The organism is Hylemonella sp. P2_B10, from assembly GCF_056404875.1.
Map to the genome: position 1 here is coordinate 53,138 of NZ_JBFUDE010000004.1, position 113,713 is coordinate 166,850.

Annotated in this window: 100 protein-coding genes, 1 tRNA gene and 1 riboswitch (2 of these 102 cut by a window edge); of the genes, 46 read left to right on the forward strand and 55 right to left on the reverse strand. The window is 66.5% G+C overall.

From position 1 onward, the window contains the following. The 3 genes from boxB to AC1DX2_RS18080 all read right to left on the reverse strand — a co-directional run. Positions 1–990 carry the 5' portion of a benzoyl-CoA 2,3-epoxidase subunit BoxB gene (gene boxB / locus AC1DX2_RS18070; RefSeq protein ID WP_477197783.1) on the reverse strand. Its footprint begins 444 nt before the window's first position, so only the first 990 of its 1,434 coding nucleotides appear in the window; it begins with the start codon at positions 988–990; its stop codon lies off the left edge, out of view. Positions 991–1,042: 52 nt separating this feature from the next. Next, on the reverse strand, positions 1,043–2,719 hold the full coding sequence (gene boxC, locus AC1DX2_RS18075) for a 2,3-epoxybenzoyl-CoA dihydrolase (protein WP_477197784.1): 1,677 nt from the start codon (positions 2,717–2,719) through the stop codon (positions 1,043–1,045). 157 nt (positions 2,720–2,876) lie between these two features. After that, complete coding sequence (locus AC1DX2_RS18080; protein WP_477197785.1) at positions 2,877–3,896, reverse strand: helix-turn-helix transcriptional regulator; 1,020 nt, start codon at positions 3,894–3,896, stop codon at positions 2,877–2,879. A 113-nt stretch (positions 3,897–4,009) separates the two neighbouring features. Here AC1DX2_RS18080 and AC1DX2_RS18085 point away from each other — a divergent pair, with 113 nt between their 5' ends. From AC1DX2_RS18085 to AC1DX2_RS18155, 15 genes are all read left to right on the forward strand, one after another. Further along, positions 4,010–4,522 (forward strand): 4-hydroxylaminobenzoate lyase, encoded by a 513-nt coding sequence (locus AC1DX2_RS18085; protein ID WP_477197786.1) that lies wholly within the window; start codon positions 4,010–4,012, stop codon positions 4,520–4,522. A gap of 50 nt (positions 4,523–4,572) precedes the next feature. After that, positions 4,573–6,132 carry a 3,4-dehydroadipyl-CoA semialdehyde dehydrogenase gene (locus AC1DX2_RS18090; RefSeq protein WP_477197787.1) on the forward strand — a complete coding sequence of 520 codons (1,560 nt, stop codon included), beginning with the start codon at positions 4,573–4,575 and terminating at the stop codon, positions 6,130–6,132. A 79-nt stretch (positions 6,133–6,211) separates the two neighbouring features. After that, positions 6,212–7,810 (forward strand): benzoate-CoA ligase family protein, encoded by a 1,599-nt coding sequence (locus AC1DX2_RS18095; RefSeq protein ID WP_477197788.1) that lies wholly within the window; start codon positions 6,212–6,214, stop codon positions 7,808–7,810. Continuing rightward, on the forward strand, positions 7,807–8,622 hold the full coding sequence (locus tag AC1DX2_RS18100) for an alpha/beta fold hydrolase (protein ID WP_477197789.1): 816 nt from the start codon (positions 7,807–7,809) through the stop codon (positions 8,620–8,622). The genes AC1DX2_RS18095 and AC1DX2_RS18100 overlap by 4 nt, the downstream gene beginning before the upstream one ends. Before the next feature lie 11 nt (positions 8,623–8,633). Continuing rightward, positions 8,634–9,803, forward strand: coding sequence for an ABC transporter substrate-binding protein (locus tag AC1DX2_RS18105; RefSeq protein ID WP_477197790.1), 1,170 nt, complete (start codon positions 8,634–8,636; stop codon positions 9,801–9,803). 4 nt (positions 9,804–9,807) lie between these two features. Then, positions 9,808–10,689, forward strand: a complete 882-nt coding sequence (locus AC1DX2_RS18110) for a branched-chain amino acid ABC transporter permease (RefSeq protein WP_477197791.1) — start codon at positions 9,808–9,810, stop codon at positions 10,687–10,689. Positions 10,690–10,696: 7 nt separating this feature from the next. Beyond that, entirely contained in the window at positions 10,697–11,719 is a 1,023-nt protein-coding gene (locus AC1DX2_RS18115) for a branched-chain amino acid ABC transporter permease (protein ID WP_477197792.1), read from the forward strand. 5 nt (positions 11,720–11,724) lie between these two features. Further along, positions 11,725–12,471, forward strand: a complete 747-nt coding sequence (locus AC1DX2_RS18120) for an ABC transporter ATP-binding protein (protein ID WP_477198375.1) — start codon at positions 11,725–11,727, stop codon at positions 12,469–12,471. Between the two features lies 1 nt (position 12,472). Further along, positions 12,473–13,195: an ABC transporter ATP-binding protein gene (locus AC1DX2_RS18125; protein ID WP_477197793.1), complete on the forward strand. Its 723-nt coding sequence runs from the start codon at positions 12,473–12,475 to the stop codon at positions 13,193–13,195. Positions 13,196–13,512: 317 nt separating this feature from the next. Beyond that, complete coding sequence (locus AC1DX2_RS18130) at positions 13,513–13,821, forward strand: DUF705 domain-containing protein (RefSeq protein ID WP_477197794.1); 309 nt, start codon at positions 13,513–13,515, stop codon at positions 13,819–13,821. Positions 13,822–13,839: 18 nt separating this feature from the next. After that, complete coding sequence (locus tag AC1DX2_RS18135; protein WP_477197795.1) at positions 13,840–14,190, forward strand: hypothetical protein; 351 nt, start codon at positions 13,840–13,842, stop codon at positions 14,188–14,190. Positions 14,191–14,218: 28 nt separating this feature from the next. Continuing rightward, on the forward strand, positions 14,219–14,560 hold the full coding sequence (locus AC1DX2_RS18140; RefSeq protein ID WP_477197796.1) for a hypothetical protein: 342 nt from the start codon (positions 14,219–14,221) through the stop codon (positions 14,558–14,560). 137 nt (positions 14,561–14,697) lie between these two features. Further along, on the forward strand, positions 14,698–15,498 hold the full coding sequence (locus AC1DX2_RS18145; protein ID WP_477197797.1) for a DUF2306 domain-containing protein: 801 nt from the start codon (positions 14,698–14,700) through the stop codon (positions 15,496–15,498). Positions 15,499–15,633: 135 nt separating this feature from the next. Further along, on the forward strand, positions 15,634–15,828 hold the full coding sequence (locus AC1DX2_RS18150) for a hypothetical protein (RefSeq protein ID WP_477197798.1): 195 nt from the start codon (positions 15,634–15,636) through the stop codon (positions 15,826–15,828). A gap of 15 nt (positions 15,829–15,843) precedes the next feature. Continuing rightward, entirely contained in the window at positions 15,844–16,575 is a 732-nt protein-coding gene (locus tag AC1DX2_RS18155) for a hypothetical protein (protein WP_477197799.1), read from the forward strand. 20 nt (positions 16,576–16,595) lie between these two features. On the opposite strand, the gene AC1DX2_RS18160 is transcribed toward AC1DX2_RS18155, so the two are convergent. Then, entirely contained in the window at positions 16,596–17,519 is a 924-nt protein-coding gene (locus tag AC1DX2_RS18160) for an alpha/beta fold hydrolase (protein WP_477197800.1), read from the reverse strand. Positions 17,520–17,625: 106 nt separating this feature from the next. Between AC1DX2_RS18160 and AC1DX2_RS18165 the strand changes: the two genes are divergently transcribed. Together AC1DX2_RS18165 and AC1DX2_RS18170 are read left to right on the forward strand one after the other, a co-directional pair. Further along, on the forward strand, positions 17,626–18,309 hold the full coding sequence (locus AC1DX2_RS18165; RefSeq protein WP_477197801.1) for a hypothetical protein: 684 nt from the start codon (positions 17,626–17,628) through the stop codon (positions 18,307–18,309). Between the two features lie 44 nt (positions 18,310–18,353). Beyond that, the gene (locus tag AC1DX2_RS18170) at positions 18,354–18,713 is read left to right on the forward strand and encodes a hypothetical protein (protein ID WP_477197802.1); all 360 of its coding nucleotides are present in this window, start codon (positions 18,354–18,356) and stop codon (positions 18,711–18,713) included. Positions 18,714–18,797: 84 nt separating this feature from the next. Here AC1DX2_RS18170 and AC1DX2_RS18175 read toward each other — a convergent pair whose 3' ends face one another. The 3 genes from AC1DX2_RS18175 to AC1DX2_RS18185 all read right to left on the reverse strand — a co-directional run bounded on the left by AC1DX2_RS18175 (position 18,798) and on the right by AC1DX2_RS18185 (position 22,558). Beyond that, on the reverse strand, positions 18,798–20,105 hold the full coding sequence (locus AC1DX2_RS18175) for a S1C family serine protease (protein ID WP_477197803.1): 1,308 nt from the start codon (positions 20,103–20,105) through the stop codon (positions 18,798–18,800). A gap of 108 nt (positions 20,106–20,213) precedes the next feature. Then, the gene (locus AC1DX2_RS18180; protein ID WP_477197804.1) at positions 20,214–21,509 is read right to left on the reverse strand and encodes a S1C family serine protease; all 1,296 of its coding nucleotides are present in this window, start codon (positions 21,507–21,509) and stop codon (positions 20,214–20,216) included. A 146-nt stretch (positions 21,510–21,655) separates the two neighbouring features. Further along, complete coding sequence (locus AC1DX2_RS18185) at positions 21,656–22,558, reverse strand: amino acid ABC transporter substrate-binding protein (protein WP_477197805.1); 903 nt, start codon at positions 22,556–22,558, stop codon at positions 21,656–21,658. A 176-nt stretch (positions 22,559–22,734) separates the two neighbouring features. Between AC1DX2_RS18185 and AC1DX2_RS18190 the strand changes: the two genes are divergently transcribed. After that, positions 22,735–23,202, forward strand: a complete 468-nt coding sequence (locus tag AC1DX2_RS18190) for a nuclear transport factor 2 family protein (RefSeq protein ID WP_477197806.1) — start codon at positions 22,735–22,737, stop codon at positions 23,200–23,202. 223 nt (positions 23,203–23,425) lie between these two features. Here AC1DX2_RS18190 and AC1DX2_RS18195 read toward each other — a convergent pair whose 3' ends face one another. Beyond that, positions 23,426–24,319: a LysR family transcriptional regulator gene (locus AC1DX2_RS18195; RefSeq protein ID WP_477197807.1), complete on the reverse strand. Its 894-nt coding sequence runs from the start codon at positions 24,317–24,319 to the stop codon at positions 23,426–23,428. A 114-nt stretch (positions 24,320–24,433) separates the two neighbouring features. Here AC1DX2_RS18195 and AC1DX2_RS18200 point away from each other — a divergent pair, with 114 nt between their 5' ends. Further along, positions 24,434–25,402, forward strand: coding sequence for a Bug family tripartite tricarboxylate transporter substrate binding protein (locus tag AC1DX2_RS18200; protein WP_477197808.1), 969 nt, complete (start codon positions 24,434–24,436; stop codon positions 25,400–25,402). A 31-nt stretch (positions 25,403–25,433) separates the two neighbouring features. Then, the gene (locus AC1DX2_RS18205) at positions 25,434–26,804 is read left to right on the forward strand and encodes an MmgE/PrpD family protein (protein ID WP_477197809.1); all 1,371 of its coding nucleotides are present in this window, start codon (positions 25,434–25,436) and stop codon (positions 26,802–26,804) included. A 51-nt stretch (positions 26,805–26,855) separates the two neighbouring features. Here AC1DX2_RS18205 and AC1DX2_RS18210 read toward each other — a convergent pair whose 3' ends face one another. Next, positions 26,856–27,590: a tetratricopeptide repeat protein gene (locus tag AC1DX2_RS18210; RefSeq protein ID WP_477197810.1), complete on the reverse strand. Its 735-nt coding sequence runs from the start codon at positions 27,588–27,590 to the stop codon at positions 26,856–26,858. After that, complete coding sequence (locus AC1DX2_RS18215) at positions 27,568–29,910, reverse strand: MBL fold metallo-hydrolase (RefSeq protein WP_477197811.1); 2,343 nt, start codon at positions 29,908–29,910, stop codon at positions 27,568–27,570. The genes AC1DX2_RS18210 and AC1DX2_RS18215 overlap by 23 nt, the downstream gene beginning before the upstream one ends. Before the next feature lie 217 nt (positions 29,911–30,127). Between AC1DX2_RS18215 and AC1DX2_RS18220 the strand changes: the two genes are divergently transcribed. The 4 genes from AC1DX2_RS18220 to AC1DX2_RS18235 all read left to right on the forward strand — a co-directional run bounded on the left by AC1DX2_RS18220 (position 30,128) and on the right by AC1DX2_RS18235 (position 34,432). After that, positions 30,128–31,180: a LacI family DNA-binding transcriptional regulator gene (locus AC1DX2_RS18220; protein WP_477197812.1), complete on the forward strand. Its 1,053-nt coding sequence runs from the start codon at positions 30,128–30,130 to the stop codon at positions 31,178–31,180. Positions 31,181–31,339: 159 nt separating this feature from the next. After that, positions 31,340–32,665 (forward strand): glucarate dehydratase, encoded by a 1,326-nt coding sequence (gudD, locus tag AC1DX2_RS18225; RefSeq protein ID WP_477197813.1) that lies wholly within the window; start codon positions 31,340–31,342, stop codon positions 32,663–32,665. 41 nt (positions 32,666–32,706) lie between these two features. Next, a complete protein-coding gene (locus AC1DX2_RS18230; protein ID WP_477197814.1) occupies positions 32,707–33,672 on the forward strand; it encodes a Bug family tripartite tricarboxylate transporter substrate binding protein in 966 nt (321 codons plus the stop codon). Between the two features lie 73 nt (positions 33,673–33,745). Beyond that, positions 33,746–34,432: a DUF3334 family protein gene (locus tag AC1DX2_RS18235; protein WP_477197815.1), complete on the forward strand. Its 687-nt coding sequence runs from the start codon at positions 33,746–33,748 to the stop codon at positions 34,430–34,432. 18 nt (positions 34,433–34,450) lie between these two features. On the opposite strand, the gene AC1DX2_RS18240 is transcribed toward AC1DX2_RS18235, so the two are convergent. The 6 genes from AC1DX2_RS18240 to AC1DX2_RS18265 form a co-directional block, all read right to left on the reverse strand. Beyond that, complete coding sequence (locus AC1DX2_RS18240) at positions 34,451–34,699, reverse strand: hypothetical protein (protein WP_477197816.1); 249 nt, start codon at positions 34,697–34,699, stop codon at positions 34,451–34,453. A 168-nt stretch (positions 34,700–34,867) separates the two neighbouring features. Beyond that, on the reverse strand, positions 34,868–35,845 hold the full coding sequence (locus tag AC1DX2_RS18245) for a Bug family tripartite tricarboxylate transporter substrate binding protein (protein WP_477197817.1): 978 nt from the start codon (positions 35,843–35,845) through the stop codon (positions 34,868–34,870). A gap of 42 nt (positions 35,846–35,887) precedes the next feature. Continuing rightward, on the reverse strand, positions 35,888–37,579 hold the full coding sequence (locus tag AC1DX2_RS18250) for a PH domain-containing protein (protein WP_477197818.1): 1,692 nt from the start codon (positions 37,577–37,579) through the stop codon (positions 35,888–35,890). Further along, entirely contained in the window at positions 37,572–38,144 is a 573-nt protein-coding gene (locus AC1DX2_RS18255; protein ID WP_477197819.1) for a PH domain-containing protein, read from the reverse strand. Before AC1DX2_RS18255 ends, AC1DX2_RS18250 begins: the two co-directional genes overlap by 8 nt. 100 nt (positions 38,145–38,244) lie before the next feature. Beyond that, positions 38,245–39,018 (reverse strand): PEP-CTERM sorting domain-containing protein, encoded by a 774-nt coding sequence (locus AC1DX2_RS18260; RefSeq protein ID WP_477197820.1) that lies wholly within the window; start codon positions 39,016–39,018, stop codon positions 38,245–38,247. A gap of 416 nt (positions 39,019–39,434) precedes the next feature. Then, positions 39,435–39,941: an acyl-CoA thioesterase gene (locus AC1DX2_RS18265; RefSeq protein WP_477197821.1), complete on the reverse strand. Its 507-nt coding sequence runs from the start codon at positions 39,939–39,941 to the stop codon at positions 39,435–39,437. 189 nt (positions 39,942–40,130) lie between these two features. Here AC1DX2_RS18265 and AC1DX2_RS18270 point away from each other — a divergent pair, with 189 nt between their 5' ends. Then, a complete protein-coding gene (locus AC1DX2_RS18270) occupies positions 40,131–40,304 on the forward strand; it encodes a hypothetical protein (RefSeq protein ID WP_477197822.1) in 174 nt (57 codons plus the stop codon). A gap of 47 nt (positions 40,305–40,351) precedes the next feature. Here the strand turns inward: AC1DX2_RS18270 and AC1DX2_RS18275 are convergent, their stop codons facing one another. The 5 genes from AC1DX2_RS18275 to AC1DX2_RS18295 all read right to left on the reverse strand — a co-directional run bounded on the left by AC1DX2_RS18275 (position 40,352) and on the right by AC1DX2_RS18295 (position 46,294). Then, positions 40,352–41,446 (reverse strand): extracellular catalytic domain type 1 short-chain-length polyhydroxyalkanoate depolymerase, encoded by a 1,095-nt coding sequence (locus tag AC1DX2_RS18275; RefSeq protein ID WP_477197823.1) that lies wholly within the window; start codon positions 41,444–41,446, stop codon positions 40,352–40,354. A 40-nt stretch (positions 41,447–41,486) separates the two neighbouring features. Then, positions 41,487–41,912, reverse strand: coding sequence for a CopG family transcriptional regulator (locus AC1DX2_RS18280; RefSeq protein WP_477197824.1), 426 nt, complete (start codon positions 41,910–41,912; stop codon positions 41,487–41,489). A gap of 80 nt (positions 41,913–41,992) precedes the next feature. Continuing rightward, on the reverse strand, positions 41,993–44,338 hold the full coding sequence (locus AC1DX2_RS18285) for a catalase (protein WP_477197825.1): 2,346 nt from the start codon (positions 44,336–44,338) through the stop codon (positions 41,993–41,995). A gap of 119 nt (positions 44,339–44,457) precedes the next feature. Next, complete coding sequence (locus AC1DX2_RS18290; RefSeq protein ID WP_477197826.1) at positions 44,458–45,090, reverse strand: hemerythrin domain-containing protein; 633 nt, start codon at positions 45,088–45,090, stop codon at positions 44,458–44,460. 175 nt (positions 45,091–45,265) lie between these two features. After that, entirely contained in the window at positions 45,266–46,294 is a 1,029-nt protein-coding gene (locus AC1DX2_RS18295) for a hypothetical protein (protein ID WP_477197827.1), read from the reverse strand. A 198-nt stretch (positions 46,295–46,492) separates the two neighbouring features. Continuing rightward, positions 46,493–46,596: riboswitch (cyclic di-GMP riboswitch) on the forward strand. A gap of 160 nt (positions 46,597–46,756) precedes the next feature. Between AC1DX2_RS18295 and AC1DX2_RS18300 the strand changes: the two genes are divergently transcribed. From AC1DX2_RS18300 to AC1DX2_RS18315, 4 genes are all read left to right on the forward strand, one after another. Next, a complete protein-coding gene (locus AC1DX2_RS18300) occupies positions 46,757–48,703 on the forward strand; it encodes a methyl-accepting chemotaxis protein (protein ID WP_477197828.1) in 1,947 nt (648 codons plus the stop codon). A 235-nt stretch (positions 48,704–48,938) separates the two neighbouring features. Then, entirely contained in the window at positions 48,939–49,229 is a 291-nt protein-coding gene (locus AC1DX2_RS18305; protein WP_477197829.1) for a hypothetical protein, read from the forward strand. 19 nt (positions 49,230–49,248) lie between these two features. Further along, positions 49,249–49,893 (forward strand): hemerythrin domain-containing protein, encoded by a 645-nt coding sequence (locus AC1DX2_RS18310; protein ID WP_477197830.1) that lies wholly within the window; start codon positions 49,249–49,251, stop codon positions 49,891–49,893. A 112-nt stretch (positions 49,894–50,005) separates the two neighbouring features. Next, the gene (locus AC1DX2_RS18315; RefSeq protein WP_477197831.1) at positions 50,006–51,658 is read left to right on the forward strand and encodes a matrixin family metalloprotease; all 1,653 of its coding nucleotides are present in this window, start codon (positions 50,006–50,008) and stop codon (positions 51,656–51,658) included. A 39-nt stretch (positions 51,659–51,697) separates the two neighbouring features. Here the strand turns inward: AC1DX2_RS18315 and AC1DX2_RS18320 are convergent, their stop codons facing one another. The 4 genes from AC1DX2_RS18320 to AC1DX2_RS18335 all read right to left on the reverse strand — a co-directional run bounded on the left by AC1DX2_RS18320 (position 51,698) and on the right by AC1DX2_RS18335 (position 57,885). Further along, positions 51,698–54,130: an HzsA-related protein gene (locus tag AC1DX2_RS18320; protein ID WP_477197832.1), complete on the reverse strand. Its 2,433-nt coding sequence runs from the start codon at positions 54,128–54,130 to the stop codon at positions 51,698–51,700. Positions 54,131–54,254: 124 nt separating this feature from the next. Then, positions 54,255–54,686: a hypothetical protein gene (locus tag AC1DX2_RS18325; protein WP_477197833.1), complete on the reverse strand. Its 432-nt coding sequence runs from the start codon at positions 54,684–54,686 to the stop codon at positions 54,255–54,257. 54 nt (positions 54,687–54,740) lie between these two features. After that, positions 54,741–55,517, reverse strand: coding sequence for a trehalose-phosphatase (gene otsB, locus AC1DX2_RS18330; protein WP_477197834.1), 777 nt, complete (start codon positions 55,515–55,517; stop codon positions 54,741–54,743). Between the two features lie 16 nt (positions 55,518–55,533). After that, complete coding sequence (locus AC1DX2_RS18335; RefSeq protein WP_477197835.1) at positions 55,534–57,885, reverse strand: alpha,alpha-trehalose-phosphate synthase (UDP-forming); 2,352 nt, start codon at positions 57,883–57,885, stop codon at positions 55,534–55,536. A 75-nt stretch (positions 57,886–57,960) separates the two neighbouring features. Here AC1DX2_RS18335 and AC1DX2_RS18340 point away from each other — a divergent pair, with 75 nt between their 5' ends. Next, positions 57,961–59,784 carry a glycoside hydrolase family 15 protein gene (locus AC1DX2_RS18340; protein ID WP_477197836.1) on the forward strand — a complete coding sequence of 608 codons (1,824 nt, stop codon included), beginning with the start codon at positions 57,961–57,963 and terminating at the stop codon, positions 59,782–59,784. A 32-nt stretch (positions 59,785–59,816) separates the two neighbouring features. Here the strand turns inward: AC1DX2_RS18340 and AC1DX2_RS18345 are convergent, their stop codons facing one another. The 3 genes from AC1DX2_RS18345 to AC1DX2_RS18355 all read right to left on the reverse strand — a co-directional run bounded on the left by AC1DX2_RS18345 (position 59,817) and on the right by AC1DX2_RS18355 (position 62,136). Next, positions 59,817–61,004, reverse strand: coding sequence for a mechanosensitive ion channel family protein (locus AC1DX2_RS18345; protein WP_477197837.1), 1,188 nt, complete (start codon positions 61,002–61,004; stop codon positions 59,817–59,819). Between the two features lie 155 nt (positions 61,005–61,159). After that, positions 61,160–61,651, reverse strand: coding sequence for a hypothetical protein (locus AC1DX2_RS18350; RefSeq protein WP_477197838.1), 492 nt, complete (start codon positions 61,649–61,651; stop codon positions 61,160–61,162). An 86-nt stretch (positions 61,652–61,737) separates the two neighbouring features. Continuing rightward, a complete protein-coding gene (locus tag AC1DX2_RS18355; protein ID WP_477197839.1) occupies positions 61,738–62,136 on the reverse strand; it encodes a SpoIIAA family protein in 399 nt (132 codons plus the stop codon). A gap of 172 nt (positions 62,137–62,308) precedes the next feature. On the opposite strand from AC1DX2_RS18355, the gene AC1DX2_RS18360 reads away from it, so the two are divergent. Then, positions 62,309–62,947, forward strand: coding sequence for a LysE family translocator (locus AC1DX2_RS18360; RefSeq protein WP_477197840.1), 639 nt, complete (start codon positions 62,309–62,311; stop codon positions 62,945–62,947). A gap of 228 nt (positions 62,948–63,175) precedes the next feature. On the opposite strand, the gene AC1DX2_RS18365 is transcribed toward AC1DX2_RS18360, so the two are convergent. Both AC1DX2_RS18365 and AC1DX2_RS18370 read right to left on the reverse strand, forming a co-directional pair. Beyond that, positions 63,176–65,767, reverse strand: coding sequence for an AAA-like domain-containing protein (locus AC1DX2_RS18365; RefSeq protein WP_477197841.1), 2,592 nt, complete (start codon positions 65,765–65,767; stop codon positions 63,176–63,178). Between the two features lie 11 nt (positions 65,768–65,778). Next, positions 65,779–67,368 (reverse strand): esterase/lipase family protein, encoded by a 1,590-nt coding sequence (locus AC1DX2_RS18370; RefSeq protein WP_477197842.1) that lies wholly within the window; start codon positions 67,366–67,368, stop codon positions 65,779–65,781. Positions 67,369–67,782: 414 nt separating this feature from the next. Here AC1DX2_RS18370 and AC1DX2_RS18375 point away from each other — a divergent pair, with 414 nt between their 5' ends. Beyond that, a complete protein-coding gene (locus tag AC1DX2_RS18375; RefSeq protein ID WP_477197843.1) occupies positions 67,783–69,066 on the forward strand; it encodes an acetyl-CoA C-acyltransferase in 1,284 nt (427 codons plus the stop codon). 9 nt (positions 69,067–69,075) lie between these two features. Beyond that, complete coding sequence (locus AC1DX2_RS18380) at positions 69,076–69,342, forward strand: hypothetical protein (protein WP_477197844.1); 267 nt, start codon at positions 69,076–69,078, stop codon at positions 69,340–69,342. 30 nt (positions 69,343–69,372) lie between these two features. On the opposite strand, the gene AC1DX2_RS18385 is transcribed toward AC1DX2_RS18380, so the two are convergent. Then, positions 69,373–69,449 (reverse strand) — tRNA-Ile (locus AC1DX2_RS18385). A 53-nt stretch (positions 69,450–69,502) separates the two neighbouring features. Then, positions 69,503–70,546, reverse strand: coding sequence for a heat-inducible transcriptional repressor HrcA (hrcA, locus tag AC1DX2_RS18390; protein WP_477197845.1), 1,044 nt, complete (start codon positions 70,544–70,546; stop codon positions 69,503–69,505). A 141-nt stretch (positions 70,547–70,687) separates the two neighbouring features. On the opposite strand from hrcA, the gene AC1DX2_RS18395 reads away from it, so the two are divergent. The 4 genes from AC1DX2_RS18395 to AC1DX2_RS18410 are packed head-to-tail and all read left to right on the forward strand — an operon-like array spanning position 70,688 to position 75,338. Continuing rightward, the gene (locus tag AC1DX2_RS18395) at positions 70,688–71,584 is read left to right on the forward strand and encodes an NAD kinase (RefSeq protein ID WP_477197846.1); all 897 of its coding nucleotides are present in this window, start codon (positions 70,688–70,690) and stop codon (positions 71,582–71,584) included. Between the two features lie 2 nt (positions 71,585–71,586). Continuing rightward, positions 71,587–73,233, forward strand: a complete 1,647-nt coding sequence (gene recN / locus AC1DX2_RS18400) for a DNA repair protein RecN (protein WP_477197847.1) — start codon at positions 71,587–71,589, stop codon at positions 73,231–73,233. A gap of 10 nt (positions 73,234–73,243) precedes the next feature. Further along, on the forward strand, positions 73,244–74,119 hold the full coding sequence (gene rapZ / locus AC1DX2_RS18405; protein WP_477197848.1) for an RNase adapter RapZ: 876 nt from the start codon (positions 73,244–73,246) through the stop codon (positions 74,117–74,119). Positions 74,120–74,129: 10 nt separating this feature from the next. Beyond that, on the forward strand, positions 74,130–75,338 hold the full coding sequence (locus tag AC1DX2_RS18410) for a serine hydrolase domain-containing protein (RefSeq protein WP_477197849.1): 1,209 nt from the start codon (positions 74,130–74,132) through the stop codon (positions 75,336–75,338). Positions 75,339–75,374: 36 nt separating this feature from the next. On the opposite strand, the gene AC1DX2_RS18415 is transcribed toward AC1DX2_RS18410, so the two are convergent. Then, complete coding sequence (locus tag AC1DX2_RS18415; protein WP_477197850.1) at positions 75,375–76,259, reverse strand: acyl-CoA thioesterase; 885 nt, start codon at positions 76,257–76,259, stop codon at positions 75,375–75,377. Positions 76,260–76,423: 164 nt separating this feature from the next. Here AC1DX2_RS18415 and AC1DX2_RS18420 point away from each other — a divergent pair, with 164 nt between their 5' ends. The 4 genes from AC1DX2_RS18420 (at position 76,424) to AC1DX2_RS18435 (ending at position 80,077) form a co-directional block, all read left to right on the forward strand. Further along, on the forward strand, positions 76,424–77,851 hold the full coding sequence (locus tag AC1DX2_RS18420; RefSeq protein WP_477197851.1) for a M20/M25/M40 family metallo-hydrolase: 1,428 nt from the start codon (positions 76,424–76,426) through the stop codon (positions 77,849–77,851). A 53-nt stretch (positions 77,852–77,904) separates the two neighbouring features. Beyond that, a complete protein-coding gene (locus AC1DX2_RS18425) occupies positions 77,905–78,873 on the forward strand; it encodes an RNA polymerase sigma-70 factor (protein WP_477197852.1) in 969 nt (322 codons plus the stop codon). Between the two features lie 127 nt (positions 78,874–79,000). After that, the gene (locus tag AC1DX2_RS18430) at positions 79,001–79,477 is read left to right on the forward strand and encodes a carboxymuconolactone decarboxylase family protein (RefSeq protein ID WP_477197853.1); all 477 of its coding nucleotides are present in this window, start codon (positions 79,001–79,003) and stop codon (positions 79,475–79,477) included. A gap of 81 nt (positions 79,478–79,558) precedes the next feature. After that, a complete protein-coding gene (locus AC1DX2_RS18435) occupies positions 79,559–80,077 on the forward strand; it encodes a hypothetical protein (protein ID WP_477197854.1) in 519 nt (172 codons plus the stop codon). A 27-nt stretch (positions 80,078–80,104) separates the two neighbouring features. On the opposite strand, the gene AC1DX2_RS18440 is transcribed toward AC1DX2_RS18435, so the two are convergent. Then, entirely contained in the window at positions 80,105–81,667 is a 1,563-nt protein-coding gene (locus tag AC1DX2_RS18440) for an RCC1 domain-containing protein (protein ID WP_477197855.1), read from the reverse strand. A gap of 234 nt (positions 81,668–81,901) precedes the next feature. Between AC1DX2_RS18440 and AC1DX2_RS18445 the strand changes: the two genes are divergently transcribed. Then, a complete protein-coding gene (locus tag AC1DX2_RS18445) occupies positions 81,902–83,536 on the forward strand; it encodes a methyl-accepting chemotaxis protein (protein ID WP_477197856.1) in 1,635 nt (544 codons plus the stop codon). 29 nt (positions 83,537–83,565) lie between these two features. On the opposite strand, the gene AC1DX2_RS18450 is transcribed toward AC1DX2_RS18445, so the two are convergent. From AC1DX2_RS18450 to AC1DX2_RS18525, 16 genes are all read right to left on the reverse strand, one after another. Beyond that, on the reverse strand, positions 83,566–84,462 hold the full coding sequence (locus tag AC1DX2_RS18450; protein WP_477197857.1) for a hypothetical protein: 897 nt from the start codon (positions 84,460–84,462) through the stop codon (positions 83,566–83,568). Positions 84,463–84,557: 95 nt separating this feature from the next. Further along, the gene (locus AC1DX2_RS18455; protein WP_477197858.1) at positions 84,558–87,026 is read right to left on the reverse strand and encodes an adenosylcobalamin-dependent ribonucleoside-diphosphate reductase; all 2,469 of its coding nucleotides are present in this window, start codon (positions 87,024–87,026) and stop codon (positions 84,558–84,560) included. Positions 87,027–87,200: 174 nt separating this feature from the next. Continuing rightward, positions 87,201–87,605, reverse strand: a complete 405-nt coding sequence (locus AC1DX2_RS18460; protein ID WP_477197859.1) for a ribonucleotide reductase subunit alpha — start codon at positions 87,603–87,605, stop codon at positions 87,201–87,203. 10 nt (positions 87,606–87,615) lie between these two features. Beyond that, positions 87,616–88,203: a nitroreductase family protein gene (locus tag AC1DX2_RS18465; protein WP_477197860.1), complete on the reverse strand. Its 588-nt coding sequence runs from the start codon at positions 88,201–88,203 to the stop codon at positions 87,616–87,618. 49 nt (positions 88,204–88,252) lie between these two features. Next, the gene (locus tag AC1DX2_RS18470; protein ID WP_477197861.1) at positions 88,253–89,002 is read right to left on the reverse strand and encodes a carbonic anhydrase; all 750 of its coding nucleotides are present in this window, start codon (positions 89,000–89,002) and stop codon (positions 88,253–88,255) included. Further along, the gene (locus AC1DX2_RS18475; protein ID WP_477197862.1) at positions 88,999–89,895 is read right to left on the reverse strand and encodes a peptidylprolyl isomerase; all 897 of its coding nucleotides are present in this window, start codon (positions 89,893–89,895) and stop codon (positions 88,999–89,001) included. Before AC1DX2_RS18475 ends, AC1DX2_RS18470 begins: the two co-directional genes overlap by 4 nt. 40 nt (positions 89,896–89,935) lie before the next feature. Further along, positions 89,936–90,661 carry a respiratory nitrate reductase subunit gamma gene (narI, locus tag AC1DX2_RS18480; RefSeq protein ID WP_477197863.1) on the reverse strand — a complete coding sequence of 242 codons (726 nt, stop codon included), beginning with the start codon at positions 90,659–90,661 and terminating at the stop codon, positions 89,936–89,938. Next, entirely contained in the window at positions 90,658–91,338 is a 681-nt protein-coding gene (gene narJ, locus AC1DX2_RS18485; protein ID WP_477197864.1) for a nitrate reductase molybdenum cofactor assembly chaperone, read from the reverse strand. Before narJ ends, narI begins: the two co-directional genes overlap by 4 nt. Positions 91,339–91,354: 16 nt before the next feature. After that, complete coding sequence (narH, locus tag AC1DX2_RS18490) at positions 91,355–92,887, reverse strand: nitrate reductase subunit beta (RefSeq protein ID WP_477197865.1); 1,533 nt, start codon at positions 92,885–92,887, stop codon at positions 91,355–91,357. A gap of 18 nt (positions 92,888–92,905) precedes the next feature. Further along, positions 92,906–96,700 carry a nitrate reductase subunit alpha gene (locus AC1DX2_RS18495; RefSeq protein WP_477197866.1) on the reverse strand — a complete coding sequence of 1,265 codons (3,795 nt, stop codon included), beginning with the start codon at positions 96,698–96,700 and terminating at the stop codon, positions 92,906–92,908. Between the two features lie 91 nt (positions 96,701–96,791). Next, on the reverse strand, positions 96,792–98,468 hold the full coding sequence (locus AC1DX2_RS18500; protein ID WP_477197867.1) for an MFS transporter: 1,677 nt from the start codon (positions 98,466–98,468) through the stop codon (positions 96,792–96,794). Further along, complete coding sequence (locus AC1DX2_RS18505; RefSeq protein WP_477197868.1) at positions 98,465–99,736, reverse strand: MFS transporter; 1,272 nt, start codon at positions 99,734–99,736, stop codon at positions 98,465–98,467. The genes AC1DX2_RS18500 and AC1DX2_RS18505 overlap by 4 nt, the downstream gene beginning before the upstream one ends. A 161-nt stretch (positions 99,737–99,897) precedes the next feature. After that, positions 99,898–100,623 (reverse strand): response regulator, encoded by a 726-nt coding sequence (locus AC1DX2_RS18510; RefSeq protein WP_477197869.1) that lies wholly within the window; start codon positions 100,621–100,623, stop codon positions 99,898–99,900. Further along, positions 100,620–102,533: a type IV pili methyl-accepting chemotaxis transducer N-terminal domain-containing protein gene (locus tag AC1DX2_RS18515; RefSeq protein ID WP_477197870.1), complete on the reverse strand. Its 1,914-nt coding sequence runs from the start codon at positions 102,531–102,533 to the stop codon at positions 100,620–100,622. Before AC1DX2_RS18515 ends, AC1DX2_RS18510 begins: the two co-directional genes overlap by 4 nt. A gap of 139 nt (positions 102,534–102,672) precedes the next feature. Beyond that, complete coding sequence (locus AC1DX2_RS18520; RefSeq protein ID WP_477197871.1) at positions 102,673–104,979, reverse strand: nitric-oxide reductase large subunit; 2,307 nt, start codon at positions 104,977–104,979, stop codon at positions 102,673–102,675. A gap of 71 nt (positions 104,980–105,050) precedes the next feature. Further along, positions 105,051–105,347, reverse strand: a complete 297-nt coding sequence (locus AC1DX2_RS18525) for a DUF2249 domain-containing protein (protein ID WP_477197872.1) — start codon at positions 105,345–105,347, stop codon at positions 105,051–105,053. Positions 105,348–105,512: 165 nt separating this feature from the next. On the opposite strand from AC1DX2_RS18525, the gene AC1DX2_RS18530 reads away from it, so the two are divergent. After that, positions 105,513–105,845: a cupin domain-containing protein gene (locus tag AC1DX2_RS18530; protein WP_477197873.1), complete on the forward strand. Its 333-nt coding sequence runs from the start codon at positions 105,513–105,515 to the stop codon at positions 105,843–105,845. Between the two features lie 124 nt (positions 105,846–105,969). After that, positions 105,970–106,683 carry an iron-sulfur cluster repair protein YtfE gene (ytfE, locus tag AC1DX2_RS18535; RefSeq protein ID WP_477197874.1) on the forward strand — a complete coding sequence of 238 codons (714 nt, stop codon included), beginning with the start codon at positions 105,970–105,972 and terminating at the stop codon, positions 106,681–106,683. Between the two features lie 24 nt (positions 106,684–106,707). Here ytfE and AC1DX2_RS18540 read toward each other — a convergent pair whose 3' ends face one another. Then, positions 106,708–107,628 carry a LysR family transcriptional regulator gene (locus AC1DX2_RS18540; RefSeq protein ID WP_477197875.1) on the reverse strand — a complete coding sequence of 307 codons (921 nt, stop codon included), beginning with the start codon at positions 107,626–107,628 and terminating at the stop codon, positions 106,708–106,710. A 101-nt stretch (positions 107,629–107,729) separates the two neighbouring features. Between AC1DX2_RS18540 and AC1DX2_RS18545 the strand changes: the two genes are divergently transcribed. Then, the gene (locus tag AC1DX2_RS18545; protein ID WP_477198376.1) at positions 107,730–108,938 is read left to right on the forward strand and encodes an MFS transporter; all 1,209 of its coding nucleotides are present in this window, start codon (positions 107,730–107,732) and stop codon (positions 108,936–108,938) included. A gap of 30 nt (positions 108,939–108,968) precedes the next feature. On the opposite strand, the gene AC1DX2_RS18550 is transcribed toward AC1DX2_RS18545, so the two are convergent. After that, positions 108,969–109,394 (reverse strand): bacteriohemerythrin, encoded by a 426-nt coding sequence (locus tag AC1DX2_RS18550; RefSeq protein WP_477197876.1) that lies wholly within the window; start codon positions 109,392–109,394, stop codon positions 108,969–108,971. Positions 109,395–109,411: 17 nt separating this feature from the next. Next, the gene (locus AC1DX2_RS18555) at positions 109,412–111,001 is read right to left on the reverse strand and encodes a methyl-accepting chemotaxis protein (protein ID WP_477197877.1); all 1,590 of its coding nucleotides are present in this window, start codon (positions 110,999–111,001) and stop codon (positions 109,412–109,414) included. Positions 111,002–111,276: 275 nt separating this feature from the next. Here AC1DX2_RS18555 and AC1DX2_RS18560 point away from each other — a divergent pair, with 275 nt between their 5' ends. After that, entirely contained in the window at positions 111,277–111,966 is a 690-nt protein-coding gene (locus AC1DX2_RS18560) for a glutathione S-transferase family protein (protein ID WP_477197878.1), read from the forward strand. Here AC1DX2_RS18560 and AC1DX2_RS18565 read toward each other — a convergent pair whose 3' ends face one another. After that, positions 111,967–112,551, reverse strand: coding sequence for a YcnI family copper-binding membrane protein (locus tag AC1DX2_RS18565; RefSeq protein ID WP_477197879.1), 585 nt, complete (start codon positions 112,549–112,551; stop codon positions 111,967–111,969). A 20-nt stretch (positions 112,552–112,571) separates the two neighbouring features. Next, positions 112,572–113,713, reverse strand: partial view of a TonB-dependent receptor gene (locus tag AC1DX2_RS18570; RefSeq protein ID WP_477197880.1) — the 3' end only. The gene runs 1,216 nt beyond the window's last position; only the last 1,142 of its 2,358 coding nucleotides appear in the window; its start codon lies off the right edge, out of view — the gene reads right to left on this strand; its stop codon occupies positions 112,572–112,574.

Genomic DNA, 113,713 nt, shown 5'->3' on the forward strand with positions numbered 1-113,713 from the left:
GTCCATGCGCTTGCCTTCTTCATAGCGGCCCTTCAGGCCGGTGGAGTAGAAGGTGGCGGCGTTGCTTGACTCATCCGCACCAAACAGGTCGATGGTGACGCTGAAGTGGAAGTTCAGATAGCGCTGCAGCGTTGGCAAGTCCACCACGCCTGCCGCGCGCAGCTTGGCCGGGTCGTCCGTCTTCAGCTCGTTCATCACCTGGCAGGTGCGGGTGATGACGCGGCCCACGCCGCTTTCGCCCACAAACATGTGGTGTGCTTCTTCGGTCAGCATGAACTTGGTGGTGCGCGCCAGCGGATCGAAACTGCTCTCGGCCAGCGCGCACAGCTGGAACTTGCCGTCGCGGTCGGTGAAGTAGGTGAACATGAAGAAGCTCAGCCAGTCCGGCGTGGGCTCGTTGAAGGCCTGCAGGATGCGCGGGTTGTCCTCTTGCCCGCTGCGGCGCTCCAGCAGCGCTTCGCCCTCTTCGCGGCCGTCGCGGCCGAAATACTTGTGCAGCAGGTAGACCATGGCCCACAGGTGGCGGCCCTCTTCCACGTTCACCTGGAACAGGTTGCGCAGGTCATACTGGCTGGGCGCGGTCAGCCCCAGGTGGCGCTGCTGCTCCACGCTGGCCGGCTCGGTGTCACCCTGGGTAACGATGATGCGGCGCAGATTGGCGCGGTATTCGCCAGGCACGTCTTGCCAGGCGTCTTCACCCTTGTGGTCGCCGAAGTGGATCTTGCGGTCCTTCTCGCCCGGGTTCAAAAAGATGCCCCAGCGGTAGTCCGGCATCTTCACATGGCCAAACTGGGCCCAGCCCTGCGGGTCCACGCTGATGGCGGTGCGCAGGTACACATCGAAGTTCTGGCTGCCATCCGGCCCCATGTCGTCCCACCAAGAGAGGAAGTTGGGCTGCCACTGCTCCAGCGCGCGCTTGAGCGTGCGGTCTTCCTCCAGGTTGACGTTGTTGGGGATCTTTTCGCTGTAGTTGATGGTGCTCGTGGACATGCGGGGTTCTCCAGGGGTGTTTCGTTTACTGCGTTCGCTGTTCAGGTAACTGTCAGACGCGGTTCCAGTCAAAGACGGCCTTGTCGCCCTTGCCGTAGACCTTCAGCGCGCCTTTTTCGCCCACGGCGTTGGGGCGCTGGAAGATCCAGTTCTGCCACGCCGTCAGGCGGCCAAACACGCGGGTGAACATGTTCTCCGGGCCGTTGAAGCGCAGGTTGGCCTCCATGCCGGTCAGCGCGTCCGGGCTCATGGACACGCGCTCTTCTATCGCCAGGCGGGTTTCGTCGGCCCAGTCGATGTCGTCCGGGTTGCTGGTGACCAGGCCCAGTGCAAAGGCGGCGTCGGCGTCCAGCGCTTGGCCGGCCTGGGCGCGCACGGCTTCCAGCGCAGGCACTTCGCTGTAAAAGCGGCGCTGCAGCCGGCTTTGGCCGGTGACCATCGGGAACAGGCCAAAGTTGGCCTCGCCCACGGTGATCTTGGGCGTGCGCTCGGGCTCATCCGGCAGGGCCAGGTGGTAGCTGCGGTCGCAGGCCAGGGCCAGCTCCAGCAGCGTGCCGGCGAAGCACGAACCGGGCTCTATCAAGGCGAACAGGCTGCGGCTGCTCACATCCAGCCGGCTGAAGGTGCGGCGCAGGTAGCCGATGGTCTCGCGCACCAGCCAGTGGCTGGCGTGGGCGGTCAGCACGGCGTCGGCGGCCAGCACGGCGGCGGCGTCGCCCTGCGTCTTGATCAGCCAGGTGCCAATGTCCAGCTCGTTGGTGCGCATGGAGAGGATGGCGTCTTCCAGCTCGCGGGCCAGGGCCAGCGGGTACCAATTGACGCCAGCGGCCTCGATGGCGGCCGGGGTGCTTTCCACCGGCTGCTTCGGTGCGTGTACCGTGAAGCTGGCTGTGCGCTTGTCGCGGTCGATCTCCACCGTCACATGCGGGTAGCGCAACGCGTTGGCTTCCACGGTGCGCTGCAGCGGCGTCAGCTCCACGCCCTTGCCATCCGCCGGGCGGTCGCTCTGCGCGGCCAGCTCGATGGCGCGCTGCTGCACGCGGGCGGCAAACTGTGCCGGCTTCACCGCCTCGTCCACAAGGCGCCAGTCCACCGCCTTCTTGCCGCGCACACCTTCACTGGTGGTGCAGAAGATGTCGGCCAGGTCATGGCGCACGTGGCGCTTGTCGGTCACGCGCGTCAGGCCGCCGGTGCCGGGCAACACGCCCAGCAGCGGCACCTCGGGCAGGCTGACGGCGCTGCTGCGGTCGTCCACCAGAATGATCTCGTCGCACGCCAGCGCCAGCTCATAGCCGCCACCGGCGCAGGCGCCATTGACCGCAGCGAGGAACTTCAGGCCGCTGTGGGTTGAGGAGTCTTCCAGCCCGTTGCGCGTCTCGTTGGTGAACTTGCAGAAGTTCACCTTCCACGCATGGCTGCTGACACCCAGCATGAAGATGTTGGCGCCCGAGCAGAACACTTTCTCCTTGGCGCTGGTGACGATCACCGTGCGCACCTCGGGGTGCTCGAAGCGCACGCGGTTGATGGCGTCGTTCAGCTCGATGTCCACGCCCAGGTCGTAGCTGTTCAGCTTCAGCTTGTAGCCGGGGCGCAGGCCGGCGTTTTCGTCAAAGTCGGCGATCAGCGTGGCCACCGGGCCTTCAAACTTCAGCTTCCAGTGGCGGTAACGGGTGGGGTCGGTCTGGTAGTCCACGGCGGCGGGGGCGGTGGCAGTGTCGGCTTGGCTCATGGTTCGCTCCTGAGATGCAATGCGGTGCAGGGTTTGGCGTCACGGGCGGCGACGCATTGCATGCATGATAATGCAAATACGTTTTCCTCGTCAAGCCAAATTATGCATTTAAATGCATCATTTGCTGATTGACCGGCAATCCGCCTGCGAATGCAGGTCAGCCCGGCAATTGCAGCGCGCCGCGCACCAGTTGCCGCAGCTTGGCAAAGCTCTCGGGCAGGTCTTGCGCGCTGGTGTCCAGCCGCAGCTCGGCCTTCGAATAGAAGGCTGCGCGGCCTTTGAGGATCTGCTTCAAATCCTCCATCGCCTCCTTGCTGGCGGCCATGGGGCGCATGTCGCCCTGCTCGATGACGCGCTGCAAGTGGTCCCCGGGGTCGGCCTGCAGCCACACCGTGGTGCAGTGCGCCAGCAGCAGGTTGAAGGTGGCCGGGTCGCTGACAATGCCGCCGGGCGTGGCGATCACCGCCTCGGGGTAGATCTGTATCGCCTCTTCCATGGCGCGGCGCTCGTAGCGGCGGTAGGCGTTCTGGCCATACAGGCCCTGGATTTCGCTGATGGAGCAGCCGGCAAACTTCTCGATCTCGCGGCTCAGCTCCACAAAGGGAAAGCCCAGGTCTTGCGCCAGCAGGTTGCCCAGCGTGGACTTGCCGGCCCCGCGCAGCCCCACCAGCGCCACCCGTGAGCTGCGCGTGCTGCTGCCCTGGCCGTGGCCGCCGCCGGTGCCCAGCAGCTCGCCCACCGCCACGCGCACGCGGCTCAGTGTGGCGTCGTCGCGGCCTTCCAGCAGCTCGCGCAGCATCAGCCATTCAGGTGAGCTGGTGGTCACATCACCCAGCAATTCGGCCAGCGAGCACTGCAGCGCCTGCGCCACCTGCAGCAGCACCAATATGGATGCGTTGCCGGTACCGTATTCCAGGTTAGCCAGATGGCGCTCAGACACCTCGGTGGCGGCCGCCAGCGCCTTGCGCGTCATGCCGCGGCGGGCACGCAGCGCCTTGACCCGCTCGCCCAGCGTGGCCAGGAAGGGGTGGCGCAGGGCCGGGCCGCTTTCCCCGTTGCCATTGCCGTTGCCATTGGATGGCTCGGCCACGCCTGCGGCTAGGGCCCCCTCCGCCCCCTCTTCCACCGCATCACCCCCTGGTGAAAACCCTGAAACCGGAACTATAGTGCTTGACATGCTGAAATCTGCTACTAGAATTTGACACGCACAATAATGCATTTTGCGCCGCATTTCAAGCTGGCACAAGCACCGATCAACCGGCCCTTCAACTTATTGACACCGTGGATGACATGGCTCAAACCGCAACATCCCCCCTCGCCCCTGCGGTGACGCAAGAGAGCTTCCGCGCCCAGATCGCCGCGCTGACGGCTGAGCTGGCCGGCCGCCCGCTGGACGCCGCGCTGGACCAGTGGCTCAACGCCACCCACGGCCCGCAGAGCGACACCTTCCGTGCACTGCAAGCCGCCTGCGAGGCCGGCGTGGCCCAGGGCTGGTTGTGCAACCGCGAAGGCGGCGGCATCCGCTACGGCCGCATCTTCAAGCCGGCGGATGACCTGCACGGCTTCTCGGTCGACGTGGTGGACATGCAAGACATTGCCGGCCCTCACCACGAGCACCCGCAAGGCGAGATTGACCTGGTGATGCCGCTTGCTGAAACCAGTGGCGCGAAGTTCGACCACCGCCCCGCCGGCTGGCTGGTCTACCCGCCCGGCAGCGCCCACCGTCCCACGGTCAGCGAAGGGCGGGCGCTGGTGCTGTACCTGCTGCCAAAAGGTGAGATACGCTTCACCGGTTTGGCCTGAGCGGCCAGGCAAGCGCACTCACCCCCACCTCACAAACAAGAGACCCCCTCATGACCACCGAACTCCTCTCCAACTACCTGGGCGGCGCCTGGACCACCGGCACCGGCGCCGGCACCGCGCTGTTTGACCCCGTGCTCGGCACCGAGCTGGTCCGCGTGGACGCCACCGGCCTGGCGTTGCAAGCCGGCTTTGAGCACGCCCGCAGCAGTGCCGGCCCGGCCCTGCGCGCCATGGGCTACCGCGCGCGTGGCGAGGCGCTGGGTGCCATTGCCAAGCTGCTGCAAAGCAAGCGGGATGACTACTACGCCATCGCCACCGCCAACAGCGGCACGGTGAAGAACGACTCGGCCGTGGACATCGACGGCGCCATCTACACCATAGGCGTCTACGCCAAGCTGGCCGCCAGCCTGCCCGAGACGCCTTTCCTGCCCGATGGCGACAGCGTGTCGCTGGCCAAGGACAACGCGTTTGCCAGCCGCCACATCCAGACCCCCGTGACCGGCCTGGCGCTGTTCATCAACGCCTTCAACTTCCCCTCTTGGGGCCTGTGGGAAAAAGCCGCGCCTGCGCTGCTGTCGGGCGTGCCGGTGGTGGTGAAGCCCGGCACCTCCACCGCCTGGCTGACCCAGCGCATGGTGAAGGATGTGGTGGACGCCGGCCTGCTGCCTGCTGGCGCGTTGAACGTGGTGTGCGGCTCCTCCGCCGGCCTGCTGGATGCACTGCGCGTGCAGGACGTGATGTCGTTCACAGGCTCCGCCGACACGGCGGCAGTCGTGCGCGCCCACCCCGCCATTGCCAAGCATTCGGTGCGCGCCAACATCGAGGCCGACAGCATCAACTCCGCATTGCTGCTGGAGGGCGAGGCCGCAGGCAGCCCCGCGTTTGACCTGCTGGTGCGCGAAGTGGCGCGCGAGATGACGGTCAAATCCGGCCAGAAATGCACCGCCATTCGCCGCATCTTCGTGCCCGAGGCGCTGTACGGCGCCGCCGCCGAAGCCATCACCGAACGCCTGGGCAAGACCGTGGTGGGCAACCCGCGCAACGAGACGGTCACCATGGGCGCCCTGGTCAGCCGCGCGCAATACAACGCCGTGCGCGAAGGCCTGGCCCAGCTGCAAGGCGTGGCCGATACGCTGCGCGATGGTGCCAACCAGGCGCTGGTGGATGCCGACCCGAAAGTGGCCTGCTGCGTGGCCCCCACGCTGCTGGGCGTGCGCAATGCGGCCGGCAGCGACGCCACCGCGCTGGTGCACGACATGGAGGTCTTCGGCCCCGTGGCCACGCTGGTGCCCTACCGCAGTGTTGAGCACGCGCAGGCGCTGATCGCCCGTGGGCAGGGCTCGCTGGTGGCATCCCTGTACGGCAGTGACGTGCAGGCCTTGGGCCGCGCCGCGCTGGCGCTGGCACCGTGGCACGGCCGCGTGCACGTGGTCACGCCCGATGTGGCCAAGGCCCACAGCGGCCATGGCAATGTGATGCCCCAGTCGCTGCACGGTGGCCCCGGCCGCGCGGGTGGCGGCGAAGAGCTGGGCGGCGTGCGCGCACTCAATTTCTACCACCGGCGCAGCGCCATCCAGGCCGCGCCGGCCGTGCTGGACGCGCTGGGCTGATAGCCTGCGCCCGGCACCCAAGCAACCCCCACCGCCAGCCCGCAGACCCTGCCCGCCAGCGCCAGAACCGGAGACCCCCATGCCCCTGCCCGACGATTTAGCCGCGCCACCCGAGCGCTTCAACTTCGCGCAGCACCTGCTGGAGGCCAACGCGGCGCGCGGTGACAAACTGGCCTTCATCGACGACCTGGGCAGTCTCAGTTACGCGCAGCTGGACCAGCGCCTGCGCAGCCTGGCCGCCGGCCTGCGCAGCCTGGGCCTGAAGCGCGAAGAGCGCGTGCTGCTGCTGATGCAGGACAGTTGCGACTGGCCGGTGGCCTTCCTGGGCGCCATCTATGCCGGCCTGGTGCCGGTGGCGGTGAACACGCTGCTGACGGCGGAAGACTACGCCTACATGCTGGAGCATTCACGCGCGCAGGCCGTGCTGTGTTCCGGCGCCTGCCTGCCAGCGCTGAAAGCCGCGCTGACCAAGGTGGACCACGAGGTGCAAAAGGTCATCGTCTCGCGCCCGGTGGCCCCGCTGGACTTTGGCGAGCAAAACTTCGACGCCTTCGTGGCCGCCCACAGCCCGCTGCACCACCCCGCCCCCACCGGCGCGGACGACCCGGCTTTCTGGCTCTATTCGTCCGGCTCCACCGGCCGGCCCAAGGGCACCGTGCATTCGCACGCCAACCCCTACTGGACGTGCGAGCTGTATGCCAAGCGCGTGCTGAAGCTGCGCGACACCGATGTGTGCTTCTCCGCCGCCAAGCTGTTCTTCGCCTACGGCCTGGGCAATGCGCTGACCTTCCCCTTGAGCGTGGGCGCCTGCAGCATCCTGATGGCCGAGCGCCCCACGCCGGACGCCTGCTTCAAGCGCATGACCGGCGGCGTGGCCGGCACGAAACCCACCGTGTTCTACGGCGCCCCCACCGGTTACGCCGGCATGCTGGCATCGCCCGCTTTGCCCAAGCGTGACGCGGTGGCGCTGCGGCTCACCTCCAGCGCGGGTGAGGCGCTGCCCAGCGAGCTGGGCGAGAAGTTCAAGGCCCATTTTGGTGTCGACATCGTGGACGGCATCGGCTCCACCGAGATGCTGCACATCTTCTTAAGCAACACGCCAGAGCGCGTGCGCTACGGCACCACCGGCTGGCCGGTGCCGGGCTACGACATCGAGCTGCGCGGCGACAGCGGCGGCGCCGTGCCCGACGGCGAGCCGGGCGACCTGTACATCCACGGGCCCAGTGCGGCCATGATGTACTGGGGCAACCGCGCCAAGACGCGCGACACCTTCCAGGGCGGCTGGACCAAGAGCGGCGACAAGTACATCCACAACACGGATGGCAGCTACACCTACGCCGGCCGCTCGGACGACATGCTAAAAGTCAGCGGCATCTACGTCAGCCCGTTCGAGGTGGAGGCCACGCTGGTGCAGCACCCGGCCGTGCTGGAGGCCGCTGTCATCGGTGTGCCCGACGCCGAGGGCCTGACCAAGACCAAGGCCTTTGTGGTGCTGAAGGACGGCGGCGTGGCCACCGACGCTGAGCTGAAAGCCTTCGTCAAGGACAAGCTGGCGCCCTACAAATACCCGCGCCAGATCGCCTTCGTCACCGAGCTGCCCAAGACCGCCACCGGCAAGATACAGCGCTTCAAGCTGCGCGAGCTGGAAAACGCGGCAACCAGCCAGGCCACCGCGTGAGCCCCAGCGCCATCCAGTTCGCCGACATCAGCGTGCACGGCAAGCCGTTGCGGCTGGAGTACCAGTGGGTGGGCACTGGCGATGCTGCCGCCCCGTTGATCGTCTTCCTGCACGAGGGCCTGGGCTCGCTGGCCATGTGGCGCGACTTTCCGGCCGCGCTGTGCCAGCGCCTGGGCGCGCGCGGGCTGGTGTATTCGCGCCCGGGCTACGGCCGCTCCACACCACGCCCGCCAGACGAAACCTGGGGCGTGGACTTCATGCACACCCAGGCGCAGGAGGTGCTGCCCACGCTGCTGGCCGCGCTGGGCGTGGACCCGGCGCGCGACAGGCTCTGGCTGTTCGGCCACAGCGACGGGGCGTCGATTGCGCTGCTGTATGCCGCCCACCACCCGCAGGCCTTGCAAGGCGCCATCGTGCTGGCGCCGCACATCTTTGTTGAAGACATCTCGGTCACCAGCATCGAGCAGGCCCGCGCCGCCTACCAAAGCACGGCCCTGCCCCAGCGCCTGGCCAAATACCACGACGACCCGGACTCGGCCTTCTGGGGCTGGAATGGCATCTGGCTGAACCCCGCCTTCCGCGCCTGGACCATCACGTCCGAGCTGGCGCACATCCGCTGCCCGGTGCTGGCCATCCAGGGCCTGGACGACGAATACGGCACACTGGCGCAGATTGACGGCATTGCCCAGCGCGTGCCGGGCAGCAGGCTGCTGAAATTGCCCCAGTGCGGCCACTCGCCGCACAGAGACCAGCCCGAGGCGGTGATACAAGCCGCCGCAGATTTCATCCACCATCATCACGCAACAACCTAGGAGACAAGACGATGAAAGCCACCCACGCATTCAAACTTTCGCTGCTGTGCGCCGCCGCGCTGCTGACCGGCGCCGCCCAGGCCCAAAACACCGGCAAGATCAAGGTCGGCTTCATGCTGCCTGCCACCGGCACCTTTGCCGCGCTGGGCACGGCCATCGACAACGGCTTTCGCCTGTATGTCACCGAGCAGGGCGGCAAGCTGGCCGGCCGCGAGGTGGAATTTGTCCGCGTGGACGACGAGAGCGACCCCGCCAAGGCCACCGACAACGTCAACAAGCTGATCAAGCGCGACAACGTCGATGTGATCATCGGCACCGTGCACAGCGGCGTGGCCATGGCCATGGCCAAGGCAGCCAAGGACAGCGGCACGCTGCTGATCGTGCCCAATGCCGGAGCCGATGCGGTGACCGGCGCCATGTGCGCGCAAAACATCTGGCGCTCCAGCTTCAGCAACTGGCAACCCGGCTACGCCATGGGCGAGGTGATGGCCAAGAAGGGCCACAAGAAGGTGGTCACCATCACCTGGAAATATGCAGCCGGCGACGAAAGCGTGCGCGGCTTCAAGGAAGCATTCGAGAAGGGCGGCGGCCAGGTGGTGAAAGAGCTGAGCCTGCCCTTCCCCGGCGTGGAGTTCCAGGCGCTGCTGACCGAGATTGCCGCCGCCAAGCCCGACGCGGTGTACACCTTCTTTGCCGGTGGCGGCGCGGTGAAGTTCGTCAAGGACTACGCCGCCGCTGGCCTGAAAAAGAGCATCCCGCTGTATGGCGCCGGCTTTTTGACCGACGGCACGCTGGAAGCCCAAGGGGCGGATGCCGAAGGACTGATGACCACGCTGCACTATGCCGACAGCCTGGGCAACAAGCGCGACGACGCCTTCCGCCTGGCTTACGCCAAGACCTACAAGCTGCAGCCCGACGTGTACGCCGTGCAGGGCTACGACGCTGCGCAGATGCTGGGCATTGGCCTGAACGCGGTGAAGGGCGACCTGACCAAGAAGGCCGAGTTTGCCGCCGCACTGCAAAAGGCCAAGATCGACAGCCCGCGCGGCCCCTTCACGCTGTCGCCCAGCCACAACCCGGTGCAGGACATCTACCTGCGCACCGTGTCGGGCAAGGAGAACAAGCTGACCACCGTGGCCTCCAAGAACCTGGCCGACCCCGGCCGAGGCTGTAAGCTCTGAGCCCATGGATCTCGCCACCTTCCTCATCCAGTGCCTGAACTCGTTGCAGTACGGGCTGCTGTTGTTCCTGGTGGCCAGCGGGCTGACGCTGATCTTCGGCATCATGGGCGTCATCAACCTGGCGCACGGCAGCTTCTACATGATCGGCGCCTACATGGCCTTTGCGCTGGCGCCCATCGTGGGCGCCACCTTTGGCGGTGGCTTCTTTGCCGTGCTGTTTGTGGGCGTGGTGCTGGCGGTGCTGTTTGGCTACCTGCTGGAGTGGGCGTTCTTCAGCTTCCTGTATGAGCGCGAGCACTTGCAGCAGGTGCTGATGACGTATGGGCTGATCCTGGTGTTTGAGGAGTTGCGCTCCATCCTGGTGGGTGACGACGTGCACGGCGTCACCATCCCGCCGCTGCTCAGCGGCTCGTTCCCGCTGGGCGAGCTGATGACCTACCCGGTGTACCGCCTGTTCGTCAGCGGCGTGTGCCTGCTGCTCGCGTTGGGCATGTGGCTGGTGTTCACCCGCACGCGACTGGGCATGATGATCCGCGCCGGCAGCACCAACCGCGAGATGGTGCAAAGCCTGGGCATAGACATCAAGTTCCTCTACCGTGTGGTGTTCGCCGCTGGCGTGGCCATCGCGGTGCTGGCGGGCATGGTGGCGGCACCGGTCAGCTCCGTCTACCCGGGCATGGGCAATTCGGTGCTGATCGTCTGCTTTGTGGTGGTGGTGATCGGCGGCATAGGCTCCATCAAAGGGGCGCTGCTGGCCGCACTGCTGATCGGCACGGTGGACACCTTCGGCAAGGTGCTGCTGCCGCAGGCCGCCGGGGTGTTGGTGTACGTGATGATGGCGCTGATTCTTTTGTGGAAGCCCCAGGGCTTGTTCAAGGCGGGCTGAGACTGAGATGAAAAAACAAGGCCCCTTGATATTCACCCTGGCCGCGTTCACCGCGCTGGCCGCCTGGCCGCTGGTGGCAGGCGCCTATGGGCTGGACCTGGTCACCAAGATCATGGTCTACGCCATCTTTGCGCTCAGCCTGGAGCTGCTGGTGGGCGGCACCGGGCTGGTGTGCTTTGGGCAATCGGCCTTCTTCGGCATTGGCGCCTATGCGGCGGTGCTGATCTCGGGCTCGGGCACGCCACCCTTGCTGCCGCTGCTGCTGCCGGCCTGTGTGCTGGTGGCGGGGCTAGCAGCGCTGTTAGTGGGCAGCCTCTCGCTGCGCACGCAGGGTGTGTACTTCATCATGGTCACGCTGGCCTTTGCGCAGATGGCCTATTACCTGGCGCACGACACGCCGCTGGGCGGCGGCAGCGACGGCATCTACCTGTCGGGCAAGCCTGCGGTCGGCCTGGGCCTGAGCAATGTGCTGGACCTGGACAAGCCGCTGGTGATGTATGGCCTGACGCTGCTGTGCCTGGTGCTGGCCACGGCATTTTTGGCGGTGCTATTGAGATCCAACTTCGGCCGCGCGCTGGCCGGCATACGCGTCAACGAGCAGCGCATGCGCGCCACGGGTTTCTCGACCTACCCCTACAAGCTGGCGGCGTTCACGCTGTCGGGGGCCATTGCCGGGCTGGCGGGCTTTCTCTTCGCGGTGAAAGACGGCTTTGTGAACCCCGAGCTGCTGAGTTGGCATTTGAGCGGCGCGGTGCTGATCATGATCATCCTCGGCGGCCTGGGCCAGTTGCGCGGCGCGCTGATCGGCGCCTTTGCCTTTGCGCTGCTGCAAGAGCTGTTTCAGAGCGAGGCGGTGTTTGGCAGCTTTGCCAAGCACTGGCACCTGGGCCTGGGGCTGACCATCATCGTCAGCGTGGCCGTGCTGCCCAAGGGGCTGGTGGGGCTGCCGGCGCTGGTGCGCGAGCGGCTGCTGGGCAAGGTGGAGAGCACCGGTGCCGGTGAAGACGCCGGTGAGGGGGAGCAGGCATGAGCGCTGTGCCCGAAATCCTGCTGAAGGCCAACGGCCTCACCCGCCGCTGGGGCGGCCTGGTGGCCGTCAACGACGTGTCTTTGGAGCTGGCGCGCGGCAGCGTGCACGCGCTGATCGGCACCAACGGCGCCGGCAAGTCCACGCTGATCAACCTGCTGTCTGGCGAAATCGAACCCAGCGCCGGCCGCGTGGAGCTGCTGGGCGAAGACGTGACCGCCTGGCCGCAGCCGCGCCGCGCAAGAGCGGGACTCGGCCGCAGCTACCAGCGCAACACCATCTACCCGACATTCACCGTGCTGGAGAACTGCCGCCTGGCCGCGCAAGCAGCGCACCAGCAGCCCTGGAGCATCTGGCGCGGTGCCACCAGCCACGAGCAAACTATGACAGTCGCTCGCGAGGCCGCCGCACGCGCCGGCCTCACCCCGCTGCTGGAGCGCCCCGCCGGCCTGCTGAGCCACGGCCGCAAGCGCCAGCTGGAGATTGCCATGTGCCTGGCCACCGCGCCGCAGGTGCTGCTGCTGGACGAGCCCCTGGCCGGCATGGGCCCCGAGGAAACCGACCGCATGCTGGCCCTGCTGGCCGAGCTGAAGACCGGCCACGCTATTCTGCTGGTGGAGCACGACATGGACGCCGTCTTCCGCATTGCCGACCGCATCACCGTGATGGTGAACGGCGCGGTGATCGCCAGCGGCACGCCCACCGAGGTGCGCGAAAGCCCCGAAGTGCAGTCCGCCTATCTTGGAGGTCACTGAAATGACCACGAAAAGCAACGAACCCCTGCTGCAAGCCAGCGGCGTGCACGCCTGGTATGGCAGCAGCCACGTGCTGCACGGCGTGGACATCACCATCCGCAAGGGCGAAACCGTGGGCCTGCTGGGCCGCAACGGCATGGGCAAGAGCACGCTGATACGCACGCTGCTGGGCCACGTGACGCAGCGCGACGGCCGCATCAGCTTCTTTGGCCAAGACGCCTCGCGCGCCCGCCCGCACGAGGTGGCCCGCCTGGGCGTGGCCTATGTGCCCGAAGGCCGCGGCGTGTTCCCCAACCTGAGCGTGCGCGAAAACCTCGTCATGGCCGCCCGCAAAGGCAAGGACGGCCGCGACGACTGGACGTACCAGCGGGTGATGACCACCTTCCCCCGCCTGGCCGAGCGGCAAACCAATTTGGGCAACCAGCTGAGCGGCGGCGAGCAGCAAATGCTGTCCATAGGCCGCGCGCTGATGACCCACCCCGAACTGATCATTCTGGACGAGGCCACAGAAGGCCTGGCCCCGCTGATCGTGGCCGAGATCTGGCGCGTGATCAACGACATCAGCGCCAGCGGCATCGCCACCCTGATCGTGGACCGCGACTACCGCAAGGTGCTGGAGCGCAGCCAGCACGCGCTGGTGCTGCAGAAGGGGCAGGTGGCGTTGGCGGGGACCGCGGCTGAAGTGTCGGGAAGTCCCTCATTAGGGGGATTGCTGGGCGTGTGAGGGGTTTCTGGCGAGGCGCGCATCCGCTATATTGCTGAGACAACAAGGCGTAAGCCTGTCTCAGGAGGAATCTCATGCCCAGGTTGAGCGGTAGCCAATACGTCGAGCAGGCTTTGCTCGGCACACTCGGTTAGGCGTTCTATGCGCCTCCCAGGCATAGATGCTGTCGTATACCTCATTGGCATTGTTTTGCTGGGTCTCTTCTATGAGCCGATCAAGACAGCTATTGGCTCCAATGCCATTTTCGCAATAGCAGCCATTGCATATCTTTTGGCGTTGCGGGGAGTTGGTTGGGCTCTGCGACGCATGGTGCAGCGATGACTCGTACGCCACAACAAGTCATCTTTGTTGATATTGACGACACGATGGTTCGCTCCGTTGGCGTCAAGCGCATCCCCATGCCCGCTGTCATTGCTTCCGTGAAAAGGCTGAAGGCCGAGGGGGCCGTTTTGTTCTTGTGGAGTTCAGGCGGCGCTGACTATTGCCGGGACACGGCGGCCGAGCTTGACATCAGCGACTGCTTTGACGGTTTTCTGCCCAAGCCGAACGTTTACATTGATGACCAGCCTGTGCATGAATGGCGGTTTTGCAGGCATGTCTATCCTTCGCAGGCTGAGGATGTCTAGCTAACAGGGAGTCACGAAATGCCAGAGCTGAAGCAATACGAAGAACTGTCCGTGCTGGAACAGGGCGATGACGGCGCCATCGTGTCGATTCGTGGACAGAATGGCCCATCCGTTTTGCTTGGCTCAGAGTACTTGAAACATCTGGACCAAGTGTTGTCTGCCGCATTGATGGACATTCGCGCTCTTCCGATGGATGCGGGCAAGAGCAGGATTGAGCGCTTGTGCAATGAAGTCAAGTTCTTGCTGACAAGCTATGAAGTAACGCTGAACAAGTACCACGGTGGAGGCGCGCCCAACGGAGCTCGAACCCTCAGCGATGCCATTGCCGAACTGGACGAACTTCGGCGGCAGCTCGACAAATTGCGCTAGCCGGTCCTTCGCATAGATCATTATCGACATGGCGTTACTCGCTGACAGGCAAGTCTCAACCTTGCGCCTGGCCATGGCAGTGCCGCCACTGCCGGCGTTGGCCATCCTCACGATCGCTTGGCTGGCAGATCATGGCGGGCACCACTGGAATGTTCACGGTGATGCGATCGCCATGGTCATGGCATTCATGCTGTCTTGCGCCGTGGGCGCTGTGTTCGAGATCGTGGCCCTGGTCAAAGCTGTGCCGCTCTTGCTCGGCCAACCCGCGCAACGTACGCTGCCAAACATGGCCTGCGCAGCTTTTGGGCTGACTTTCCTCGCGGCTTGCCTAGTCCTTGTATTGTGGGGACATAACTCAGTACAGGGGTGACGCCGCAACAGTGTTCACCCGGCCCATCGCATATTCCAACAGCCCACCCCCGCCAACCGACAGTCCATCGCACGTCAAACGACAGCGCCTAGCGCGCCTCCGTACCATGCCGCCACTCCAACTCCACCCCGGCGGTCATGATGAATACCCATACCCTGCCAGCCCGCGTGCTGGACGCCAGCGCCCGCTTCTGGTTCTCAGTCGCCGCCATCGGCCTGGGCATCTTCGCCACCTACATCCTCCTCTTCTACGGCACCGCCAGCCTGCGCGGCGACCCGGCGGCGTGGAACAAGGTGCTGTCCAAGGGCTATATCGCGGGTGACGCGCTGGGCAATGCGGTGCTGGCCTCTCACCTGCTGCTGGCCGTCATCGTCACGCTGGGCGGGGTGGTGCAGCTCATCCCCGCCATACGGCGGCGAGTGCCGGCGCTGCACCGCTGGAACGGCCGGCTGTTCCTGCTGGCCGCCGTGGCCGCCGGCCTGGGCGGCACCTGGATGATGTGGACGCGCGGCGCGGCGGGCGACACCACGCAGCACGTGGCCACCACCGTCAACGCCGCCGCCATAGCTCTGTGCGCGGTGATGACGTGGCGCCACGCGCTGGCACGCCGGCTGGACGCGCACCGCCGCTGGGCGCTGCGGCTGTTCCTGGTAGCCAATGGCGTGTGGTTCTTCCGCGTCATCCTGATGCTGTGGCTGCTGGTGTGGCGCAAGCCGGTGGGGTTTGACCCGCAGAGCTTCACCGGCCCCTTTCTCACCACGCTGGCCTACACCCAGCTGCTGGGGCCGCTGCTGGTGCTGCAGCTGTATTTGGTGGCCAAGGAGCGCGGCGGCCCCGCACTGCGCTGGGCGGTGGCGGGCGGCGTGGGTGTGCTGGCGCTGGCCACGGGCCTGGGCATCTTTGGCGCCACCATGGGGATGTGGCTGCCGCGCATGTAGGTGGGCGGCGACGGCTTGGCGGGCGGCCAAAAAACGGCGATGATATTGCCGTCAGCAAGACAAAGCCAAGAAGCATTTGAGGGAGCCGTCAGTGACAGTGCACAACACCCCCGGTCATGGGGCAAGGGCCGCAGCATGCGCAACCGTTGGTTGAGCGTTGTCGGCATGGGTGCCATCGCCACGGGTGGGGGGTGGCTGTTCAGCCACTTCAGCGGCATGGAGTTCATCGTGGCCTGCGGCATCGTGCTGGCGGCGCTGGTCTTCAGGGAAGTGGTGTGGAATGCGGACGACGACCCGCCGGACGGGTTTGATGGGTCTGACGCCGACTGACCGTAGCCGACTGACATGGACTGGTCCCCTCTGGCTTCTGAACTCTTCTACCTGCCCATGGCAGTCAGTTGGATCGGCATTTGGTTTTGGATGAGGAAAAAGCCCCCTGCCATCCGGCACGGCGCCATGGTCATCAGCGCAACGCTGTTGCTCACGCCGATATCGGGGCCAGTGAACCTCATCATGCCGTTCGGCGTGATCCTCGCGGTAGCGATGGCCAAGAGCGCCTGGCCCGAGTTGTTGGAGCTGCTTCAGCTGTCACCTGTCTGGCATGCGGTCGCCTTCCCGCTAACCGCCATCACCGCTTACCTGGTAACACGTGCGACTCCTCTGCTGCGCATCCCAATGCCCGCGTGGCAGATCAAGCGTCGGTTAAGCCACCTAGGCCCCGCCCTGTTGTTCGCCCCGTGGGCGGTGGTGCCAGTGGTCGTCGTGAGCGGCCTGGGCACCTCGGACGCCGGTGTGGCCTCCGACATGGTGTGGGGGTTGTTTTTTGCCGTCATCGGCGCTGTTCCGATGGCCTACATAGGCCTGCTGTGCGTTGGGTTGCCTTGCTACCTGCTGTTGCGGCGCTTCAAGCTGGCCAGCCCCTGGTTGCTTTGCATGCTGGCCTTCACGGCGTCGTTTGTGCTGTTCATGGACGATGTGCGGTGGGGCGAGCCCCTCGTGGCCGGCCTGTGTGGCGCCGCCACAGCCCTTGCCGCGTGCTTGCTGCTGCCTCGCCAACCCGCGAACACGTCGCTTTGAACGAGACCGGCGGCGCCGGCCTATCCCCCATCCACAAACCCCATCACCGCCTCATTGAACCCCTTGGCGTTCTGCAGCGGGCTGCCATGCCCCGCCTGGGGCACCACCGCCAGCTTGGCACTGGGCAGGCAGCGCGCCTGCGCCTGCACCGCTTGCTGAAAGCGCGGTGCGGTGGCCTCGCCCTTGACCAGCAGCACCGGCATCTTCAGCGCGCCAAACTCGCTGCACTGCATGCGCACGGTCTCTTCGCGCTCCATGCCCACCAGGGTCCAGGCGTTGTCGCGCATCAGCTGGCGAAACGGCTCGGGCATGCCGTCCCAGGCGCCGGGGCCGCTGACGGCGTCGGTAGCAAAGCGCAGGCCGCCTTCGATGTCGCCGGCCTCCAGGTACCTGGCCGTGTCTTTGGCGCGCTGCTGGCGCAGCTTGTCGGCGGCGGCATCGAGCGGGGCCACCAGCGTGTCGGTGGGCGCTTCCACCAGCACCAGCTTGCTGACCAGCCCGGGCTGCGCGCGGGCGGCTTCGTAAGACACTTGCGCGCCGTAAGACCAGCCCACCAGCACCACCGGTTGGCCCAGGCTCTGGATGAACGCGCCCAGGTCCCGGGCGTGCTGCTCCACTGAAAAGTCACTGCCTTGGCCGGCCCACTTCTCGGGGTAGGAATGGCGCAGGCTGACGGTGATGACGCGGTGACTGGCCTCCCACGGCTGCACGGTGCGCGCCCACACGCGGTAGTCGGTCAGCACGGCGCCGACAAACACCACCGTGGTGGGGCCACTGCCGCGCGCGCGGTAGGCCAGCGGGTAGCCGTTGACGGTCTGCGTGGCCACGCCCTCGGGCAGCGGCCAGGTGGGGGTGACTGGCCCAGCAACGGGAGATGCGGTGTGGCAGGCCGCCAGCAAAATGGCTGCGGCAAGGGCCGCGAACAGGGTCAGCGAATGGTTCATGCAAGGGGGTGTACACCCGGCCGGTGGCCAGCACTAGGCCCACGCTATAGTGTTTGCAAGGTCCCTGCCCTTCACTGCCATTCACCGCCCTACGGAAGCACCCGCCATGCCCCTGCTCGGTTCCGCCGCCATGCTGCTGTCGTTCGACATCGTGCCCGACGCCATTGCCGAGCACGACCGCTGGCACACACACGAGCACCTGCCCGAGCGCCTGTCCATCCCCGGCTTTCTGCGCGGCACGCGCTGGACCAACGCCGGTACGCAGGGGCCGCGCTACATGGTGGTGTACGAGGTGCAAAGCCTGGCCGTGCTGGCGTCAGACGCCTACCTGACCCGGCTGAACAACCCCAGCCCGTGGACGCAGCAGATGATGCCGCACTACCGCGGCATGCAGCGCGGCCTGTGCGCGGTGGTGGGCAGCTTTGGCTTCGGGCAGGGCGGCACGGCGGCGCTGATACGCTTCACCCCCGAGGCGGCGCAGGCGGATGCACTGCAGCGCTGGCTGCTGGCCGAAGCGCTGCCGGCCATCCCCACCACGCCCGGCCTTGGGAGCGCACACTTGCTGCAAGGGGCGCAGCAAGCCGCGATGACAAATGAGCAACGCATTCGTGGCGCGGATCGGGGAGTGGACGCGGCCATCATCGTCACCGGGTATGACGGTGAGGCTGTGGCGGCATACGCGCAGCAACTGTGCACCGCTGGCGGTCTTGCTGAGCGGGGATCGGGTGAACTGAGTTGCGCAATCTACCGTTGCGGCTATTCGTTGACGGGCGCCGAGGTCGGTAACTGAGCACCCATCACTGGACTGATGCAATCTTCAACGCTGGATGCCTCATGAAACGCAACCGCGCTGCTGAAGCGGTGGAGAACCTGCAAGACGCCGAGGCACGCCTGACGGAGTCCCTGCTCGCGCTTCTTCCGCAAGTTGTGGAATCAGCTGCACCGCTTTTTACAAATTCTACGTACAACCCCTACAACTTTCCGGGCCACAAGCTCTGGCCTCCAGCCCAAACCGTCTATGAGGACGCCCTTGCGTGCGTCGAAGCGCGTTCAGCATTGAGCCTCTCGTTGGTGGGATCCGTAGGGCAGCTGTTCATTGCTACCTGCGAAGAAGCAGCCAGCTCGGACGAGCACCGGCGTGGCCCGCGCAAACTGGCTGCCGCGCTGTTAGAAAGCCTGAGTCGCAAGACATAGCTAACGGGCAGCGGCGGCGTGCTGTACGCCGCCACCGATGCGGCGGTGCTGAAGATCCAGCTGCCGCAGTGACGCCAGGGGCGGCTAGCGCCCGGCGTCAATATTCAGCTTGGCCAGCGCGTCCGCAATCGGGATGAAAAAGTTCATCCCCGCCACGCCCTTGGCGCCCAGCCCCATCACCGCTACGCCCACCACCGAGCCCTGGCCGTCCAGCAGCGGGCCGCCACTGTTGCCGGGGAGGATGGCGACATCGCTCTGCAGGTAGCGGTTGTCTTCCATGCTGCGGTAGCCGCTCAGGATGCCGCGCGTCAGCGTGGTGTTGAACTTGTCGCCCAGCGGCGAGCCCAGCGCATACACCTCTTCGCCCACGTTGGGCTCGCCCACGCGCAAGGCCATGGGTTGCACGGCGATGGGTTCGGTCTTGATCAGCGCGATGTCGCGCGGCGTGTCAGAGCGCAGCACCTCGCCCACCAGCTCGCGCCCGGTGGGCAGCGTCACCTTCACAAAGCGGGCCGCGCCCACCACGTGCCGGTTGGTCAGCACGTGGCCGTCCTGGCTGACAAAAAAGCCGCTGCCCGAGCCACTGTCGCCCGCCACCGTGACCACCGCCGAGCGCAGCGCGGTGATGTGCTTGGCCAGCGGCTCGGTGGATGGCGTGCCCGGCCGCAGCTTGATGGTGTCCTTGTAGCTGGTGACGCTGGCCGTGCCGGCGGCGGTTTCCACCAGCGGCGTCTTGATGGCGGTGACGTAGCGGCTGTCGGCCAGCAGGTTGCGCGTGGCCATGGCAAAGGCCTGCTGGAAGAAGGCGGTGGGCGTCTGCGGTATGGCGTTGTCGACCTGGTAGCTGCCCTCTGTCACGGTCTCGAACAGCACCTTTTGCTGGTCGGGTGCAAACACCTGCCAGAAGATCTTCACATACGCGCCGCCCAGCGACGAGCGGTCGCCCTTGACGCAAAAGTTGGTGGACACCTCTCGGATGAAGGCGCCCACCTGCAGGTCGGTGCTGGTCTTGGGCTTGTCCTTGTCCTTGGCGTCCTCGAAGATGGATTCCGATGTCCTGACCAGCGGGTAGCGCGCCTTCTCCAGCTCGGCGCGGAAGGTCATGAACACGCCCTGGCTGAGCGCAGCCTGCGATTTCTGGTCCCACACCACATCGCCCGTGCGGCCGCAGAAAATGCCGCTTTGCAGCTCGCCTATGCGCGCGGGCGGCGTGTCGGTGCGGGTGCGTATGGCTTTCAGGAAGGAAGGGCGGCCGGTTTCCCCATCGGGGAACATGATGACCGGCTTTTCTTCGGCCAGCTTGACCTTGGCCGGGTCGGCCAGCGCGCTGCCGCCGGCAAACAGCATGGTGGTGCAGGCGAGGGCCAGCGCGGCGAGTTTGTTGTGTTCCATCCCTGGGGTGCGGGTAGCGAGCCCGGCAAATTGGTGACTATTTGCAAATATTAAAGCAATTATCCGCCCGGCGGAATGGCGACTGCAAGCCGCGCCGCCTGCGCTGCCTCAGCGCCCGGCGTCAATGTTCAACCGGGTCAGCGCGTCGCCAATGGGGATGAAAAAGTTCATCCCCGGCGAGTCCGGCCGGCCCATCACCGACACGCCCACCACCGAGCCCTGGCCGTCCATCAGCGGGCCGCCGCTGCTGCCGGGGTGTATGGCCACGTCGCTTTGCAGGTAGCGGTTGCCGTTGTCCATGAGGCGGTGGCCGCTGATGATGCCGCGCGTCAGCGTGGTGTTGAACTGCTCGCCCCGCGGCGAGCCCATGGCGTACACCTCTTCGCCGATGTTGGTCTCGCTGTCACGCAAGGCCAGGGGCTGCACGGCGATGGGCTCGGTCTTGACCAGCGCGATGTCGCGCGCCTCGTCCAGCCGCACCACCTCGCCCACCAGTTCGCGGCCGGTGGGCAGCACCACCTTGACGAAGCGGGCCTTGCCCACCACGTGGTGGTTGGTCAGCAAGTGGCCGTCGGCGCTGATGAAAAATCCGCTGCCCGTGGCGCTCTCGGTCCGGATGGTGGCCACCGCCGTGCGCAGCATGGTGATGCGCTTGGTCAGCGGTTCGGTGGATGGGGCGCCGGCCTTGAGCGAGAGCCTGTCCTTGAAGCTGCTGGCCGCTGCATCGGCCACAACACCCACCACAGGCGCGCGCACGGCGGCCAGGTAGCGCCCGTCGGCCAACAGATTGCGCGTGGCCATGGCAAATGCCTGCTGGAAGAAGCGGTTGGCCGTGGTCACCTCGCTTTTGTCAACACGAAAGCTGCCCTCGGTGACGGTTTCAAACACCACCTTCTGCTGCTCCGGGGCGAACACCTGCCAGAACACGGTGACAATCCCCTCCCCCACCCAGTATTCACCCCCGAAACCCATGTGGCACAGCCTCATGTTGACCTCACGGATGAAAGCTCCCACTTGCAATTCGCCGGCGCCGGTCTTCGACTTGTCCCTGCCATCCTCGAACATGGACTCCACAACCTGCAATAGAGGGTAGCGCGCCTTGCCCAGTTCTGCGGCGAATGTCTGCCGCAGACCCTGAGTAAAGAAGGCCTGCGTCTTCTCGTCCCAGGTGATGTCTTTCTCGTGGCGGCAAAACATGCTGAATTGCAACGGGCCAACCACCGCCGGCGGCGACTCCACGCGGGTGCGCAGCGTCTTGAGCACCACGGGCCGGCCGACCTCGCCGTCAGGGAACATGATGACCGGCTTGTCCTGCGCCTGCCGGATGTCCGGCGCGGCCAGCGCGCTGGTGCCGGCACACAGGATTGCAGTAAGCGCCAGCGCTGCGAGTCGTTGGTGGTCCATCCCTGGATAGGGCGCGAAATGGCCCCGTTGTTTTCCGAAGGCCCCAGAGTAGCAAAATACCGCCAGGCGTTCAATCCACCCGTCGCAGAGTTGCACCCGGATATTTCAGGATGGGCCCTCCGCCTGACGCGGCGGCGGTGGTGGCTTCAGTTCGCCGGCGGCGGCTCGGCCGGCTTGTCCGACAGCGCCTTCAGGTTGGCCACCAGCTCGGCGCTCATGGGCACGTTCAGGTTGATGCCCTTGGGCGGGATGGGCGACTGGAACCACTTCTTGTACAGCCGCTCGAATTCGCCGCTCTTGATCAAATCGGCAATGGTGCCGTCCACCAGCTTCTTGAAGCCCGGGTCGTCCTTGCGCAGCATGATGGCGTAGGGCTCCACCTGCAGCGCCTCACCCACCACGGACAGCCCCGCCGGATTCTGCGCATTGGCCTTGATGCCGTAGAGCAGGATGTCGTCCATCGCAAAGGCGTCGGCCCGGTCGCTCTGCACCAGCAACGCGGATTCGTCGTGGTCCTTGGCGCCGATCAGGTCGTACTCAATACCCTTGTCGCGGCTTGCCCGGCGCATGATCTGCATGTTGGTGGTGCCGGTGGTGGAAACCACCTTCTTGCCCTTCAGATCGGCCAGGCTCTTGATGGGCGAGCCCGCCTTCACCAGGAAGCGCGTGCCGGTGTAGAAGTAGTTGGTGGCAAAGGTGACCTGCTTGGAGCGCTCCACATTGTTGGTGGTGGAGCCGCATTCCACGTCAATGGTGCCGTTTTGCATCAGCGGGATGCGATTTTGCGAGGTCACCGCCTGGGTGTTCACCACCAGGTCGGCACGGCCGGTGGCCTTTTTCACCTCGTCCACGATCTTGCCGCAGATCTCCCAGCCAAAGCCGGTGGGCTTGGCGCCCTCGCCCAGGTAGGAAAACGGGATGGACGCCTCGCGGTACGCCACGGTGATGGCACCGCTGGCCTTGACCTTGTCCAGCGTGCTTGGCTGGGCCTGGACGGCGGTGGCGGCAAGCGCGGCCAAGCCAACCAATAGGGAAATGCGCAAATTCATGGAGCTGCCTTCTCGTAGGGGTTAGGAGGTGTGGGGAACTGCGAACAAGCACGGATGATGCCAGCCCTGGTGCCGCGCGGCAAGCTCGTTGGTGGTCCCTTGGCGCTTTACGTGTGCGCCGCATAATGCGCCGCATGCTCAGCGCCACCCACGCAACCACTCGCCCCCTTACCCGCTTGATCGCTGTTGCGCTGCTGGCCCTGTTTGCCGCCACGCCACAGGCCCAAACCGTCCACCCCAGCGTGCCCGATGCCGATCTGCCCGCCATCCTGCGCGCGCTGGACAAGCAGCACTTCGACGCCTTCAACACCTGCGACCTGGACACGCTGGCGGCGCTGTACGCGCCTGACGTGGAGTTCTACCACGACCTGAACGGCCGCATCATGAACCGCGAGCAATTCCTGGGTGCGGTGAAGCGGGCCATCTGCGGCAAGGTTCAGCGCCGGCTGGACGAGGCCTCCTTGCAGGCTTTCCCGATGGCGAAGGTGGGGGCGCTGCAGATCGGCGCGCACTGCTTCCTGGAGGTTGGCAAGGCGGACTGCATCCAAAGCGGGCGCTTCTTCATCTACTGGCGCTATGACGGCAGCCGCTGGCAGATCGCCCGCGTGTACAGCTACGACCACCAGGACATCAAAAAGCCCTGACAGCCTCCCGCCGAACCGCTGCCGATTTGGCGGTTGCCGACGCCGCCGGTGCGGCTTGGATGGCACGCGGAAAAAAGAAAAGCCAGCCGAAGAACCAGCTGGCTTTGAACCCTTTCGGGCCCGGCTCAGGAAGTGAAGCCGGGAGGCATCGGAGGAGACAACCTGGTGCTACTGTATCGCCGCTTGCGGCGCAGAGTGTGACGAGATTGCGAACTGAAGGCCGTCACCGCCCCTTGCTCGCCCTCGCCACCATGTCCGAGAACGCCTGCGCCGCCGGCGACAGGCTGCGCCCTGCCCGGCGGATGATGCCTATGGTGCGGTGCACGGTGGGCTGCTCCAGCTTCACGCCCACCACGGTGCTGGTGTGCGGCGGCAGCGACAGCTTGGGCACCACGGCCACGCCGAGGTCGTTCTCCACCAGGCCCAGCAGCGTGGACACATGGCGCACCTCGCACACCGGGCGGGGCAGCGGCGGCAACTCGGCCAGCGCCTGGTCGATCAGCAGGCGGTTACGGCTGGCGTGCGACACGCGCACCTGCGGGTAGTTGGCCAGCTCCGCCCATCGCACCGAGCGGCGCCGCGCCAACGGGTGGTTGGCGTGGCAGGCCAGCACATAGGGTTCTTTCAGCAGCGGGGTGAAGTCCAGGTCCGGGTCCTGCATGCCGATGTAGTTCAGCGCGAAATCGGCCTCGCCCTGCTTCACCACGGCCAACACCTCGTCAGCCCCTTCTTCGAAGATGCGCACCAGCACCTTGGGATGCCGGGCGCGAAAGCTGCGTATCACCGAGGGCAAAAAATGGTGCACGGCGGAGAACACGCAGCCTATGGTGACGTCGCCACTCTCCAGCTGCGCGGCGTCCTGCAGGCTGGCCACGGAGCGGTCCACGTCGTCAATCAGCCCGCGCATCTCGCCAAGAAAGCGCTCGCCCAGCAGCGTGAGCGCCACGCTGCGCGTGGTGCGGTCAAACAGGCGCACGCCCAGCTGCGCCTCCAGATGCGAGATGCGGCGGGACAGCGCCGGCTGCGACAGGTGCAGCGCCTTGGCGGCGGCGGCAAAACTCTGCTGCTGCGCCACGGTGACAAAGGCACGCAGGTCGGCAATGGAAGGTTTGGCCATTGGCTGCCTTTGCGGTTATTAATGCAAGAAGCGCATTAAAGCATCAGAAAGTTGCAATTTACAACACAGCCCGCAAGGCCGAAGATGTGCCACATAACGAAGGAGACCGCTCCCATGAAGCGACGCCACCTGTTGGCCGCAGCATCGGCTGCCGCCGTGCTGCCACCCCTGGGCTTTGCCCAGGGCTACCCCAGCAAACCCATCCACTACATCGTGTCGGTGGCCGCCGGCGGCGGCAGCGACGCCATAGCCCGCGTGGTCACCGAGCGCTGGGGCAAGCTGCTGGGCCAGACCCTGCTGGTGGAAAACCAGAGCGGCGGCGGCGGCGTGGTGGCCGCCATGGCCACCAAGCGCGCCACGCCGGATGGCTACACGCTGATGCAGGGCTATGTGGCCACGCACGGCACCACGCCGGCCACCCGCAAGGTGGACTACGACGCCGTGAAGGACTTCACCCCCATCGGCATGATCGGCGCCACCCCCAACGTGCTGGTGGTCAACACCAGCGTGCCGGCCAAGACGGTGAAAGAATTCGTCGAGTACGCCAAGCGCAACCCCGGCAAGCTGAGCTACGGCTCCTCCGGCCAGGGGTCGCTCACGCACCTGACCATGGAGCTGTTCAAGCAGGAGACCGGCGCCTTCATGCTGCACATCCCCTACCGTGGCATTGCCCCCGCCACCACCGACCTGATAGGCGGGCAGACGCAGGCCATGTTCCCCGGCCTGGCAGCAGCCCTGCCGCACCTGCGCAGCGGGCGCATCCGTGCGCTGGCCGTCACCGGCAAGCAGCGCAGCCCGCAGTTGAAGGACGTGCCGACGATGGAAGAACTGGGCTTCAAGGACTTTGACGCCATGCAGTGGTACGGCGTGGTGGGCCCGGCCAACATGCCCGCTGAGGTGGTGCGCCGGCTCAATGAGACGCTGGTGGCGGTGCTCAAAGCCCCCGACCTGGCCGAAAAACTGTCCGGCGAGGCGGTGGACCCCTGGCCCATGAGCCCGCAAGAGTTCGGCCAGTACATGCGTGCCGACATCGCCCGCTGGGCCGCGCTGGCCAAGGCACGCAACATCCACCTCGAAGAGTAAGCAACCCTTTCACGCAGAAGTAGACTCCACCATGGCCCGCAACACCCAAGTCGCCGCCGACACGGCCGCGCCCCCCGTCACCGCCATCCTGGCCAAGTTCGTCGCCACCCACCCCTCCAAGGGCTGGAGCGACGCCGTGGAGCACGAAGCCCACCGCACCTTCTACAACTGGCTGGGCTGCGCCATAGGCGCCGCCCGGCACGAGGCCGGCGAGGCGGCCATTGCCGCCTGCCAGCTGCTGCAGAGCGCGCCGCAGTCCACCGTGCTGGGCCGCGGCGAGAAGCTGGACATGGCCAGCACCGCGCTGGTCAACGGCATCACCAGCCACACGTTTGACTTTGACGACACACACCTGAAGACCATCATCCACCCCGCCGGCCCGGTGGCCAGCGCGGTGCTGGCGCTGGCCGAGCACAACGGCGCCAGTGGCCGCGCCGTGCTGGACGCGCTGGTGCTGGGCATCGACGTGGCCTGCCGCGTGGGCAATGTGATGTACCCCGACCACTACGACCGCGGCTGGCACATCACCGGCTCCACCGGCATGCTGGGCGCGGCGGCAGGCTGCGCGCGGCTGCTGGGGCTGACCGAGCAGCGGACCCAGATGGCGCTGGGCATTGCGGCCTCGCAGCCCATAGGCTTGCGCGAGCAGTTTGGCACCATGACCAAGCCCTTTCACCCCGGCGGCGCGGCGCGCGCAGGGCTGATGTCGGCGCTGCTGGCCAGCAAGGGATTCACCGCCAGCCCGCGCGCGCTGGAGGCACCGCGCGGCCTGATCCAGGTGGCCAGCGACAAGCGCGCCTGGCACGAGGTGACGGACGAGCTGGGCAGCCGGTTTGAGATCAGCTTCAACACCTACAAGCCGTTTGCCTGCGGCATCGTCATCCACCCCAGCATAGACGCCTGCGCGCAGCTGCGCGCCCAGGGCATCACGCCGGAGCAGGTGGAACGCATCGAGCTGCGCGTGCACTCGCTGGTGCTGGAGCTGACCGGCAAGAAGGAGCCCAAGGACGGCCTGCAGGGCAAGTTCAGCGTCTACCATGGCTGCGCGGTGGGGCTGATCTATGGCCACGCGGGCGAAGAAGAGTTTTCTGACGCCGTGGTGACCGACCCGCAAGTGGTGGCGCTGCGCAACAAGGTGCAGGCGACGGTGGACGACAGCATCAAGGAAGAAGCGGTGCACGTCACCGCCGTGCTGACCGACGGCCGCCGTGTGGTGGTGCAGGTGGACCACGCGATAGGCTCGCTGCAAAACCCGCTGAGCGACCAGCAGCTGGAAGGCAAGTTCACCGCGCTGGTGACGCCCGTGCTGGGCGAGGCACGCGCCGACGACATCACCCGCGCCTGCTGGGCGCTGGCTGGCCAGGCGGACATGCGCGCCCTCACCGCGCTGTGCCGGCCCTGAACGCGCCAGGCCTGATGCACAGCTACTCGATGCGCCCGGCGGCAAAACAACCTAGTGCGCGTGGCTGTGCTCGTCCTCATCCTCGTGCGGTGTCGCACCCTCGCGTGACTTCTTCAGCCACAGCCGAGCCAGTTGCTCATCGCGCACCACGCCATAGCCTTCCTGGTAGGCGCGGCCCAGCGCGCGTTGGGCCACCGGGTTGCCGGCCTGCGCGGACTGTTGCAGCCACTTGAGCGCCACGGCCTGATTCGCCGGCACGCCGTGGCCATATCGATAACTGGCGTACAGCGCGACCTGCGACTTGGGCGCGCAGCGGTCCTGCGTGTTGGCGCTGCGCCGGTACCAGCGCAGCGCCTCGGCGGCGTCTTGCCGGGCGCCGCCCCAGCCATTGCCGTAGAAGTCGCCCAGCATGCATTGCGCGACGATGACGCCCTGGTGGGCCGCCTTGCCGAACCAGTGGAACGACTGCACCAAGTCCTTGGGAACCTTGTCGTTGCCGTTGAGGTACACAAATCCCAGTTCGGCCTGCGCCTGCGCATGCCCCAGCGTAGCGGCCTGGCGCAGGTGCACGAACGCGCGCTGCAGGTCCAGCGCCTGGCCGGTCGCGCCGTTGTAGTGCTGCGCCAGCGCGTACTGCGCGGTGGCACTGGCCGGCGAAGGCTGGCCGGCCGATTGCGCCAGCGCTGGCGGGCTGGCTGCCTGAGCCAGGCCTGGGCCGGCACAGGTGAGCAACGCCACCGCCAAGCCCAGGCTGGCGCCCAGCCTACTGGAAGGTCTTGCTGGCATCTGTCGGCACTACGATTTCGCTCGCTGGCGTCAACGAGATGGTCACGCTGCGGCCCTTGGTGAGGGTGGCCAGCACTTTCTGCGCGTCGGCCAGGGAGCTCAGGCGCTGCGTACGCAGCACCTCGGGCGGGTGGTAGGTGCCCTTGGCGGCGTGCACCGACTCCACCGGACCGCCGCGGTAGGTGATGGACGTGTTGGTCGACGGGCTGACCTGCACAAAGCCTTCGGGCAGGTAGCCCTTGTACGTGCTGTCCTGCACGTCGATGCTGACCTGCACGTAGTAGCCACCGGGGTCGTTGGTGAAGGTGTCGGTGGCGGTCTGAATGCCGTTGGCGATCAGCGGCAGCAGCGGGTTCTTGTTCTGCGCGCCGACGAAGCCCTGGATGATCTTGCCGCCGTCCAGCAGTGTGGCCTGCACGGCCGTCAGACCCTTTTCGCGGCCGGGCTTGTAGGGGCCGGAGGTCTCCAGGCTGGCGTAGGAGGTGTTGGCGAGGTCGCTGGCCTTGTAGGAGATCACGGCGCGGCGCTTCTCCAGCTGGTTGGCGAATTCGCTGGTGATGTTGGCACCGCCAATCACCGGCGAGTCGAACACTTTGGAGCGCATCGCGTCCAGCATGGTCAGCTGCCTGGCGGCGTTGGCCGGGTCGCGGTTGTAGGCCTTCAGCGCCTGGTACACCTCGACGATGGGGAACTGGTTGGTGTGCTGCGGCGAGACGAAGTCCACGTCCAGCGTCTGCTGCAGGTAGCTGAAGCCATGCTGGAAAGCCAGGCGCAGCCAGCCGTTGGTGGCGCTGGGTCTCTCCAGCCCGTTGACGCCGTAGCCGCCGTGGTAGCCGAAGGTGTAGAACTTGCCGTCGGTGGGGTTCTTCACCTTGAACAGCATGTTGGTGCTGCCCGGTGTGTGGCCGGGCGACCAGATCACCATCAACTGCACGTTGCCGTAGTCGTACCATTTGTCGTACTCGTAATACTTGGAGGTGCGCGCGCGTATCACCGTCTCGCTGGCGGGCAGCGCGCCGGCAATGTTCCACACATTGCCCTGTTGGTCACCAGTGATGCCGGCCACGTCTTCCTTGGAGCCCCACAGCGTCAGCGTTTTGCCGGCGTGGTCTGCCATCTTCAACTGCTCCACCACCGTGCCGTAGTGGTCCACGTGGCCGTGCGTCAGCCACAGATCGGTCACGCTGCGCGGGTCCATGCCCAGCAGCTCGATGTTCTTCCAGTACTGGTAGCCGCTGTTGGGCCAGCCGGCGTCGATCTTGATGATCTTGTCGTCCGACGGGTCGTTGGGCGTGCCCATGTCGGCCTTGAACAGGTAGGACGCTACTTCGTTGTCGCCGACGAAGTACATGGTGTTCTTGACGATCTCGAACGGCTCGGTGCTGCGCGAGTAGGGGGCGCTCTGCGGCGAGGTGGCGTTGATGGCGATGAACGGCTGGCCCGACACCGGGTCGTTGCCCTTGTCGGCCAGCATGGGGCTGAGCGTGGGCACGTCCCACACCGGCTTGCCGTCTGTGGTGGACTGCGGCGTGAAGTACCAGATGGCGATCACCTGCGCGCTGGCGGCGCCCTGGTAGTTGCCGTCAAACAGCAGGTAGGCGGCCTGGCGCGCGGTGGTGCTGTAGTTGTAGTTGGCCGTGACCGGGATGGACGCCAGGTCGGACGCCGCGCTCTTGGTGTAGTCGGCGGTGTTGACGTTGAACACCTTCACATTGGGCGAGACGGTGTAGGTCTCCTCGTAGCGCTTGATCGGCGTGGCATAGGCGCGCTTGGCCTGGTCGGCGGTGACGATGGTGCCGTCCCCCACGGTGATGCTGGTGGTGGTCTTGCCATAGACCCAGCCGGCAGCCACCATGGGGCCGGGCACGTTGTTGTTGCGGCTCACCGCCGGGCCGTACTTGGCCAGGTTGAACTGCGCCGCGGCTGAGCTGCCCTTGGCCAGAATGACGTTGAAGGTCTGCGCGGCGTCGTCGGCCACCAGCGCGCCCGTGTCGCCGTTGGGCAGCCAGTCCACCAGGTTGCCCGCCACCAGGCTGGCGCGCAGCGCCGTGGCCTTGGCGGCGGTGGTGGGGCCAGCGGTCAGGGTCTTGACGCCGGTCTGCGTCAGCACCGCCACACTGACCGTCTGGTTGCCCTGGGCATCGGTGGCCACCGTGGACGCGCCGTACACCAGCCCAGCCGTCCGGAATGACGCGCTGATGGGGACGGTGGGAGGGCCCTCGTAGGTGCCGCGGCCGTCGCCGCCGCCGCAGCCCCAGATCACCGCTGTCGCCAGCACGAGCGGCGCTGCGGGCCAATACCTGAAATACGGTTTCTTCATGACGTGACATCTCCTGGGTGGGGTGAGGGCTGCCGAAATCGCCGCGCGGCTTCGGTTTGGATTTTTGTTAACGTTAACTTATAGAGTGTTTTGATTGTTAACGTAAATATTTGGCGAAAGAATCCGTATTTACCCCAGGGGCAGGCGGCGCCTGCAGGCGGGCAGGCAGGCCAGGCGCGCCGCCTGGACGGCGGAGCTGCGGGTAACATACCCCGCAATGAGCGACCCCGACCTGAAGTTGCAGCCCGCGCCGGCACGGCCGGCGCGCACGCGCCCGCAGAGCATCACGGTCAACGACGTCGCGCGGCTGGCCGGGGTGTCGATGATGACGGTGTCGCGCGTGGTCAACACGCCCGACCAGGTGCCGCCGGCCACGGTGAAGAAGGTGCAGGACGCCATCGCCAAGACCGGCTACGTGCCCAACCTGCTGGCCGGCGGGCTGCGTTCCAGCAAGAGCCGCCTGGTGGCGGCGCTGGTGCCCACGCTGGCCGGGCCGGTGTTCCTGGAGACCATCCAGGCGCTGACCGCCGAGCTGGCCGGGCGCGGCTACCAGCTGATGCTGGGCCAGAGCGGCTATGAGAATTCCAACCAGCGCGAAGACGACCTGCTGAGCGCCATCATCGGCCGCCGGCCCGACGGCATTGTGCTGACCGGCATCATGCACTCGCCTGAGGGGCGCCGCCGCCTGCATGCCGCCGGCATCCCGGTGGTGGAGACCTGGGACCTGACACCCACGCCCATCGACATGGTGGTGGGCTTCTCGCATGTGGACGTGGGGCGCACTGTGTGCGAGTACCTGTATGCGCGAGGGCGGCGGCGGCTGGCCATCATCGGCGGCGATGACGAGCGCTCGCTGCGTCGCGGCCAGGCCTTTGTGGACACCGCCGCGCGGCTGAGGATCGCCCCGCCGCTGATCCACCCGGTGCCGGCGCCCACAACGCTGTCCAGCGGGCGCAGCGGGTTGCGCGCGCTGCTGCAGGCCGAACCCGACATCGACGCCATCTTCTGCAGCTCCGACCTGCTGGCGCTGGGTGTGCTGATCGAGGCGCAGAAGCAGGGCATCGCCGTGCCCGGACGGCTGGCGGTGATGGGCTTTGGCGACCTGTCGCTGTCCTGCGACCTGGAGCCAGCGCTGACCACAGTGCGCATCGACGGCACCCGCATCGGCCAGCTGGCCGCCCAGGCCTTGGTGGACCGCGCCGAAGGCCGGGCGGCCGCCACGCCGGTGATGGACATCGGCTTCCAGATCATCGAACGCGACAGCGTTTGAGCCATTTCAGGGTTTACCCCTAGCTTCAACATATTGACGACGAGAAAGTTAACGTTAATATTCAACTTTTCTTCATTAGTTAACGTTATCAAACAGCGCTTGACCTAGGTTGGGCGCATCGCGAGCCCATGCGCCGGGCGCGCCGCTTTCTGCCTATCCATGTCCACACCCCTGATCACCGACCTGCAGGTCATCCCGGTCGCCGGCCGCGACAGCATGCTGCTCAACCTCAGCGGCGCGCACGGCCCGTTCTTCACCCGCAACATCGTCATCCTGAAAGACAACGCCGGCCACACCGGCGTGGGTGAGGTGCCGGGCGGCGAACGCATCCGCCAGACGATTGACGACGCACGCGCGTTGCTGATCGGCCAGCCCATAGGCAAGCACCAGCAACTGCTGCAGCAACTGCAAACCCAGTTCGCCGACCGCGACACGGGCGGGCGCGGGCTGCAGACGTTTGATTTGCGCGTGGCGGTGCATGCCGTCACCGCCATCGAGTCGGCGTTGCTGGACCTGCTGGGCCAGCACATGGACTTGCCGGTGGCGGCCCTGCTGGGCGAAGGCCAGCAGCGCGAGCGGGTGGAGGTGCTGGGCTACCTGTTCTTCATCGGCGACCGCCTCAAGACCGACCTGCCCTATGCCGCCGGGGCCGACGCGCCAGACGACTGGTGCCGCCTGCGCCACGAAGAGGCGTTGACGCCGGCGGCCATCACCCGCCTGGCCGAAGCCGCCTACGAGCGCTACGGCTTCAACGACTTCAAGCTCAAGGGCGGCGTGCTGCGCGGCGAGGACGAGGTGGCCGCCGTCACCGCCATCTACCAGCGCTTTCCGCAAGCGCGCATCACGCTGGACCCGAACGGCGCCTGGTCGCTGGATGAGGCCATCACGCTGATGCGCGGCGCGCGCGGCGTGCTGGCCTATGCCGAAGACCCCTGCGGCGCCGAGGCGGGGTATTCCGGCCGCGAGGTGATGGCCGAGTTCCGCCGCGCCACTGGCCTGCCCACCGCCACCAACATGATCGCCACCGACTGGCGCCAGCTGGTGCATGCGCTGGCTGCCAACGCGGTGGACATCCCGCTGGCCGACCCGCACTTCTGGACCATGGCCGGCTCGGTGCGTGTGGCCCAGACCTGCCGCGACTGGGGGCTGACCTGGGGCTCGCATTCCAACAACCATTTCGATGTCTCGCTGGCCATGTTCACGCACGTGGCCGCCGCCGCGCCCGGCAAGGTGACCGCCATCGACACCCACTGGATCTGGCAGGACGGCCAGCGGCTGACCCGCGAGCCGCTGCCCATCCGTGGCGGCTTCATTGACGTGCCAAAGAAGCCCGGCCTGGGCGTGACGCTGGACATGGCCGAGATGGAAAAGGCGCACGCGCTGTATCGCCAGCACGGCCTGGGCGCGCGCGACGACGCCAGCGCCATGCAGCACCTGCTGCCGAACTGGAAGTTTGACCCCAAGCGCCCCTGCCTGGTGCGCTGAACCCACAACCCCACATCAACCATCCAAGGAGCCCTGACCTCATGAAAACCTTTCGTTCACTCACGCTGGCCGCCGCGCTGCTGGCCTGCGCCATCTGCCACGCCGCGTGGCCCACTGACAAGACGGTAACGGTGGTGGTGCCCTTCCCGCCGGGCGGCTCCACCGACATGATTGCGCGCCTGCTGACCACGTCGTTGCACGACAAGCTGGGCGGCACCTTCGTGGTGGACAACAAGGCCGGCGCCACCGGCACCATTGGCGCCGCCGCCGTGGCGCGCGCCGCACCGGACGGCTACACGCTGCTGGTGGCCTCGCTGGGCCCCTACGTGATCGCACCGCACCTGATCAAGGCCACGCCCTACAAGGCGCTGACCGACTTTGACTACATCACCGTGGCCGTGCAGGCGCCCAACGTGCTGGTGGTGCCCAATGCCTCCAAGCACCAGAGCCTGAAGGATGTGCTGGCCTATGAGAAGGCCAACCCCGGCAAGATGACGTTCGCGTCCTCCGGCGCCGGCAGCAGCGACCACCTGACGGCCGAGCTGTTCTGGCTGCAGACCGGCACCACCGGCATCCACGTGCCCTACAAGGGCGGCGGCCCGGCCATCACCGACCTGCTGGGCAACCAGGTGGAGGCCTCGTTCCAGAACATCAACGCCGTGCTGCCGCAGATCCAGGCCGGCAAGCTGCGCGCGCTGGCCATCACCAGTGCCAAGCGCTCACCCCTGCTGCCCAACGTGCCCACGCTGGAGGAAAGCGGCATCAAGGACGCCAATGTGTACTCGTGGCAGGGCGTGGCCGCACCCAAGGGCCTGGCCGCGCCGGTCAAGGCCAAGCTGCAGGAGGCCATCGCCGCCGCGCTGAACGAGCCGGCCACCAAAGCCAAGCTGGTGGAGCTGGGCTTCGAGGTCGTGGCCAACACGCCGGAACAGTTCGCCGCCTTCCAGGCCGCCGAGTACGCGCGCTGGAAGAAGCTGATCGAGACGCGCAAGATCAGCGCCGACTGACGCGGCCCGTCTGCGTGGTGCACAATGTCCCCACGAAACACAATGCCGCCCGCACGGCAGATGGGAACCGACCATGTCCACCGACCACAAATCCGTCGCCTACGGCACCGAAGACCTGCTGGCCAGCCTGTGCAATTCGGTGTGCAAGGTGCTCAGCATGGCGACGCAGAAGAAGTTCAACTACTCGGGCATGGTCCAGCGCATCACCAAGATCGGGCTGAAGCCCGACATTGGCTGCTTCGTGCTGTTTGACGGCGGCTTCACCGGCCTGGTGGTGCTGAACTTTGCCGCCCCCACGGCGATGGAGATCTACGAGACCTACATGCTGAACATGGGCATGCCCAAGGAAGAGCTGGCCAAGTCACACACCTCGGACGAGGTGGCCAACATCATGGGCGAGCTGATGAACCAGATCGTGGGCGACTTCACCGGCAAGGTGCGCCGGGAATTGCAGACCAACATCACGCAGAACCAGCCCAAGATGCTGGTGCTGAACAAGCAGGTAATGCTCAGCGTGGACACCCCGCTGGACCGCCCCGAGATGCGCCGCGTGAGCTTCTACACCGAGAGCAACAACATCTTCTACCTGGAGCTGGCGATAGACCGCACCGAGTTCATCCGGCTGCACGACTTCGACGCCACCGAGATGAGCCCCGACCAGTTGATGGAAGCCACCCGCAGCGGCATGCTGCCCTCGGGCGGCGGCGCCGACAGCCTGGCCGGCAGCGCCAGCGGCGAGGCCGAGCAGATCGGGTTTTAGCCAGCCAGCCGGCCGGCCCTAAACGCCCAGCTGCTCCACTTCGCCCAAGCCGGGGATGGTGTAGGGCGGGCACATGTAGGTGCAGCCCAGCCACTTGTTGCCGACCTTGGCGCCACCTGTCACCAGGGCGTTGCCAAACGGCGGCATGAACGTGCTGCCATTGGCCATGCCACCGCCGTACATGGGCGTCGGGTCAGGCATCGGCGGGCTGCTGCCCATGGGGGGCTGCATGGCGGGACTGAGCACTCTGAAGATCAGCTGGGGCATGGCATCTTCCTTTTCAGGCAAAGGGGAAACACAGCATATCGGTGTGACAGCGCGAACCGATGCACTGTAGCCGGCACATCCACGACAAACAATGACAGCCGCGGCACTTTGTCACAAATGCCACAGGTTTTGCTGCGGCGCTTTTGCGGCGGCGGCGCGCAGCCGCGCTCAGTCCGCTTTGATGCCCGCCTTGGCCACCACCTGCGCCCAGTGCGCGCGCGTGGTGTTGAACAGCTTGTCCTGCTCGGCCGGCGTCATCGTCAGCACCTCAGCGCCCTGCACGGTGAGGCGAGAGCGGATGTCGGGCGAGCGGATGATGCGCGTCAGCTCGGCGTTCAGCCTGGCCACCGCCGCCTCGGGCGTGCCGCGCGGCACCAGCGCACCCTGCCAGGTGCCGGTCTCGTAACCCGGCGCGCCCTGCTCGGCGATGGTGGGCACCGTGCCCAGCAGCGGCATGCGCGTGGCCTTGGAGACACCCAGCACCTTCAGCTTGCCGGCCTGCACCATGGGCAGCGTGGCCAGTGCGCCGTTCATCAGCACCTGGGTCTGGCCGGCCACGGTGTCGCGCACCGCCTCCACGCCGCCCTTGTAGGGCACATACTGCCAGCGCGCGCCGGTGGCATATTCCAGCGCCACACCAGCCAGGTGCGGCGCGCTGCCGGTGGCGGTGACGGCAAAGTTCAGATCGCTCTTCTTCGACAGCGCCACCAGCTCCTTCACGTTGTTGGCCTGCACCGAGGGGTGCACCACCAGCAGGTGCGGCGAATAGGCCAGCATGGCCACGCCGCGCAAGTCCTTGCTGGGGTCAAACGGCAGCTTGGTGTAGACCGAGGGGCTGATGGCCAGCGCGCCCACGTCGCACAGCAGAATCGTCAGCCCATCGGCCGCCGACTTGGCCACCAGGTCGGCGCCCAGGTTGCCATTGGCACCGGGCTTGTTGTCGACGATCACGGTCTGCTTCAGCGCCTCACTCAGCGGCTGGCTGATGGCGCGCGCGATGATGTCGGACGAGCCGCCCGGTGGGTAGGGGACGATGATCTTGATCGGCTTGGTGGGCATCCACTCGCCCTTTTGCGCGAAGGCGCTGTTGGCGATGAAAGGCAATGCTGCGGCAGCAGCCAGTACGTGGCGGCGGTTAGAGGGCATGGTGTCTCCTGGAGCTTCTGCGGGCCATCATACACAGCCGATTCACACCATGCGCCGCCACAGATCCGCGCGCAGCGCGGCAGCCTGCGCCAACGGCACGCCGGGCATGTCCAGCGCGCGCTGCTTGCGCGAGCCGCCTTGCGTGTCGGCCTGCAGCGTGGCCACATCCAGGTTGCGGTCCAGCGGCGAGGTGGCCAGGCGCAGGCTTTGCAGTCTTGGCATGGCCACGATGACCCAGCGCCGGCGCAGCACGCCGCAGCGGTGCACCAGCACGTCGCCGGCCTGCGCATAGGCGGCAAAGCGGCCCCAGGCCAGGCCGTGCCACAGCCACAGGCCCGCCAGCACCGCCGTCAACACCGGCCAGAAGCCCCAGGGCATGGCCCAGTGCTGGCGCGACACCAGCCACAGCAGCGCCGCCCCGCCCGGCAGCAGCCATCGCGCCTGCACCATCAGCTTGCGCAAACCGGCTTTGGGCAGCGGTTGCCATTGCAGCGCGCCCCAGTCCAGCGCCGGCAGGCTCATCTTCAACAGGGCTTGGGCCTGTGCAGGTGTGGCGATGGGGGCCAACTCATCCAGATGCGCGGTGGGCTCCAGCCCGTGGCCGCGCTCGCCGCCGCCGCCGGCCACCGCCACGCCCAGGCGGCAGCGACCCATCCAGCGGTGCACCAGGTTTTCGTCAATCTGCCAGCGCTGCAGGCGCGACAGCCGCGCGCTGGCGCGCACATGCGTGCTCAGGCCAAAGGTGGCCACCAGCTTGCCGCCCTCGCGGGTCAGCGTGAAGCCCTTGTATTTGAAGAACGCCAGCGCCACCGACAGCGCGCGCAGCAGCACCAATGCCATCAGCACCACTGCGACCACACCCAGCACGGTGCCAAACCAGTGTGAGGCCACCCACTCGCTGGTGAGCAGCCCCTTCCCCCACTGGAACGGCAGCTTCATGTACGGCAGGATGATCTTGCGCGCGGTGTCGTTGGGCATGATGGCGCCCATGGCCACGCCCACGATGACCATGCCGCGGTTGGACGTCAGGCCCAGGCGGATGATGTCGGCGGTGGAGAGCTGGTGCAGCAGCTGCGGCGACGTGTGCGCGGCGTCTGCGCCCGCAGCGACGGGGGCGGCGGCATGGGTGGCGGTGTTGGCGGGCGCACTGTTCCGGGCGGTGGGGCCGGGGGCCGCATTGCCCGCGGCCGGAAAGCTGGAATCCGGGCAGTTGGCAGCCGGGTCGGGCGGCAGGTCCGCCGCGCCGGCGCCCCGGTCATGCAGCAGCGCCTCCAGCGCCTGCGCCTCCTTCAGGCCCAGCACCTTCATCACCGCCTCGGGCTTGCCGCCAGAGGCCGACTCCAGCCGCAGCTCGGTCACGCCCAGCAACCGGTGCGGCAGCTGGCGCCGCTGGCTGATGTGCTGGATGCGCCCCAGCGGGATGTGGCGCAGCGTGCGGTCCAGCACGCCTTCGCGCAGCACCAGTTCGTCCTCGCCCACCTGGTAGCGAAACGCGCGCGAGCGGATGTAGGCAATGCTGACGCCCACCAGCACCGGCAGGATGACGAACAGCTCCCAGCTCTTGGTCTGCCGGCCAAAGAACACCAGCGCCACGATCGGCAGCGCCACATGCTTGAAGCCCTTGGCAAACACGAACAGGAACGACAGCGGGTGCAGGCCCAGCATGGGCTGCGCAACAGCCTGCGGCAGCGCTTGCGCAGCGCCGGGTGGCGGCGTCACTGCTTCCTCACTCATGCGCGCTCCGCGTGCGCGGCAGCAACGCCGCGCGCAGCGCGTGGGCCTGCGCCACCGGCAGGCCCTTGATGCGCAGGCGGTGGTCGTGCGTGCCGGCGGTGTTCAGCGTCAGCGTGGCCATGCCCCACAGGCGGTCCAGCGGGCCTTGCGTCACGTCCAGGTGTTGCAGCCGCGCCATCGGCACCCAGGCCTCGCTGCGCCACCACACGCCGCTGTGCAGCACCACGCCTTCGCCCGCGTGCAGGCTGCCCTGGTAGCGCGCGAAGCACAGGCTGCCATACCACCAGCCCACAGCGCCCAGCAGCAGCGCCACCAGCACCACCACGCCGGCGCTCGCGCCCTCACCTGCAGAGCCGTCCAACGCCTCGGCAACCAGCCGCAGCAGCATCACGCCGCCAACCAATCCCAGCAGCGCGCCGGCCAGCGCATAAAACCAGCGCCAGAAGCGCTGCTGCGCCGGCATCTTCTCCAGCGGGGTGATGCCAAGGGGGACCGCGGCGTCGGGGGCGCCGGAAGCTTTTGAGGTGGGTGGCGTGGGCATGGCGGATGCGACTGGGGCTTGCATGGCGCCATTGTGAAGCAAGTGAAAACCGCCAGGCCAAAAAACAAAGGGCCCCGATAGGCCCCTTGTGTGTGCTGCGGCGTGGCCCAGGGGCCGCTGCCGCTCAACCCCGGCGCTGCTGACGCCGGCGCGCCACGGCCAGACCGGCCAACGCCAGGCCCAGCAGGGCGATGGAGCCGGGCTCAGGCACCTCGGCGGCGGTCACGTCCAGGTTGCGCCACATGGCGGTGTAGGCAGTACCCTTGTTGTAGTCCTGGAACATCACGTCGGTGACGAAATCGGCACCGTAGCCGTTGACCGTGCCCACGGCAATGCCATTGACACTGTAGGTGACGGTGTCGGCAGCGCCGTCCACCGAGAAGCCCAGCGTGTACCAGGTGTCCAGCGCCAAGCCGCCACCCAGGTTCATCCAGGCGCCGGCGCTGTCCCAGCCCTGAAAGAACAGGCCGTTGGCGCCGTTGGCCAGTTCAATGATGGGGTAGGTCGGGTCGGGGGTGTTGCCACCGGTGGACCACAGGCCGGCAATGCGCTGGTTCAGGCTGGCCAGATCGCGGCCCACGTACAAATCGGCGCTGACCGCGTAGCTGCCGGCACCCAGGTCGCACTTGCGGCCTTGCGTGTCGTAGAACGCGTCGCCAAAGGCAAGCGGCCGATTGGCCGCCGCGTCCGCCGGGTCCACAGACACGCTGAGCACGCCGCCGGCAGCGCTGAAGCCGGCAGGTGCATAGCGGTCGGTGTAATAGGTGCCGGGCGCCTGCGTGGCGCTGAGCGTGACACCGCCGCTGAAGCTGCACGCGGTGGGCGCTGCATAGGCGGCCTGGGCGCACAGCGCCAGAACCGTGCCCGCCACCGCCAGATACTTCTGAACTGTTGCCATGGGTTCTCTCCTACTTTGAAAGTGAATGAAGACGCCAAAACGAATGCTTATCCACCGCCACTGCGTACCCAAAAGGAGAGGCGACTGAGCGCTCCTCCTTGTAAGAACGCCACCCTGTTATTTGCTGAATGGTGGGTGGTGCGTGGTCAGTCAGCGAGCGGGCGTGCAAAATCCGCGCCCGGCAGGCGGGCCGTGAGCACAAGCAGTTGATTTGGAAAAAGAAACGGCGCTTGCTCGGCCAGGCGAGACGGGGCCAATGTTTGTCAGCTGTTAAACGCTTCGACAAGCAATGCGTAGGAGGCGATGCCGCCGATGTGTAGGAGAAGATGCCGGCACTTGTAGGCGCCGCTCAGGCAAAACGCAGTGGCGAAAAAAGCGCGCCGGGCACGGCTGCCGGCGCGCTGTCCACAGCGTTGTCAACAGGCCGCAGCCCCCGCCGCCACTGCCGCCGACTTCATTGCCGCCAGCCGCTCGCCAAACTCCTGCCGCAGCGCCTTACGCAGCTTGGCGGCCTCGAAGCGGCGCTGCTCGTCCGGCGTGGCGGGCTGCAGCGGCGGCACGCTGGACGGCTTGCGCGCGTCATCCACCGCCACCATGGTGAAGAAGCAGCTGTTCACATGCCGCATCTTCTGGCTGCGGATGTCTTGCGCCATCACCTTGATGCCCACCTCCATCGAGCTGGTGCCGGTGTGGTTGACGCTGGCCAGAAAGGTCACCAGCTCGCCGACCAGGATGGGCTCGCGAAACGTCACCTGGTCCACCGACACCGTCACCACGTACTTGGCCGCATAGCGGCTGGCGCAGGCATAGGCCACCTGGTCCAGCCACTTCAACAGGTGGCCACCGTGCACGTTGCCGGCAAAGTTGGCCGTGTCCGGCGTCATCAGGATGGTCATGGTGAGCTTGTGGGCGGGCAGGTCCATGGCGGGTCTCGACGGGTTGGGTGGGTCGGGGTGCGCTGCGGGCAGCGTGACAAGCATTATCAGCAGAAGTGCAGACGCGCCCTCGTCCGACAGCACAACGCCTTCGCGGACGACAGCCCCGGCTGCCACCCCGCCCTACAGTGAATTCACGGGCTGCATCCTGCGGCCCACACCACAAGGAGCACCTTCATGCCCACTGGCAACACCAAACCCGCTGACACCTCCACCCGGCAAGGCACCAGGGACACCAAGTCCGCCGCCGCTGCCGCTGCAACGCCCAGCAAGGCCAAGTCGGTCAGCGGCACCAGCAACCGCAAGGCCAAGGGCGGTGAAAAGAGCACCACCGGCAGCAAGAGCAGCTGACCTGCTGCTCTGGCCGGCCAGCAGGTTCACAACAAAGAAAGCCGCCGTCAGGCCATGAAGAAACGCAGCATCTCTGCGCTGGCGTCCACACCCGAAGGGTCCGTGTAGGACCCGCTGGCCTGCCCGCCAGACCAGGCATGACCGGCGCCGTGCAGCGTCCAGTGTTCTGCCCACGTGATGCCGCCGGCATCGGCATAGGTGGCTCGGGTGTAGGCCTGGCCACGGGGTGATGCGCCCTTGGATTCCACCGCATGCATTGCCGCGTCTGTTCCCGCAGGCGTTCCTGCAGGGCCGGCGCTGCTGAGCACGTCGGCCAGCACTTGCTGCCCATTGCGCGGGTGCACCGTGCCATCGCGGTCGCCATGGAAGACGATGGTGCGCACCCGCGGGCCGCCCGCCGCCGCAGCGGGGCCACGGCCACTGCCGCTGCGCATCACCGCCATCGCCTCGGGCACCCCATTGGCGCTGGCCACCGGCAGCCCTGAATGCACGCCCACGGCGGCGAACAGCTCCGGGTAGGCCGCAGCCACCACCGCCGCCATGGCGCCACCGGCCGACAGGCCGGCGATGAAGATGCGTTGTGGGTCCACCCCGTGATCACGTACCACCTTGTGCACCAGGTCGGCAATCAGCGCCGGCTCGCCGGCGCCGCGCCGCTGGTGGTTGTGTTTGAACCAGTTCCAGCAGCGCGACGGGTTGGCGCTGTGAGATTGGGCCGGGTACAGCACCAGAAAGCCCTGGCGTTGCGCGTGCGCGTTCATCGCCGTGCCGGCGGCAAAGTCGTCCGGGTCCTGGGTGCAGCCGTGCAGCATCACCACCAGCGGCATCCCTGGCCTGGCGCCGCCGGGCGGGGTGTACAGCTTGTAGTCGCGCGTCAGGCCGGCATGGCTGTGCACGCCGGCGGTGAAGGTTTCGTCCGGCGCGACGCCCACCCCGTCATCGACCACCGGCTCGCGCCGGGTTTCAAACACGCAGCCATCCAGCACCAGGCCGGACGGCGCGGCGGCGTGCACAGCGGCGCTGTCAGCCGGGCGGCCACCCTGGGCCAGGGCCTGCTGGATGGCGCGCGTGGCCTCTTGCAGTTGCCCCGCGCTTGTCAATTGCATCGCCTGGCGCATCAGGTCGCTCATGGCTGGGTTCATGGGGACTTTCAAAGTGAAAAAAAGAACAGAAGAGAGCTGGTCAGACCATGCGGCTGGCCAGCGCGGCTTTCACGGCTGCGGGCGCGTGCAAGGCGCCCAGCACGGTCAGGGAGGCAAAGGTGTCCAACGCCAGCTGGGGAGTGACGTCATCGGCAATGCTCATCAGCCCCAGCACGCGCACATGCAGCACTTCCTTGCTGCGCCGCACGGCCTTTAACTGCTCGGCGTCGAAGTGCTGCAAACCCAGCACCAGCGTCTTGCGCACCACCACCTGGCGCACGGCGTCGGCGTGGGTGGCCAGCTGGTTGCGGATGGCCGTCTTGATGAAGTCGGTGCGATTGCTGTAGAAGCGCTCGGACACCAGCAGGTCGATCTGGCCCAGATCGACGAAACCGAGGTTGATGGTGATCTTTTCCGATTCCGCGATCGAAGAACCCGCCGGCGCCACAGAAGTTTTCTTGCCCATGGGCTCATCGTATCACCATCCATATGGATGGTATACAGATGGTCAAAAAAACCTCGCCACCGGCAGGACAATCGCGGCCATCAGACCACTGGCGGATCCGTCTCCCGCTCCGGGTGCCGGTGGCGCGCGATGCCGGCGATGAACGCCTTGGTCGCTGCCGCCGACGCCGCGCTGACGATGATGCCCGGGTCATCACCCCCGCCCGGCAACTGCCGGCGCACACCCGCATCCGCCAGCAGTGACTCGGAGGCACCCAGCGCCAGGATGGTCTTGCAATGGCGGTATTGGTCCTTGATGAACTCCATCGTGTGGCCGTCCCGCGCCAGGGCCGCGACGGCATCCGCACCGTCGCCCAGCGCCATGGCGTCGAACAGGAAACCGGGCTCGTTCTCCAGCGAGGCATCGGCCTGCAGCGCACTGCCGTCCGAGGTCTTCACCTTGCCGATGCGCGGCGCCACAAAGCGTGGCGCGGCGCCTTCGGCCAGCAGCGCGTCGCGCAAGGCTATCGCGCTCTTGCCCACCACACCGTCGGCCACCACAATGGCCACCTTGCGCGCGGTGATGGAGCCGTCGCCCGGCCGCGCCGTCAGCGACAGCGGCGGCGAGTTCTTCACCTCCGGCTTGGCCACCCTGGCCAGCACGCGCGGCATGGCGTCGGGCAGGTCCATGCCCAGGCCCTCGGCCACCTGGCCCGCCAATGCCTCGGACACGTTGCGCAGCGATGCCACCATGCGCTGGCGCACCGCCGGCACGGTGAGCTTGCTCAGCTCGAAGCGGAAGGCGGCGGCAATGTGGGCCTGCTCCACCGGCGTCTGGCTGTCAAAGAACAACGTGGCCTGCGTGTAGTGGTCAGCAAACTTCTCGGGCTTGGCGCGCACCTTGTCGTGGTTCTCCTTCGCCGCCAGGCGCTCGGGGATCGTCACGAAGCCTTGCGCCGCACCGGCCTGGAAGGGGCAGCCCCCGCCCAATGAATTGGGCTCGTACGCCACCCGGCCACGCGGGATGGCCTGGCGGTGCATGCCATCGCGCTGGTTGTTGTGCACCTGCGCCACCGGCGCGTTGATGGGGATCTCGTGGAAGTTCGGCCCGCCCAGGCGGCTGATCTGGGTGTCCACATACGAGTGGATGCGCCCGGCCAGCAGCGGGTCGTTGCTGAAGTCGATGCCCGGCACCACATGCGCCACGCAAAACGCCACCTGCTCGGTCTCGGCAAAGAAGTTGTCAGGGTTGCGGTTCAGCACCATGCGGCCCACCGGTGTGATGGGCACCAGTTCTTCGGGGATCAGCTTGGTGGCATCCAGGATGTCGAAGCTGAAGGCTTCCGCCTGCTCTTCCGTGAACACCTGCACGCCCAACTCCCACTCGGGAAAGGCGCCGGCCTCGATGCGCTCCCACAGGTCGCGGCGGTGGTAATCCGGGTCGGCGCCGGAGATCTTCACCGCCTCGTCCCACACCAGCGAATGGGTGCCGAACTTGGGCTCCCAGTGGAACTTGACGAACACCGACTCACCGGCCTCGTTCACCAGCCGGAAGGTGTGCACGCCAAACCCCTCCATGGTGGCGTAGCTGCGGGGGATGGCGCGGTCGCTCATGGCCCACATCAGCATGTGGGTGGATTCGGGCATCAGCGAAACGAAATCCCAGAACGTGTCGTGCGCGCTGGCCGCCTGCGGCATGCCATGGTGCGGCTCGGGTTTGACGGCATGCACCAGGTCCGGGAACTTCATCGCGTCCTGGATGAAGAACACCGGCATGTTGTTGCCCACCAGGTCCCAGTTGCCTTCGTCGGTGTAGAACTTGACGGCAAAGCCGCGCACGTCGCGCGCCGTGTCTTTGGAGCCGCGCTCGCCGGCCACGGTGGAAAAGCGCACGAACACCGGTGTCACCTTGCCCGCCTCCTTGAACGGCGCCGCCTTGGTCAGCCGGGTCAACGGCTCGTAGCATTCGAAGTAGCCGTGCGCGGCCGAGCCGCGCGCATGCACGATGCGCTCGGGAATGCGCTCGTGGTCGAAGTGGGTGATCTTCTCACGCAGGATGAAGTCTTCCAGCAGCACCGGGCCGCGCACGCCGGCCTTCAGCGAACTCTGGTTGTCCGCCACCGCCACACCCTGGTTGGTGGTCAGCGCCTGGCCGCCGGAATCGACCCGCACGCGGTCCAGCGGCTCTATGGCGGCGTTGACGCCCTCGGGCGCCACGCTGCCGGTCTTCAGTGTGCCGTTGTCCTCGGTCAGTGTGCTGCCCGTGGGCAGGCGCGACGCCGGCGCCACGGTCTGGCCGCGGGGTGGGTTGACGCCATCGGCAGCGCCATGCTCCAGCGCCTTGTTGGCATTGAACGGCATGCCGGCCGCCAGGGCCTCGGTTTGCGCAGCCTGCGCGCGCGCAGGATCGGTGTCGACAACGGGCTTGGCCGCAGGGGATTTCTTCATGGTGGGACCTCAGTTGAAAATGGCCGAAGCGCCGCCGAAGCGTCGCCGAACGGGCGACGACACATCGGCGACAGGGTTGGGGGAAAGGGAGCCGCCGTGTGCGCGGCCGACAAGTCGAGTTAACCCATGGCCAACCGGCCACTCAAGCTGGCCAGCAGACCAGGGGACGTCGCATCAGGCGACTTTTGCGCCTTCAGTTCTTCCTTGCGCGCCGCCATTTGACCGCCCAGCGCCGCCATGTCGAGTTTGGTGCGCTTGGCCTTGGGGAACATCTCGTTTTGCTCTTCCTTCACGTGGTGCTTCACGTATTCGGACATCACCTTGATCTTGGCGTCGAACATTTCACCGTCCGGCTCCTTGCCCTCCACCTGGGCGATCAGGTCTTTCAGCGTGGCGTGCTCCACCGTGGCTTCGGGCACCAGTTCCTTGTCTTTCAAGGCCTGCTTCACCGCGGGGTAGAAGATTTCTTCTTCCACCTGGGCGTGCACGGTCAGTTCGTCGCAGATCTTGGACACCAGCGCCTTCTTGCGCGCGGGCGAGCGGGTCTTTTCATAGTCGTCAAACAGGCCGGAGACCAGCTTGTGATCGGCACGCAGCAGGGCGACGGCGTCCTGCGCCTTCGGCGCCTTGGGTGTTTTGGCCGCCTTGGATGTCTTGGCTGTCTTGGTTGCCTTCAGCGACTTGGCTGCCTTCGGCGCGGCGGGCGCCTTCCTGGCGGTGCTTGCGCGTTTGGCGGGGGTGCGGGTGGCCATGATGGGTGTTCTTTCTGATGAATGGTTGAGAGGCAAAACGCTGCGCCTTAGCGCACGAACAAGGCGATCAAAATGATGATGGGAATGGGCACGCCGACGAGAAACAGGATCAGGGAACGCATGGCAAGTCTCCTTTGTGGGTGGTTAGAGATGGGATCGGGAAAGCAGTAACCGCTCAGGCGTCGCGCTCGCGGCCACCCAGCGTGGCCGTGAAGCTGGCAATGAAGGCACCGGACAACAGCGCGACGAACAGCCACAGCGTCACCTGTATGCCCAGCTTGCGGGCAGTTTCAGCGGCCTGCGCGGCGGCGGCCTTGGCATTGCTGATGCTGGTCTGCAGCGTGGTGAAGGCGTCTGTCACCCGGCGCTCGGCGTCGGCCTGCGGGATGCCGGTGCGCTGCGCCACCAGTTGGCCCAGGTAACGCACGTCTTGCGGCGGCAGCACCGGGGATTGGATGGAATTGGCAAAAATGCGGGTGACCTCGGGCACCGGCACACGGGATGTGTCCGCGCCACTGTCTGCGCTGGATGCAACCGTGGCTGTGGTGCTGGATATGGCGGTGGCGTCCTTGCGGAACAGCGAATCAATCAGGTAGCCCATGGAGCCAGCGCCGGCAATGCCGAGCGCGCCATTCGCGCTGCCGACACCCTCCCCTTGCACCGAGCCGCTGGCGCCACGGCTGGCCGTGCCCGCCGCGGCGGCGCCGACCACCGCCGCGCCGGTGGCCGCCGTGGCGGAGGCTTGCACCGCCGTGCCCACAGCACCAAATGCCGCTGACAGCAGCAATGCGGCCGTCACCAGCGAAGCCACGGCCCACGACAGCAGGCCGTGCGCGGTGTCGCGGAAATACACCTCATCGGTGTGCACCGCCGTCCAGCGCGTGCGCAGCCGACCGGCCAGGTACCCACCCAGCGCACTGGCGCACAGCTGGGTGACGATGACCCACACGATGCTGGCCACGCCGAAGGTGCTGGCCTGCACCCCTCTCTGGGCCCACGGCGAAATGGAAGACAAGCCCAGGCCGGTGCCCAGGGCCAGCAGCGCCAGCGATGCCGCTGCCGCCGCCACTGCACCGGCAAATATCGCACCCCAGGAGACGGCTGACGCGGCCTGCGGGCTCGCCAGGTCCAGGTCTGCCACCGTGTCTGCGGCGAAGTGTGCGCCGTTGCCGCGTGGGGTCTGCGCCAGGGGTGAAATTGACATGTTGTCCTCCTCATTGGTTGCCATTGATCCGCCACACTTTTTGGGGGCGGTGTAGGGCTTAAGCGTACGGACGAAGACGCCATGCATCTGTGCGCTGGCTCACTGAGCCTGCCTGGCGCTGCGACACACATGTGGCCACCGGCTCTAGACAGCCGACTCCAATCCGTCCGTTGACAAAAAAATGTGTACGCGTATAATTAGCGCCTTCGGCACACCTGAGCGAAAGCCAGCGTCGCAAAGCCACCGGTCTGATGCGTACCGCCCTCTTCAAGGCGATGGACTATGACAGCGGGGCTGCCAGGAAGGGCTACTCTGCCCGCTTTCCTGTCATCTCACCATGGCGTGGCCATGGGCGGATTGCGTCCTCTTCCCGTCTTTTGCGTGAGCCGATGCGGGGCAGCCGGCTGTGCCGTGTCTGTCGCCACCGACCCACAACGTACAAGACACTGAAGAAGACACACCATGTTCAAACACTCCATAGGCGCGAAACTGTCCGCCTCCGCCCTGTCCGCCGTGCTGCTCTCACTGGGTGCCATGGCAGCCCTGCTGAGCTGGCAGATCTGGAGCGACTCCCAAGAGGCCGCGCGCCGCCAGTCCCTGCTGTTTGTGGAGCAGGTGCACGCCACCTTCACCGCCTATGACGAAAGCGCGCGCGAGCAGGCGCGCAAGGACTTCAACCTGTTCAAGTCGCGGCTGGCCGGCGCCTTCAAGCTCGACACCTCGGGCAGCGAGCCCGTGCTGCTGCTAGCCGACAAGCCGTTGAACGGCCAGTTCGACCTGATGGACGCTTTCACCCAAGACTCCGGCGGCGCCATCGCCACCGTGTTCGCCCGCCAGGGGGACGACTACCTGCGCGTCACCACCTCGCTGCGCAACGCCCAGGGCGAGCGCGCCTTTCGCACGCTGCTGGACCGCAAGAACCCCGCCTATGCGCTGATGGCGCAAGGCCAGACCTATATAGGCCGCGCCTCGCTGTTCGGCCGCGAATACATGTCGGTGTATGAGCCCATACGCATCAACGGCAACACCGTGGGCATCCTGTTCATCGGCTCCGACATCGGCGGCCTGCTGGGCCGGCTGGAGGCCAGCATGCAAAAACTGCAGCACGCACAAAGCGGCGCCGTCTACGCGCTGGACACCCGCAGCGGCGCCAGCCTGGGCCGCTACTTCGGCATGCGTGCCGGCGTGCAGCCGCTGAACCTGGAGCAGCCGCAAGACAAGGACTGGCTGCAAACCCTGGTCAACGTGAAAGAAGAAGAATTTGTGGACAGCCTGGGCTCGCCGCTGGACGCCACGCGCCATGCCACCGGTGGCACGCGCACCCCGCGCACGCTGGCCGTCAAGCGCTTTGCGCCCTGGAGCCTGGCCATCGTGGCCGACGCGCCCACCGCCGAGCTGATGGCCCGCGCCCGCGCGCTGGTGATCGAGCTGTGGCTGGCTGTGCTGGGCGTGGCCGTGCTGCTGGGCGTGGTGTTGACCTGGACCAGCCGCGCGCTGGTGGTGCGCCCGGTGCGCGCCTTGGCCGACGCACTGAACCGCCTGGCCAGCGGTGACCTGGGCACGCCCATCACATCCCGCTCGGCCGACGAGCTGGGCCGCCTGTGCCTGGACATGGAGCAGTTCCGCAACCAATTGGCCCACAGCATGCACGGCGTGCGCCAGAGCGCCGACGCCGTCTCCACCGCCAGCAACGAGATAGCCCAGGGCAACCAGGATTTGTCCGCCCGCACCGAAGCCCAGGCCAGCGCGCTGCAGCAGACCGCCGCCAGCATGGAGCAACTGAGCTCCGCCGTGCGGCAAAACGCCGACGGCGCCGCCCAGGCCAACCAGCTGGCCATGAGCGCCTCCAGCGTGGCTGTGCAGGGTGGCGAGGTGGTGGGCCAGGTGGTGGAGACCATGAAGGGCATCAACGAGGCCAGCCGCAAGATCTCCGACATCATCAGCGTCATCGACGGCATCGCCTTCCAGACCAACATCCTGGCGCTGAACGCGGCCGTGGAAGCCGCGCGGGCCGGTGAACAGGGCCGGGGCTTTGCGGTGGTGGCCAGCGAGGTGCGCTCCCTGGCCGGGCGCAGCGCCGAGGCTGCCAAGGAGATCAAGACCCTGATCAACGACAGCGTGGAGCGCGTGGAACAAGGCACCACCCTGGTGGACAAGGCCGGCGTGACCATGAGCGAGGTGGTGGCCTCCATCCGCCGCGTGACCGACATCATGGGTGAGATCAGCGCCGCCAGCACCGAGCAGGCCGCAGGCGTCACGCAAGTGGGCCAGGCCGTGGCGCAGATGGACCACGCCACGCAGCAAAACGCCGCGCTGGTGGAAGAAATGGCCGCCGCGGCTGCCAGCCTGCGCAGCCAGGCGGGTGAGCTGCAGGGCTCGGTCAGCGTGTTCAAGCTGGCACGACGCTGATGCTGGATGCATCGCCCGCGGCGCGGCCACGGCTGGCGCCAATGACGCGCTGATCGATCAAGCCACCAACGGCTGATGGAAAGAGGCGCTTGCGCGCCAGGGCGGACGGGGCATCGTCCGACACGGAAACGCCATCGCGGATGACAGCCGCGACGGCGATGCGGCTCTACAGTGAATCATGGGTGGCACAACCGCGCCGGCGGTTGACTGCCCCTGTTTCACTACCGGAGAGCCCATGACCCAACAGCACAACCAGAGTCAACGCCAAGGCCCGCAACGGAGCCCCCGGCCGGCACCTGCCGGTGGCCAAGGCGACCTGTTCGGCACTGCGCACCAACCCTCATCACCGCAAGCGCAGGACCGCGCCTGGGTCGAGGCCATACGCGGCGCCAGTACCGTGGAAGACAACCTGGAACGACGCGGCGAGCGGCGCGGCGACCGGCGCGCGCGCATCAGCCGCGACGACAACGGTCCCCCTGCCCCAGCGAGCCAGGACCGCGCTGGCCGCCACAGCGAAGATCTGTAAGAACACAAGGAGAACCACCATGGCCACCTCTCGTACCACCCCGCGCACCAGTGCTGCCCGTACCGCTGGCGCCATCAAACGCGCGACCGCGCCCGTGAAGCGGGTCGCCAAGCATGTCGTGCGCACGGCCACCCGCGCGCAAGACGCCATCGCCTTGTTGCGCGCCGACCATGCTGAAGTGAGCGCGCTGTTTGCCGACTACACCAAGACACGTGGCACGGTCCGCAAGCAGCGGCTGGTGGAGCACATCTGCACCGCGTTGACGGTGCACACGCTGATTGAGGAAGAAATCTTCTACCCCGCCGTGGAGCGGGCACTGAAGGACAAGACGCTGGTGCCCGAAGCCCAGGTGGAGCACGCCACGCTGAAGCAATTGATCAGCCAGCTGGAAGGCGGCTCACCCGGCGACTGGTTGTATGACGCCCGCGTGCAGGTGCTGAGCGAGTACGTGAAGCACCATGTGGAGGAAGAACACACCGAGATGTTCCCCAAGGCCAAGGCCGCCAAGCAGCTGGACATGGCCGCGCTGGGCCAGGAGATGCGCGAGCGCAAGGCCGAGTTGCTGGCCATGCGCAAGGAAGGCTTCCTGGGCAAGATCAAGCTGGGCCTGGAAGCGCTGGGCCGCAACATGCCGCCCAACATGTACGCCGTTGCGTCCGTGTAGCCTCGGGCCTGTCGGTTCGGCCGTCCAAGTGGCGGTTTTTGCAAAAAGGGCGTAGATTTCGGGCGAACCGCCCCGCCCAAAGTCCCGGAGCGGCCTGCGCAGGAGGATTCGCATGCCCGCATCGCCCACCGCCCCCGCACGCCCCCCGCTGCTGCCTGCCTGGCTGCACGCCGCCCTGCTGGCCCTGTTGTTGTTGTGCACGTCGTTGCCCGCCACAGCCAGCATGTACAACATGCGGTTTCCCGGCGCCTGGCCCGGCGGGCGCATCAACTGGACCTACAACCCCGCCAACCGCCCCGCCAACATCAGTGACGACGAGATCATCGCCGCCGTCAGCGCCGCCTTTGCCGCCTGGAAGCTGGTGTGCCAGGTGGAGGGCACCTACGCCGGGCTGAGCACGGCGACGATATCGCCCTCGCCCATCACCAGCTTCGTGGTCGGCTGGCTGGACTTTGGCAGCGACCAGTTCCACGCCCGCGGTTCCCACACCAGCAGCAACAGCGGCAACTACCGGCCCTTCACCGGCGGCGCGATACAGATCAACATCGCCAACCTCAACCTGCGCGGCCTGCTGGACGACGGCTTCATGGCGGGTGTGTTCAAGCACGAGATCGGCCACGTGCTGGGCCTGTCGCACAGCGACGACCCCAGCTCCATCATGTTCGCCAACCCCTACAACGGCTCGAGGTACTACAACAACATCACCGGCGACGACGTCGCCGCCTGTGCGGACCTGTACGGTGGCAGGGGCGTGGCCGCCACGCAGGACTTGCGCGCCGCGCCCATCACCTCGCCACTGCCGGTGCAGGCCTTCGTGCTGGCCAGCCCGGCCACCGCCACCGTACCCACCAGCAGCCTGGCGCAGATCACCCCCACCAGCGGTGCCAGCTATTACTTCGTCACGTACTGGAACCAGCTGCCGCTGGGCACCGAGCTCCAGCGGCGCTGGATCGCGCCCAACGGTAACCTCTTCCAGACCAACACGGCGGCCAACACCAGCATCGCCAGCGGGCGCAGCACCAGCCTCTCGACGGACTACCGGTTTCCTTTCACCGGCACCTGGGCCTTGCAGGTGACGGTCAACGACCAGGTGGGCGCCAGCGTGCCGTTTGAGGTGACGCGCGGCGAGATCGACCCGGTGGCCGGCTTCGAGATGGCCTTGCTGGGTGAGCGCGACACCGGCACCCCCACGCTGTACAAATGGCGCGCCGTGCCCTACGGCCGTGGCAGCCCCAGCGTGGCCCAGCGCCTGGTGGTCAACGGCCAGGCCGCCAGCGCGCTGACCACCACGCTGCAGACCGGCGCCAACACCGTGGCGCTGTGGATGGAGACGGACCGTCCGCGCTACAAGCTGGACCAGGACGACGGCCAGCCCGCCCACTCCTACGATGTCATGCGGCAAATCAGCTTCAACGCCGCCGCCAACGGCACGCTGCTGCCCGCCGCACCGGTGGTGACGGCCAGCGGCACCGCCCCGTCCGCCAGCTTCAGCGCCGCACTGACAATGGGCGCGCAGCAGGACTACAACATCTACGTCGCCCTGATGTACAACGGGGTGCTGTTGTTCCGCGGCCCGGCCGGCTGGACCACCACCTTCGGTACAGCGCTGACCACGGCCAAAGGCCCCGCCGTGGCCCTGGTGGACCTGCTGCGCAACCACGACATCCGCACCCTGCCGGCCGGCACAACGCTGTGGGTGGGCTACGGCGGCGATCTGGTGGAGATGCTCAACAAAGGGCAGTTCGCGCTGGCGCGGCAGTTCTGACAGCACCGCTGGCGCCAGCGCCGACAGGCGCTGCCGTGCTCAGAACCCAGCCGCCATGGCCTGCTGCAGATAGTCCTGCAGCGCGCCCACGTCGATGGCCGCTGGCGACAGGCTGGGCTTGAAGTAATACACCCGCCCGTCCTTCACGCCCAGGTACTCGCCGCTGCTGGCGTAGTAGCGCAGCCGGTAACCGGCGGCCGACAGGCTGGTGCTGCCCTTGGGTAGGAAGTTGGCGCTGAACTGTCGCTCGGCCCAGGCGAACACGCGGTCTTCCGCCGGGGTTTGCATGTTGGCCTTCCACAGCCGCAGCAACTGGCGCAGGCCTTCGGGCGGGTTTTGCGGCTCGGCCGTGCCCAGTTGCGATTTCTGGTTGATGCCATGGCACGACGCACACACCCGCACCTCACCCGGCTGGAACGACAGCCAATAGCGCTCGCGCACCACCGGCGTGGTGTTGGCGCCGGCGCCATTGGTCAACTGCCAGCTCATCGCGCGCCCGGCCGGCACCAGCGCCGCCGCCGAGCCATCGGGCGCAATGGCCACCGCGCCCGGCACGCCGCTGGCCGCGTTGGCGGCAGCCGGCTCGTGCATCACCTGCGCCAGCACGCGCCGGCCCGCCCGGGGGCTGGTGGTGCCGCCCAGGCCGCGTATCTGGTCGGCCTGGAAGAACTGCAGGTGGCTGACGTCATACACGCGGCCCGCTTTGGCCACCGCGCCCACACCACCCGGCACGCGCAGGTTGAAGGGTTGCTGCCTGTCCGCCGCGTCGCGCAGCGTCACATTGCGGCTGACGGCGACCGCCAGCTGGTTCTGCGCCAGCCATTGCTTGAACTGCTGCGGGCTCACGCCCTCCTCAAGAAACACCTGCGCCTCGGGCGCGGGCAGCGCGGCCTCCACGCTGGTGGCGGGCCGGGGGCGCGGGCGCAGTTCCACCGGATTCAGTTCCCACAGCGGGCCGTTGTAGCTGACCAGTGTGTCCGGGTCCCAGTAGCTGACGGCCTTGCTGATGCCGCCGGTCAGCGATTCGCCAGCCGTGTAATAGCCCCCGCTGGCCACCAGCAGCTTGATGCGAAAGTCATACCGGCTGCCCGGACTGGCGGTGCTGCCGGTGTTCTTGTCGGCCCGCGTCTCAGGCGTGTGCACGGCGAGCAACTGACCGTCGCTCAAAGGCAGCGGCTCGCGGTACAGGCCGCTGTGGCCGGCAGGTGCACTGGCGCTGTCTTCGCGGTACGAAGCGGTGGCCGGGTGCGTGACGTAGGCAATGCCCATCTGCGCCGGGTTGTCGCTGGGCGCGCCGTTCAGCTTGACGATCTGCCCGGCCGCGTGCGTGCTGAACTCGGGCGCGCTGGTGCCGAAGAACAGGCCGGGCAGGCGCGGGTCTTCCTTCATCTGCAGCAGCGATTCGTTTTGCAGCGTCTGCTTCACCGCCGTGAAGCCATAAACCAGGTTGGGGTCGTCCAGAAAGCTCTGCGCGCCGTAGCCGCCCATCTCGTGCCGGCCGACGTGGTTCAACGTCTCTTCGGCGCTGCCGTCCTGGTTGATCATCCACGGGAAGAACTGGTTGAAGCGCAGGCCGCTGACCTTGGCGGTGTCGGCACGCGGCTCGGGGAACACTTCGGCGCGGCTGGCCAGCTTTTGCGCGGTGGCGCTTTCGCTCGCATAGTTGAAGGTGCCGTAGCCGGCGCTGCTGCCGGGCGCAGCACCATCGCCGGTGTCGGAGTCCGCCTGCTGGTCACGCTGCAGGTGGTCCCAGCGGGTGAAGATGATGCGGCCAAAGCTGTCCACGATGGGGGTGAACGCGCCCGAGGGCGTGTGGTTCAGCAGCTTCAGGTCGCCGCTGGCGGGCGCGAGGCTCCACAGGCCGGTGACGGTGGGCGCCTCTTCGTACTCGTCCAGCTGCGGGTACAGCTGCGCTTGGCCGTTGCGCGGGCGGTCGCTGGTGAAGATGATGCGGTCGTCGCTGCCGTAGATGGGGCTGATGTTGTTGTAGTTGGCCGGCTGGGTGGCCACCTTGGTGATCACCGGCGTTTCCGCCGCGCCCAGGCCCGTCACCTCGTACAGTTGCCAGTAATACGTCTTCACCTGGTAGCGCTGTGTGGGCGCGCCCACCAGCGCGCTGAAGATCACTTTCTTCGCGTCCCAACTGGGGGAAGGGTCGCGCACCGCAATCGCCGTGGCGCCCTGCATGCCAGCCATGCCCAGACCAGCCGCCTGCGTCAGGTTGCGCAGCGTGCCATCGGCGTAGCGTATCCACAGGTCCCCACCGCGCGCCACCGATTGCAGATCTGCCCGCTGGTTGCCGAACACCGAGCCAATGGTGGTGAAGTCAGCCGGCACCGGCACCTGGGTGACGAAGACGATGGGGTAGGCGGTGGTGACGGCGGCTTGCACCGCAGTGGCCGCGGACAGCAGACCGGCGAACACGGCAAGGCCAGCGGCCAAACGGCTGGCGACAGGGCGGGACGGGGGCATGGCGAGAACACGTGGTTGGAATGGCCACCACTATGCGATGGTTTTTATGCAGCGCGGCGCAACAGAACTGCAGAGTTGTATCGGGGTGTGACAGTCGGGCTCGTCTTGCAGCCGACGCCGTACGCTAAGCGGCTGGCGCGCCCCGCCGCGCGGCACCAAACGCCTCAGGGTCCGAATAGATCTGGATCAGGTTGCCGGTGCGCGACAAATGCTGCGCAATGGCCACCGTCAGCTCCAGCACCTTGGAGCCCACCAGCACGTTGACGCGCTTCAGGTCATGCCGGTGCTCGGTGAAAAAGCGCGTCCAGTCCTGGCTGACGGCCACCGCCGGTGCCAGCGCTTCGCGCGCGTCCATGAAGAGTTCTATCGGGCGCTCGCGCATCAGCGCCAGGCGCAGCTCATCCAGCGTGGCAGTGCCGAACTGGCCGCTGTCCACACCGCTGATGGTGACTTCGAGCACGCCAGGCTCTGGCCGCACGTAACGAAAGCTGCACGGCCCCGCGCGCAGAGTCACGGAACCGTCGGGTTGCAATTCGCGAGCGAGGGTGTCGGCCATGGGGGCAGTTTAGCGCGCCGCCACACCGTCACCGGCTGGCGGCCCGGCGCGCGTTCACGCCCCCAGCAACCGCAACAACCGCTGCAGCAGGGGCAGCAGGTCGTGGTGCCCTTCCAGCAGGAAACGCGCGTGCGAGCGCCGCCCATCGCGCCCCGCCTTCACCGTCAGCCAGTGCGCGGGGGCGCCGTTGAAGACCGCCTCGTCGTTGACGTCGTCGCCGACGAACATGGCCGTCTCGCAGCCCAGGCGCGCCACGAGCGCGCGCACCGCGTCGCCCTTGTCGGGCGCGCTGGCGGCCACCACGTTGTAGACCATCTTGCCGCCGAACACGCGCAGTTGCGGGCCGGCGGCCATGCTGAGGAAGTCGCGCGCGGCGTGCCGAGCGGCCAGGGGGTTGGGCGCCAGGCGGTAGTGCAGCGCGATGGACTGGCCCTTGTCCTCCGCCCGCACGCCCATCTGCGCCAGCCAGTCCGCCTGCCGCGCCAGGCGTGCGCGCAAGTCGTCCAGAGCCAGCTGCCAGGTGCCATGGCCTGTGAATTCGCTCTCGGCGCCGTGGTTGCCCACGATATGCTGCGGCGTGAAACCCAGGCGTTCCTGCACGTCGGCCACCGCGCGCCCGGTGACGATGGCCGTGGGCCGCCGGCTGGCCAGCGCCGTCAGGCAGGCGGCCAGCTCGGGCGCCACGCGCACGTCGTCCGGGTGATCCGCAATGGGCGCCAGCGTGCCGTCAAAGTCAAACGCCAGCAGCGCGCGGGCCGCCACCAGCCTGGCCAATGCCGACTCGCCTTCAGCGCTGAAGATGTTGGGGCGGCCGGTGTCCAGCAGGTTCATGGCGCAAGGCCCCGCATCATGCCTGCCCCAGCCGGCGCACCCGCGCCTCGATGCGCTCGCGCAGCCGCCAGCGTCCGGCGTCGGCCAGCATGCGGCCGGCCCAGCGGTAGACGTTGAATTCGCGCACCGTGCTGCGCAGGCTGGCCATGCGCTCACGCTGCTCGGCCGGCGGCATCACGGCGGCGCGCAACAGCGCATCGGCCGTCTCCTCCACGTGGTAGGGATTGACCACCAGCGCCTCGGTCATCTCGCGGGCGGCGCCGGCAAAGCGGCTGAGCACCAGCACGCCCTGCTCGTCGTTGCGCGCGGCCACAAACTCCTTGCACACCAGGTTCATGCCATCGTGCAGGCTGGTGACGATGCAGATGTCGGCCGCGCGGAACAGCTCGTTCACCGCGTCGAACTCATGGTGCTGCGCCAGCAGGTGCACCGGCTGGTAGCCGGGCGCGCCGAAGCGCTGGTTGATGCGCTCGGTCACCCGCTCCACCCGTTCCTGGAAGCTGCGGTACTCGTCCAGCGCGCTGCGCGTGGGCGCCGCCACCTGCACGAAGACAAAACGGCCGAGCCACTCTGGCGCCTTCTCCAGCAGCCGCTCCACGGCGTTGAGCCGCTCCAAGATGCCCTTGGTGTAATCGAAGCGGTCCACCCCCACGGCCAGGCACAGCGGCCGGGTCGGGTCGGCCGGTACCGTCAGGCCCAGGCGCTGCACCACGCGGCGGCGGCATTCGGCCACCGGCGCCCAGGCGGCCAACTGGGCTTCGGTGGGCCATTCGATGGAGATGGGGTAGGCCTCCACCAGCGTCTCCTTGTCCTGGTGGGCGATGGTGGAATGCTCGTCCTCGATGCGGGCTTCCAGGAAGCGGTCCACCGTCTCCATGAAGTTCTTGCAGTGAAAGCGGGTGTGAAAGCCCAGGATGGTACTGCCCAGCATGCCCTGCAGGATCTCGCGCCGCCAGGGGCAGATGCCGAAGGACTCGGGGTTGGGCCAGGGGATGTGCCAGAAGGTCAGGATGGTGGCCTGCGGCAGCTTCTCGCGGATCATGGCCGGCACCAGCGCGAAGTGGTAGTCCTGCACCAGCACCACCGGGTCTTCGCTGCGCGCCTCGGCCACCACGGCGTCGGCAAAGCGCTGGTTGATGGCCTTGTACATCTCCCAGTCGCCCTCGCGGAACACCGGGCGCACATGCGCCACATGGCACAGCGGCCACATGCCCTCGTTGGCAAAGCCGTAGTAGTAGCCCTGCTCTTCCTCGGACGTGAGCCAGATGCGGCGCAGCTGGTAGTCGTCCTGACCGGGCGGGACCGGCACGCGATCGCCCGCATCCACCACCGCGCGGTCGGCGCTGCCGCTGCCGTGGGCGATCCAGGTGCCCGAGCAGGCGCGCATCACCGGCTCCACCGCCGTCACCAGGCCGCTGGCCGGGCGCTTGACGACAATGCCGTCCTCGCGCTGCTCGTGGATGTAGGGCTCGCGGTTGGAGACCACGATGACCTGGTCCCCCCGCAGCTGCGTGTGCAGCAGCGAGCGCAGGCGCTCGGCGGTCCAGTGCGTCTCAGGCCCCTGCAGGCGCCGATGCTCGTCTTCCAGGTCGCGCAGGCGCTCCCTCAGGTCAGCCACGAAGGGTGCCAGCTCGGGCGGCGGCAGCATGGGCTTGAGCAGCCCCTCGCCGCGCATGATGGCGCGCACGCCGTTGACCCAGCCGCGCCAGCTCAGCTGCGCCACCACCATGGTGATGACGGAGATCACCAGTCCCAGCGCCGCCATGTAGGCCAGCATGTAGCCCCGCGTGTCCTGGCTGCGCCGCTCGATGAAGCTCAAGTCGTGCAGCAGCACCAACTGGCCCACGCGCACTGCCTGGGCCTGCTGCAGCGCGGACTCGTTGGCTGGTGCCGATGCACCGGCAGACGGCAGGCCGCCAGGTTCCTGTGCCATCGACGCCAGGACGTCGTGCACACCCACGTGCACCGCGCCGCCGGCCAGTTCCAGCCGCGGGTTGGGGCGCGCAGCCGCCTCGGCGGCGCGCTCGCAATCCAGCCGGGGCGGGAAAGCCAGCGTTCGGATCACAACTTGCCCGCGGGCGTCGCACACGCCGATGGCGAACAGGCGTTCATCCTGCACCGTGCGGTCAAACAGCGCGGCCAGGCGTTCCGGTTTGCCGGCCTGCAGGGCCTCGCCCACCGAGTCAGACAACGCGTTGGCCACCAGCAGGCCGCGGCTGCTCAGGTCGCGCGAAAACCAGCGCACCGTCACGCTGTCCAGAAAAGGCTGCGCCAGGTACGCGGCGGCCCCCAGCGTCAGCACCAGCGGCACCAGGAAACGCAACTGCAGCGGCAACGTGGGTATATGCACCTGCAGCAGCCGGGACACCCATCCTGGTGTGGAATGTTGTTGTGCATCTGTTTTCAAAGTTCATCCCCCTGTTTCTATGAAAGCTCAAGCAACATGACGCAAACTCCGCCGACCCCCTTGCAAGGGCCCGCCGCCTCGCTGGAACTGGCCCTGATAGGCAACTGCTGCATCAGCGCGCTGGTGGACACGCGCGCCAGCCTGGTGTGGTGTTGCATGCCGCGCTTTGACAGCACGCCGGTGTTCGACGCCTTGATGCGCTCGCCCGACGGCCTGCCAGCCGATGGCGCCATGACGGTGGAGCTGGAAGATCTGGCCCGCAGCGAGCAGTCCTACGACGCCGGCACCGCGCTGCTGCGCACCCGGCTGTGGGACAGCGCCGGCCAGGGCGTGGAGGTGCTGGATTTCGCGCCGCGCTTCGTCGTGCGCGACCGCGCCTTCCGACCGGCGCAGCTGGTGCGCCGTGTGGCGCCGCTGGCCGGCCACCCGCGTGTGCGCCTGCGCGTGCGCCCGCAAGGCGACTGGGGCACCCAAGCCCCGGCGCTGACCCGCGGCAGCCACCACCTGCGCTACGTGCTGCCCGAACTGACGCTGCGCCTGAACACCAACGCGCCGCTGACCTACATCACCGGCGAAACCTGGTTCTCGCTGCACCGCCCCATCAGCCTGCTGCTGGGGCCGGACGAAACGCTGGAAGGCGGCATCGAGGACACCGCGCGCCTGTTCGAGGAGCAGACCAGCCTGTATTGGCGCCACTGGACGCACCGCCTGGCGCTGCCGCTGGAGTGGCAGGACGCGGTGATACGGGCCGCCATCACGCTGAAGCTGTGCCAGTATGAGGAGACTGGCGCCATCGTCGCCGCCATGACCACCAGCATCCCCGAGGCCCCCAACAGCGGGCGCAACTGGGACTACCGCTACTGCTGGCTGCGCGACGCCTTCTTCGTGGTGCGCGCGCTCAACAGCCTGTCCGAGGTGGGCACCATGGAGAGCTACCTGGCCTGGCTGTACAACGTGGTGCGCGCCAGCAAGAACGGCCATGTGCAGCCGCTGTATGGCATCGGCCTGGAGGCGGACCTGCCCGAGAGCATCCTCACCCACGTGCCGGGCTACCGCGGCATGGGGCCGGTGCGGGTGGGCAACCAGGCGCACGAGCATTTCCAGCATGACGTCTACGGCAGCATCGTGCTGGGGGCGGCGCAGTCCTTCCATGACCAGCGGCTGTTCCGCCAGGCCGACCTGGGCGACTTCGAGGCACTGGCGCTGATGGGCGAACAGGCCTGGCGCCTGCATGACCAGCCTGATGCCGGCATCTGGGAGTTGCGCACCCGCGCCCGCGTGCACACCTCGTCGGCGCTGATGTGCTGGGCCGCCTGCGACCGGCTGGCCCACATCGCCACCACGCTCGGGCAGACCGCGGCACAGCAGCTGTGGCGCGAGCGCGCCGACCATATCAGGGCCACGCTGCTGCGCCGCGCCTGGTGCGAGGCGCGCCAGGCCTTTGCCGAGAGCTACGAAGGCAACGAGCTGGACGCCAGCGTGCTGCTGATGGCCGAGGTAGGCTTCCTGCCGCGCTCCGACCCGCGCTTCGTCAGCACTGTGCAGGCGCTGGAGGCGGGCCTGTGCGACGGCCCTTTCATGCGCCGCTACGAGGCGCGCGACGATTTCGGCCTGCCCGAGACCAGCTTCAACGTCTGCTCGTTCTGGCGCATCGACGCGCTGGCCCGCATCGGCCGGCGCGAGGAGGCGCGTGCCCACTTCAACCAGTTGCTGTCGCGGCGCAACCACGTGGGCCTGATGAGCGAGGACGTGGCCCCCGCCACCGGGGAGGCCTGGGGCAACTTCCCGCAGACCTATTCGATGGTGGGCATCATCAACTGCGCCATGCGGCTGTCGCGCGCCTGGGACGAGGTGGTGTGACGGGGCCGGAGCAGCGCGTGGTGTCATATGCGTCACGCCGGGTGCGCGGCCGGCTCCATGCCCGCTGTCGGGCTGGCGTCGGCCGGCCTGCCCACCTCGGCGGTCTTGCCCTCTTGCACCGCAGCGGCGGCTGCGGCCGTCTTGGCGGTCTCGCTGGAGTGGCTGGTCTCGCCCAGCTGGCCCATCTCCACGCGAGAGCGCGGCAGGTACTGCGGCGCGGTGCGACCCAGGAAAGCCAGCAGGCCCTCGCGCAACTCGCAGCGCAAGTCAAAGTTGGGCCCCGAGGCGGCTGAACTCACCAGCACCCGCACCTGCAGCGCGTGCTCGTTGGCGTCCGTCACCTGCAGCAGGCACAGCCGCTTGTCCCAATTGGCCGACGCCTCGCAGATCCGGCGGGCCTCGGCGCGCAGCGCGTCCACGTCAGTGCGGTGGTCCAGCCACAGCATCACCGTGCCCAGCAGTTCGGCGCTGGTGCGCGTCCAGTTCTGGAACGGGTGCTCGATGAACCAGGTCAGCGGGATGATCAGGCGCCGCTCATCCCAGATCTTCAGCACCACGTATGTGGAGGTGATCTCCTCCACCCGGCCCCACTCGCCCTCCACAATCAGCACGTCGTCCACGCGTATCGGCTGCGCCAGCGCGATCTGCAGGCCCGCCAGCAGGTTGCCGAACACCGAGCGCGCGGCAATGCCCACCACCAGCCCGGCCACGCCGGCCGAGGCCAGCAGGCTGGTGCCCAGCTCGCGCGCCCTCGGGAAGGTCATCAGGATGAAGGCCGTGCCTGCCAGCAGCACCATGCCCTTGGCTATGCGGGCCAGCACACTGGTCTGGGTGGCAATGCGCCGGGCCGCCAGGTTGTCGGCCACGTCCACCGGGTGGCGGGCGATCACCCCATCGGCCAGGCCCTGGATGAAGGCCATGCACAGCAGCGTGATGGCCGCGATCAGCAGCACACCGTTCAGGTGCTCCACGCCGTCAATGCCAGGCACCGTGTCGGGCGTGCCGCGCCACAGCAGTTGCAGCGCCATCAGCGGCTCCACCACCCGGGCCGTGCTGTCGCCCCGCGCCAGCATGGAGGCCAGCACCGGCGTGCGCGCTACCACCCGGTGCAGCAGGCGGTACAACAGGCGGTGTGCCAGCAACGCAGCCGCCGCCAACGCCACGGCCAGCAGCAACAACTGGCCCCAGGTGTGGCCCCAGGTGTCCCAGGCTTCGGTCATCCCATCTCCGGTTGTGCAGTGCAATACCGTCAATGTGCATGCGCGTCGACGCGCTTTCTGTGCGGTGTCCTACAGACTCGACCGTCGCCGCCCTGTGACACGCAAAAAAAGCCCGCTGCCGTGCAGGCAGCGGGCTGACGGTGGGGTGTCGGGCCTCAGTGGCGGACGCTGTTCAGGCGTTCCCAGGCGTCGCGGGCAGCGGGCCGTGCCGTGTCCCAGTCCAGGCTGGAGGTGCCGCGTGCCGTGGCCCAATCGCGGGCCAGATCAACCTCGATGTCGTCAAAGGCGCGGCCGCCGTACTGTGAATGGGCGATGAGGCCGTAGCCGTAGGCTGGGCCGTAGTCGTCGTAGCTCGCAGCCGGGCCCACATAAGGGCGGCCGACGTAGTTTTCACGCCAGTAGGTGTCTTCCGCCGTGGGGTCGATGCGTTCGGCAACGCCCTTGCCCGCCAGGCCGCCCACGATGGCGCCCGCAGCCGCACCGATGACCGTGCCCACCGGTCCGGCCACCGTGCCCACGGCAGCACCGGCGGCGGCGCCGCCCAGGGCAGCCCCCACGCCTGTGCCAATCGGGTGGGCGCCGGGTGCGCCGCTCAGCGGGTCGCGGTTGGCGTCGCTGGTGTCATTCAGCAGTTCAGAGTTGCTCATGGTGCCTCCTTGAGGTATTGATTGAAGTGCCTCCATGGTGGCGCTTTCGCCCCAAAAAGGATGTAGGAGAGCAGCCGGACAAGGCGTCAGCGCGGGTCTGCGCGCAGGGCCGCCGCTGATGTGCCAACCTTCAGCCAGGCCAGGGCCACGGCCCGATCCGCATACGCAAAGTGCCGCACCTTGGCCGGTGACAGGCGCTTCACCATGGTGGCCACCAGGTCCACGGCGGGGTGGTCCGTCACCAGGGCCACGCGCTTGACGCGGTCGCGGTGGGCGTGGGCAAATTCCACGTGCGTGGCCAGGCCGACCATGCCAACCCAGTCGGGAAATTTCTGCGTGCGCACCAGCAGGCCCTGCAGGTGCTCATGCTCCTGCAGATAAGCACCGGCCGCCGCCGACAGGCGGGCCAGGTCGTTGTCACCCAATTTGCCGCTGGCCTGTATGGTCAGGATGCCAGGGCGCGGGAGGATGGTGTATTTCAGCACGCGCGTGTCCAGGTGGTCATGGGGGGAGCTTGCACCCAAGCCGTTTTTTGGCCCGTGCGGTAGTGCACACATGCCGGGAAATCTTTGCCAGTTGCAGCCCCGGGGGAAATGCATCGGTCGCGCGGATGCGATAAGCTCGATGGCAGCTTGATGCCCCCTTCTGAGGAGTGACGTGAACGACCTGACCTACTGGCTGCTGTTCTTCAGCGCAGCCCTGGCCTTGAACCTCTCACCCGGCCCGGACCTGGTCTACATCCTGTCGCGCACGGTCGCCCAGGGCACGCGGATTGGCTTGGCCTCTGCACTGGGGGTGTGCTCAGGCGCGCTGGTTCACGTGCTGGCTGCGGCGTTTGGCGTGTCAGCCATCCTGGCCACCTCGGCCATGGCCTTTGCCATCCTGAAATACGCAGGGGCGGCCTACCTGGTCTTTCTGGGGGTGCAGGCGCTGCGCTCCAAGGGCATGCAGCTGGACGTTGCAGCACGGCCCGAGGCCCGGCAATCGGTGCTGCAGGCGTTTTGGCAGGGCGTGATGATCGACGTGCTGAACCCCAAGGTGGCCATCTTCTTCATGGCCTTTTTGCCGCAATTCGTCCGGCCCGGCCACGGCAGCACGTCGCTCCAGTTGCTGGGCTTGGGCGTCTTGGTGATCGCCGTGGCCATCGTGGTGGAGTCGCTGTTTGTGCTGGCGGCGGCACGCGCCACAGGCTTCTTCCGGCACAACCCACGGGCCAGCGTCTGGCTGGACCGGATGCTGGGCACCGTGCTGGTGACGCTGGGCGTCCGGCTGGCGCTGCTGGAGCAGCACCATTGAACGCAATTGCGCGGGCAGAAAGAACACCGGCGGTTGACGCCTGTCAGCACTCGCACAACCAGCGCAGCAGGCGGTCGCCACCGAATTACGCCACCGCCCAAAACTTCAAGCTAAGCCCACATGACCGACCGCGCAACTCCCCTATCTAAGAGGCCTAAATCCCCGGTCCTCAGCCTGTAAATCATCGGAAAAAAGTCCACCGCTACCACGCCGGTCATCGACGCCGCACTAGTCCACGATGAGACACAGTCCTAGTTTAATGTCCTTCTCAAAGTGCTTGTATTTGCCCGTACGCTCGTCGTCACCGTAAATCACGCGCACAATATCGTTTCTTCCGTACTTCTTTCCAGCACGTTTAATCGGGGCAGATGGTGAGAGCCTGCGGATGCGAGCAGCCAATTCCGCGACCATCACTCGTGGGTAGGTCGTTGGAAAGAGGCTTATCTCGAAGTTGTTTACTTTATTCAGTCTTCGGATTAGCCCACCCGCGCGGGTCGCCACGGTGGGAGTTGGCCCGAATCTGAGAGCGTGCATAACCTCGCAGTACTCAAGTAGAAGCTGAACACTCTGCGCTTGAAGTGCTTCGTGCATCTCTGAGTTTTGCTGAGCAACCGACTCAACCCGGCGCATTAGCTCCAAACCTCTCAGCGAGATGGCAGCATTGCCATGACTGATCGCCGCCAGAGTAACTGCAGAAACGAATCGAAGCTCATCGATTTCCACCTCCGACCGTTCGTCAAAACAGGCAAAGTACTCGTCCGCAAATCGATCAGAATCAGCTTCCTGAATAATGATTGCGAGGGAGAGCAAGCCACCGTGTCTCGGTTCGGCACGTGTCGATTGGACCTTAAGGGCTATATCAACAAGTCTACGAGCAGTAGCACGCGAGCCCCCGTTATAGAGTTCGACCACTAAATCATCCATTGTCGAGTACACATCAGCGCTCGCCGCAAGGTGATTAAGAAAATGATCTGCAACCATCAGCAATTGGTCTTCACGTCCCGCCTTGCTTAGCTCTCGAATGAGAGCCAAAACATTGACTATCGGCGTGTCATCTTCCTCGCGAGATTGGTCGAAAACTTTAATGTTCAGGGCCTCAGCAATCGCTTTTTGCAGAAGCAAGCTTGACTCTGCGCGATTCGCCGCCAATGCGTGTTCCAGCATGGCCAGACGCAACCGCGCTCCGGCATCCGCATGCTTGCGTGCTTGGTCCAAAAGTTCGAAAGCCCGCTCACGAGACTCTCGAATGGATGCCGCTTTAGCCAGCGCGATGTGAGCATCCACCTGAAGCGCCGAGAATAAGTCAGCATCATTCATTGTCTTTTTCACGACCTCGGCTTGGTCGACTATCTCTTGGCAAAGAGAAAGTGCATCAGTGAAAAGCTGTTCGTCAGGTCGCATACCAATGCGAATGACGGCGTCCGCAAGTGCTACGCTTGCTTGAATATGTGCACTAGGAAAATCTGAGATCCCTTTTGCGGCGACTGCTTGTTTCAAATACGGAACGGCCTCTCGCGGCTGACCAATTTTCAACAGCGACATGCCTAAGAAGAACTTCCGAGCAGCTATTGCGGTAAGTGGAAGCTCAAAATCATCCAACCGATTTAAGTGACCCAACGCCTCCATATATTGGCCCAATGAATAGCAACACACCCCAGCCCAATATCTGCCAATAGGAATACGCGAGTCCTCTGGGGCAGACTTAACAAAACCCACAAACCCAGCGAGAGCATCTTCAAAAAGACCCGCCTGGTAGCTACGAATGGCAGCCTCATAAGTGGGCTGTGACCGCTCCAACGAAAGAATGAACTGCTCAGACAGCGCGAGTTCGAGGATTCGATTTTTGAAAGTGACCCTCCGCGTGTTCGGGTCGAACTCGCTGATGCCAGCCAGATAAAGCTTCGTCCGAATTGCGCCCGAAATGGCCTCTGACTTCTTGTAATGAATTGCAATAAGCGCGTCCCTTATATCTTGACTGCTTTCAACCAGCGCCTTTATATGATCAACGGGCGGTACATCTACGCTGGAGAAATAAAGCTGCTTAACTGAAGTTTCAACCTCCGATGCACTGGAGGCGAGATCGCGTTGCAATTGCGCGACTAGATCCCACATCATTCGCGGATGGCCACTAGTCCAGTCAAACACTGCTTGCACGACTTCCAGACTGAGTTCAATCTCAGCCTGTCGGAAAAACGCCTGAACTTCTTCAAACGAAAAGTCGTCGAGGTAGATTTTTTCCCCGATATTAAACGGGGAGACTGCCTTATTCTTTATTAAATCACCTGGCTCCGCGACGCCAGAAAGGATGTAGGTCAATCGCTCAAATTCAGGAAAATTCGCCCTCCCCGAAAAATAAGTACTGCGAATAAAAGAGAAGACGTTGTCAGAGTATCCCGTCTTAGTAAGAGCATCGATTTCGTCTAAGCAAATGACCACCCTACCACTAGTCGACTGCAATACCCGTCGGAGTTCCCTTTCATGCTCCTTATGCGGGAGCAATTCGGACTCATCACGCTCAAGCTCAATTGTCTCTCCGACAAATACGCCGCGTTCTTGGGCAGTTTCCACGGCTAGGTCTATAACACTTCGAAAAAAACCTCTTTCATCGGGAATGACGTTCGAAACATCCAAGTAAACAAAAAAATCTCCCTGACCAGAACTACGCTTTGCGTTAAGCAGCAAATTGGTTTTTCCCATTTGCCGTGCAACAAGCACATAACCAGGCCGACCCATGTCATCGATGATCTGCTTTAGCTGTGCGTCGGCACGTCGCTGAACATAAAGTTCCGGCGGAACGATGGTGTAACTCCGCAGCTTCATTTTCACTTTGCCTATGTGAGGCCTAGAGTATTTAATACGATGTTTAGAGAGTTTTGCTCCGACTCTCGATCCGGGCCTACAATAAGACGCCTTCGGTAATATTCTTTAATCACCCTGGGTGAACCGCCCGCGACATTTATTAGATCTGAGTCATCGAGGCGCCCGACCTCCGCTACAGACAGTGCGCTCTTAATTATGTTAACAAGTTCGCCCAGTTCGCGTTCAGTCCATTGCGAGGCTTGGAGGAGTTCAATTTGCTCCTGACACTTTTGGCCAGCGAGCTCCAGGTGAGGTTTTCCAATTGAGCAGACAACAATGTGCAAGTTGGCCCCTCCTTGTTTCTGAACCGAATCCATAAGAGCAGAGACGCTGATCAAAAACATCCGTTGCTCTTCCGTCGACATCATCTCGACAGGCACCTCGTCCAGGAATAATATTATTCTTTCGGACCCAAATTCTGATGCGAGAAACCGAACGAGGTCCGCATATGACCCCAGCAAGTTACTATTTCGTTTGCTGTTAATCGTTTCAGTGATTTCGCGGGTAAGACTCGCTTCCGTGAAATCACGCATATGCCCAAGCGAAATTTGGAGAGGATTTAACTCTCGCAAATCTAAATATCGCTTGACCAGCGTAGTTTTTCCAACACCCGACTGGCCGTGCACCCAAACGCTTTTCAGTCCGATGCTAGTGCTAAAACCGGTATCAACGTCCCTCGTCACGCAATAGGGACGCGCTGCGGCGCTGTATACGCTGAAAAGCGCACCCGTCGGACCGCTATTCGCATTGCCGGTTGAAACACTGCGCCCACGTTGATTGCGCGCCCAATGAACTCCGTAGAAATTTCTGAGAAATTGATGTATCGGATGTTCAGCTCGATCTGGCTTTACTATGCTTGAGTGATCGGTGCCGTGAATTATCTTCGGAGCACCAAAGTATTTGCTAGAGGATTCGACACTAACAATTGGCGACAACCGGTAGGGAAAGTACTTCCACAGCCGAGGGCCATGATGTTCACAAGCTTCTGCCCCGATTAGATCAATACGCCTCTCATTTAGGAGTCCTCGAAAACGATGGTCAATGTCTCTTAGAAGCTGGGAATCAGGCTTTAACGCTAAGGCTGCGTCATGCCCGTACAATTTCGAAAGCGCACCGAAACGCTTTGCGTAAAGAGAACCGCCTGTCGGTGACGCGATAAGCACAAGGCCAACTTGCTTGAGCGAAAAGCGTTGTGAGTTCTCCTCCAAAAGCCTCCGAACTACAACGCCGCCCAAACTGTGCGCTACGAACACTATACGTGAATAGTCAATGGGAACGCGACCGTTTTCCCGATCCGACTGAAGTTGATCCCAAACTTCACGTGCACATTGCGCGATGTCGTATTGCCCCGAATCGATGTCCGAATAGTAGTCAGCCAAGTAGACCGATGCTGCTTCAAATTGAGGATCCTGCGCTACGAGTTGAGGCCAGTACGTACCATTCTTGTGCGACCAGCATGTCCTTGATGTGGACATCAACCCATGTACGAAAACAACAACTGTGTCAGTGCTCCCGGCAAGGTGCCATCTGGCGCCAGCCACGTGCTCCGTAATGTTTGTCACCTCCGGACCCCTCTTTTTTCATTTTGATGGTTTCTGGAACAGCGATTCAACTACATGCTCAACCCCCTCGGCGCTTCTTGTGCTTTTTATTTCGCAGCACCAAAGTAGGCTAAGTTATGTTGGTAGGACTTGAACCTACGACCAAAGGATTATGAGTAACTCAGCGACAGCGCGTGCCTAGATAAACCAAGCGAAGTGTAGCGCAAGCTGGGAAATCGAAAATCTATTTACTGACAACAACTTACGATAGTTTCGCGTAAGTTGTCGAACCTGATGACTGTGCCGCCAGTGTACAGAACACGCTTTGGCCATATCGGCCAAAGCGGATGAGTTGGCAAAAGATCTTTCGCCTGAAGCTGTGTAAGCTTCTTGACCAGACAGAATCCACCGTGCCTGAAACCCCAGGAGCATCCCATGCCAACCCCCTCCGCCCCCGACATCTGGTTCGCCTCCGGCGTCAGGACCCCCTTCACCAAGGTGGATGGCGCCCTGGGCAAGTTCGACGCCATCGAGCTGTCCGTGCCGGTGGCGCAAGCGATGGTGCAGCAACTCCAAGGTGCCGCGCCGGACTTTGCCGTCTGGGGCACCGTGGTGCCCAACCTGACCTGGAGCAACATCGCCCGCGAGGTGCTGATGGACGCAGGCCTGCCGCCCAGCATCCCGGCTTATTCCACCATCATGGCCTGCTCCACCAGCATGGTCGGGGCAATCCAGGCGGCCGGCATGCTGGATGATGCCGCTGGCCGCCAACTGGCACTGGTCGGCGGCGTGGAGAGCATGAGCCGGGTGCAGATCGGCCTGGGCGTGCGGCTGTCGGACTGGGTGCGCAAGTTCCAGCAGGCGCGCTCGCTGGGGCAGAAGGTGCAGCACCTGGCCGACCTGCGGCCCGGCGACGTGCGGCTGTACATCCCTGCCGTGACCAACCGCACCAGCGGCATGAGCATGGGCGAGCACACCGAGATCACCGTGAAGGAATGGGCAATAGCCCGCGAGCCACAGGATCAGTTGGCGCTGCAGGGCCACCAGCGCGCCACTGCCGCCTGGGAGCGCGGCTTCTTCAACGACCTGGTCATCCCGGTGGGCGACGCACAGCGCGACACCATCCCGCGCAAGGACACCTCACTGGAAAAACTGGCCAAGCTGCCGCCGGCATTCGATCGCACCAGCGGCCAGGGCACACTGACCGCCGGCAACTCGTCGCCGCTGACGGACGGCGCCGCGGCGCTGTGGGTGGCCTCCACGGCAGGCCTGGCCAAGCTGCCCTCCTCCACGCCGCGCGTGCGGCTGGTGGACTGGGAAATCGCCTCGGTGGACTTTCGCGTCGAGGGCCTGCTGATGGCGCCCGCTTTCGCCATACCGCGCCTGCTGGCGCGCCACAACCTGCGCTATGAGGACATTGGCCTGTGGGAGATCCACGAGGCCTTCACCGGCCAGGTGCTGTTCCACATCAAGGCACTGCAGGACCGTGCCTTTGTGCGCGGCAAGGCCGGTGTGGAGCGCGACTTCGGCGCCTTCCCCACCGAGCGGCTGAACCCCAATGGTGGCAGCGTGGCCCTGGGCCACCCCTTTGCGGCCACCGGCGCGCGCATCCTCAGCCAGGCGGTGAAGGAGCTGGCCGCCATGCCACCCGGCACCCACGCCATCGTCAGCATTTGCGCCGACGGTGGCCAGGGCAGCGTGGTTTTGCTGCAAAATTGAGCCACCGCCATGACTGAAGACATCCAACCATCACACTGCCACCACTGTGGCGGCCCCGCACTGGTGCAGTTTCTGCGCTCAGGCTGGCGGGTGATGTGCTATGAGGTGGACACCCGCACCTCGTGCCAGACGGTGGGCAGGAACAGCTGGAAGAGGCTTGAGGCCATCCAGCTTTGGAACGCGCTGAGCGAGGGTGACAGCGCACCGGCAAGCCTGAGCGCGCCGCAAGAGCAGGCGGAACAGGAAGTGGACCTGACGGAGTCGCTGTTTGCCTGAGCGGCCCTTCCAGAGAAATCCATATGAAAATGGTAGGGCGTGTAGGACTTGAACCTACGACCAAAGGATTATGAGTCCTCTGCTCTAACCAACTGAGCTAACGCCCCAACCGAACCGCGCATTTTAACCCGACCGGCTTTCGGGCCTTGGGGGCTGGCGTTCAGCGATTCGGCGGGTTACCGCTGGGGTTGTGGCTCAGCGCGTTGCTGACCAGCTTGGCGGTGATGTCCACGATCTGGATCATGCGGTCATACGCCATGCGCGTGGGGCCGATCACGCCCAGCGTGCCGACCACCTGGCCGTTCACCTCATACGGCGCGCTGACCACCGACAGCTCCTCGAACGGCACCACCTGGCTCTCGCCGCCGATGAAGATGCGCACGCCTTCGGCCTGGCCGGCGATGTCCAGCAGGCGCATCAACTGCGCCTTTTGCTCGAAGATGTCAAACGCCCGTCGCAGGTGGCCCAGGTCGGTGGAGAAGTCGCTCACGGCCAGCAGGTTGCGCTCGCCGGATATCACCACCTCGTCCTGCCGCTCGGTCATGGCCTGGCCGCCCACGTGCACGGCCGCCTGCATCAGCTGGGCGATTTCGGTGCGCAGGCTTTCCACCTCTGCCTGCAGGCGCTCGCGCACCTGCTCCAGCGCCATGCCCTGGTAGTGGCTGTTCAGGTAGTTGGCGGTTTCTATCAACTGCGCCTGTGTGTAGTCCTGCTCGGTGATGATGACGCGGTTTTGCACGTCGCCCTCGGGCGTCACCATGATGACCAGCAAGCGCCGCTCCGACAGCCGCAAAAACTCCATGTGGTGGAACACCGAGCTGCGCCGCGGCGCCACCACAATGCCGACAAACTGGCTCAGGTTGCTCAGCAGGTTGGCGGCGTTGGAGATCACCTTTTGCGGCTGGTCTGGCGCCAGGCTTTGCACCACGTTGCCAAACTGGCCGCCGCTGCTGCCCGGCTGCACCGTCAGCATGGTGTCCACAAACAGCCGGTAGCCGCGCGCGGTGGGGATGCGCCCGGCCGAGGTGTGCGGGCTGGCGATCAGCCCCAGCGCCTCCAGGTCAGACATCACGTTGCGGATGGTGGCGGCCGACAGGTCCAGCCCGGACGCCTTGGAGAGCGTGCGCGAGCCCACCGGTTGGCCATCGGCTATGTAGCGCTCAACGAGCGCTTTCATCAACAGCTTGGAACGGTCGTCGAGCATGGTGTGAAGATGATTCTAAGGCGGATGTTGCCAGGGCCACGACGCAATGTAGGCCGCACACTGCGCGGCTGTCCTCCACTACGGGTAATGCCTGCGCAAAACCGCCCTCCGCCCGGCGAAATTAATGCTCTAATTCCCTACGTGAAATCCAAATTCCGCCACGTTGCCCTGTTCGGCAAGTACAACGCCTACGCCTCCGGCGCGGGTGACTCGTCTGCGCGCGCGGCGTTGGAGGACATTGCCCAGTTCCTGCTGTCGCGCGGCTGCGAGGTCAGCTTTGAGGACTACACGGCCGCCAACACCGGCATCACCGGCCACGCCACGCTGCCGGTGGACGCCATCGGCGCGGAGTGCGACCTGGGCGTGGTGGTGGGGGGCGACGGCACCATGCTGGGCATAGGCCGGCAGATGGCGCGCTTTGGGTTGCCGCTGGTGGGCATCAACCAGGGGCGGCTGGGCTTCATCACCGACGTGCCGTTGCACCAGTTTGCCGCCACGCTGGGCCCCATGCTGGACGGCGAGTATGAAGAAGACCACCGCGCGCTGATCTGCGCCCGCGTGATGCGCGACGGCGAATGCGTGTTCGACGCCCAGGCCATGAACGACGTGGTGGTGAACCGCGGCGCCACCACCGGCATGGTGGAGCTGCGGGTCGAGGTGGACGGCCATTTCGTCGCCAACCAGCGCGCCGACGGTTTGATCATCGCCACACCCACCGGCTCATCGGCCTATGCGCTGTCGGCCGGCGGGCCGCTGTTGCACCCTGCCATCCCCGGCTGGGTGCTGGTGCCGATTGCGCCGCACACGCTGTCCAACCGACCGGTGGTGCTGCCCAACGCGGCCGAGATCGCCATCGAGGTGGTGGCCGCGCGCGACGCCTCGGCCAATTTCGACATGCAGTCGCTGGCCTCGCTGCTGGTGGGCGACCGCATCATCGTCACCCGTTCGCAGCACCATGTACGCTTCCTGCACCCCAAGGGCTGGACGTATTTTGACACGCTGCGCAAGAAACTGCATTGGAATGAAGGAGTAGCCTGACCGTGAGCCTCAAGCGCATAGTGCTGCGCGATTTTGTCATCGTCAGCGAATTGGAATTGGAGCTGGGCGCCGGCTTCACCGTGCTCACCGGCGAGACCGGCGCGGGCAAGAGCATCTTGATTGACGCCTTGCAACTGGCCACCGGCGCCCGTGCGGATGCCGGCGTGGTGCGCGAAGGCGCCGCGCGCGCCGATGTGAGCGCCGAATTCGACACCCCGCCCGCCTTGCAGCCCTGGCTGATTGAAGCCGGCTTTGACGAGGCCGACACCCTGTTGCTGCGCCGCACCGTGGACGCGCAGGGCAAAAGCCGCGCCTGGGTCAACGGCAGCCCCGCCACCGCCGCGCAGCTGCGCGAGATCGGCGAAGCGCTGCTGGACATCCATGGCCAGCACGCCTGGCAAAGCCTGACCCGGCCCGAGGCCGTGCGCGGCCTGCTGGACGCCTATGCCCAGCTGGACACCGCGCCGCTGCACACCACCTGGGCCGCCTGGCGCACCGCCAAAGAGGCGCTGCAGCAAGCCCAAAGCGCGCAAGACAGCCTGCAACGCGAACGCGAGCGCCTGCAATGGCAGATTGGCGAGCTGGACAAATTGAACCCACTGCCGCAGGAATGGGAAGACCTGAGCACCCAGCATGGCCGCCTGTCCAACGCGCAGGCGCTGCTGGACGCCGCGCAGGCCGCGTTGACGGCGCTGGATGAAGACGCCGGCGCCTTGACGGCCGCCAACGCCGCCGCCGCCGCGCTGCAAGAGCAGGCCCATGTGGAGCCCGAATTCGGCGACCTGGCCCAGGTGCTGGCCAGCGCCGTGGCGCAGATGGAAGACAGCGCCCACAGCCTGCGCACCTACCTGCGCAAGACCGAACCCGAGCCCGAGCGCCTGGCCGAGCTGGACACGCGCATGGCGCTGTGGATGTCGCTGGCGCGGCGTTACAAGCGCCAGCCCATTGAATTGCCCGAGCTGCTGGCCGGCTGGCGTGCCGAGCTGGCCAAGCTGGACGCCGCCGCCGACCTGGCCGCATTGGAGGCCGCTGAGGCCATCGCGCACAAGGCCTACATGACCGCTGCGCAAGCCGTCAGCAAGGCGCGCACCAAGGCCGCACCGCTGCTGGCCAAGGCCATCACCACCGCCATGCAGGGCCTGGGCATGCAGGGCGGCCGCTTTGAAGTGGCGCTGGAAAAGCTGGCCCAGCCGCAAAGCAGCGGGCTGGAAGAGGTGCAGTTCCTGGCCGCCGGCCACGCCGGCAGCACGCCGCGCCCGGTGGGCAAGGTGGCCTCGGGCGGCGAGCTGTCGCGCATGGCGCTGGCCATTGCCGTCACCACCAGCCAGCTGGGCACGGCCGGCACACTGATCTTTGACGAGGTGGACTCGGGTGTGGGCGGTGCCGTGGCCGAGACCGTGGGCCGCCTGATGCGCCAGCTGGGCCGCGACCGCCAGGTGCTGGCCGTCACCCACCTGCCGCAGGTGGCCGCCTGTGGCGACAACCATTGGCTGGTCTCCAAGCAGCTGCAGGGCAAGGCCACGCTGAGCACGGTCAAGGCCGTGGCGGGTGAGGCCCGCGTGCAGGAGATCGCCCGCATGCTGGGCGGCGAGCATTTGAGCAGCACCAGCCTGGCGCATGCCAAGGAACTGCTGGCGTCCAAACCATAATGCCTTGACCATGGAAATCGTCCTCATCACCGGCATGTCCGGCTCCGGCAAGTCGGTGGCGCTCAACGCGCTGGAAGACGCCGGCTACTTCTGCGTCGACAACCTGCCGCCCGAGCTGCTGCTCAGCTTTGTGGAGCTGGAGCAAAAGCACGCCGCCCAGCGCGTGGCCATCGCCATGGACGTGCGCAGCGCCTCCTCGCTGCCGCAGGTGCCGGCGCAGCTGGCCGAGTTGCGCCAGCGCGGCATGGACGTCAAACCCATCTTTCTGGATGCCTCCACCGGCACCCTGGTGCGGCGCTATTCCGAGACGCGGCGCAAGCACCCGCTGTCGGAGACCATCGCCGCCGGCTCGCACGGCCCGGGCGACCAGCGCCGCGCGGTGGTGGACGCCATCAAGCTGGAGCGCGAGCTGCTGGCCGACCTGCGCGAGCAGGCCCAGGTGATAGACACCAGCCTGATACGCCCGTCGCAACTGCAAGGCTATGTGAAAACCATGCTGTCGGCCCCCACCGGGCAGATGACGCTGGTGTTTGAAAGCTTCGCCTTCAAGCGCGGCGTGCCGGGCGATGCCGACTACGTGTTTGACGTGCGCATGCTGCCCAACCCGCATTACGAGCCCGAGCTGCGCGAGCTGACTGGTCGCGACCAACCGGTGGTCGACTTCCTGGTGGCCTCGCAAGAGGTGCGCAAGATGCAGCATCAGATCTCCGAATTCTTGATCGACTGGCTGGACGAGCTGGCGCTGAACCACCGCAGCTACGTCACCGTGGCCATAGGCTGCACCGGCGGCCAGCACCGCTCGGTGTACCTGGTGGAGCAGCTGGCCGCCATGTTCGCGCCCAACTGGATCACGCTGAAGCGCCACCGCGAGCTGGACGCCAAATAACAAGGACCTGATGGATTTCACCCCCCTGCACACCGCCATGCGGCGCCAGGTGGACGCCGGCTTTTTGCCCGGCGTTGCCACCGCCGTGCTGCATGCTGGCGACGTGGTCGACACCCACATCTGCGGCTTTGCTGACATCGAGGCCAAGACCCCGCTGCGCGAAGACCACATCTTCCGCATGTTCTCCAACACCAAGCTGGTCACCGCCTGCGCGGCCGCCCTGCTGTGGGAAGAGGGCAGGATCGATTGGGACGAGCCGGTGGAGAAATACATCCCCGAGCTGGCCGCACGCCGCGTGCTGCGCAAGCCCAGCAGCGCCGTCACCGACACCGAGCCGGCCACCGGCCCCATCACGCTGCGGCATTTGATGAGTCACAGCTCCGGCCTGGCCTATGGGCTCACCGACGACGGCTCGCCCATCTTCAAGGCCTACGCCGCCGCCAAGCTGATCAGCCCCGCCTACACGCTGGCGCAGAAGATGGCGTTGCTGGCACCGCTGCCGCTGCGCTTCCAGCCCGGCACCGACTGGGAATACTCGCTGGGCAGCGACGTGATGGCCCGCGTCATCGAGGTGGTCAGCGGCCAGACCTTTGGCGACTTTTTGCAGCAGCGCATTTTCGAGCCGCTGGGCATGGTGGACACCGGCTTCGTGGTGCCGCCCGCGCAGCAGCACCGGCTGGTGGCCTACTATAGCGGCGTGGACCTGATGGACCCGTTCAAGCCCGGCCTGCTGCGGCAAGACGCCCTGCCCTACCCCGGCGCCTACCTGCAGCCGGTGCCGGACCAGAACGGCGGCGGCGGCCTGGTCTCCACGCTAGGCGACACGGTGAAGCTGGTGCGCAGCCTGATGGCCGGCACGGTGGCCTGGGAGGCCCTGGGCGGCACCGCGCCGGTGAAGCTGCTGCTGAAACCCGCCACGCTGGCGCAAATGGCACACAACCAGCTGCCGCACGGCGTGTTCCTGAACTTCGCCATCCAGGGCCGCCAGCACGGCAAGGGCTTTGGCCTGGGTTCCTGCGTCACGCTCACGCCCGGCAAGTACGACCCGCAAGCCAGCGCCGGTGAATTCCACTGGGGTGGCATGGGCGGCACGCACTGGTGGATCAACCCCAAGCACAACATCGCCGGCGTGCTGATGGCGCAGCGCCACCTGGGTTTCTGGAACCCTTATGCGTTTGAATTCAAGGCGCTGGCGTACCGCGCTCTGGGCTTGAGCTGAGCAGCACGGCAGGCCGGGTGCCTGCGCAGCACTGCGTCATTCCTTGAACCACGCCATCTGCGTGCTGCTGGCCAGCAGCGTGCCGTCTGCAGCCCACAGCTGCGCGCTCTGGTCGGAGAAATTACGGCCAACCCTTGCCGCATCGGCCACGCCCAGCAGCGGCTGCGTGCCCTGGCGCGCCAGCTCATCCGCACTGGCGTGAAAGTGCGCCGTCAGCGTCACCGTGCCGGCCAGCGCCAGGCGCTGGCGCAGGTGGAAGATGCGCAGGAAGAACACATCGCACAGCGCCGCCAGTGACAGGTGGTCCAGCGGCCGCGCTGGCTGGTCGCGCACCCACAGGCGCGAGGCGGCGCTGCCCAGGGCGCCGTCCAGCCGCCAAGGCTCTGGCTGCGTGACCGGTGCGGTGCCGCCGTCGCCCAGCCCAAGTTGCCCTTCGGCGAAGCAAAACTCATAGGCCTGCAGCCAGGCAAAGCGCGGGTCCGCCGGGTAAGGCGCCAGCGCCTCGGGCGGCGGCACCTGCGGCATGCGGGCCACTTGGTGGTGAAAGGTGTCGCCGCGCAGCGCACCCACCAGCGAGGCGCTGGCCAGCACCTGCTCGCCGCCTTGGCCATCGGCGGCGAGCAACTCCAGCGCATGGTGCGCCACCGACTTGCCGGCGCGCACCACGCGGCCCTGCACCGCCAGCAGCCCCCGGGTCTGCGGGGCGCAGAAGTTCACCGTCAGCGCCACCGGCTCCATGCCGGGTGTGAACAGTTGCAAACCGGCCTTCAGCAGCAGCGCGGCGGTGAGGCCGCCAAAGGGACCGTTCATGTTCCAGTAGGCGTCGTCGGTGTGGGCGCTCCAGCGGCCCGGCTGGCTGCCCGGGCTCAGCCGCAGCGCGCGGTCCAGCGGGTGCAGGTCAAGGGTGGTGGCATCGGGCATGGGGTTCTCCAGTCAGGCAGGCAACACAATCGCTGTTGGCCGCCATTGTTGGCCGCCCAGGGCATGCGGTCCATGACGTGACAGGTCATGGCGGCGCGCTGGTCTTACACTGGGGCTTGGCCCGCCAAGTGGCCGCTCCGCATTCACCCAAGGACAACCCGACCATGACCCTCGCCACCCGACTGCTGGCCCTGCTGTGCGCCGGCCTGTGCACCGGCGCCGCGCTGGCCCAGACGGCCACGCCCCCACCTCCGCCCACCCCCGAGCAGCAACGCCTGCGCGAGATCTACAAGGAGCTGGTGGAGATCAACACCACCGATTCCACTGGCAGCTGCACCGTGGCCGTCACCGCCATGGCCGCGCGGCTGAAGGCCGGCGGCTTCACTGACGCCGAGCTGCAGATCATCGTGCCGCCCGGCGGCCCAGCGAAGGGCAACCTGGTGGCGCGCTACAAGGGCGATGGCTCCAAGAAGCCGCTGCTGCTGCTGGCCCACGTGGACGTGGTGGAGGCCAAGCGCGCCGACTGGGTGCGCGACCCGTTCAAGCTGATCGAGGAAAACGGCATGTTCTACGCCCGTGGCGCGTCGGACGACAAGGCCATGGCGTCCGCCTTCGTCACCAACATGCTGCGCTACAAGCGCGAGGGCCTTCGACCGAAGCGTGATCTGATCCTGGCGCTGACCTGTGACGAGGAGATCATCCCCTCCAAGTTCGACGGCGTGGACTACCTGGTGAAGAACCACCGCAACCTGATCGACGCCGAGCTGGCGCTGAACGAAGGCGGCGGCGGCTCGCTGGACAAGGACGACAAGCCGGTGCGCCACGGCGTGCAGGCCGGCGAAAAGGTGTTCCAGAGCTTCACGCTGGAGGTCACCCACCCCGGCGGCCACAGCTCGGTGCCCAGCCGCGACAACGCCATCTACCACCTGGCCGGCGGCATCAACCGGCTGGCGCAGTTTGATTTTCCGGCCAAGCTGTCGGACACCACGCGCGCGTATTTCGAGCGCGTGTCCAGCCTGGAGAGCGGCCCCAACGCCACCGACATGAAGGCCATCCTGCGCACGCCCATGGACGAGACCGCGCTGGCCCGGCTGACCGGCGCCAGCCCGTTCTACAACGCCACCGTGCGCACCACCTGCGTGGCCACCATGGTGGAAGCCGGCCACGCCACCAACGCGCTGCCGCAGCGCGCCAAGGCGGTGGTGAACTGCCGCATCCTGCCCGGCGAGCCGGTGGAAGAGGTGCAAAAGACGCTGGCGCGCGTGATGGCCAACGACAAGATCAAGATCACCCCGCTGGGCGAGGCCGTGGCCTCGCCCCCGCCGCCGCTGCACCCCTGGCTGATGAAGGCGATCGAGGAGACCTCGAACCAGATGTGGCCCGGCGTGCCGGTGATCCCCACCATGCTGGTGGCCGCCACCGACGGCCGCTTCCTGAACAACGTGGGCATCTGGACCTATGGCGTCAGCGGCATGTTCGGCGGCCCCGAGGGCAGCGGCGCGCATGGGCTGGACGAGCACATCCGCGTCAAGTCGCTGTACGACGGCACCGAGTTCCTGTACCGGCTGGCCAAGCGGATCGCGACGGAATAGCAAAAAAACGCGGGGGCCTGTCACAAAACCCGGCGCTGGCACGTCTAGCAGGTATGCAAGCCCCTTCCCTGCCCTCCACCAGCCCGGCCCTTGACGCCGCCCCGGCCCTGCCGGGCACAGGCGAAGACGCCGCCCGCCTGTTCACCCGGCTGCGTTCGCGGCTAATCGGCATCGCCTACCGCATGCTGGGCGAGCGCGCCCAGGCTGAAGAGGTGGTGCAGGACGCCTGGCTGCGCTGGCACCAAAGCGCACCCACCGACCTGGCCAGTGCCGAGGCCTGGCTGGTCACCGTCACCACCCGGCTGGCCATCGACCGACTGCGCAGCGCCAAGGTAGAGCGCGAACACTACGTGGGCACCTGGTTGCCCGAGCCGCTGCTGACGAATGGCGCAGAGGGCGCCGATGCCGCACCCTCACCCGAGCAGGAGCTGGAGCGGGCCGACAACGTGTCCGTGGCCTTCCTCTTTCTGCTGGAGCGCTTGGGCCCGCAGGCGCGCGCCGCCTTTTTGCTGCGCGAGGTGTTCGATGTGGACTATGGCGAGATGGCCGGCATGCTGGGCAAGAGCGAAGCCGCCTGCCGCCAGCTGGTCAGCCGCGCCAAGACGCAGCTCAAAGACGAGCGGCCGCGCTACACCGTCAAGCCCGCCGAGCACCGCCGCCTGCTGGAGCGCCTGGCCCAGGCCATGACGCAGGGCGACGTGACGGCGCTGCAAGGCCTGATGGATGAAGACACCACGCTGATCAGCGACGGCGGTGGCGTGGTGCCCAGCTTTGGCAAGCCGCTGGTGGGTGCCGTGCGCATCGCCAACCTGTATTACGTGACGCACCGCAGCCATGCCGCCGCCATGCGGCTGGAGCTGGCGCTGATCAACGGCCAATGGGGCCTGCTGCGCTTCATGGACGGCCAGCTTGAGTCTGCCCAGACCTGCGAGACGGATGGCACGCGCATACGCCGCATCCATGTGCAGCGCAACCCGGAAAAACTGGCGCGGCTGCTGGCGGATTGGCAGCAAGGGCACTGAGCCCATGTTTTCCGCGCCGGCCAAAGCAGCCGGGCCCGTGTCACAAAACCGTGAGCTCGCCCGTCTAAGGGTTGTGATCACCGATTCATTCAACCCACTTCAGTCACTTTTTATCAGGAGTATCCAAATGACCCCCCGCATGAACTACCAGAAACACGTGCCCGCCGTGTTCAAACACTACATCGCCTTCAGCAATTCGCTGAAAGAGTCCGGCCTGGACGAAACGGTGATGGAGCTGGTGAAGCTGCGCGCCTCGCAGCTCAACGGCTGTGCTTTTTGCGTCGACATGCACGTGAAGGAAGCGCGCATCCAGGGCGAGCGCGAGCTGCGGCTGCACCATGTGGCCATCTGGCACGAGTCGCCACTGTTCAGCGCGCGCGAACGCGCCGCGCTGGCCTGGACCGAGGCGCTGACGCAATTGACACACGGCGTGTCCGATGCGGTCTATGCCGAGGTGCGCGAGCAGTTTTCCGAGGCCGAGCTGGCCGCCTTGAGCTGGGCCATCGTGTCCATCAATGGCTGGAACCGCATGGGCGTGGCCTTCCGCCCCACGCCGGGCTCGGCCGATGCGCTGTACGGGCTGGACAAGGCAGGGCTGAAGTAAGCGCTGCGCTGCAAGCAAGCCCCTGCGGGGGTGGCACGCCCATCCTCCATGCGACACTTGGCGCATGGAGGACATGGCGCGTTGAACCGCAACCGAAAAGCCCTGCTCGCCACCGTGCTGGCAGCGTTGCTGGCGCTGGCTGCCCTGGCCTGGCTGGCTTGGGGTGACTACCTGCGCCCACACGAGCCGGTGCGGCTGCTGGACAGCGCGCGCAGCGGGCCCGGGCCGGCGCCAGACACCCCGGTGGCGATGCCGGCGCAGCCCACCGCCTCCGTTGTGCCCGGCGTTGCCACAGCAGCTTCGGCAGCGGCGTCGCCGGGCCTGGCCGGGCCACCCACGCAACCGGCGCTGGCACCGCTTCAGCCGGCAGCTGCCCAGGCCTCAGCGGTGCAAGACCCGCTGCTGGCCTTTCGCCGCGCCATCGAAGAGGCCCAGGCCCGCAATGCCGCGCAGGGCAATGCACCAGCCACCGCCCCGCGCTACACCAGCCTGCCCGAGGCCATAGAGGCGGCAAGGCGCGCACAACTGCAGGCGTCGGCGCCGCAACGCGCACCCGAACCAGCGCCGGGTGCCGGCATCAACCCGTTCAACCCACGCTGAGCAGCGTTGGCACGCTGCGCGGCCGGGTTATTTCAGAATCACCGAGATGCCAAAACGCGACTTGCCCATCATGTCGATCAGCGCCGCATCCCCCGTGCCCACGCCATAGCCCATCAGCAGCACGCCACCGGCAAAGCCGCTGAAGTCCAGGTTGTCGCCCAGGTGCACCGGGTAGTGCGTGCCCAGCTTGCCGGCATACATGAAAGGCACGTTGGGCGTGCTGCCCAGCAGGGTGTAGCCGCTGGGGGAGATCATGTAGATGGTGCCGTTGGGAAACAGCAGCGCCGCATACACCTGGCCCTGTGCGCCCACGTCGCCTGGCGCCATGCCCACACCCATGTCGATGGTGGTGGCGTTGAGCTTGCCGGTCTGCGTGCCGGCGTAGATGGCGCCGGCACTGGCCTGCACACCGGCGTTGGGGATCAGCGCCTGCTTCAAGGCCGTCAGTTGCGTGTTGTTGCCGCCGTCCGCGCCATCGCCCAGCGTGCCGCTGGCTTTGCGTCCCCAGGTGTAGACGTCGCCATTGGCGGCAACGGCGCCGGACGCGTAGCCGCCGGTGCCAATTGCCACGGCCGCTGGCAAATTGCCCACCGTCACCGGGCCGGCCTTGGGCGGGCTGGCGGTGGAATCCAGCGGCACCGTGGTGCCGTCGCCCAGCTCGCCGTCGTTGTTGTTGCCGCAGCCCAGCACGGCGCCGTTGCCGGTCAGGAACAGGGTATTGCCATCACCATCGGCGATGGTCGTGATGCCTGTCAGGCCCTGGATGGCGAAGGTGGCGGCCAGCGGGTACTTGATGACGTTCAGCGCCCGAGCCTGGCCGCAAGTGATGATGCCGCTGTTGCTGTCGCCCCAGGCCTGCACGGTGCCGGTGGCGCTCAGCCCCATGTGGATGCCTGAAGTGTTGGAGCGCGTGTTCACCACGCTGGCCAGCGCGCCGCTGAGGATGCCGATGGGGCTGGGCACGGTGCCGCTGCCGAACAGGCCGGTGCCCAGGTCATTGAAGTTGACGCTGTTCTGGCCCCAGCCCCAGGCGCTGCCATCGGCGCGCACCGCCACCGCCTGATCGCCACCGCCGGCGATGGACACCACGTTGCTCAGCGCGATGATCTGCTGCGCGCTGTTGGTCGAACTGCCGTTGGGCGTGGTGTAGCCCAGCAGGTTGGAACTGTTGCTGCCCCATGAGAAAGCCTTGCCGTCGCGGTCAATGGCGTAGCCGGTGGCGTAGCCGGTGTTGATTTTCATGATCTGGCGCAGGCCGCCCACCTGCACCATGTCGCTGCGCCCGGTGGGTACGAAGCCGGCGCTGCCCCAGGCCCACACGGTGCCGTCGGCCTTCAGCGCCAGCGAGCCGGAGCCGCGCGCCAGCACGTCCACCACGCCGGAAATGGCCGACACCACCACCGGCGCCACCGGTGTGCTGCTGGTGGGGTTGATTTGCGCCCACTGGTTGCGGCCCCAGCCCACCACGCTGCCGTCGGTGCGCAACAGCAGCATGTGTTCGCCGCCGACGCTGAGCTTGGGGGATCCGGCCAGGGCGGCCGGGCCGGCCAACGCGAGCAGGGCGGCCATTGCGCAACGGGTGAGTTTCATGGTGTTCTCCCTTAAGTTCGCTCATCTTATGCCGCCCTGCGCCGCAGGGCAACACCCGCAAGCGCGTTCGGACCAAGGCATGATCTGTCGCACCTGTAGGACACGCTGACCACCAGTTGCCAGTCGCAGGGGCCGCTCCCATAATGGCCCACAGCCCGCCGTGCCGGTAGCCGCCCAACGGTGCTGCGGGCCCACGTCAGCACATACTACAAGCTGGGGGCAAGGAGCTACGCCATGGACAAGCTGCAAATTGCCACCCGGTTGAAGCTGTTGATAGGCGTGTTGTGCGCGCTGATGCTGGGCATTGGCCTGTTGGGCCTGCGCGCCGTCGCCGCCTCCAACGAGTCCTTGCGCTCGGTGTACGAGGACCGCACTGAAGCGCTGGCGCAACTGGCGGATGTGTCGCGCTACAACCTGATGAACCAGATCGAACTGCTGCGCGCTCTGGGCGAACCCAAACCCGACGCCGTAGCCAAGCACCTGGCCAATGTGGATGCGCAGTCAGCGGCATTGAAGAAGCAGTGGGACGCCTACATGGCCACCTACCTGACGCCAGATGAGGCGGTGCTGGCCAAGAAGTTCGTGGCCGACCGCGAAAAATACACCGACGGTGCGCGCAAGCCCTTGCTCGCCGCCCTCACCGCCAAAGACCTGCCCGAAGCCACGCGCATCGCCTACGAGGTGATGCCCGCGCTGTACGCGCCCATGAGCGCCGGCCTGGACGCGCTGGTCAAGCTGCAAACCGACGAGGCCAAGAAGCTGTATGCCGGCGCGGTGGCCAACTTTCAGAACACCCGCAACCTGTCCATCGCGGTGCTGGTGCTGGCGATTGGGGCAGCCAGCGTTTTTGGCTACTTCCTGATACGCGCCATCGCGCAATCGCTGGCGCAGGCGCAGCAACTGGCTGACGCGGTGGCCCAGGGTGACCTGACGCGCGAGGTGCGCATCAGCGGCCAGGACGAGATTGCCCGGCTGATGAAGTCGCTGTCCAGCATGCGCGAGTCGCTGGTCACCGTGGTCTCGCGCGTGCGCCAGGGCTCCGAAAACGTGGCCAGCGCCAGCGGCGAGATCGCCCAGGGCAACCACGACCTGTCCGGCCGCACCGAAAGCCAGGCCAGCGCGCTGGAGGAAACCGCAGCCAGCATGGAAGAGCTCAGCTCCACCGTCAAGCAAAACGCCGACAACGCGCGCCAGGCCAACCAGCTGGCCATGCAGGCCAGCACCGTGGCCGTCAAGGGTGGCGAGGTCGTAAGCCAGGTGGTGGACACCATGAAAGGCATCAGCGACTCGTCCAAGAAGATCGCCGACATCATCAGCGTCATCGACGGCATCGCCTTCCAGACCAACATCCTGGCTTTGAACGCCGCTGTCGAAGCCGCCCGCGCCGGTGAGCAGGGCAGGGGCTTTGCGGTGGTGGCCAGCGAAGTGCGCTCCCTGGCCGGGCGCAGTGCCGAGGCCGCCAAGGAGATCAAGACCCTGATCAACACCAGCGTGGAGCGGGTAGACCAGGGTACCGCACTGGTGGACCAGGCCGGCAGCACCATGAGCGAGGTGGTGGGGGCGATACGCCGGGTGACCGACATCATGGGCGAGATCAGCGCCGCCAGCACCGAGCAGTCGCAAGGCGTCAGCCAGGTGGGCGAAGCGGTGCAGCAGATGGACCAGGCCACGCAACAGAATGCCGCGCTGGTGGAGCAGATGGCGGCAGCCGCCAGCAGCCTGAAGAGCCAGGCGGCGGACCTGGTGCAGGTGGTGGCCGCATTCAAACTCAATCATGGCACCCAGGCCCACGGCATGGCGCACGCGCCGGCACCGATGGCACATCTGGCGGCACCGCCGCCCCGGCTTGTTTCCCCCGGTATGCGTTAGGAAGCGCTGGGCCAGCTCGGCGCCTGCGCCTAGCGCCAGAGCGAATCGTCGCGCGCGCGGTCAGCGCGCTTGAGCACCACGTAGGTGGCCCGGTCCACCTCGCGCAACTGCTGCGGGTAGTGCTCGGCCAGCGTGCCATAGGCGTCCAGCCGGCGCTCGAACTGCTGGTCGGTCGGCACCGTCATGGACTGCACGTAGGCCTGGATGCCCAGGAAGTAACGCATCACATTGCGCTCCATCAGGCCACGCGCGCCGCGCTGGTAATCCGGTTGGCCGTCGGGCTTCTTGCCCACCACGCTGAAGCCCACCTTGTCGGCACTGAAGGTGGCCAGGAAAGCCTTGGTGGCCATGCTGGCGAGCATGCCGGCGTCGTAGGCGTTCTGGAAGTGCAGAAAGGTGTGCTTGCCCGGCAGCGCCACCGCCTGCACGGTGATGCGGAAATTGCTGGTGCCCATGGGGCCGTCGGGCGATGACAACTGCACCTCGAAGTAGTCAGCGCTGGAAGCCACCTGCTTGTAGGTCAGCGCCAGCCGCATGGCCTGGTCGGGCGCGTGGTCGTACTTGCGCACGATGCCCAGCACCAGCGTGGGCGCCGCACCGGGCAGCACGCGGCAGCGCCGGTTGTTCACGTGCAGCAGCAGCACCTCGCACCAGTGGCCGGGATCGCTCAAGGCACGCGCCACGGCGTCGAAGTCGGCGTCCAGATCGGCATAGACGTCACCGCGCACGCCGCTGGCGGTGTCGAAGGAGTCCAGCTTGAGCGGCAGGTGAAACCTGCCGGTGCGCAAGGCTTCCAGCTGGCTGTCATGCAGCGCGCGCAGCGCCGGCCCGGTGTGCACCTCGGGCAGGGGCTTGGTTTGCGCGCTGGCAGCGCCGCAGACCAGCGCCAGCAACGCGGCCAAGGTGAAACGCAGGGGAATCAACATCGCCCCATTGTGGCCCATCCGTGCCCGGATGGACCCTGGGGACACTACGGCTTTACAGGCAGCCAACTGGGCCGCAACGGCCTGGCCGCAACAGCTTACCCACAGCTCCCCAAGGCCCCGCACTGCGTGCAGCAGTCGCAGCCGTCCTTGCGTATCACCGCGTGGGCGCCGCACTCGTGGCATTTCTTGCCGGCCATCACCGGCAACGGCGCGGCCTGCAGCACGGCGGCTTGCGCCGGGGACGAAGCAGGCGTTGCCGCCAGAGGCAGCGTCGTGGCCGCCGCACCCTCGGCATGCAAGCGCGCGCGCCGCACCAGCAGTTGTTGCACCGCATAGGCAATCGCCGCCACCTCGGAGTCATGCCACATGGGCACGGCGGTGCCGTCGTCCCGGGTGTGCGTGCCCAGCCGCACCGGGCCGCGGTCCCACACCACCTTGCGCATATCGGCCAGCGCGCGCTCCAGGAAGCCGCCGCGCGCGGCCAGCGACAAGAGGCGCATGCTGGAGGTGATCCATTGCTGCGACACCGTGCTCTGCCCCACCGGCATGAAGAACTCGATGGCGCGCTCGCGCAGCCCCAAGCCATCGGGCGCCGGCACCGGCAGGAAGGACACCAGCAGGTACAGCGTCTGCTGCCCCTCCTGCGTCCAGTACTCCAGCTTCTCGGCCACGGCGTTCAGCGCACCGGTGGGGCGCTTTTCGATCACGGCGCGCATCGGGTCTGCCGGCGCAGCGGCCATGGGTGAAGTGGCTGCCTTGGCGCCTTCGGCCGGCGTCACCTCCAGCACTGCACCCAGGATGCTGTTCGGCCTGTACGTGGCCAGGCCCTTCAGGCGCGCGCGCCAGGCCAGCTGGTACAGGCCCTTGAAGTCGTCATACGGGTAGTCGGCCGGCACGTTCACCGTCTTGGAGATGGCGGTGTCCACAAACGGCTGCACCGTTTCCATCATCGCGATGTGCTGGCTTGCGGGCATCTGCAGCGCGGTAACGAAGTAGTCCGGCAGCGCCGCCACATCACCACCCAGCTGGCGGTACAAGCGCCAGGAATGGTCTTCCACCGCGTATTCGGTGCTGCTGCCATCGCTCTCACGCTTGCGCCGCGTGTACGTCCACGAAAACGCCGGCTCGATGCCGTTGGACGCGTTGTCGGCAAACGCCAGGCTCACCGTGCCGGTGGGCGCGATGGACAACAAATGGCTGTTGCGAATGCCATGCGCGCGAATCGCCTCGCGCAGCGCGGCCGGCAGGCGGCTGGCGAAGGTGCCCTCGGCCAAGTAGCCGTCGGCCTTGAAGGCGGGGAAGGCGCCCTTCTCTTGCGCCAGCGCGACGGAAGCACCATAGGCGGCATCGCGCATGCGCTCGGCAATGCGCGATGCCATCACGCGGCCCTCGGTGCTGTCATAGCGCAGGCGCAGCAGCGTCAGCGCATTGCCCATGCCGGTGAAGCCCACACCGATGCGCCGCTTGGCCATGGCCTCGGCGCGTTGCTGCGCCAGCGGCCAGTACGTGATGTCCAGCACGTTGTCCAGCGCGCGCACCTGGGTGGCCACCACCTGCTCGAAGCCCTCGAAATCGAACTCGGGCTCGCCGTCCAGGCCAAACGGATGGCGCACGAAGCGCGGCAGCACCACCGGCCCGAGGTCGCAGCACCCATATGGCGGCAGCGGCTGCTCGCCGCAGGGGTTGGTGGCCTCTATGCGTTCGCAGTAGCGCAGGTTGTTGTCGCCGTTCATCGCGTCCAGGAACAGGATGCCCGGCTCGGCGTAGTCGTAGGTGGAGCGCATCACCAGCTCCCACAGCGCGCGCGCCTGTACCGTGCGGTAGACCCACAGGCCATCGGCAAGCCGATACGCCCCTTCAGCCAACAGCGCGGCGCCGGGCTGGGCGCGGTGCACCAGCTCCCACGGCGCGTCAGCCTCCAGCGCGTGCATGAAGGCGTCCGTCACGCCCACCGACACGTTGAAGTTGTTCCAGCGGCCCGGCGTGCGCTTGGCACCGATGAACTCCAGCACATCCGGGTGGTCCATGCGCAGCACGCCCATCTGCGCGCCGCGCCGCGCGCCCGCGCTTTCCACCGTGGCGCAGGACTGGTCGAACACGTTGATGTAGCTGCACGGCCCGGAGGCGATGGACGCGGTGGCCTTCACCTCGGCCCCGCGCGGGCGTATGCGCGAGAAGTCGTAGCCCACGCCGCCGCCGCGCCGCATGGTCTCGGCCGCCTCGCGCAACGCCTCGTAGATACCGGGGTAGCCTTCGTCGTCGGTGCCCAGGATGCTGTCGCCCACCGGCTGCACAAAGCAGTTGATCAGCGTGGCCTGGATGTCCGTGCCCGCCGCGCTCATGATGCGCCCGGCGCCGATGCCGCCGGCCTGCAGGTTGCGCAGGAAGGCCTGCTCCCAGTGGGTGCGTTGCTCAGGTGCCTCCACCGACGCCAGCGCGCGCGCCACGCGCGCCAGCACATCGTCCACGGTGGTCTCACCGCTCTTCAGGTACTTTTCGGCCAGCACGTCCTGGCAGATGGACTGGGTGGCCAGCGCGGGGTGGGCGGGGTCTTCTCGTTTCATGGTGGGGTTATTTTCCGACTAAAACGCTAGACTATCCAGTCGCGCCGAAATTTGCTTTGCCTTAGGTCAATGTCAGGACTGGCCGCGCGGGCTTGCACTGAAAGGTGCGCGCTCACGCCCGTCGCCCGGCGCGCCACGCTTCAGGCCGGGTTTTACCCGGGTGCCAGCCGGCCATCAGCCCAGTTGCAACACCTGGCCCTGCAGATCGAACACCAGGAAACGCTCCAACTGGCCGCGCTGCACGTCCTGCACCATGCGCTCCAGCGCCGCGTGGGTGGCTTTGTCGTCCGGCGGCCGCGTGCCACTGCCGGCCAGCGCTGCCGCCACCAGCAGGCCCCAGGGGGTGCCCAACTGGGCCGCCTCCTGTGCCAGCGCCGCGAACGAGGCCAGTTCCGCGGGGTGTTTGTCCACGCACATGCGCGGGGCCAACGCGCCGCCCTGCCCGGCCTGGAAGCCGGCGCGCTGCGCCGGCGTGGCGTCCTCGGGCAGTTCCGCGGCGGCAAACACCAGCAACAGACGCTGGGGCTCCTTCTGCTGGCGCGCGGCCAGCAGCAGGTCATCGAAACAGGTGATGTTCATGGGCAGGGTCTCAGGTCAGTGTGCTCAGGTAGCGGGTCGCATCCGGGCGCGGCCGCGCAGGCTTCATCGCCGACGCCGTGCCCATGCTGATGAAGCACAGCGCCAGCTCATCGGGCCCCAGGCCAAACAGCGCGCGAAAGCAGGCCGCCTTGAGGGCCTTGCCGCTGGTCAGCGCCGAGCCGAAGCCCAGGGCAGTGGCCATCAGCAGCATGTTCTGCACCGCGCAGCCGGCCGACACAATGCGTTCGTGCAACTCGATCTCCGGATCGCCGCGCCGGCCGTCCACCACCGCCAGCAGCAGCAGCGGTGCGCGCAGCGCTTTCTCGCGGGCCTGCGCCAGCTGCTCGCCGCTGGCCTGGGCGTCACGCTCATGCAATGCCTGGGCAAACACCTCGCCCAGGCGCGCGCGCGCAGTCTCGGGCACCAGCACGAAGCGCCAGGGCAGCAGCTGGCCGTGGTCGGGCGCGCTGGCGGCGGCCGACACGATCTGCGCCAGCTGGGTCGCATCCGGCCCGGGCGCGAACAGCCGCTTGGGCAGCGTGGTCTGGCGCGCCTGCATCAGTGCGCCGGCCCAGTGGGCGATGTCGTTCGTGAGCATCCTGGGAACTCCTCCATGCATCAAACCATGGCGCACAAGCCTGGTCCACCTAATCTACCAGCACCTGGCCGTCGTGCTCCACATAGGGCGCATACGGCCCGGTGCCACTGTGCGAGGCGCGCGAGGCCGGCACGAAGCCGCCCTCGCGCACATCAAAGACGTGGATCTCGCCCTCCTCGATCACGTAGTACCAGCCATGCAGCGTCAGCCGCCCTGCCTCCACCTCGCGCCGCACCATGGGGTAGTCCATCAGCCGCTCGAGCTGCAGCACCACGCAGCGCTGCTCGGTGCGGCGCAGCGCCTCGGGGCTGGCGCGCACCGGCAGCAGGGCCTCCTGGGCCAGCTTCAGCCAGGCCTTCAGCGCCACCGCCTCGTCGGGCACGCCCTCGTAGGCCACGCGCACGGCGCCACAGTGGCTGTGGCCGCACACCACGATGCGCTCCACATGCAGCGACAGCACCGCGAACTCGATTGCCGCCATGGTGCCATGCAGGCCGTGCGAGCCGTCGTAGGGCGGCACGAAGGCACCCACATTGCGCACGATGAACAGCTCGCCCGGCCCGGCGCCGGTCAGCAGGTAAGGCACCAAGCGCGAATCCGAACAACCGATGAACAGCGTGCGCGGGTGCTGCCCTTGCGCCACCAGATCCTGGAAGCGCTGCTGGTGCAGCGGAAAATAGTCGGAGTGGAAACGGCGCAGGCGCTGCAGCAGGCTGTCGTCGCCACCGGGGCCGGCACCGCCGGCCTGCTGTGCGGCTGCTGAACCAGCCGGCCCACCCGCGCCGCCATCCCCGCTCATTGAACCAGGGGTGAATCCGCGCCCTGCAAATCCAGCCCCTCCAGCCGCGCCTGACCGACCAGCAGGCTCATGTACTGATGCAACGCACGGGCGCGCGAGCGCAGGCCCAGCAGTGCGGCGATGCGCTCGGCCACCTCGGCGTAGGTCTTCTGCTGCCCGCGCCGACGCCCCAGCACCTCGACAATGTGCAGGCCGAAGCGGCTGTGCACCAGGCGCGGGCGCACGCCCTGGCCCAGCGCGGTGCCGGTCTGGTGAAACAACTCATTGGCCAGTTCAGGCGCGCAATCCTGCGGGCCTATCCAGCCCAGGTCGCCGCCATGGGCGCTGCTGGGGCAATTGGACAGGCTGGCGGCCATCTGCTCGAAGCGCAGCGAGGGCTGGTCGTGGCCCAGCAGCTCCAGCAGCGCCTTTTCCGCGTGCACGCTGAGCGCATGCACGTCCACCCCCGGCGTGACGGCGAACAGGATGTGGCGCACATGCACCGCCTGGCCAACCACGAACTGCGTCTTGTTCGCCTCGTAGTAGCGCTGGCACTCCTCCTCGGTGGGCTGGGGCGTGCGCACCTGGTCATCCACCATCCCCTCGATGACCTGGCGCTGTGCCTCGTCCAATTCGGGCGCCACCCGGGCCGGTTGGGGCGGCAGCAGGCCAGCGCCCACCGCCTGCTGGCGCAGCAGCTCAGCAAAGGCGCGCTCGCGCAGCGCCACCGCATCGGGCAGGGGCTCGCCCTCGGCCAGCAGCGCGACGCCGTTGATGCTGGGCCGCGCGATGGCGGGCGCTGTGGCGGCGGTGCTGCCGCCGCCGCAGTGGCAGGCGCCACCGCCGCAGCCGCTGGCACTCGGGCTCACGCTCGAACTCGAACCGGTGACGGGGGAAAAGAGGGCTGCATTCATCGCGGAGTCCTTTCAGTGGGGGTGGGCGCAGGCGGGGCGCTCAGCGCCGGCCCTGGCTCAGCGGCGGCGTGGGCGTGATGCCGACACGGCGGCTGCGCACCACCTGGTAGGGGCGCAGCAGGTAGGCCACAGCGCCAAAGCCGCTCCACACATGCACCAGCCGGGTGAACGGGAACACCAGGAAGATGCTCATGCCCAGGAACATGTGGGCCTTGAACACCCAGCCGGCGCCGGCCAGCATCTCGGGCGCGCCGGTGCGCCAAGTGACGATGCGCTGCGCCCATTCCGCCAGGCGCATCATCATGCTGCCGTCCAGGTGCTGGGCCGACAGCGGAATGGTGGCCAGCCCCAGCGCCAGTTGCAGCCACAGCAGCACCAGCAGCGCGATGTCGCTGGGCTTGGAGTTCAGCCGTATGCGCGGGTCGCTCAGCCGGCGGTGCAGCAGGATGCTGACACCGATGAAGCCCAGCAGGCCAAACACCCCGCCCGACACCATGGCCACCACCTGCTTGGCGCCGGCGCTGATGAAGGGCTCGTACAGGAAGTGCGGCGTCAGCATGCCCACCGTGTGGCCGAAGAACAGGAACAGCACGCCGACATGGAACAGATTGCTGCCCCAGCGCAGCTGGCCGGCGCGCAGCAGCTGCGAGGAGTCGCTCTTCCAGGTGTATTGGTCGCGGTCAAAGCGCAGCAGGCTGCCCAGCAGGAACACCGTCAGGCAGATGTAGGGATAGTAGCCAAACAGCAGTTGGTCAAGGTAGCTCATGCGTGTGCTCCCGGCTGGGCGGCGGCCCGGCGAACGATGTGTATGGGTTGCGGCTCGCCAGGGCGGGCCTGGCCTTTGGTGGAGCAGCCGTCAAACGCCGGCGGCTCGCTCCAGCTGTCGTCCATGGGCTCGTCGGCCTCGATGGCCACCGCCTGCACGCGCTGGCCGGCCAGCTCCAGCACGGCGGCCAGGGCCGTCGCATAGGGGCTGCCACGCTGCAGCAGGGCGGAGAACACGGCGCTCAGGATGTGCGCCATCTCGCCCAGGAACTCGCGCGCGATGGGCGCCGGCTGGGTGGAGGCGAATTCCAGCACCACGCACAGGTGGTCCGGCAGCTCCTCGGGTGCCAGCAGCAGGCCGGCCTTCTCATAGGTCTGCACCAGGTCCACCATGGCCGGGCCGCGGTCACGCGAATCGCCGTGCACATGCTCGAACAGGTGCAGCGAGGTGGCACGGCCGCGGTCGAAGGTCTCCACATAGCGCGCCTGCGTCTCCAGCAGGTCGCCGCGCAGCAGCTCGTTGTGCAGGTTGCGCAACTCCAGCCGGCGCGCTGCGGGCAGCGCCCGCTCGGCGTCAATGGCGTCCAGCAGCTGCGGCAGCAGGCCGCGCAGCCGTTCGTCGGGGTAGCCCAGCAGCAGCGCCAGGGCGCGCAGCGTATAGCGGTTGTCTTTTGTCATGGGGTGGCTCCGCGTTTCAGACCAGGGACTTGATGGGGATGGTGCGCGGCTTGTTGCCGCCGAACAGGCTGGTTTCCGAGGCACCGTCCGAGCAGCCGTTGCCGAACGAGAAGCCGCAGCCGCCGCGCAGGTCGAAGGCGTTCTCGGCGTACTCGCGGTGCGTGCTGGGGATGACGAAGCGGTCCTCGTAGTTGGCGATGGCCATGACCTGGTACATCTCCTCCACCTCGGCCTCGGTCAGCGCGGCCTGCTGCAGCACGGCCAGGTTGCGCACGCCGTCCACATGCTTGCCGCGCTGGTAGGCGCGCATGGCCAGCATGCGCTCCAGCGCGCGCACCACCGGGTAGGTGTCGCCGGCGGTCAGCAGGTTGGCCAGGTACTGCACCGGAATGCGCATCTGGGCGATGTCGGGCAGCTCGCCGTGGATGCCGATCTGCCCGGCGTTGGCCGCTGAGGTGATGGGCGACAGCGGCGGCACGTACCACACCATGGGCAGCGTGCGGTACTCGGGGTGCAGCGGCAGCGCCACGCGCCACTGCACGGCCATCTTGTACACCGGGCTGTTGCGGGCGCCCTCCAGCCAGTTCTCCGGAATGCCGTCCTTGCGTGCCTGCGCTATCACCGCGGGGTCGTTCGGGTCGAGGAAGATGTCCAGCTGCGCCTTGTACAGGTCCTTCTCATCGGCCACGCTGGCCGCTTCCTGGATGCGGTCGGCGTCGTACAGCAGCACGCCCAGGTAGCGGATACGGCCCACACAGGTCTCCGAGCACACGGTGGGCTGGCCGGCCTCGATGCGCGGGTAGCAGAAGATGCACTTCTCGGCCTTGCCGCTCTTCCAGTTGAAGTAGATCTTCTTGTAGGGGCAGCCCGACACGCACATGCGCCAGCCGCGGCACTTGTCCTGGTCGATCAGCACGATGCCGTCCTCTTCGCGCTTGTAGATCGAGCCCGAGGGGCACGAGGCCACGCAGGCCGGGTTCAGGCAGTGCTCGCACAGCCGTGGCAGGTACATCATGAAGGTGTTCTCGAACTGGCCCACCATCTCCTTTTGCGCCTGCTCGAAATTGGCCAGGTTGGCGTCCTTGCTGCGCTTGGAAAACTCGCCGCCGAGGATTTCCTCCCAGTTCGGACCCCACTCGATCTTCTCCATGCGCTGGCCGGTGATCAGGCTGCGCGGGCGGGCCGTGGGCGCGGCCTTGGTCTCGGGCGCCGATTGCAGGTGGTCGTAGTCGAACGTGAAGGGCTCGTAGTAGTCGTCGATCTGCGGCATGTTGGGGTTGGAGAACAGCCGCATCAGCAGCTTCCACTTGCCGCCCTGGCGCGGCTCTATGCTGCCGTCGGGCTTGCGCACCCAGCCGCCGTTCCACTTGTCCTGGTTCTCCCATTCCTTGGGGTAGCCAATGCCGGGCTTGGTCTCGACGTTGTTGAACCAGGCGTATTCCATGCCGGGCCGGCTGGTCCAGACGTTCTTGCAGGTCACCGAGCAGGTGTGGCAGCCAATGCACTTGTCCAGGTTCAGCACCATGGCGATTTGCGCGCGTACTTTCATGTCGTGGTCCTCCCGGTGTCAGGCTTGCAGCGTGGCGGCGGCCTCGCCGTCCAGCCAGTCGATCTTGCGCATCTTGCGCACCACCACGAACTCGTCGCGGTTGGTGCCAATGGTTCCGTAGTAGTTGAAGCCGTACGAGAACTGCGCGTAGCCGCCAATCATGTGCGTGGGCTTGGTGACGATGCGCGTCACCGAGTTGTGGATGCCACCGCGCGTGCCGGTGATCTCGGCGCCGGGGGTGTTGATGATCTTCTCCTGCGCGTGGTACATCATGACCATGCCGGGGTTGACCCGCTGGCTGACCACCGCGCGCGCCGCGATGGCGCCGTTGGTGTTGAACAGCTCCACCCAGTCGTTGTCCACGATGCCGGCCGACTTGGCGTCGTCCTCGCTGAGCCAGATCACCGGGCCGCCGCGGTTCAGCGTCAGCATCATCAGGTTGTCGCTGTAGGTGGAGTGGATGCCCCACTTCTGGTGCGGCGTGATGAAGTTCAGCGCGATCTCGGGGTTGCCGTTGGGCTTGCGGTCCATGATGCCGCCCACCGTCTTCAGGTCCACCGGCGGACGGTAGCTGGTCAGGCCCTCGCCGAAAGCCAGCATCCAAGGGTGGTCCAGGTAGAACTGCTGGCGCCCGGTCAGCGTGCGCCAGGGGATCAGCTCATGCACGTTGGTGTAGCCGGCGTTGTAGCTGACCTTCTCGCTCTCCAGGCCCGACCAGGTGGGCGAGGAGATGATCTTGCGCGGCTGCGCCTGGATGTCGCGAAAGCGGATTTTCTCGTCCTCGCGGTGCAGCGCCAGGTGGGTGTGGTCGCGCCCTGTGATCTTGCCCAGTGCCTCCCAGGCCTTGACGGCCACATGGCCGTTGGTCTCGGGCGCCAGCTGCAGCACCACCTCGCAGGCGTCAATGTCGGTTTCGATGCGGGCCATGCCCTGCGTCACGCCGGGCGTCTTCACGCGGCCATTCAGGTCCTTGAGCTGCTCCACCTCGACCTCGGTCTTCCAGCCTATGCCCTTGCCGCCGTTGCCCAATTTTTCCAGCAGCGGGCCCAGGGCGGTGAAGCGTTTGTAGGTGTTGGGGTAGTCGCGCTCCACCACCTGGATCTGGGGCGCCGTCTTGCCGGGAATCAGCTCGCACTCGCCGCGCTTCCAGTCCTTCACATCGAAGGGCTGGGCCAGCTCGGCCGGGGTGTCGTGCATCAGCGGCGTCAGCACCACTTCCTTCTCCACGCCCAGGTGGCCCACGCAGACCTCGCTGTAGGCTTTGGCGAAGCCCTTGTAGATATCCCAGTCCGAGCGCGACTGCCAGGCCGGGTCCACCGCCGTGGACAGCGGGTGGATGAAGGGGTGCATGTCGCTGGTGTTGAGGTCGTTCTTCTCGTACCAGGTGGCGGTGGGCAGCACAATGTCGGAGTACAGGCAGGTGGTGCTCATGCGGAAGTCCAGCGTCACCAGCAGGTCCAGCTTGCCCTCGGGGGCCTGGGCGTGCCACTGGACCTCCTGCGGCTTGGCCTCGTCGGCACCCAGGTCGCGGCCCTGCACGCCGTGCGTTGTGCCCAGCAGGTGCTTGAGGAAGTACTCATGCCCCTTGCCGCTGGAGCCCAGCAGATTGGAGCGCCACACGAACATGTTGCGCGGCCAGTTGGCGGGGTGGTCGGGGTCCTCGCAGCTCATCTTCAGGCTGCCGTCCTTCAGCGCCTTGACCACGTAGTCCTTGGGGTCCAGGCCCTGGGCCTGGGCGTCCTTGACCACCTGCATGGAATTGGTCTGCAGTTGCGGCGCGCTGGGCAGCCAGCCCATGCGCTCGGCGCGCACGTTGTAGTCGATCAGGCTGCCGCCGAAGGCCTTCTTGTCCGCCAGCGGCGAGAGGATCTCTTCCACCCCCAGCTTCTCGTAGCGCCACTGGTCGGTGTGGGCGTAGAAGAAACTGGTGGAGTTCATCTGCCGGGGCGGGCGAACCCAGTCCAGCGCGAAGGCCAGCGCCGTCCAGCCGGTCTGCGGGCGCAGTTTCTCCTGGCCCACGTAGTGCGCCCAGCCGCCGCCGCTCTGGCCAATGCAGCCGCACATCATCAGCATGTTGATGATGCCGCGGTAGTTCATATCGCTGTGGTACCAGTGGTTCATGGCCGCGCCGATGATGACCATGGACTTGCCGCGCGTCTTGTCGGCGTTGTCGGCGAACTGGCGCGCCACGGCGATCACCTGGTCGCGCGGCACGCCGGTGATCTTCTCCTGCCAGGCGGGGGTGTAGGGGGTGTCGTCGTCGTAGCTGGTGGCAGCGGTCTCGCCGGCCAGGCCGCGCGCCACGCCGTAGTTGGCCACCGTCAGGTCAAACACCGTGGCCACCAGCGCGAAGCGCTCCTCGCCCGCCTTGCCCAGCTTGATGCGCCGCACCGGCACCTGGCGCACCAGCACGTCGCCCACGGCGGACTGCTGCTTGTTGGCGGTGAAGTGCGGCGTGTCCACGCCGCCGAAATACGGGAATCCAACCTGGCCCACCTCGTAGTCGCTGCCGCCGTCCTCCATCAGGCTGAGCTTGAGCTTCACGGTTTCGTCCGCGCGTGCCTCCTTGTCCTCCAGGTTCCACTTGCCGGCGTCCGTGCGGCCCTCGGCGCCCCAGCGAAAGCCAATGGACCCGTTGGGCAGCACCAGCTTGTCATGCTCGTCCAGCGCCACCGTCTTCCACTCGGGGTTGTTGGCCTGGCCCAGCTTGCCGTTGAAGTCGCTGGCGCGCAGGTAGCGGCCCGGCACCAGCACCTTGCGGCCGTCTTCCAGCACCCGCTCCTCCAGCTGCACCAGCTTGGGCATGTCGGTGTAGCGGCGCACGTAGTCGTCAAAGTAGACGCTGCGCTTGTCGACATGGAACTCCTTCAGGATCACGTGGCCCATGGCCATGGCCACGGCGGCGTCGGTGCCCTGCTTGGGGTGCATCCACAGGTCGGCCAGCTTACTGATCTCGGCGTAGTCCGGCGTGATGGCCACCGTCTTGGCGCCCTTGTAGCGCACCTCGGTGAAGAAGTGGGCGTCCGGCGTGCGCGTCTGCGGCACGTTGGAGCCCCAGGCGATGATGAAGGTGGAGTTGTACCAGTCGGCCGACTCGGGCACGTCGGTCTGTTCGCCCCACACCTGCGGGCTGGAGGGCGGCAGGTCGCAGTACCAGTCGTAGAAGCTCATGCACACGCCGCCGATCAGGCTCAGGTAACGGCTGCCGGCGGCGTAGCTGACCATGGACATGGCCGGGATGGGCGAGAAGCCGATCACCCGGTCCGGCCCGTACTTCTTGGCGGTGTACACATTGGCGGCGGCAACCAGCTGGTTGACCTCGTCCCAGCTGCTGCGCACAAAGCCGCCCAGGCCGCGCTGCTGCTGCCACTCCAGGCGCGCCGCCGGGTTCTCCACGATGGCGGCCCAGGCGTCCACCGGGCTCTTGGCCAGCGCCAGCGCAGCGCGCCAGTGCTTCAGCAGGCGGGCGCGCACCATCGGGTACTTGACCCGGTTGGCGCTGTACAGGTACCAGGAATAGGAAGCTCCCCGGGCGCAGCCGCGCGGCTCGTGGTTGGGCAGGTCGGCGCGTGTGCGCGGGTAGTCGGTCTGCTGGGTTTCCCAGGTGACGATGCCGCCTTTCACGTAGATCTTCCACGAGCATGAGCCCGTGCAGTTGACACCGTGCGTGCTGCGCACGATCTTGTCATGCGCCCAGCGGTCGCGGTAGGCGTCCTCCCAGGTGCGGTCTTCGCCGTTGGTGACGCCGTGCGTGCCCGAGAAGGGCTCCTTGGGGGCGGAAAAGTGGGTGAGGCGGTCGAGGAAGTGGCTCATACGGGGTCTCCAGGGGCTGCGTTCGGACAGCTGCAAAATGTTGAGGACAGAGCAAACTTGCTGCGCAATGCTTGGTCTGTCCCGCAACGTCTCATGGGTTCTTGATCTCTGCGCCGCGGCGCAGGTAGAACCACCAGTTCAGCACCAGGCACAGCGCGTAGAAGATGGCGAAGCCATACATCGCGTACTGCGGCGTGCCGGCCTTGATCTGCTGGCCAATCACCACCGGGGCGATGAAGGCGCCGTAGGCGGCAATGGCCGAGGTCCAGCCCAGCACGGGGCCGGCCTGCTGGCGGTCGAAAATCACGCCGATGGTGCGGAAGGTAGAACCGTTGCCGATGCCGCTGGCGGTGAACAGCACCACAAACAGCGCCATGAAAGGCATGAAGTACTGCTGCGGCGTGGCCGAGCCATAGGCCAGCAGCATCACGTAACCGACGGCGACCGAGGCCGCCACCATCACCGCCGAGATGCCCTGGGTGACGATGGAGCCGCCCACCTTGTCCGAGATCCAGCCGCCCAGCGGGCGCACCAGCGCGCCGACGAAGGGGCCGATCCAGGCAAAGGTCAGCGCTGAAGGGGCCTGCGGGTTCTTCAGCGTGTGCGTCATCACGCCGGCGGCGTCCGGCACATGCTGGAAGCCGAAGATCACGGTGATGGCCAGCGGCAGCGCCATCGAAAAACCAATGAACGAGCCGAAGGTGACGATGTACAGCGCCGTCAGCGACCAGGTGTGCTTGTTGCGGAAAATGGCGAACTGCTTGGCCACACCCTCCTTCATGGCGCCGAAGGCGGCCACGCGCATGATGGCCAGCGAGGCGCAGATGTCCAGCGGGATGGCCACCCACATGTTGAGCAGCCCCAGGCCGGTGGGCGCCGGCAGGTACAGGTACAGCATCACGATGCTGGGCACGAAGGCCAGCGTGTACAGGTAGGTGATTTTGGCGAAGGCGGCCAGCGGGCTGCCGGCGTCGGGCGACACCGTCTTCAGGTTGTTCATGCCAAACCAGCACAGCGCGCCCAGTGGCACCAGCGACAGCACCCAGGCGAAGCCGGCGTTCTGGATGTAGGTGGGCGTGCCGGCGGCGATCTTGCCGAATATCCAGCCGCTGTCCTTCACCAGCGTCTTGGCCTCGCCGCCCAGGGCGCCGAAGAGGCCCACCGTCATCACCAGCGGGATGACGATCTGCATGGTGGTGACGCCGAAGTTGCCCAGCCCGGCGTTCAGCCCCAGGCCGGTGCCCTGCAGCCGCTTGGGGAAGAAGGTGCTGATGTTGGACATGGAACTGGCGAAATTGCCGCCGCCCACGCCCGACCACAGCGCCATCAGCTGGAACACCCACAGCGGCCACTCCGGGTGCAGCAGGCACAGGCCGGTGCCGATGGCCGGCGCTAGCAGCATGGTGGTGGTGAGGAAGATGGTGTTGCGCCCGCCGGCCAGCCGTATCAGGAACGAGGCCGGAATGCGCATGGTGGCGCCGGAGATGCCGGCGATGGCGGTCAGCGTGAACAGTTCGGCCTGGGTGAAGGGGAAGCCCAGGTTGAGCATCTGCACGGTGATGATGCCCCACATGCCCCAGATGGCGAAGCCGCACAGCAGCGCCGGGATGGAGATCCACAGATTGCGGTAGGCGATCTTCTTGCCGGTGCTCTCCCAGAACGCCTCGTCCTCGGGGCGCCAGTCGGCCACGTCGGGGCCGCTGGGGGCAGGCGGCGGGGTGTTGAGCGCGCCGCGACCGGCGACCGTGGGGGTGAGTGTGGCATTCATGGTGTTTGCAGTGCGAAAGGTTTGGCGTTGGCGCCCATCACCTCGGTGCGGCGCACCTCGGTCCAGTACATCCAGATCAGCGACACCCAGACCACGCCGTACATCAGCATGAAAGCGCTGGAGCGGATGCCGGTCAGGTCCATCAGCGCGCCGAACATGATGGGCAGCACGAAGCCGCCCAGGCCGCCGGCAAGGCCGACGATGCCGCTGATGGTGCCGATGTTGGCGCTGTAGTCGTCGCTGATGTACTTGAACACGCTGGCCTTGCCGAAGGCAAAGGCGATGCCCAGCACGAACATCAGCACGGTGAAGGCATAGACGTTCAGGCCCAGGTGGAAAGTGGCCGGACCGTTGACCGTGGTGATGGTGAAATCGGTCTGCGGGTAGGAGAGCAGGAACAGGCAGATCCAGCTCACCCACATCACCCACCACGTGACGCTGTGCGCGCCGTACTTGTCCGACAGCACGCCGCCGACCGCACGCAGCACACCGCCGGGCAGCGAGAAGCAGGCCGCCAGCAGCGCGGCTACGCGGATGTCCAAACCGAACTCGCCCACGTAGTACTGCACCATCCACAGCGACAGCGCCACGTAGCCGCCGAACACGATGCTGTAGTACTGGCAGTACTTGATGACCTTGGGGTCCTTCAGCGCCTTGAGCTGGTCGGTGAATCGCACATGGCTGGGCACCAGGTGCGCCGGGTCGCTGTGGCTGAACATCCAGAACAGCAGCAGTGCGCCCAGCATGATGGCGGCGTAGACCTGCGGCACCACGGCCCAGCCAAAAGCCACCAGCAGCACCGGCGCCACGAACTTGTTGACCGCCGCGCCCGAGTTGCCGGCGCCGTACACGCCCATGGCCATCCCCTGGCGGTCCTTGGGGAACCAGCGAGCGACATAGGGCGTACCGACCGAGAAGGAGCCGCCGGCCAGGCCCACGAACAGGCCAATGGTGATGAACTGCCAGTATTCGGTGGCATAGCCCATCAGCCAGATGGCGGGAATGGTGCCGGCCATCAGCACAGCCATCACGATGCGCCCGCCGTAGCGGTCGGTCCAGATGCCCAATGGCACGCGGATCAGCGATCCGGTGAGCACCGGCGTGGCCGTCAACAGGCCGAACTGCGTGGCATTGAGCGCCAGCATCTTCTTGATGGGAATGCCGATGACGCCAAACATCATCCACACCATGAAGCACACGGTGAAGGCCAGGGTGCTGACGATCAGCACCGACCAGGCCTTTTTCGCATTGTTGATTTCAGTTCCCATTGCCATGCTCCTGCGAGTACGGCATGACTATCGCAAGCGCGCCCGCCTTCGACCATCCCCCATTGGGAGGTGCTGCAGGGTCAAAAGGAACTACCTGGCAACAGCCGGGGGTACTACTGAAGAACTAGCGAGGCGCCTGTTTGCGCGCGGCTTGACGCAGATCAATCCGGCGCCAGCGGTCTGGCGTACACCGCCGCCTGCACGCGCGAGCTCAGCTTGAGCTTTTGCAGGATGTGCTGCACGTGGATTTTGACCGTGGTCTCGGCGATGCTGAGTTGGCGCGCGATCAGCTTGTTGCTGTCGCCGCGCGCCAGCAGGGCCAGCACCTCGCGCTCGCGCGCGGACAACGCGGCCAGGTCCGCTGCCGGCGTGCCCGGGGCCGGGTTGGCCGCCCCGGATGGCGCGCCCACGCCATTGCCCCCGGCGGACGGCCCCGGCATCGCCAGTGCGCCGACAGGCCGGGCGCGAAACGCGCTGACCAGCTTGGTCATCATCTGCGGGCTGACCACCGACTCGCCCGCGACCACGTTGACGATGGCCTGGCACAGCTGATCGGACTCCACCGTCTTGAGCAGGTAGCCATCGGCGCCGGCCTGCAAGGCGGCTGTGAGGTCGTCCTCGTCCTCGCTGACCGTGAGCATCAGCACCCGCGCCTGTGGCGCGGCGGCCTTGATGGCAGCGATGCCGTCTACCCCGCGCACGCCCGGCAGGTGGTTGTCCAGCAACACCACGTCGGGCGGCTGCTCGCCAATCTGGCGCAGCGCCTCGCCCACGTCGCCGGCCTGGCAGGTGACGACAAAGCGCCCGTCCTGCATCAGCAGTGCCGTCAGGCCACGGCGAAACAGCGAATGGTCATCCACCACCATCAGGCGGATGGGCACCGTCATGCCGCCACCGCCTGGCCCACCGGGCTGCCGGCGTCCTGCGGCCGCACCGTGGGATGCGGCGGCAGCGTCAGCGTCAGCACGCAGCCCTGGCCTGGCCGCGAACCCACCGCGACCTGCGCGCCGATGGCGGCGGCGCGCTCGCGCATGATCTTCAGGCCCACATGGGTCTCGTCCGGTCCCAACAGCGGGTCGAAGCCTATGCCGTCGTCGCGCACCTCAAAGCGCCAGGCATCGCCACGCTGAACGTCCAGCACCACTTGGCTGGCGCCGGCGTGCTTGCGCACGTTGGACAACGCCTCCTGCAGCACGTGCAGCACCTGCAACTGCACGTCGGCCGGCAATGGCAGGCCCTCGCCATGCATCTGCAGTTGCGCCGGCAAGCCGGTCTGGTGGCGGAACTTCTGCAGCGTTTCCGCCAGCGCCAGCTCGATATCACCGGCATTGGCGCGGGTGCGAAAGTGCACCAGCAACTCGCGCACATCGTTGATGCTCTCGCGCAAACCGACGTCGAGCTCGTCCAGCGCCGTCTGCACCTGTTGCGGCTGGCCCTTCTGTGTCGCCGTGCGCAGCAACTGAACCTGTATCTTCAGGAAGGCCAACGACTGGGCGATGGAGTCATGCAACTCGCGCGCCAGCAGCGCCCGTTCCTCGCCCACCGCCGACTCGCGCTCCAGCGCCGCCGCGCGCAGCCCTTCCAGCGCGCTGGCCAGGTGGCTGGCCAGCGCGTCCAGCAACTCGGCCTCGTCGTCACTCAGGCGGACCTCGCTGCGGAAGAACAGGTCGATCTCGCCGATCAGGCGCTGCTGCAGGCGCACCGGCACGCTGACCAGGCTCTGGTAGCCCGCGCGTGCGCAATGGCGCACCGGTTGCGCCGCATGGGCCAGGATGGGGATCACGCGGGTACGGGCGTCGGGCTCCAGGTTGCCGCAGGCGCAGGCACCGGCCAGCAGGCTGCGCTCCTCCTCCAGCATGTCCTGCGGGAAGCAGTCGGACGCCAGCATCAGATAACGCTGGTTGGCCTCGTCGGACCAGCGCACCGCCACCGCGTCGGCCTTGACGATGGCGCGCACCCGTTGCGCAAAACCCTTGGTCAGGGCCTCCATGCTGTCGGCCTTGGCCAGGAAGGCGCTGACGTCATACAGTGCCTCGATGCGCGCGCTCTGCGCGGCGATGCGCCGCGTCTTGGCCTCCACCTGGGCTTCCAGCCCATCGTACAGGGTCTGCAACCGGCCGGCCATCAGGTTGAAGCCGGCGGCCACCTGGCCGAATTCATCGTCCGTGTCCACCTCCACCCGCGCGCCGAACTGGCCTTGCTCCACTTGCCGCAGACCCTTGCGCAGGCTGGCCAGCGGGTTGATCACATACAGGTAACCGGTGTAGATCATGACGACCGCGCCGGCGATGGCGATGGCCATCATGAGGACCTGGAACAGGTTCAGGATTGCCGTCAGCCGCGACATCTGCCGCTCAATGGCCAGCACCAGGTCGTCGATGGCCTGCACGAAATCGGCCGCCGCGCGCAGCCCTGCCTGCGCATGGCCGGCGGCAGGCTGGCGCCAGGCCGGACGCTGCGCCTGCCACAGCGCCCGCACGCGGCTGAACTGGGCGCGCGAGGCGTCGTCCCAGGGCACGAACAGCGGGCGCGATGAATCGCCTGCCTGCAGCAGCGCCAGGCTGTCGTCGAACTGCACCACCAGACCTTCCAACTCGGCCGGCTGAAACCCGGCCTGCTGCATGCCGGCCAGGCGCCAGGTCTGCATGCGCATGCGCCCGGCCTCGTTGACCGCCGCCGCACCGCCTTCCAGTTGCCAGGTGACCCACAGGGTCAGGCCGATGGACATCAGCGCGACCAGCAGCAAGCCGGCGCCGATGCGCAGCAACTTGGTGGACAACGAGTGACTCTTTTTCATGGCGGCCGGACGAGAAAAAAGGCGGGACGCCGGGCGCCCGCCTTGTGCAATATAGACCAATTGGGGGCGGTCCCGGTCCCCGAGGCGCAGAAATTGCGCCTGCGCTTGCGCCGACAGCAGGCGGTGCCTACCCAGCACCTCAGGCGCGTGGCCGCAACCGAGCGGCCACTGCCGGGACGGCGGGCGCCACCGGATCCAGACCGGCGACGCGACGCCCCGGCGCGCGCAGCAACCGCAGCACATAGGCTGCCAGCAGCACCGCGCCCAGCGCGAACACGATGTCGCCCGGCACGCGCAGCCACACCAGCGTTTCCATCACCGCGGAGTGGATCACCTCGGGTGAGCGGGCGTACCACAGGCCCCGCGTCACGCTGGCCCAGGCTTGGTAGATGCCGGCCGGCAGCAGCGACAGGAACACCATCATGCCCAGCCCGATGTTCAGGCTCCAGTAGGCCGGCTTGAGCAGCTTGTCGCTGTGCAACGCCGGCGCGTACAGGCCGCGCAGGCAGAACAGCATCAGGCCTATGCCCAGCATGCCGTAGACGCCGAACAGCGCCGCGTGGCCGTGTGCGGCCGTCATGTTGAGGCCCTGCACGTAGTACAGCGAGGCTGGCGGGTTGATGGCAAAGCCCAGCAGGCCGGCGCCCACGGTGTTCCAGAAGCCCACCGCCACGAAGCACAGCACCGGCCATTTGTAAGTGGCCAGCCAGGGCACGTTGCCGGCGCGGCGCACGGTCTGCAGTGCTTCCAGACCGATCAGCGTCAGCGGCACCACCTCCAGCGCCGAGAAGACCGAACCCACCGCAATGATGGAGGTTGGCGTGCCGGTGAAGTACAGGTGGTGCAGCGTGCCCAAAATGCCGCCGAACAGGAACACGATTGTCTCGGCGATGATAGCGCGGTTGGCGCTGGCTGCGGTCACCAGGCCCAGGCGGGTGAAGATCAGCGCGACCACGGCGGTGGCGAACACTTCAAAGAAGCCTTCAACCCACAGGTGCACCAGCCACCAGCGCCAGTACTCGACCATCGAGTAGTGGGTGTGCTGGCCCCAGGCCAGCGAGCTGGCGTAGAAGCCGCCTATGCAGGTGGCCGACAGGAACACCATGGCGATCAGCCCGCGCGATTCCGACGGCGCCTTCAACGCCGGCCACAGCGCGCGGCCCAGCAGGAAGACCCAGAACAGCAGGCCGACAAACAGCAGAATCTGCCAGACACGGCCCATGCTGGTGTATTCCAGCCCCTGGTTGCCCAGCCAGAAGGAAAAGTCCATTCCCCGGTGCTGCAGCGTGCCCAGCCAGCCGGTGGCCGTCGACCCGACGACGATGGCGATCAGCGCCCAAAACAGCACGTCCACGCCCAGCTTTTGCAGCCGCGGCTCTCGCCCGGACAGCAGCGGCGCGATGTACAGGCCGGTGGCCAGCCAGGCGGTGGCGATCCAGAACACGCCCACCTGGGTGTGCACGGTGCGGCTGACCACGTAGGGCAGCAACTCGGCCAGCGGCAGGCCGAAGAAGGACTGGCCCTCCACTGCATAGTGCGCGGTGACCACGCCCATGGCGATCTGCAGCAGCATCAGCCCGGCGACGGCGAAGAAGTACTTGCGCGTCGCCTTCATCGACGGCGTCGGCACCGCGCCGGCCAGCGGGTCGGTGGCCGGCGGCTTGGCCTGCTCCTCCCCGTGCGAGCGGCTGCCGTGCAGCCACAGCATGGCGGCAATGCCGCCCAGCAGCAGCACGATACTGACCATGGACCAGACCGCCGCCGAGCTGCTCATGCGGTTGCCCACCAGCGGCTCATGCGGCCAGTTGCTGGTGTACGACAAGCCGGTCTCGCCCGGCCGGTCAGTGGTGGCGGCCCACGAGGTCCAGAAGAAGAAGGCCGTCAGCGCCGCACGGTCCTCGGCCTGCGGCAGTGCGCCTTCGGTCATGGCGTACTGCTCGCGCAGCTTGGCCAGTGCTGGCTCGCTGCCAAACAGGCCGTCGTAGTGGCGCGCCACCTGGCGTATGGCCTGCGCACGCTCATCGGACACAGTCAGCGTGCCGCTGGCGGCGTCATAGCTGTTGCGGCGCATCTCTTCTTGCAGCGCGGCGTCCAGCGCGCCCTGCTCGGCCGCTCGCAGTGCGCCACTGCCGGGGTAACGCTGCTGGCTGCGCAATGCGCGCAGGGCCGTGGCCTCGCGGTGCAACCAGTCGGCCGACCAGTCGGGTGCCACATAGCTGCCATGGCCCCACACCGTGCCCAGCTGCTGGCCACCGGCCGCCAGCCAGGCGCGCTGGCCCTGCTGGATCTGCTCGCCGGTGTACAGCGTTTCGCCGCTGGCGGTAACCACCGCCTTCGGAATCGGTGGTGCCTCCAGGTAGATCTGCCAGCCCAGGTAGCCCAACGCGCCGAAGGACAGCACGAAGACAAAGGCCAACCAGCGCCACAGGCTTGTATTGGTTTTCATGATGGGGTCTCTCCGTGATTGAAAAGAAGTGAAGGAAAGGAAGGAAAGCCAGGGTGAAGCGCAGCCGCCGCTCAATGGCCGCTGCCGCCACAGCCGCCGCAGCAGCTGCCGCCGCCGGCCGCCTTGCGGATGCTGACGCGCCAGGTCAGCGGACCGCGGTCCAGGTAGTCCCACTCGAAGGCACCCGGCTGGCGTGCCTGGAGTTGGTGGTACAGCAGCAGCGGGTCATGGTCGTTGACCAGTTCCATGGACTGCCCGTCGCGCAGCCGCTCCACGGCTGAAAACACCGCGTCATGGCGCTCACTGGACAGCAGGGGCCGCAGATCCAGCGCAATGGCGGGGGAGGAGGAAGAAACGTCTTGGCGCATGTGAATGTCTCCGTGGGTGGTGGTGGTGTGCCGTTGGCTTTAAAGATATATATAATATATTTCTTTTAGCGCCACGGCGCCAGCACCCGCATTGACCTGGATCAACAAAGCTGGCAAAACGGGTGAAATCACTGCCGCCACGCCGACCAACCCAGGAGAATCCCCATGGCCCTGCCACACGCACAACCCGGCGACCTGATCGACATACGCCCGCTGGGCGCCGCCCTGGCCACGCACAAAACGCACACGCTGTACAAGAGTGGCGCGCTGGAGGTGTTTCGCCTGGTGCTGCCGGCCGGCAAGGCTGTGCCCGAGCACAGCGTGGCCGGCGAGCTGACCGTGCAATGCCTGGAGGGGCACATTATGTTCCGGCTGGGCGAGCGCTCCACCGCCATGCGCGCTGGCGAGCTGATGTGCATCCCCGGCGGCGCGCAGCACGCGCTGAAGGCGCTGGAAGACTCCAGCGTGCTGGTGACGCTGCAGCTCGCGGGGCGTTGAGCCCGCGCTGGCGCCCAGACGGCGCTGCACCGCCCCTGGCGCCGCAAAATTTGCGCCAGATCAAACCCCGACCGCTGGCATCCCAATAATATACATATCAGATAACTCTTATTGAGAATGCGCCATGGACACCGCCGTTCACTCCACCGCACAAGCCATACGCCCCCCGCCCAACGCTGATCAGGCCATAGGTCAGATCGCCGTGCAGTGGCCCGGGGCCACTGCGGTGTTTCGCCGACTGCGGCTGGACTTTTGCTGCGGCGGCCAACTCAGCCTGCAGCAGGCCGCGCGCGCCAAAGGGCTGGACCCGCAGGCGGTGCTGACCGAGCTGAGCGGCCTGCAGCGCAATGACAACCTGCCCGACATCACCCAGCCGGCAGCGCTGGTGGCCCACATCATCGAGCGCTACCACGAGGTGCACCGCCAGCAGTTGCCCGAGTTGATACGCATGGCGCGGCGCGTGGAAGCCGTGCACCGCGAGCATCCGCTGGTACCGGCCGGCCTGGCTGACTTGCTGGAAGACATGCAGCAGGAGTTGCTGGCGCACATGGCCAAGGAGGAGCAGATCCTGTTCCCCATGCTTTGCCACATGCCGGCGCACCCGCTCGCCAGCAGGCCCATCGGCGTGATGCGCGACGAGCACATGGCGCATGGCGCCATGTTGGACAAGCTGGTGCTGCTGACCGACGACAGCCGGGTGCCCACAGGCGCCTGCACGACCTGGCGCGCGCTGTACGCCGGGCTGAGCCAGTTCAGCGACGACCTGATGAACCACGTGCACCTGGAAAACAACGTGCTGTTCCCGCAGTTCGAAGGCGCCGCCGCGCTGGCGCATTGACCCATAGATCGCCCCCGGCAGCGTTCACCAAGAACGCCCGGCATCCCACGGCGGTGCATCCCCCAGCCGGGTGGCCAGGAAATCCACAAACGCCCGCACCCGCGGGGGAATGAGCCGGCGCTGCGGCATCACGGCCCAGATGCCGGTGGCGGCCAGTGGGTAGTCCGGCAACAGCACCTGCAAGCGCCCGGTCTTCAAGTCGTCGGCCACATGCCAGGTGGAATGCAGCGCAATGCCGGCACCGGCCACGGCGGCGTCGCGCAGCAGTTCGCCGAAATTGCTTTCCAGCCGGCCGTGCACCTGCACGGTGGTCTCGCCGCCCTGGCCATCGCCCAGGGTCCAACGGTCTTGCCGGCCCTGGGCGCCGGTGAGTATCAGGCAATCGTGCTGCGCCAGCTCGACCGGCACCTGCGGCGCGCCGCGCCGCGCCAGGTAGTGCGGTGAAGCCACCAGCACGCGGCGGTTGGGCGCCAGCCGCCGCGCCACCAACGTGGAATCCACCAACGCGCCCACGCGCACGGCTAGATCGAAGCCGGCCGTCACCAGGTCCACCACGCGGTCGTTCAGGTCCACGTTGACGCGCACCTGAGGGTGCAGCGCCATGAACTCCAGCAACAGTGGCGACAAATGCAGCCGCCCGAAGGTGGCCGACGTGGTGACCGTCAGCGTGCCGCTGACCTGTTCGCCGGACTGGCGCAGGCTGCCCACCAGTGCGTCCAGGTCTTCCACCAAGCCCCTTCCCTGTTCGGCCAGTGCCAGACCCTCTGGCGTGGGGTGCAGGCGGCGGGTGGTGCGGTGCAGCAGGCGCACCCCCAGCTCCTTTTCCAGCCGGGCCAGGCGCTGGCTGGCCACGGCCGGGCTCAGGTCCAGGCTGCGCGCGGCGGCGCTGATGGAACCCTGGTCCAGCACGCGCAGGAACAGGGCCAGGTCGTCCAAGCGTTCCATTTATAAGGATTATTTGAAAGTGATTCACCATTTTGCTGCTTTATTTCAAAACCGCAAAGCACGACCATTGCGGCATGAACCCCACAGCTTCCTCCAACCGCTTGCCGCCAGCGCTGTTCGCGCTGACGGCCGGTGCCTTCGGCATAGGCACCACCGAATTCGTCATCATGGGCCTGCTGATGCAGGTGGCCGCCGACCTGGGTGTGTCCATCGCCGCCGCCGGGCTGCTGATCTCCGGCTACGCACTGGGCGTGTTCGCCGGCGCACCGCTGCTGACCGCGCTGACCGGCCGCTGGCCGCGCAAGACCGTGCTGCTGGCGCTGATGGCGGTGTTCACCCTGGGCAATCTGGCCTGTGCGCTGGCACCCAACTACGAGGTGCTGATGGCCGCGCGCGTGCTGACATCGTTGGCCCACGGCACCTTCTTTGGCGTCGGCTCGGTGGTGGCCACCGGCCTGGTGGCGCCCGAACGCAAGGCCAGCGCGATCTCCATCATGTTCACCGGCCTGACCGCCGCCACGCTGCTGGGCGTGCCGGCCGGTGCCTGGCTGGGTCTGCACTTTGGCTGGCGCGCCACCTTCTGGGCCGTCACGGGCCTGGGGCTGCTGGCGCTGGCGGTGATCGCCGCGTTGGTGCCGGCGGACAAGGCCAGCGGCCCCGCCACGTCGTTCCGCGACGAGGTCAAGGTGCTGGCGCGGCCCCAGGTGCTGTTGGGACTGGCAATGACGGTGTTCGGCTTTGCCGGCGTGTTCGCGCTGTTCACCTACATCCAGCCGCTGCTGACACAGATCAGCGGCTTCAGCCAGGCAGCGGTGTCGCCCATCCTGCTGGTGTTTGGCGCCGGCTTCATCGGCGGCAACCTGCTGGGCGGCAAGCTGGCCGACAAACACCTGGTGCGCACGCTGCTGGGCAGCTTGCTGCTGCTGGCCGCGGTGCTGGGCGCAATGACCTTCACCATGCACCAGGCCTGGAGCGCCATCCTGTTCACCGGCCTGCTGGGTGCGGCGGCTTTTGCCACCGTGGCGCCATTGCAGATGCGCGTACTGCAACAAGCCGAAGGTGCGGGGCAGAACCTGGCCTCCAGCCTGAACATCGCCGCCTTCAACCTGGGCAACGCGCTGGGAGCCTGGCTGGGCGCCAAGGTGGTGGAAAGCACGCTGGGCCTGGGCGCACTGGGCTGGGTGGCAGCACTCCTGACGCTGGCCGGCCTGGCGCTGGCACTGATCAGCGTGCGGATGGAACCGCGTTGCACCCCGGGCGCAACGAGCGGCCGTCCCGGCGTTGCAAGTGCTGCGACCGCTGCCTGCTGACAACAGCCGCGCGACCTTGCACACCGCGCATCACGGCTTCTGCAGCAATCGCAGTTTCCCGTTGGCGCGCGAAAAATCGCGCAGTTCCTTGTCCGAGCGCCGTATATGCAGTGACAGCCAATCGCGCAGGACATTGGACAACTGCGCCGCCACGGTGATGCTGCCGCCGTCGTACTTGGCTTTCAGCGCCTGCAACTTCGCGATGAAGGCCTGGTGCCCTTGCTTGTGCGCTTGCAGCTTGGGAAAGCCCACCGCCTCCATCTGCGTCTCCTCGCGCAGCAGATGCTCGGCGGTGTAGGTGATCAACGCATCCAGGATACCGCCGACCACTTCGCGCCCCCGGCCCTCCGTGGTAGCGGTGTGCAACTGGTTGACCAGATCGACCAGGTGACGGTGATCAGCGTCCACATGGCCACCGTCAATTTCCATGTCGCTGGCCCAAACAAAATAAGCCATGCGGCCTCCTTGCGCGTTCAAGCCACCTGCAGCAGCAGTGGGGGATTCGCAGGTGCCATCTCTGATCCGATGCGGAAGATGCGCACTGCGTCGAGTTGCTCGCTGGCCTGTTGCTCCAGCGACTGCGAAGCCGCGGCCGCCTCCTCCACCAGCGCGGCGTTCTGCTGGGTGACGGTATCCATCTGCGCCACCGCCTGGCTGATCTGATCAATACCCGAGGTTTGCTCCCGGCTGGCGGTGGTCACTTCGCGCATCAGGTCGGCCACCCGCCGCACACTGACCACGATCTCGTCCATGGTGCTGCCGGCCTGTTCCACGAGCTTGCAACCTTCCTCCACATTGCCAACGGATTGGGTGATCAGCGCCTTGATCTCCTTGGCGGCCTGTGCACTGCGGCCGGCCAGGTTGCGCACCTCGGCGGCGACCACCGCGAACCCCCGCCCTTGCTCACCGGCACGCGCCGCCTCGACGGCCGCGTTGAGCGCCAGGATGTTGGTCTGGAAAGCGATGCCTTCAATGACACCGATGATGTCTGTAATGCGGAACGAAGAACCGTGAATGGCTTCCATGGTTTGAACCACCTGGGCCACCACCGCGCCGCCCTTGACGGCAACACCGGTAGCAGACTCGGCAAGCTGGTTGGCTTGCATACCGGCCTCGTAGTTCTGCTTGACGGTGGCCGCCAGCTGCTCCATGGAGGCAGCTGTCTGCTGCAAGGCGCTGGCCTGTTCCTCAGTGCGCGAGGACAGGTCCAGATTGCCGGCGGCAATCTGGCTGGTGGCCGTGGCCATGTGGTCGGCGCCACCGCGCACCCGTTGCACGACCCGCGACAGGCTGTGGGTCATGTCCTGCAAGGCGGCCAGCAACTGGCCTGCCTCGTCTCCGCGGTCCACCGTGATGCTGTGCGACAGATCGCCGCCTGCAACCGCACGGGCCGCAGCCACCGCTCGGGCCAGTGGCTGCACGATGCTGCGTGCCAACCACCAAGCCAGGGCGATGCCCGCTAACGCACCCCCCACGCCCAAGGCAAGCAGCATGGCACGGGCGCTGGAGATGTCGCTGCGCAACTGGGCGCTGCTGTCCACCACCAGCTTTCGCTGCAGGTCATTGAGCTCTTGTATCGGTTTCTGCAGTGCATCCAGCGCCGGCAGGGTCTCGCCGTGGAGCAGGCGCACCGCGCCCTCGCGGTCACCCGCATCCACCAGGGCGGCCACGCGCGTGAAAGAAGCGACATAACGGCCCCGCGCTTCCTTCAACTGTGCCAGCAGCGCCTTGCCTTCGGGCAGGCTCACGAGGCGATCCAGGGTCTGCAGCGCCTCGGCGATGGCTTTCTTGTTGACCTCGATGGCTTCCTTGGCGCGCGCCATCTGTGTCGCGTCGCTGGCCAACACCAGCTCCATCGTGCGCCGGCCATTCGCGCGGGTCGCCGCGTTGATGACGTTGGTGGCGTCGGCTTTGACCCAGTCACGCTCAATGATGCGGTCGTTGATCTCTCCCACAGCCGAGAACCGGGCTGCACTGAGCGCCACCATCGCCGCCATCATCACGATCAGCAGGCCAAAGCCTGCCGCCAGGCGGCTCCCTATGCTCCAGTTCGAGATTTTCATGGTGTGTATGTCTCCATCCTGCGGGTGCACGGCACACTTGCCGCGCTGGCCTGTAGATTGACGCCTCGGGGCCCGACTCCACTTGACAGCCGTCAAGCCAGGCAGCGAAGGCCAGGCATGGGCTTGATCGTCGTCAAATGGCAACGCGTGGCGAAGGTGGCCCTCGCCTCCAGCGGCCTGCTGGATGGGGCCACGACTGCACGATGTGCTGATCCGGGTGATACTGCACCGCGATGCTCGCCACTTCCGGACGGGCTGCCACGGAGCCAACAACGATGATCAAGTTCTACTACAACACCGCCCCCAACCCGGCCAAGGTGGCGCTGTTCCTGGAGGAAAGCGGCCTGCCCTACGAAGTGGTTCCAGTGGACACCCGCAAGGGCCAGCAGCACGCCACCGGCTATACCGCCATCAACCCCAACGCCAAGGTGCCCGCCATCGTGGACGGCGATGTGGCGGTGTTCGACAGCAATGCCATCCTGCTGTACCTGGCGGAGAAGACCGGCCAGTTCCTGCCGCCCCCAGGCGACGCTGCGCGCGGCGAGATGCTGTCGTGGCTGATGTTCGTGGCCAGCGGCATTGGGCCCTTCAGCGGCCAGTCGGTGCACTTTCGCCACTACGCGCCGCAGCCGCAGGTGTATGCGTTGAACCGCTACGACTACGAGGCCTGGCGGCACTGGAACATCATCAACGAGCGGCTGGCCGACCACCCCTGGATGCTGGGCGACACCTACACGCTGGTGGACATGGCGGTGTGGGGCTGGGCGCGCGCCGTGCCCTTCGTGCTGGGCGGCGACCACTGGGACAAGCTGCCGCATGTGAAGCGCCTGCTGGACACGGTGAACGCCCGCCCCGCCGCGCAGCGTGCCGAAGCGCTGAAGACCCGCCACACCTTCAAGACCGAGATGGACGACGAGGCCAAGCGCTCCATGTTCCCGCAGAATGAGCGGCTGAAGACCACCTGATCAGTGCTTGTGTTCGCCGCCCATCATCGGCATGCCGGACGGGACCGGTGCTGGTGCAGGGGCGGTGGCCGGCAGCACCTCCAGCGCCGCAGCCGGGCTCTTCAGCCCTTTGACAGTCTGGCCCGGCAGCGGCACCTCCACCCAGTCCATGCGACCCTGTTCGCAAACCTGGCTCACCTTCCAGTACAGCGTGCCGGGCGTGGCCGGCAACTTGACCAGCAGGCTGAACTCGTCGAACTGCTCGTTGGGCAGCAGGTCACCGGGGGTCCTGGCTGTCCAGCTGATACGCGCCACGTCGTCGGCCACCGGGCGGCCAGGGTCCGGCACCGGCTGGGCCAGCGGTGCACGGGTGACCTCCAGCGCCCAGCCCGGCTTGGCCATGGGCTTGGCGCCCTGGGCGCCGGCCGGTATCTGCACCACGACCTGCCGCGTGGCTGAGCTGCCGCAGCCGTGGCCGACGCGGAAGGTGGCCTTGTAGTAGCTGCCAACGGTGGCGCTGGTCTGGTCCAGCACCACATGGGCCTGCGCCTGCTGAGCAGCGCCCAGTGCGGCAGACAGCAGGCTCAGCGCTGCGAAGGTGCTCAAGCTCTTGTTCATCATCGTCCTTAGAGGTCAAAACGCAGCTCGGCGCTGTAGCTGCGCTGCGGGTAGGGGTGGAAGTTCCAGAACTTGCAGTTGTTCAGGTTGTCGATGCCCAACGCCGCCGTCCACTGCTTGCTGATGGTGTAGCGCACGCGCATGTCCACCGTGAAGTAGGGGCTTACGCCCATGTAGGTGGAACCGTTGACATCCGCATTGTTCAGCGTGCGGTACTGCGTGCCGCTGTAGCGCGCACCCAGCGACACGGCCCAGTGCTCGTCCAGCTTGTGGCTGGCCAGCAGCGCGCCGCGCCATCTGGGGATATTGGGCTGCTGCTTGCCCAGCGTGTCGCCGGGCGTGGCCACGTAGCCGGCGTTGTGCGTCACCCGCGAATCCGCATAGGTCAGGCTGGCCGACAGCTCCAGGCCCTGCCACAGCACATTGCTGCCGTTGTAGGCCAGCTCCAGGCCGCGTGTCTGCATGTAGCCCACGTTCTGCACGCGGCTGATGGCCCGGTTAGCGGCCACGTCCTGCACCGTCTGCGTGTACAGCGCGTCGCGCGTGTCCTCGGCGAAGAAGGTCAGGCGCAGCAGCGCATTGCCCAGGTCCTTCTCGGCCGTCAGCTCGCCAGTCCACGACTTCTCAGGGCGCAGCGTGGCGTCGTTGATGTACAGCGCATTGGTGGTGGAGGTGGCGCCATACAGCTCGGCCACGGTGGGCATGCGCACGGCGCGTCCCACAGCGGCCTTCAGCACCACGTCATCCGCCCACTGGTACGACAGCGCCGCCTTGGGCGAGCTGAAGCGCTCGCTGCGCGCGCCGTAGCGCGCGTTGGCCGGGTTGCCGGGGCCAAAGGTGGTGAAGCCGTCCTCAGTCGCCCAGTCCTCCAGCCGCAGCCCCAACACGGCTTTCCAGCGCGCTGCGAAGGCCCAGGCGTCTTGCGCATACAGGCTGCGCAGTTCAGTGCGGCCGCCGACGGCGTTGGCCAACACCCCGGCCGGGTCAGCCAGCCAGTTGCCGGTGACGGTGGATGTGGTGTAGCTCAGCGCATAGCGGTCCTGCTGGTAGCCGAAGTCCCACACGTGCGCACCTTGCATGCCCTGCGGGCGCCACACGCCCTTGAAGGCCAACGTGCTCCAGCCGGTGCCGCTGCCATCGGCCAGCGTGC

Excerpts from the sequence above, each read along its gene's own strand:
- boxC (WP_477197784.1), bottom strand. The coding sequence starts at position 2,719 with ATGAGCCAAGCCGACACTGCCACCGCCCCCGCCGCCGTGGACTACCAG.
- AC1DX2_RS18080 (WP_477197785.1), bottom strand. The coding sequence starts at position 3,896 with ATGTCAAGCACTATAGTTCCGGTTTCAGGGTTTTCACCAGGGGGTGAT.
- AC1DX2_RS18085 (WP_477197786.1), top strand. The coding sequence starts at position 4,010 with ATGGCTCAAACCGCAACATCCCCCCTCGCCCCTGCGGTGACGCAAGAG.
- AC1DX2_RS18090 (WP_477197787.1), top strand. The coding sequence starts at position 4,573 with ATGACCACCGAACTCCTCTCCAACTACCTGGGCGGCGCCTGGACCACC.
- AC1DX2_RS18095 (WP_477197788.1), top strand. The coding sequence starts at position 6,212 with ATGCCCCTGCCCGACGATTTAGCCGCGCCACCCGAGCGCTTCAACTTC.
- AC1DX2_RS18105 (WP_477197790.1), top strand. The coding sequence starts at position 8,634 with ATGAAAGCCACCCACGCATTCAAACTTTCGCTGCTGTGCGCCGCCGCG.
- AC1DX2_RS18110 (WP_477197791.1), top strand. The coding sequence starts at position 9,808 with ATGGATCTCGCCACCTTCCTCATCCAGTGCCTGAACTCGTTGCAGTAC.
- AC1DX2_RS18115 (WP_477197792.1), top strand. The coding sequence starts at position 10,697 with ATGAAAAAACAAGGCCCCTTGATATTCACCCTGGCCGCGTTCACCGCG.
- AC1DX2_RS18125 (WP_477197793.1), top strand. The coding sequence starts at position 12,473 with ATGACCACGAAAAGCAACGAACCCCTGCTGCAAGCCAGCGGCGTGCAC.
- AC1DX2_RS18130 (WP_477197794.1), top strand. The coding sequence starts at position 13,513 with ATGACTCGTACGCCACAACAAGTCATCTTTGTTGATATTGACGACACG.
- AC1DX2_RS18135 (WP_477197795.1), top strand. The coding sequence starts at position 13,840 with ATGCCAGAGCTGAAGCAATACGAAGAACTGTCCGTGCTGGAACAGGGC.
- AC1DX2_RS18140 (WP_477197796.1), top strand. The coding sequence starts at position 14,219 with ATGGCGTTACTCGCTGACAGGCAAGTCTCAACCTTGCGCCTGGCCATG.
- AC1DX2_RS18145 (WP_477197797.1), top strand. The coding sequence starts at position 14,698 with ATGATGAATACCCATACCCTGCCAGCCCGCGTGCTGGACGCCAGCGCC.
- AC1DX2_RS18150 (WP_477197798.1), top strand. The coding sequence starts at position 15,634 with ATGCGCAACCGTTGGTTGAGCGTTGTCGGCATGGGTGCCATCGCCACG.
- AC1DX2_RS18155 (WP_477197799.1), top strand. The coding sequence starts at position 15,844 with ATGGACTGGTCCCCTCTGGCTTCTGAACTCTTCTACCTGCCCATGGCA.
- AC1DX2_RS18160 (WP_477197800.1), bottom strand. The coding sequence starts at position 17,519 with ATGAACCATTCGCTGACCCTGTTCGCGGCCCTTGCCGCAGCCATTTTG.
- AC1DX2_RS18165 (WP_477197801.1), top strand. The coding sequence starts at position 17,626 with ATGCCCCTGCTCGGTTCCGCCGCCATGCTGCTGTCGTTCGACATCGTG.
- AC1DX2_RS18170 (WP_477197802.1), top strand. The coding sequence starts at position 18,354 with ATGAAACGCAACCGCGCTGCTGAAGCGGTGGAGAACCTGCAAGACGCC.
- AC1DX2_RS18175 (WP_477197803.1), bottom strand. The coding sequence starts at position 20,105 with ATGGAACACAACAAACTCGCCGCGCTGGCCCTCGCCTGCACCACCATG.
- AC1DX2_RS18180 (WP_477197804.1), bottom strand. The coding sequence starts at position 21,509 with ATGGACCACCAACGACTCGCAGCGCTGGCGCTTACTGCAATCCTGTGT.
- AC1DX2_RS18185 (WP_477197805.1), bottom strand. The coding sequence starts at position 22,558 with ATGAATTTGCGCATTTCCCTATTGGTTGGCTTGGCCGCGCTTGCCGCC.
- AC1DX2_RS18195 (WP_477197807.1), bottom strand. The coding sequence starts at position 24,319 with ATGGCCAAACCTTCCATTGCCGACCTGCGTGCCTTTGTCACCGTGGCG.
- AC1DX2_RS18200 (WP_477197808.1), top strand. The coding sequence starts at position 24,434 with ATGAAGCGACGCCACCTGTTGGCCGCAGCATCGGCTGCCGCCGTGCTG.
- AC1DX2_RS18205 (WP_477197809.1), top strand. The coding sequence starts at position 25,434 with ATGGCCCGCAACACCCAAGTCGCCGCCGACACGGCCGCGCCCCCCGTC.
- AC1DX2_RS18210 (WP_477197810.1), bottom strand. The coding sequence starts at position 27,590 with ATGCCAGCAAGACCTTCCAGTAGGCTGGGCGCCAGCCTGGGCTTGGCG.
- AC1DX2_RS18215 (WP_477197811.1), bottom strand. The coding sequence starts at position 29,910 with ATGAAGAAACCGTATTTCAGGTATTGGCCCGCAGCGCCGCTCGTGCTG.
- AC1DX2_RS18220 (WP_477197812.1), top strand. The coding sequence starts at position 30,128 with ATGAGCGACCCCGACCTGAAGTTGCAGCCCGCGCCGGCACGGCCGGCG.
- gudD (WP_477197813.1), top strand. The coding sequence starts at position 31,340 with ATGTCCACACCCCTGATCACCGACCTGCAGGTCATCCCGGTCGCCGGC.
- AC1DX2_RS18230 (WP_477197814.1), top strand. The coding sequence starts at position 32,707 with ATGAAAACCTTTCGTTCACTCACGCTGGCCGCCGCGCTGCTGGCCTGC.
- AC1DX2_RS18235 (WP_477197815.1), top strand. The coding sequence starts at position 33,746 with ATGTCCACCGACCACAAATCCGTCGCCTACGGCACCGAAGACCTGCTG.
- AC1DX2_RS18240 (WP_477197816.1), bottom strand. The coding sequence starts at position 34,699 with ATGCCCCAGCTGATCTTCAGAGTGCTCAGTCCCGCCATGCAGCCCCCC.
- AC1DX2_RS18245 (WP_477197817.1), bottom strand. The coding sequence starts at position 35,845 with ATGCCCTCTAACCGCCGCCACGTACTGGCTGCTGCCGCAGCATTGCCT.
- AC1DX2_RS18250 (WP_477197818.1), bottom strand. The coding sequence starts at position 37,579 with ATGAGTGAGGAAGCAGTGACGCCGCCACCCGGCGCTGCGCAAGCGCTG.
- AC1DX2_RS18255 (WP_477197819.1), bottom strand. The coding sequence starts at position 38,144 with ATGCAAGCCCCAGTCGCATCCGCCATGCCCACGCCACCCACCTCAAAA.
- AC1DX2_RS18260 (WP_477197820.1), bottom strand. The coding sequence starts at position 39,018 with ATGGCAACAGTTCAGAAGTATCTGGCGGTGGCGGGCACGGTTCTGGCG.
- AC1DX2_RS18265 (WP_477197821.1), bottom strand. The coding sequence starts at position 39,941 with ATGGACCTGCCCGCCCACAAGCTCACCATGACCATCCTGATGACGCCG.
- AC1DX2_RS18270 (WP_477197822.1), top strand. The coding sequence starts at position 40,131 with ATGCCCACTGGCAACACCAAACCCGCTGACACCTCCACCCGGCAAGGC.
- AC1DX2_RS18275 (WP_477197823.1), bottom strand. The coding sequence starts at position 41,446 with ATGAACCCAGCCATGAGCGACCTGATGCGCCAGGCGATGCAATTGACA.
- AC1DX2_RS18280 (WP_477197824.1), bottom strand. The coding sequence starts at position 41,912 with ATGGGCAAGAAAACTTCTGTGGCGCCGGCGGGTTCTTCGATCGCGGAA.
- AC1DX2_RS18285 (WP_477197825.1), bottom strand. The coding sequence starts at position 44,338 with ATGAAGAAATCCCCTGCGGCCAAGCCCGTTGTCGACACCGATCCTGCG.
- AC1DX2_RS18290 (WP_477197826.1), bottom strand. The coding sequence starts at position 45,090 with ATGGCCACCCGCACCCCCGCCAAACGCGCAAGCACCGCCAGGAAGGCG.
- AC1DX2_RS18295 (WP_477197827.1), bottom strand. The coding sequence starts at position 46,294 with ATGTCAATTTCACCCCTGGCGCAGACCCCACGCGGCAACGGCGCACAC.
- AC1DX2_RS18300 (WP_477197828.1), top strand. The coding sequence starts at position 46,757 with ATGTTCAAACACTCCATAGGCGCGAAACTGTCCGCCTCCGCCCTGTCC.
- AC1DX2_RS18305 (WP_477197829.1), top strand. The coding sequence starts at position 48,939 with ATGACCCAACAGCACAACCAGAGTCAACGCCAAGGCCCGCAACGGAGC.
- AC1DX2_RS18310 (WP_477197830.1), top strand. The coding sequence starts at position 49,249 with ATGGCCACCTCTCGTACCACCCCGCGCACCAGTGCTGCCCGTACCGCT.
- AC1DX2_RS18315 (WP_477197831.1), top strand. The coding sequence starts at position 50,006 with ATGCCCGCATCGCCCACCGCCCCCGCACGCCCCCCGCTGCTGCCTGCC.
- AC1DX2_RS18320 (WP_477197832.1), bottom strand. The coding sequence starts at position 54,130 with ATGCCCCCGTCCCGCCCTGTCGCCAGCCGTTTGGCCGCTGGCCTTGCC.
- AC1DX2_RS18325 (WP_477197833.1), bottom strand. The coding sequence starts at position 54,686 with ATGGCCGACACCCTCGCTCGCGAATTGCAACCCGACGGTTCCGTGACT.
- otsB (WP_477197834.1), bottom strand. The coding sequence starts at position 55,517 with ATGAACCTGCTGGACACCGGCCGCCCCAACATCTTCAGCGCTGAAGGC.
- AC1DX2_RS18340 (WP_477197836.1), top strand. The coding sequence starts at position 57,961 with ATGACGCAAACTCCGCCGACCCCCTTGCAAGGGCCCGCCGCCTCGCTG.
- AC1DX2_RS18345 (WP_477197837.1), bottom strand. The coding sequence starts at position 61,004 with ATGACCGAAGCCTGGGACACCTGGGGCCACACCTGGGGCCAGTTGTTG.
- AC1DX2_RS18350 (WP_477197838.1), bottom strand. The coding sequence starts at position 61,651 with ATGAGCAACTCTGAACTGCTGAATGACACCAGCGACGCCAACCGCGAC.
- AC1DX2_RS18365 (WP_477197841.1), bottom strand. The coding sequence starts at position 65,767 with ATGAAGCTGCGGAGTTACACCATCGTTCCGCCGGAACTTTATGTTCAG.
- AC1DX2_RS18375 (WP_477197843.1), top strand. The coding sequence starts at position 67,783 with ATGCCAACCCCCTCCGCCCCCGACATCTGGTTCGCCTCCGGCGTCAGG.
- AC1DX2_RS18380 (WP_477197844.1), top strand. The coding sequence starts at position 69,076 with ATGACTGAAGACATCCAACCATCACACTGCCACCACTGTGGCGGCCCC.
- hrcA (WP_477197845.1), bottom strand. The coding sequence starts at position 70,546 with ATGCTCGACGACCGTTCCAAGCTGTTGATGAAAGCGCTCGTTGAGCGC.
- rapZ (WP_477197848.1), top strand. The coding sequence starts at position 73,244 with ATGGAAATCGTCCTCATCACCGGCATGTCCGGCTCCGGCAAGTCGGTG.
- AC1DX2_RS18410 (WP_477197849.1), top strand. The coding sequence starts at position 74,130 with ATGGATTTCACCCCCCTGCACACCGCCATGCGGCGCCAGGTGGACGCC.
- AC1DX2_RS18415 (WP_477197850.1), bottom strand. The coding sequence starts at position 76,259 with ATGCCCGATGCCACCACCCTTGACCTGCACCCGCTGGACCGCGCGCTG.
- AC1DX2_RS18420 (WP_477197851.1), top strand. The coding sequence starts at position 76,424 with ATGACCCTCGCCACCCGACTGCTGGCCCTGCTGTGCGCCGGCCTGTGC.
- AC1DX2_RS18425 (WP_477197852.1), top strand. The coding sequence starts at position 77,905 with ATGCAAGCCCCTTCCCTGCCCTCCACCAGCCCGGCCCTTGACGCCGCC.
- AC1DX2_RS18430 (WP_477197853.1), top strand. The coding sequence starts at position 79,001 with ATGACCCCCCGCATGAACTACCAGAAACACGTGCCCGCCGTGTTCAAA.
- AC1DX2_RS18440 (WP_477197855.1), bottom strand. The coding sequence starts at position 81,667 with ATGAAACTCACCCGTTGCGCAATGGCCGCCCTGCTCGCGTTGGCCGGC.
- AC1DX2_RS18445 (WP_477197856.1), top strand. The coding sequence starts at position 81,902 with ATGGACAAGCTGCAAATTGCCACCCGGTTGAAGCTGTTGATAGGCGTG.
- AC1DX2_RS18450 (WP_477197857.1), bottom strand. The coding sequence starts at position 84,462 with ATGTTGATTCCCCTGCGTTTCACCTTGGCCGCGTTGCTGGCGCTGGTC.
- AC1DX2_RS18455 (WP_477197858.1), bottom strand. The coding sequence starts at position 87,026 with ATGAAACGAGAAGACCCCGCCCACCCCGCGCTGGCCACCCAGTCCATC.
- AC1DX2_RS18460 (WP_477197859.1), bottom strand. The coding sequence starts at position 87,605 with ATGAACATCACCTGTTTCGATGACCTGCTGCTGGCCGCGCGCCAGCAG.
- AC1DX2_RS18465 (WP_477197860.1), bottom strand. The coding sequence starts at position 88,203 with ATGCTCACGAACGACATCGCCCACTGGGCCGGCGCACTGATGCAGGCG.
- AC1DX2_RS18470 (WP_477197861.1), bottom strand. The coding sequence starts at position 89,002 with ATGAGCGGGGATGGCGGCGCGGGTGGGCCGGCTGGTTCAGCAGCCGCA.
- AC1DX2_RS18475 (WP_477197862.1), bottom strand. The coding sequence starts at position 89,895 with ATGAATGCAGCCCTCTTTTCCCCCGTCACCGGTTCGAGTTCGAGCGTG.
- narI (WP_477197863.1), bottom strand. The coding sequence starts at position 90,661 with ATGAGCTACCTTGACCAACTGCTGTTTGGCTACTATCCCTACATCTGC.
- narJ (WP_477197864.1), bottom strand. The coding sequence starts at position 91,338 with ATGACAAAAGACAACCGCTATACGCTGCGCGCCCTGGCGCTGCTGCTG.
- narH (WP_477197865.1), bottom strand. The coding sequence starts at position 92,887 with ATGAAAGTACGCGCGCAAATCGCCATGGTGCTGAACCTGGACAAGTGC.
- AC1DX2_RS18495 (WP_477197866.1), bottom strand. The coding sequence starts at position 96,700 with ATGAGCCACTTCCTCGACCGCCTCACCCACTTTTCCGCCCCCAAGGAG.
- AC1DX2_RS18500 (WP_477197867.1), bottom strand. The coding sequence starts at position 98,468 with ATGAATGCCACACTCACCCCCACGGTCGCCGGTCGCGGCGCGCTCAAC.
- AC1DX2_RS18505 (WP_477197868.1), bottom strand. The coding sequence starts at position 99,736 with ATGGGAACTGAAATCAACAATGCGAAAAAGGCCTGGTCGGTGCTGATC.
- AC1DX2_RS18510 (WP_477197869.1), bottom strand. The coding sequence starts at position 100,623 with ATGACGGTGCCCATCCGCCTGATGGTGGTGGATGACCATTCGCTGTTT.
- AC1DX2_RS18515 (WP_477197870.1), bottom strand. The coding sequence starts at position 102,533 with ATGAAAAAGAGTCACTCGTTGTCCACCAAGTTGCTGCGCATCGGCGCC.
- AC1DX2_RS18520 (WP_477197871.1), bottom strand. The coding sequence starts at position 104,979 with ATGAAAACCAATACAAGCCTGTGGCGCTGGTTGGCCTTTGTCTTCGTG.
- AC1DX2_RS18525 (WP_477197872.1), bottom strand. The coding sequence starts at position 105,347 with ATGCGCCAAGACGTTTCTTCCTCCTCCCCCGCCATTGCGCTGGATCTG.
- AC1DX2_RS18530 (WP_477197873.1), top strand. The coding sequence starts at position 105,513 with ATGGCCCTGCCACACGCACAACCCGGCGACCTGATCGACATACGCCCG.
- ytfE (WP_477197874.1), top strand. The coding sequence starts at position 105,970 with ATGGACACCGCCGTTCACTCCACCGCACAAGCCATACGCCCCCCGCCC.
- AC1DX2_RS18540 (WP_477197875.1), bottom strand. The coding sequence starts at position 107,628 with ATGGAACGCTTGGACGACCTGGCCCTGTTCCTGCGCGTGCTGGACCAG.
- AC1DX2_RS18550 (WP_477197876.1), bottom strand. The coding sequence starts at position 109,394 with ATGGCTTATTTTGTTTGGGCCAGCGACATGGAAATTGACGGTGGCCAT.
- AC1DX2_RS18555 (WP_477197877.1), bottom strand. The coding sequence starts at position 111,001 with ATGAAAATCTCGAACTGGAGCATAGGGAGCCGCCTGGCGGCAGGCTTT.
- AC1DX2_RS18560 (WP_477197878.1), top strand. The coding sequence starts at position 111,277 with ATGATCAAGTTCTACTACAACACCGCCCCCAACCCGGCCAAGGTGGCG.